Raw genomic sequence first — 113122 nt, forward strand, 5'->3', positions numbered from 1 at the left:
GACGTGGAGTCGTGGCTGGGCACACCGGAGAAACCGGAGCCCTACCTGCAGAACACGCTGTACGCGAAGGTCGTGCTGGCCCTGCTGTCCGGTCGCAGCGCCGACGACGTGCTGGACGTGCAGCGGTCCGCGCACCTGCACACCATGCGCGAGCTGACCAGGCGGAAGGCCGCCGGCGACCTGGCCGACCAGTTGATCTGCGACCACGCCCTGTTCCACCTGGAGGCCGATCTGCGCTGGTTGGAGCTGACCGCCGCCCGCTTGGGGCAGCTCTCCGCGCAGCTTTCGGAGGTGCACCGGTGAGCGCCCTGTTGGAGGCCGTGGACCTGCGCAAGTCGTTCGGCCCGACGCCCGCGCTGGACGGCGCGGGGCTGAGCGTGCACGCGGGCGAGGTGGTGGCCGTGATGGGCCCGTCGGGCTCGGGCAAGTCGACCCTGCTGCACTGCCTGGCCGGGATCCTGACCCCGGATTCGGGCGTGGTGCGGTACCGGGACGCCGAGCTGAGCGCGATGGGCGACGGCGAGCGCAGCGAGCTGCGGCGCACCGATTTCGGCTTCGTGTTCCAGTTCGGCCAGCTCGTGCCCGAGCTGAGCTGCCTGGAGAACGTGGCCCTGCCGCTGAGGTTGGGCGGCATGAAGCGCCGGGAGGCCGAGTCCCGCGCCAACGGCTGGCTGGAGCGGCTGGAGGTGTCGGACGTGGCGGACAAGCGGCCCGGCGAGACGTCCGGCGGCCAGGGCCAGCGGGTGGCGGTGGCACGCGCCCTGGTGACGGGCCCTCGGGTGATCTTCGCCGACGAGCCGACCGGCGCCCTGGACTCCCTCAACGGCGAACGCGTGATGCAACTGCTCACCACCGCCGCGAAGGAGACCAACGCCGCCGTCGTCCTGGTGACCCACGAGGCACGCGTGGCGGCGTACTCCGACCGCGAGGTCGTGGTCCGCGACGGCCGGTCCAGGGAAGTGGAGCCCGTCGCATGACCCGCCTGTCCGCCTTCCTCACCAGCGTGGCGCACCGAGTCCGCCTCACCGTGGCCCAGCACGCCACCCGGCAGCCCGCGCAGGCCTCGCCGAAGCACACCCGGCTCGCTCCGGCGACGCTGGAGCACCGGACTTCGCCGCACCACCCGCTGCTCGACTCCACCCCGCCGAACGACACCCGGCCCCGGCTCCGGCCAGCGCTCCGCAGCGTGCCGTCCGGACCGGAGGTCGAGCGCCGCCCCGCCCGCCGCAAGGCATCGGCCGCCCGCGCCGCCGCCCGTCCGCACGGCCCGGAGCGGGTCCGATGAGGCGCTGGCTGTCCGACTTGGCCTTGGGCGTCCGGCTCGCGCTGGGCGGCGGTCGCACGTCGTGGGTCCGGCTCGCGCTGACCGGCGCGGGCATCGGCATCGGGGTGGCGGTGCTGCTCACGGCGTCCTCGGTCCCGACGATGCAGTCCGAGCGGGCCGAGCGCAGCGCCGCCGCCGACGGTGTGCGCGGCGAGCCCCCGGCGGGCGCGGACGTCCTGTACACCAAGGACTGGATGACCGAGTTCCACGGTCGGTCGATCTCCGGCGACTTCGTCGTCGGGAGCGGGCCGGGAGCGCCCGTGCCGCCGGGCGTGTCGAGGGTGCCCGGCGACGGCGAGATCGTCGTCTCGCCCGCGCTCGCGTCCTTGCTCGACTCACCGCAGGGCGAACTGCTGCGCGAGCGCTTCCCCCAGCGGCGGATCGGCCTGATCACGCAGCAAGGCCTGCAAGCGCCGCACGACCTGCTCTTCGTCGCCGGCGACGCGAGCGTCGAACGAGCCGCGAAGCGGGCCGTCCTCTCGTTCGGCGGCGCGGTGCGCGAGCGGCAGCTCGACCCGTTGCTGACGCTGCTGGTCATGGTCGGGGTGGTCGCGCTGCTGTTCCCCGTCCTGGTCTTCGTGGGCATCAGCACGCGGCTGGCCGGCAGCGAGCGCGACCGGCGGCTGGCGGCGCTGCGGCTGGTCGGCGCGGGCGCGCAGCGGGTGCGCCGGATCGCGGCGGGCGAGGCGTTGCTCGGCGCGGTGACGGGGTTGGCCGTCGGCGCGGTGCTGTTCCTGGTCACCCGGCAGTTCGTGGAGCGGGTGGAGCTGATGGGCATCAGCGTGTTCGTCAGCGACCTGACGCCGTCGCTGCCGTTGGCGGTGCTGATCGCCGTGCTGGTGCCGGTGTTGGCGGTGGTGACGTCGATAGTCGCCATGCGCCGCACGGTGATCGAGCCGCTGGGTGTGGTGCGCCGCGCCAAACCGGTCCGCCGGGTGCTGTGGTGGCGGACCGTGCCGATCTTCATCGGCACGGTGGCCCTGGTCAGCCAGTCGGGCGCGTTGGGCGACACGCGGAACAACGCGTCGGAGCCGATCGTGATCGGCGGCATCCTCATGCTGCTGCTGAGCATCCCGCTGCTGCTGCCGTGGGTCGTGGAGCGCGCGGTGGGCAGGCTGCGCGGCGGTGCGCCGTCGTGGCAGTTGGCGATCCGCCGGCTTCAGTTGGAGAGCGGCACGGCGGCCCGCGTGGTCGGCGGGGTGGCGGTCGTCCTGGCCGGCGGCATCGCCCTCCAGTCGGTGCTGGCCAGCGCGGAGACCGAGATCATCGACCGTCCGATCCCCGAGGCCGACCGGGGGTTGATGGTGGTGAGCCTGAACGACTCGACCGCCGGGCTGCCCGACCGGGCCATCGGTCTGCTGGAGCGTTCGGTGGGCGTCGAACGCGTCCACCCGCTGTCGTACATCCAGTTCAAGGTCGGCGAGAAGAACACCTACTCGGCGACCGTGGCCGGGTGCGAAGCCCTGAAGACCATGGCGAGCCTGCCGAGCTGCCAAGACGGCGACGCGTTCTACGTCGGCAGCGGCATCCCGTCCAGCGACCCCCATGAGGAGAAGATCGAGCCGGGAACCCGGGTGACCTTGACCCAGGGCTATGGCGAGGAGGAGGTGGTCGGTCCACAGTGGACCATCCCGGCCTACCGCCAGGCCGACCCGCCGGCGGGGGTCCACGACAACTCCGATCGGGGCCTGCTGCTCACGCCGGGAGCGCTGAAGGGCGTTGACGCGCCGCTGCGCAACACCACGATCCACGTGCGGATCGACCCGGCCACGGCGGACACCGCCGAGCAGGTGCGCAACGCGATCGCACCGCTGGCCTGGCGCACCTACTCGTACCACTACGGCCAAACCGACCTGAGCGAACGCATCCAGCAGTTCCAGAGCATCCGGCAGGGCCTGCTGGCCGGCTCCCTGCTCACCCTGCTGCTGGCGGGCGGCAGCCTGCTGGTCCTGGCGCTGGAACAGGTGCGGGAACGCCGGCGCCCGCTGGCGGTGCTGGCCGCGAGCGGCGTGCCGAGGGGAACCCTGAGCCGGTCGCTGCTCTGGCAGAACGCCGTGCCGCTGCTGTTGGCCCTGGCGGTGGCCATCGCCGTGGGCAGCGGCCTGGCCGTGCTGCTGCTGGACATCATCTCCCAGCCGATCGTCCTCGACTGGCCGGGCATGGCCGTGCTCAGCACAGCCTCCGCCATCCTGGTCGTGGTCGTGACGGCGTTGACCCTCCCGTCGGTGCGGAGGGCGACCGGAGCGTTGGGACTGCGCTCGGAATGATCCCCACCCCAGCACGCGCCGCCGCCCACGCCGCCCTCACGGGCGGCGGCGCAGGCCACCCCGCCGACCATCGGGAAGGCCTCTTAGCCACTCCCGGCCGCCGTGCCGCCGACCACAGCCCGCTTTCCACCGCAACCGGCAGACCGGGCGGGCCCGGCAGGGCCGCCCGGTCTGCCGAGGCCGGCAGTCCAGGCAACCGCAGACACGGCGATCACAGAACGAGCGGTCACGGGCTCGGCGATCACAGACTCGGCGACTTACTCGTCAACCCGGTGGCCGGGGCAGACCACGAAAACACCGCCTGCGGCGTCTTTAAAGGTGTGGACCGCGATCGTTCCTCACCCCCATGCTCCCTCCGTGCCGCCTCACCTCAAGCGACACGGAGGGTGGAAGCCGAAGCCCGTCGTGATCGGGGTGGGCTCCGGTGAAGTCGAGGTGGGTCGCCGACCTGGTCCTCGGGGTCCGACTGGCTGTCGGGGGCAGCCGGACCTCGTGGGCCAGGTTGGCGCTGACCGCCGCCGGCGTCGGCCTGGGTGTGGTCGTGCTGCTCCTCGCCGCCTCCATCGGCCCGGCGCGGGAAGCCAAGTCCGAACGGGTCCAGGCCGCCGCGCTGAACCTGACCAAGGAGACCGGTCCGCTCCGCGCCCGGGAAGTGGTGGTGTCCTGGCAAGGCCGCCACATCGTCGGCGTCGAACTCGCCGCCACCGGAGCCGACAGGCCCGCCCCACCCGGGGTCGGCAGGCTGCCCCAGCCCGGCGAGGTGGTGGTGTCGCCCGAGCTGCTGCACCTCATCGAGACCGACGACGCGGTGCGGGCCCGGTTCCCGGAACGGGTCATCGGGGTCATCGCGGACGTCGGGCTGCCCAGGCCCAAGTCCCTGCTGTTCTACGCGGGCCTGTCGGACGCCCACCACGCCGGCGCGCACCCGGCCGCCGGCTTCGGGGTCGACCACCGGGGTTCGACGCTGCTGCCCGCCTACCGCCTGCTCATGGTCGCGGCGATCGGCGCGTTGCTGGTCCCGCTCGGGATCTTCGTGCTGGTCGCCACCCGGCTCGGCGCGACCGGGCGCGATCAGCGGCTGGCCGCGATCCGGCTGGTCGGGGCGAGCCGGGCGCAGGTCCGGTGGATCGCGAGCGGTGAGACGCTGACCGGGGCGGTGCTCGGGCTGTCGGTCGGGGTCGCGTTGTTCTTCGCCGCACGGCCGCTGGCGCGGTTCATCGAGGTCGAGGGGGTCGGGTTCTTCCCGACCGACCTGCTGCCCGATCCGCTGCTGGGCGCGGTGATCGCGGTCGGCGTCCCGGTGGTCGCGGTGGTGTCGGCGCTGGTGGCGCTGCGCACGGTCGACATCGGGCCGTTGGGGCTGGTCAAGGCCGTCGACGCGCCGGTGCGCCGGTGGTGGTGGCGGTTCGCGCTGGTCGGCGTGGGCGCGCTGGTGCTGGTGGTGATCGCGGCGGTCGGCAGCTTCTGGCGGGTCATGGCGGACTCGACCATGGCGGTCGCGCTCGGGGCGGGGATCGGGCTGGTGCTCGCCGGCACCGGTGCGGTGCTGCCGTGGCTGGTCGGGCGGGTGGCCGAGCGGCTGCACCCGGAGCAGGTCGCGCCGATGCTCGCGGTGCGCGGGCTGCGGTCCGACTCGGGGATGCCGCGCGTGCTGTCCGGCGTGGTCGTGGTGCTGACCGGGTCGCTGACGTTGCAGATCCTGCTCGGCGTGGCGGCGCAGTTCACCGCCGAGTCGGCGCACGGCGCCAGGTCCGCGGCGGACCGGTGGGTGCTGGACCTGTCCGAGCACACGCCCGTCCGGTCGCTGGAGGAGGCGATCGCGCTGGTCGGCGGCGTGCGGCGGGTCAGCGAGGTGCGGACGTACGTGCCGCGCGGCCAAGCGGCGGTGCAACTGGTGGCCACGGACTGCGCGGAGATCAGGGCCCGGCTCAGGGTGCACGACTGCGTGCCCGGCTCCGCGTACCGGACCTTCGCCGGCGTCGGTGTCCCCCCGGCCGGCACGCGGCTGACCATCGACGGGCACACCTGGCAGGTGCCGCGATACCGAGTCGTGCCGGGCAATGCTCCCGGCCTGTACGTGGCGAGCGGCAGCGACCCGGTGCTGGGCGCCGTCCCGCCGGCCGAGCTGGTGGTGGTCGGCGATCCGGACAAGGCGTTCGGCGACAGCCTGCTCGCCGCGACCGGCCGGGTCGACCGGGGCGTGGTGCTGCGGTCGACGTTCCGGGCCGGGCAGGTGGAGCTGTTCACGTCCCTGCGCAGCGGCGTGATCGGCGGCTCCGTGCTGCTCACCCTGCTCGCCGTGGTAGGCCTCGCCGCCGCCGCCGTCGACCAGGTGTGGGAACGCCGCCGCCACACGGCCGTCCTCACCGCGAACGGCGTCCCGCACCGCATCCTCGCCGCGGCGGCGCTGTGGCAGTCGGCGATACCCACCGCGCTCGGCATCGCGCTCGCCATCCCGACCGGTCTCGGCACGGCGTGGCTGGTCGTGCCGGCGGAACGCTTCCGCGTCGACTGGACGGAACTGGCCACCACCGTCGCGACCGCCGCCGTCGTGGTGCTGGTCGTGTCGCTGTGCACACTGCCCGCCCTGCGGCACGCGATCCGCCCGGACAGCCTCCGGACCGAATAACCCGGCATTCGCGCCGACAGCCGAATAGCACTGGTGGACGCGCAGATCGTGGAGGACATCCCGCGAGCCACACCATCGGAGGACACCGGGAGCCGAACAGACCGAGCAACCCTCACATCAGGCATGCGAGATCAAGACAACGCCGAACTGCTGGCCAAAGCACACGACGGCGACCAGGAGGCGTGGCGCGAGATCGTCCGGCGGCACCTCCGCCTGGTGTGGGCGGTCGCCCGGTCGCACCGGCTGAGCCCCGAGGACGCGGCGGACGTCCACCAGGCGGTGTGGCTGATCCTGGCCGAGAACCTGACCAGGATCCGCCGGCCGGACCGGCTGAGCGCGTGGCTCACCACGACGGCCCGGCGCGAGTCGCTGGCCGTGCTCCGCCTGCGTGGCCGGGAAGAGCCGACCGACCTGTGGGAACCGGCCGACACCAGCCCGAACCCCGAGGACCTCGCCCTCGGCAACGACACCGACTCCCGCCTGTGGCGCGCGTACACCACCCTCACCGACCGCTGCCGCAAGATCCTGCACCTCATCGCGTTCGCGCCCGAACTGTCGTTCCGGCAGATGGCGGAGGCCGTGGGCATCCCGCCGAACAGCCTGGGCCCCACCCGTGGCCGCTGCCTCGAAGTCCTCCGCCGCCGCATGACCACGGAGACCGTCGGATGAGCCACCAGGACCTGCTGACCTCACTGGCCGACCTGCTCGACCGCCTCGACCCGCCCCCGGCGCACCTCGCCGCACAAGCCCAGCAGGCGCTGGCCGAACGCTGCGAGGCCGACCTGTCCCGCCTGCTCACCGACTCCGCCCACACCACCCGCGGCGGAACGCGCGGCACCGATTGCGTCCGCACCATGCGCTTCACCGACCTCGACCTCCACCTGGAACCCACCGCGACCGGCCTGCACGTCACCGGCCTGGCCCGTGCCGGCAGCCAAGCCGTCACGCACTGGCCGGGCGGCACGGTGACGACCGACATCGACTCCGCCGGCTGGTTCCACGTGGACCACGTCCCACCGGGCCCGATCCGGTTCGTCCTCCGCCAGGGAGGCCACCTGTACCGAGCGACCCGCTGGTTCGTCGCATGACCCCCAGCACCGCTCCCCACCACACCCTGACCCACAGCGACGACCCGCACGAACGCAGCCTGGCGCTGGTCGAACTGGGTCGCCTCACCGAAGCCCGGGACCTCGCCCACCAGGCGCTGGCCGGCACGAACAACCCACAGCTCCACCTCACCCTGGCCTGGATCGCCCTGGACCGGGGCGACGCCGAAACGTGCGCGCGGCACCTGGACGCGACCACCTTCACCGGCCTCGACCGGACCCGGGCACAGTGCCTGCGCGGACTCCTGCTGTGCCAGCAGGCGGATCCCCGGCTGGCGATCACCGGCCTCTCCCGGACGATCCACGCCCTGCGCCGCCACGGCGACCACCGCTGGCTCGCGAACGCGTTGACCGGCCGCGGAATCGCCCGCGCCTACACCCTCCGCCTACCCGAAGCGGACGCCGACTTCACCGCCGCGCACGCCATCCTGACCTCCCTCGGCGAACCCGAGCGAGCGGCGATGTGCCTGCACAACAAGGGTTTCGTCGCCATGCTCGCGGGCGACCTGCCCACCGCCCTGCGCCACTACGAACACGCGGCCCGCCAGGGCCTGCGCACCACCCGCCGCCCGGAAGCGCTGATCGACCGGGCGGAAGCCCTGCTCAGCGCCGGTCTGATCCGGGAAGCCCGCACCGTCCTGCACCCGGCCGTGCAGCTCCTGGACCAGTGCGACCGAGGTTCCCGGCTGCCCGAAGCCCTTCTCCTGGCAGCCCGCTGCGCGTTGCGCGACAACGACCCCGGCACCGCCCGCACCCTCGCCGAACGCGCCGAAGCCCTGTTCCGACGCCAACACCGGCTCCGCTGGATCCCCGCCGCACAGGCGCTGGCACTCCGGGCGGGCGCACCCGGCTCGCCGACGGCCATCGCCGCCGCCTGCGCACGACAGGGCCACCACGACGACGCGGCCGAACTGCGCCTGACGGCCTCACCCCGGACCATCCCCCGTCACCACGGCACCACCAGGTCACGAGCCATCGGCTGGCTCGCCCGCGCCCGCCTGGCGACCACCCGCCGCGACGCGGTCGCCGCCTGCCGGGCGGGCCTGCGCCTGCACGACCCGAGCACGTGGCCCGGCGCCGAACTCGCCGACATCGCCCTGGGCCACGCGCTGGCCGGCGGCGACGCCCGAGCCGCCCTGCTCTGGACCGAACGCCGCCGCGCCGACCCGCCGGCGCCGAGCCGGGAGACCGCCGACGCCCTCACCGAACTGCGGCTGGCCCGTGCCCGGGACGACCACCGCCGGATCGTGTCGCTGGAGCGTGAGATCCGCCGGCTCGCACTCGCCGCCGGCACGGTCCGCCGCACCGCGCTCACCCTGAAGGACCTGACGGACTCGCTGGCGGACAAGGCGATGCTCAGCTTCGCCGGCCACAACGGACGGTTGGCGGCAGTGTCCGTGACCGCCGGCAGAACCAGACTGCACGACCTCGGCGACGCCCGGACCATCGCGAGGCAGGCGAAACGCCTGGAACTCGCGGACTGCCCGGACGTCCTCACCGAACTGGACCGGCTGACCGGCCCCGCCGGCGATCGCGCACTCGTGATCGTGCCGAGCGGTGAACTCGACCGAGTGCCCTGGGCGTCGCTGCCGTCCTGCCGTGGCCGTGAGGTGTCCGTCGTCCCCTCGGCACAGTGCTGGCTGGACGCCACCCGGAAGCCGCTCGCGGTGGACCGGCGGACGTGGGTCGCCGGTCCCTCACTCCGCCATGCCGAGCGGGAGGTCGAGTCGCTGCAACGGAGTCACGGCGGCACCCGGGCGTCCACGGTCGGCGAGACCCTCAACGAGATGGACCGATCGGACGTCGTGCACATCGCCGCGCACGGCGTCCGGCGGACCGACTTGCCATTGTTCTCCCACCTGGAACTCGACGACGGCCCGATGCACGGCTACGACTTCGACCGCCTGGAGAACGCGCCGTCCGTGGTGGTGCTGTCCGCGTGCGACTCGGGACTGGCCCCGGTGCTGCTGCGCCGAGGGGTCCGAGCGGTGATCGCGAGCGTGCGGGCAGTGCCGGACGATCGGGTCGTCGGGCTCATGGTGGACCTGCACGCTGGTCTGCACACCCCGGCGCAATCGCTTGCCCAAGCCCAGCAGACACACGGTGACCTGGGCTTCGTGTGCGTCGGCGCAGGATGAACCGATCACGTGGCCGGCAGCGCGGTGACCCGCTCGACCGCCTCTTCCGGCGGCACGCGGAGGCGCAGCAGGCAGGCGATGTCGGCCGCGACCCGGGGCGCGGCGAACGACGTGCCGCTCCAGCACGCATAGCCGTACTCCCGTTCCTCGGTGCCCGGACCGCCACCCCGCGACGGCGTGAGCCGAACGAAACTGCTGGTCACGTCCACCCCGGGCGCGATGGCGTCCACCCAGGCCCCGTGGTTGGAGAACGACGCGTCCGCCCCCACCGCGACCACCGGGGGCAGGGCCGCCGGCCACACCGGACGGGACGTGCCGCCGTTGCCCGCAGCGGCCACCACCACGGCGCCCGACCGCTCGACCTCGTGCCGCAACACGGGCGGGCACTGGTCGTCGGACGTGTGGCAGCCCGCCGTCAACACCACGATGTCGGCCGCCCCGCGCACCGCCCGCAGACCACGCGCGACCGTGGCGTCATCGGACAACCCGAGCGACGACAGCACGCGCCGATGCCGGATCTGCACACCAGGCGCGTGTTGCAGCAGGACGCCGGTCACGAACGTGCCGTGCCCGGCCTGCCGGTCCTGTCCGGGCCGCCCGTCCGCGTCCAGCACCTCGGGCGAGTGCCCCGACGCCGCGAACCACGACCGGCCGGCGAACCACGGGTGCGGGTCCAGACCGGTGTCCAGCACTGCGGCGGTGACCGGCCACGTCTCGTCGGCGGGCGTCGGCGGCGGTGGGGCGGACCGGGGCAGCGGCCTCGCGGTGCCGATCATGATCGGGCTGCCGACGTGCACGTGGTTCGGCGCGACGGCCGGCCCGCTGTCGGCGGCGATCCGCACCGGATCCCCACCCGGCCGCAGGCGCAGGCGGACGACCTTCGACTCCGCCGTTTCCTCCGCTCGATCGACCCAGCGGCGCAACCGGTCGACCGCCGCCGGCGCGCCGTCCGATCTGACTAGAAGTTCACCCGAACGGACGAGACACTCGTGTGGTCCACCGGGGTCGTGCACGGTCAGGTCGGGCTCCTCGGCCCGCCAGCGCTCGGCGAGTTCCGCCAGCGAGATGACGTCAGGACTGTCCACACCGGACACAATGCCCGGTGTCCACACCGGACGCGTGTCGTGGTCACTCGATGCGATGAACACGACGGACGGTGTTCACGGACGGGCGCGACAACCCGGACAGCCGCACCGCGCCGCCCTTCCGAGTGGGTTCCGCGCCGGAACGTTCGAAAATGCCGTGACCAGTGCTAGACATAGCGGAACGTCGACCTCGAACGGTCCGTCCCGTTCGCCGTGACCGGAACGGTGGTGATCTCCAGTGGCAGGCTCCGACGCGGTGCGCCGCAGCGGATCGCTGCTGCTCCGGGTGCTGGCCGTGGGCGGGTTGGCGACGGCGGCGTGGCTGGTGTGCGGCACCGCGGCGTCCGCCGAGGGCCAAGACCACCCGGACGAGGTGTCGAAGACCCTCGACGTGGTGAACGCCGCCATCGACCGGCAGCACACGGCGACGGCCGACCTGCTGGCCGGCGTGCTCGCCGTCCCCGTCGACCTCCCGCTCACGACCGAGCCCGCGCCGGCCGACCCGTTCCCCGCGCCGGCCCCGGTCGCGATGTCTCTGGTCGCCATGCCCTCGATCGCGCTGCCGCCGCTCGGGATGCCGCTCGCCCCGCTCCAGGTGGAGCAGGTCGAGGCGATGGCGGCGGCCGACGAGGACGCGCCGGAGGAGCAGACCGGGCAGTACAGCTACTCGGGCGGCACCGGGAGCCCCGGGTACAGCCACTCCGGGACGGTGGAGAACACCATGCCCGCGGAGATGTACGAGGCGAAGGTCGCGGCCAAGGAGACCGCCCGCCAAGCGGCCTTCGCCCCACCGCCCGCGCCGGCGCAGGCCGCGCCGGCGCAGGTCGTCGAACCGACCACCCCGGCGCTCCCGGCGGAGCACTCCGAACCCACCCCGGCCGCGACCAAAGAGTCACCCGTGGACGCGGCCACCACCACTGTGAACTGGGAAAAACCAGAACCGACCACCCCGGCGCCGGCGCCGAAACAGGCCCCCGCGCCCACCGCGCCGACCACGGCGTCGTCAAGCATGCAGGACAACTCGAACGGCCATCGGGGCGGCGTGATCGCCTCGGTCACCAGCCAGCACCGGCTGACGCCGCCCACCTCGTGGTCGGCCGAGCAGCGCGACGACTGGCGGTCCCCCGGCAGCGTCGAAGGCCTGCCGAGCACGTCACCCGACTGAGTCCGACGGCACCGGTCTGCCCGGAGCAGCGTCCACCCGGACTGCGGCCTGAGGCATCGGCTCAGGGCATCGGCTCGGAGCATCGGCTCGGAGCATCGACTCGGGCATCGACTCGGGCATCGATCCCGGACATCGAGCCCGGGCACCCGCCGCCACACCGGTCGTTCCTCCCCACCCCCGGTCACCCCATGTCGTACCCCCGTAAAAGCTCCCCGTCCTGCCGACCGCGCCCCGGCAGGACGGGCAGATCCCGCCGTCACGCTGCCCCTGTGCCGACGGGATCCACGGGAACCTGCGGTCGGGGACGCCCTCCCTGGTGCGTCCCCACCGCAGGTCCACGGACCACCGTCGGGCTCCGGCTCATCGAGGGGCTGCGCCGGAGCCCGACGGTCATGACGTCCTCGAACCGCGTGGTCAGGCGACGGGCATGGTGGCGTCGACCTCGCCGGGCACGCCGGCGCCGGCCACCGAGGCCGCGACCAGGCCGAGCCTGCGCACCGCGTCCCGCAGCACGTCGGCCGGCAGCACGTATGGCAGTCGCAGCCAGCGCTCGAAACCGCCGTGCGCGCCGAACCGCGAGCCGGGCGCCAGGCGGATGCCGTGGTTCTGGGCCACCACGGCCACCCTGGTGCTGATCGGCGCGTCCAGTTCGCACCACACGCTCAGCCCGCCGGACGGGCGGCGGAAGCGCCACTGTGGACAGTGCTCGCGCAGGCCCGCCATCAGCACGTCCCGCTGCGTGGCCAGCAGGGCGCGGCGGCCGGCCAGCGCCTGGTCCGGATCGGCCATCAGGTCGGCCAGCACCAGTTGCTCGACCACGGCCGAGCCCAGGTCCAGCGCGGTCCGGGTGGAGATCAGGCGGTGCACGATCTCCGCCGACGCCCGGATCCAGCCGATGCGCAGGCCGCCCCAGTACGCCTTGCTGGCCGACCCCAGCGTCACGACCAGGTCTTCGGCGTAGGACGCCATCGGCGGCGGGCCGTCCAGCGGGTCGCCGTCCAGGTCCAGTTCGACCACGGTCTCGTCGACGACCAGCGGCGTCCGCGCGCGGCGGGCGATGCCGGCGAGTTCCGCCCGGCCCTCGGCGTCCAGCCGGTGGGCGGTCGGGTTGTGGAAGTCCAGGACCAGGTACGCCATCCGCGGCGCGGCTTGGCGCAGGGCGGCGGCGATGCCCGGCAGGTCCCACCCGGTCGGGGTCATCGCCACCGGCACGGGGATGGCCGAGACCGCCTTGATCGAGTCCAGCGCGTTGGGGTAGCTGGGCTGTTCCACCAGCACCCGGTCGCCGGGGCCGGCCAGCAGGCGCAGCACCAGCGCCAAGGCGTGCTGGGCGCCGCTGGTGACCACGATCTGGTCCGGTGACGTCGGCAGGCCGCGGGCCTCGAACCGCGCGGCGATGCGCCTGCGCAGCTCGGGCAGGCCGTGCTCGTAGTAACCGTGGTCGGCCAACTGCTCCGGCAGGCGCAGCCGGGTCGAGTCGAACGCCGCCAGCGTGCCGGGGATCGCGGGCGGCGCGGCGCGGGCGAAGTCGACCATGCTGTGGCCGACCAGCGGGGTGTCGGGTGCGATCCCGAGCGAGCCCGTGGGCAGGCTGATCCACGACCCCGCGCCCCGCCGGCTGGCGACCAGCCCCTCCGACCGCAGTTGGTCCAGGGCCGCCGTGACCATCGTCCGGCTCACCGGGAGGGCGTCGGCCATCTCGCGTTCGGCGGGCAGGCGGGTGCCGGCGGGCAGCCGGCCGTCCAGGACGAGCATCCGGATCGCAGCCGCCAGGTCGGCGGAGCCCTGGCGCGCGCCGCGCCGTCGCCACTCGCCGAGCAGGCGAGCCAGTCGGAAGCCGGATATACGTCCACCTGGTGGGACGTCGTGGTTCATAAGGCCAATTATTGAGTTTTGGCTCTGGAACACAAGGCCAATCGCCACTGAAGATGGCCACATGCTCGCCGCACTCACCCAGGTCCCCGTCACCGTCGCACCCGTCCGCCGCCTTCCCCAGCTCTTCGCGGGGCTCTGGCTCTACGGCGCGAGCATGGCGCTCCAGATCCGCGCGACCCTCGGCCTGGACCCGTGGGACGTGCTGCACGAAGGCCTGACCACGCGCACCGGCCTGAGCTTCGGCACCATCACGATCATCGTCGGCGCCCTGGTCCTGCTCTGCTGGATCCCGCTCCGTCAGCGCCCCGGCGTCGGCACCGTCAGCAACGTCGTCCTGATCGGCGTCGCGGTCGACGTGACGCTCGCCCTCCTCCCCACCCCGGCCGACCTCCTGCCGCGCATCCTGTTCCTGGTCGGCGGCATCGTCCTGAACGGACTGGCCGCCGCCGTCTACATCGGAGCGCGGCTCGGCCCCGGCCCGCGCGACGGCCTCACCACCGGTTTCTGCGCGCGGACCGGGACCTCGCTGCGGCTGGTCCGGACCGTGGTCGAACTGACCGTGCTGGCCGGCGGCTGGCTGCTGGGCGGCACGATCGGCATCGGCACCGTCCTCTACGCCCTCGCCATCGGCCCGCTCACCCAGGCGTTCCTGCCGCTGGTCACCTGGGCGAGTTCGCGACCCGCTGCCGGATCTCGGGATAGCTGACCCCGCGCGCCTCCAACACCTCGGCCACGAGCCCCCGCCCGGACAGCAGCGCCAGCACCAGGTGCTCCTTGCCGAGCGTCCCGTGGCCGAGGTCGCGGGCTTCGACCAGGCTGCGCGTCAACACCTGCTTCGCCGCCGAGTTGAACGGCGGCCCGAACAGCCGCCGCCTGGCCGGCGGCGCACCGGCCAACGCGCCCTCGCCCAGCGACCGCTCGACCGACGCCACGATCTCGTCGACGTCGATCCCCAACCCCCGCAACGCCTGCGTGTCGGCGTCGGTCAGCCCGCCCTTGCGCCGCACCTCCCGCAAAGTGGCCTCGACCGCCTCCCGCGACACGTCGAACGACGCCAGCACCGGCGTGTCCAGCAACGCGAGCAGCAGGTGCTCCGGCCCGATCTCCCGCGCCGCCACGCGCTCGGCCTCCTCGACCGCGCCCCGCACCGCCTGGCGGGCCTCCCTGGTGAACCGTTCCGCGATCATCGCCTTCCCCCGTGCTTCTTGTGGACGGCCTGCCTGCTCACACCCAGCTCGGCCGCGATCTCCTGCCACGACCAGCCCCGGACGCGGGCATTGCGCACCTGGACCGCTTCGAGCTGCTCGCACAGCCTGCGCAACGCGCTGACCGCTCGCAGCCCCACCTTCGGGTCCTGGTCGCCCGCCGCCGAGGCGAGTTCCGTTGCCTCCGTCATGCCGTCAACTTTGGTTGACAACCGCGCACTTGTCAACCCAGGTTGACACTAAGCTCGAAGTCGATGCCCGAGATCACCACCGCCGAACGCGCCGGGGTGGGCCTGGACGGCAAGCCCAGGCCCACCGAGGACCGGATCGTCGTGCTGCCGAACGCCGTGGTCCTGCTGGACGGCGCGACCTCCCCGACACCCCGCGAACGGGACGGCGGCTGGCACTCCAGAGCCCTCGCGGACGAGCTGCGCAGCCTGCGCGGGGACCTCGCCGACGAACTCGCCCAGGCCATCGGCCGACTCGCCGCGAAGCACGGCCTCACCCCCGGCGACGCGCCGTCCAGCACGGTCGCGATGGTCCGCTGGACCGACGACACCGTCGACGCCCTGGTGCTCGCGGACAGCCCCGTCGTGGTGTTCGGCGAACGCGCGGAAGTCCTCGCCGACGACCGCCTGCGCAACCTGCGCGGCAAGGTCGACCGGATCACCGACTGGCGCAACCGCGACGGCGGCTTCTGGGTCGCCGAGGCCGACCCGCGGGCCGCCCACCAGGCCGTGCGGCGGTCGTGGCGACGGGACGAGGTGCGCGCCGTCCTGATGGCCACCGACGGCGTGTCGTGCGGAGTGGACGACTACGGCCTGTTCGCCGATTGGCAGACCGTGTTGGACATCACATTCGCGAAAGGGCCCGAAGCGGTGCTGGACGCGATCCGGGAAGCCGAGGCGGCCGATCCGGAACGCGTCCGGTGGCGGCGGTCGAAAGTGCACGACGACCAGGCGCTCGCGGTGCTGCGATTCGTCCCCGAAAACGCCGGAAATCCGCGAGATCCCTGGTGAGCCCCGGAAGGGCCGCCGAATAGCGGAAACCCCACGCGATCGGATCGCGTGGGGTTTCCGCAGGTCTGGTGGCCAGGGGCGGGGTCGAACCGCCGACCTACCGCTTTTCAGGCGGTCGCTCGTACCAACTGAGCTACCTGGCCAGGTAGCGGCCCGGCCATGCAGCCGAACAGCCTTGCGACCCAGACGGGACTCGAACCCGCGACCTTCGCCGTGACAGGGCGACGCGCTAACCAACTGCGCCACTGGGCCTTGCTTTACTACGTGCCCCCAACGGGATTCGAACCCGCGCTACCGCCTTGAAAGGGCGGGGTCCTAGGCCGCTAGACGATGGGGACCAGGTTCCGCCAGCAGCCTCTTGGGCCACCTTCTTTCCCAGGCCCTCCACGCTGTCCGGTGGAAGCATCGTAAGCATAGGGCACGCACACCGGCTACTCCAAAACGGGGGTGGCACGAGCTGTTGACCTGCGATTCCGTCTCCGTTCGGTCGACCGGGTCAGGGCGGCTCCGGGTCGGCGAACATCCGGAACGCCGCGGCGCACCACTCGTCGGTGGCGACGCCGGGCAGCACGAGCCGCCACACCTCGCGCATCCGGTCCGGGTAGTCGGCGCAGCGGGAGGTCGCCGTGGAGATCAGGCGGGCGCCCAGGGCGGCGGCGGTCAACGTCCGCGCGGCGGCCTCCGGGTCCACCCCCGGCCGGAGCTGGCCCTCGTCGCGGGCCGCGAACAGCAGGTCGGCGAGCACCTTCTCCCAGCGCGGGTGCGAGCCGGCGAGTCCCGGGTAGCCGAGTTCGCGATCGGCGGCGATCCGCACCCCCGCGCGCAGCACGACGTCCCGGGAGAGCAGCACCACGGCCTCGTCGAACAGCCCGACCGCGGTCCGCAGCGGGTCGAGCCCCCGGTCCTGCCACGCGTGCGCCAGGCGCGGCCACGTGTCGTCCTGGACCTGCACGATCGCCGAGGCGAGCGCCTCCTTGGACATGAAGTGGAAGTAGAACGCGCCTTTGGTCACCCCGCTGCGGTCCAGGATGGCGCTCAGCGGCGCGCCCTCGTACCCGAAGCGGTCGAACTCCTCGGCCGCCGCGCGGAGGATCGCCTCACGGGTGGCCTGCGCGCGGTGCTGCGGCATCACGGCTCCGAGCTGGTGGGCGGTCGATGCGCCGCCCACCCTTCGCCCCCGGACGGCCCCGCGCAAGCACGGTGCCGCACCGATCACCCACGGCCGGCGACCCGCGTGTGATTGCCCTGAAAAAGACCGCTCGGTATGTTCCGAAGCGGCCCACCCGAGACGTGCTCCGGGGGGTGCACGTCTCGGGTGGGCCGCTCGTCCGGCGCGTTCTACCGTTGAACGGGTGGTGCTCCCCCGTCCTCGCCCGGTGACAACCCGAGCATGTCGAGCAGCAGCCGACAGTCCTCGGCACTGGTCGCGCCGCGCGCCACGGACAGCCGCGCGCGGTGGACCTGCTCATCCGATATCCGCGATGGTTCACCGGTCCGTTGCGCGGGCACCCCACCGCCCGGCCTGGACATGATGTCGTCCTGGTTCCACAGGAACTGACGTACTTCGAGAGACCCGCTCATGACGCCTCCCCGACTTGAGGTTGGCGCGAGGCTAAGCGAGCCTGTCGAACCGCCGCAGCCCCCCGCAGAGTGATTCCAAGGCAACGGAGTGTCACTTTCTGTGCAAACGACCTGGTGTCAAGCGGCTGTGATGTGCTTGGCGCGAACAACGAGAGGGTGGACCCATGACCAAGCCGGACCCCCGTCCGCAGCTCGACGAGACCCCGCCGACCGCCGACCCCGCCGACCCGGGGCCGACCAGCGCCGAACCGACCGCCGACCTCGAACCGACCGCTGACCTCGAACCGACCGACGCCGCTCAAGCCGAACCCACCGCCGACGTCGCCGATCCCGGGCCGACCGACCCCGACGCCGCCGAGACCGAGCAGGCCGCGAACCCCGACCCGACGCCGACCGCCGAGAGCGCCACGAGCATCCCCGAGCAGGCCGCGAGCCCTCCCGTCGACCCGCAGCTCCTGTTCGGCAGCATCTCGCTCGCCTCGATCGAGGCCGACATCGACGCGATGATGAACGACAAGATGACCCAGCTCGACGGCATGCTGGCGGGCCTGGAGGAGCTGGTCGTGCGCCTCGAAGGCGAGATCACCCAGCTCGAAACCCCGCCGGATGATAGCCCTACCCCCTAGGGGTATCCTGGACGGCACCAAGCCGACCGGAACGAGGGGCCCCATGTCCGTCACCACCACGTACACCGTCAACGGCATGACCTGCGGCCACTGCGTCAGCTCCGTCACTGAGGAGCTGACCGCCGTGGACGGCGTGACCAGCGTCGACGTGCGGCTCGACAGCGGCGCGGTCACCGTCACCAGCACCCGCGAGCTGTCCGCGGACGAGGTGAGCGCGGCCGTCACCGAAGCGGGCTACGAGCTGGTCGGCTGATGACCGCCGCCACGGAGACCTCCCGCCGCGTCGAGCTGGCCATCACCGGCATGACGTGCGCGTCGTGCGCCAACCGGATCGAGCGCAAGCTCAACAAGCTCGACGGCGTCACCGCCTCGGTCAACTACGCGACCGAGAAGGCCAGCGTCGAGTTCCCGGCCGGCACGACGGTCGCGGACCTGGTCTCCACGGTGGAGGCCGCCGGCTACGAGGCCAGCCCGGAGCGGCCCGCGGAGCACGACGCCGGCGAACTCGGGGAACGGGTCGCGATCGCGGCCTTCCTGGGCACGCCGGTCGTCGTCCTCAGCATGGTCCCGGCCTGGCAGTTCCCCGGCTGGCAGTGGTTCTCGCTGGCCTTGACCGGCGTGGTCGTCTGGGTCTGCGGGTGGCCGTTCCACAAGGCCGCCGCGGTCAACGCCCGGCACGGCGCGAGCACCATGGACACGCTGGTGTCGATGGGCGTGGTCGTCGCCTACCTGTGGTCGCTCTACGCGCTGGTGTTCGGCGAGGCCGGCGCGCTGGGCATGCGGCACGAGTTCAGCCTGGCGCCGCGCCCGTCGACCACCGGCGACAGCTACCTCGAAGTCGCGGTCGGCGTCACGGTGTTCCTGCTGCTCGGGCGGTGGCTGGAGGCCCGTTCCAAGCGCCGGGCGGGCGCCGCGCTGCGTGCCCTGCTGGAGCTGGGAGCCAAGGACGTCAACGTCGTCGAAAACGGCGTCGAGACCCGCGTCCCGATCAGCCGGCTCAGGGTGGGTCAACGGTTCGTCGTGCGTCCGGGTGAACGCATCGCCACGGATGGCCTAGTAGTAGAAGGCGCTTCGGCGGTGGACCGCTCGATGGTGACCGGTGAATCGGTGCCCGAGGAGGTCCGCGCGGGCGACGAGGTGGTCGGCGGCACGGTGAACGCGGGCGGCCGGCTCGTCGTCCAGGCCGCGAAGGTCGGGCCGGACACCCAGTTGGCCCGGATGGCGAAACTGGTCGAGCAGGCGCAGTCCGGCAAGGCGCGGGTGCAGCGGCTGGCCGACCGGATCTCGGCGGTGTTCGTGCCCGTCGTGCTGGCGATCGCCGTGCTCACCCTCGGCGGGTGGCTGCTGGCCGGTCGTCCGCTGGAGTTCGCGGTCACGGCGGCGGTCGCGGTGCTGGTCATCGCCTGCCCGTGCGCGTTGGGCCTGGCCACGCCGACGGCGCTGCTGGTCGGCACGGGCCGGGGCGCGCAGCTCGGCATCCTGGTGAAGGGCCCGGAGGTGCTGGAGTCGACCCGCCGGGTGGACACCGTCGTGCTGGACAAGACGGGCACCGTGACCACGGGCCGGCTGGAACTGGTCGACGTGATCCCGGCGGACGGCGTCACCCGCGAGGAGCTGCTGACCGTCGCCGGCGCGGTGGAGCAGGGCTCGGAGCACCCCATCGCGGCGGCCATCGTGCGCGGAGCGCGGACGGCGACCCCGAAGCTGCCCGACGTCACCGGCTTCGCCAACCGCGAGGGCCTGGGCGTCACGGCGACGCTGGACGGCAGGCAGGTGACCGCCGGGCGGCTGAGCCTGGTCGACCTGCCGGAACCGCTGCTCGCCCGAGCCGGGCAGGAACAGCGGAAGGGCCGCACGGTCGTCGCGGTGGCCGCCGACGGCCGGCCGCTCGGCCTGCTCTCCGTGACGGACAGCGTGAAGCCCACCAGCGCCCAGGCCGTCCGGGAGCTGCGGGCGCTCGGCCTGCGCCCGGTGCTGCTGACCGGCGACCACCAGGCCGTCGCCGAGGCGGTGGCGGCCGAGGTCGGGATCGACGAGGTGATCGCCGGGGTACTGCCCGCCGACAAGGTCGACGTGGTCCGGAAGCTCCAGGCCGAGGGCCGCGTGGTGGCGATGGTCGGCGACGGCGTGAACGACGCGCCCGCCCTCGCGGCGGCCGATCTGGGACTGGCCATGGGCACCGGCACGGACGTGGCGATCGAAGCGGGCGACCTGACCCTCGTGCGCGGCGACCTGAGGTCGGCGGCGGACGCCATCCGGCTGTCCCGGCGGACCCTGCGCACCATCAAGGGAAATCTTTTCTGGGCGTTCGCCTACAACGTGGCGGGTTTGCCACTCGCGGCGCTCGGATTGCTGAACCCCATGCTCGCGGGCGCGGCGATGGCGGGTTCCAGCCTCTTCGTGGTGACCAACAGCCTGCGCCTGCGCGGGTTCCGCACAACGACAAGCTGAAGATTTCGGGTCAACCCACTCCCCAGGCCCACGTGCACGTGCAACAATCCGAATTGCTGACACACCCCCGGTCAGCACCTGTGGAGATCCCCTCCGGCCCCCGCGTTCCTCCCCCTGGCGCGGGGGCCTCTCCATGCACGAGACTGTGACGCAGACCACAGTTTGGGCCGTTCCGCAACGCAACCGTTATCGTTGCGCGGTGCCTCTTGGATCCCTGGGTCGTTCGAAGTCCGGCCGGCATCGCCCACCCGCCAAAGAGCAGGAGGAAATCCTGCCCGACGAGGAGTTGACCTCGTACCTGGCGGCGCTGGCCCCCGAGTCGACGGACGCCGAGACGACCGCCGGCAACAGCTTCGGCAACGCGCAGGTCTACCAGCTCCGGCTCCAACTGATGGCGAACGAGCAGTTGAAGGAACTGGCCGCCGAGCGGCAGACCTCCCCGCAGGCGTTGGCCACGGAGTGGGTCATGCAGCGCCTGGAATGGGAAGCCCGCCAGCGCGGCTACTGACCCCGCTCGACCCACGCGAACGCGAGCCACCCGGCCGGCCGTACACCAACCGCCCAGCCTGACCGGCCGCGACCGCCACCTTCGGCCCGCAAGCAGGCAGCTCGGTCGACCACGACCGCCATCCCTTGGCCGCGAAGGCAGGCAGCTCAGGGGCCGACCGCCGCCCCTCAGCCCGCACCCGCCAACTCAGGCACGCGATCTACCGGCCCCACCAACGCGACAGGCCCCCGACCGGATCCCGGTCGGGGGCCTGCTGTCGTCACGAAGGGATGATCAGACCTTGCGCACGTTCTGGGCCTGCGGACCCTTGGTGCCCTGGCCGATCTCGAACTCGACCCGCTGGTTCTCCTCCAGGGTCCGGAATCCCTGACCCTGGATCTCCGAGTAGTGGACGAAGACGTCCGGCCCGCCGTTCTCCTGGGCGATGAAGCCGAAGCCCTTCTCGGAGTTGAACCACTTGACAGTGCCCAGTGCCATGTACCTGCCTCCATCGCAGGAAAGCTTGGGGTTGCACCATGCAACCCCGGCCGTCCCGGGGCGTTTCCCCCGCCGCCTCCAGCAGGGAGCGCACGCCCGCGTGTCGTTCCGCGAGCGTGAGACACGAACACAGAAACCACGGCCTGCGCAGGCGAGCGTATCGGTTGACCACGCGCAGCACTACCACTGAACCACAAGCGGATGAACAGCCGGCCGCACTACTTCTCGGTGACCTGCGGCGGGTCCGGCAAACGCACACCGGCCTGACCGATGTTGCGCTCCAACGACTTGCGCCATTCGCCGGAACCGACCATCCGCTCGATCGCCGCGCTCACCTCCACCCGGCCCTCGGCGTCGGACTTGGCCAGCCCCACGCCGTACCGCTCGGTGGTGAACGGCTCGCCCACCAGCTTCAGCAGCTCCGGGTTCTCCGCGACGTAGCCCGCGAGGATCACCTCGTCGGTCGTCACGGCGTCGACGTTGCCCGCCAGCAAGGCGATCACGCAGTCGGAGTACTGCCCGTACTCCACCAGTTCCACGCCCTGTGCGAACTCGGACTTCACCTTCTGCGCGGACGTCGACGCGGTCACCGAGCACAGCCTCTTGCCGTTCAGCGTCTGCGGGCCGGTGATGTCGTTCTCGGTGTAGCGGACCAGCACGCCTTGGCCGGTCTGGAAGTACGGTCCCGCGAAGGCGACCTGCTCCTTGCGCTTGTCGGTGATCGAGTAGGTGGCGACGACGAAGTCCACGTCCCCGTTGGCGATCAGCCTCTCCCGGTCGGCGGACCGGGCTTCCTTCCACGTGATGCCGGACTCGGGCACACCGAACTGCTGTGCCACGTACTTGGCCACGTCGACGTCGAAGCCGACGTACTTCCCGTCCAGTCGGCGCTGCGCCATGCCGGGCTGGTCGAACCGGATGCCGATGGTGAGGCCGCCGTCCTCGGCCTTGCCTGCGAGCGTGTCGTCGGCCGCGCCACCGCAGGCGGCGGCGAACGTGAGGGCTGCCACCACCGCGGTCGCGGGCAGCAGTCGTCGGAACAGCATTGGCTGCGAACCTCTCGGTGCTCGGGTATGCGGTGCGGATCGACGCACCAGGCATTCCTCATGCTAAGCACCGGCATCGACTTCCCTGATGCGACGAACGTCTCATCGGATCAATCTGCTAGACCGACCGGTCCACTAAACGGTGTGATGTCGAACGAACCCCTGCGGCAACAGGGAACGACGAGGCACGACGCCCAGCCCGAGCCGCCGGATCGCCCGGTTCACGTGCCCCTCCGGCACGCCCCAGCGGATCGGTGGGGGCACCAGCAGCACGGCGGCACGGACGGTGCGCACCATCGCCGTGGCGACCGGCTCGGGGTACGGGCGGTGGCCGTGGAGCGCGACCGCCCACGGGGGCAGCACCGAGTACGCGAGGTGGCCGAGCAGCGGCTCGTAGGCGTCCAGGCCGAGCTTCAGCACGCCGTTCACCGGCGGCCGGTGCAGGAACCGGTACACCACCTCGGAATCGGCGGTGCGCCGCAACTCCGGGAGCACCGCCGCGAAGTAGTCGGCCATCTCCCGAGCGCTGCCCGGCACCTCGTCCGCGTGCAGGCCGACGAGTTCGGCGGCGCGACGCTGCTCGTCGTAGTACCGGTCGACCTGGGCGTCGGTGAGCCGGTACCCGGCGCGGCGCACCACCGTGAGGAACGAGTGCACCTCGGCGCAGTGCACCCACCGCAGCAACTCGGGGTCGTCGATCCGGAAACGGCGCCCGCTCTCGTCCTGCGCCCGCAGCACCCGGTGCACGGACCGGACCTTGGCGGCGGCCTCGTGCACCTCCTCGGTGGTGCCGTAGCTGACCGTGCCGACGAAGTTCGCGGTGCGCCGCAACCGTCCCAGCGGATCGCGCCGGAAGTTCGAGTTCTGGATGATCGCCGCGACGGCCTTGGGGTGCAACGCCTGGAGGTAGAGACTCGCGATCCCCGCCACCCACATCGCCGGGTCGGCGTGCAACTGCCACGTCACCGTGCCCGGTCCCAGGATCCCCACATCCGCAGGCATAACCCGATCGTGTCACAACCGCGACGATCGGCCGAGGCCACGGCGACGCCGACCGTCCTGGGCGAGCTGTGATTCCATCCGACCGAACGTCGCGACCGGTAACGCCATTAGCCGGTGGAACGATTCCACGTGACCACCGGGATGTGCCTTCTGGAGCGAGATCGGGATGAGCAGGGTCAGCCGCGTCGCCTTCGCCGGAATGGCCGGAGCGCTGGCGTCCGGGGCTTTGCTGACCATGGTGATCACCGTCAACGAGCCACGTCCGGTGGACGTGCGGAGGGTGGACCTGGGCCCCGTGCAACCGGGCGTGCTCAGCGCCAGCCACACGACGACGATCATCGTCCGGCACTCCACGACAACAGTCGTGATGGCCCCACCCCCACCGGCCAGACCAGCCCCGGTCACCACGACGACCACCTCGTCCACCACCGAAGAGCCACCGCCCAGCTCGCAGCTCCCGTCCTCCCCACCCGCGACGTCGACGCCCTCATCAAGACCGAGCAGGCCCGGCAACTGCGACGACAACTACGTCACCGACGGCGTCTGCGTGCCGTGGCGTTTCCCACCGAGCGTGCGTGACATCTGCAGGTGGCTGCACGTCCACGGCGTGACCCACATCGAGGTACGCGGCCGAGACCGACACCGACTGGACCGCGACTTCGACGGCATCGCCTGCGAGCGCGACTAACGCCAAGAACGCCAAGAACGCCAAGAACGCCAAGAACGCCAAGAACGCCAAGAACGCCAAGAACGCCAAGAACGCCAAGAACGCCAAGAGGATGATCCCCCGTTCCGGCTTTCGGCTTCTACGCAGCTTGACGGCAGAAGAGCGACCACAACGCCACCGCCGGCCATCGCCCGCAGGTCTTGGACACAGCCGGGAACACTACGAAACGGGACCACATCACCGAAAAGCCCTGGAGCCGCCGGGTACGGCCGTCACCGCAACACGCCGCCCGCAACCGCCCCCTCGGCCACCCCAAGCCGCGCCACCACAACCCGCACCGCCCTCAACCATTCCGAGCCGCAGCACCCTCAGCCATCCGAGCCATCCGAGCCGCGCGCAGCCAACCGATCAAGCGCCCCACCCACCCGATCCGCCAACAACCCGACCGCACCCACCGCCCGACTCATCGGATCACCCTCAGCCCCACCCAACGCCCGACCCCGCAGATACCCGGCCTTGACCGCCTCCCACCGCCGAGCCTGCTCACCCGTCAACGTCCCCCGCAACTCGGCCAACTTCAACAAGTTGGCCTCAGCCCCCGAAGTCAACGTCTGAGCCTCACCGAGGTAGTGGTCATCGATCACCGCCGCCAACTCGGCATCGTTCATCACCGGCACCACCTTCTCGGCCAGCTTGTTCATGTTCCGGTAAGACCCCTGGAGCAGGAACGGCGGCTCGACCCGGGAATCCGCCGACTGCGCGGCGGAAGCGATGTAAGCCTGGTTGTTGGCCAACACCACCTCCTGGACGAGCAACAGCTTCCGCAACACACCGAGCACCTGCTCCAACTCCACCGACGAATACGGGTGGCTGAGCCGATCCGCCCGAACCTCCTCGCCCCGAGCCATCCGCACCAACAGCGGAATATCGCCTCTGTCCCGTGTGGACAGTGGAGCGAGCACGGCGTTCGAGGTGAGCGCATTCTCGATGTAGCTGAGGGCGAACAAGTCTTCCCGCCCCGACAACACGTCACCGAGATTCCACACGTCCGCCCGGTTGGCGAGCATGTCCGGGATGCGGAACCGCTGCCCCGACTCGGTGTAAGGATTGCCCGCCATGCACACGGCGAACCGCTTCCCGCGCAGGTCGTAGGTCCGCGTCCGCCCGTCCCACACGCCTTCCATCCGACGCTGGGCGTCACACAGGGAGATGAACTTCTGGAGCAGCTCCGGTGAGGTGTGCTGGATGTCGTCCAGGTAGAGCAGCACGTTGTTGCCGCTCTCCAGGGCGAACGAGATCTTCTCCACCTCCTGCCGAGCGGTCGCGTTCGGCGCGTCGGCCGGATCCACGCTCGTCACCGAGTGACCGAGCGAAGGTCCGTTGACCTTGACGAACACCAGGCCGAGCCGGTTCGCGACGTACTCCATCAGCGTCGTCTTGCCGTAGCCGGGCGGGGAGATGAGCAGCAGCAGGCCCAGTTGGTCGGTCCGCTTGGCATCGCCCGCCGCGCCGAGCTGCTTGGCCAGGTTGTCGCCGATCAACGGCAGGTAGACCTCGTCCAGCAACCGGTTGCGCACGAACGCGCTCATCACCTTCGGCTGGTACTCCTCCAGCCGGAGCCGCTGCTTCTCCTTCGCCACCAGGTCGTTGCGGCGCTTCTGGTACGCCCGGAACGCGGGCACCCGCTCCTCGCGGAACCGCCGCGTCCGGGCCAGCAGCTCGTCCAGCCGGATCTCCAGCTTCCGGTCCGTGATCCGGGGGTGCGTGCCCAGCAGACCGTCCACAGTGGTCTGAAGCTGGGCGGACGACTCGTGTCGGGGCAGGTCGCGGCACAGTTCGAGGGCGATCGCCTCGGGCAGGTCCGGTTCCGCGCGACCTGCCAGGAAGGCCTCGTACCAGCCGGTGACCAGCTCGCGGCGGTCGTCCGGGTCGGGAAGCGCGCGCAGGTCGTCCTCGAACTCCTTGCGGTTGCCCAGAGCCCGGTGGAACGCGTCCGTCAACGCCCGAGCGGCGGCGCTGGTGGCGAACCCGGACGGCGCGCTGCACAGCTCCTCGAACAAGTACTCACCCGCGAGCGGATCGCCCGCCCGCGAGGCGAGTTCCGAGCACAGCTCGTCGATCGCCCTGGTGTGTCCGAACATCGACCGCGCACGGCCGAGCGACGTGGCCCGGCGTTCCCACTGGGCCTTGGCATTCTCATCGGCCCGCGCCCAGAATAGCTGCGCGGCGGCCCGCGCGGACGGCGGGTACCGCAGCACGCCCGCGCCCGCGTGCAGGCGCAGCAACGCGTCGAGGATCTTCGCGGCGTCGTGGTCGTGCACACCGCGCTCGTAACCCTCGTCCAGCCGCGTTTCCGCGACCTGGCGGACCAGGTCGAGCAGGCGCCCGTCGGTCGCGGCGGCGTGCAGGCCGGCCAAAGGGTGTTCGGCGAGGATCGACGCGGCCAGGTGCTCGGCCCGGTACACCTCGGCTGTCTCGGACACCACCGACTGGTCCCAGAACGGCTTGGTGGCGGCGAACTCCGGGTCGTTGACCGGCGCGCGGAAGTCGGTGCCGGTGATGGCGAACGACATCCCGCCGTCCTTGGGCACCAGGGTCAGGTCCAGCGGCTGGGTGTTGACCGCGAACCGGTGCCGCCCCAGCCTGATCGTCTCGCCGTCGAACAGGTCGAGCCGGTCGCGCAGCGAGCGGCCCGCCTCCTGCCGGGCGGCGAGCACCCGGCCGGCCAGCTCCTCGGCCCGCACCTGGTCGCCGAGTTCCCGCAGCTCCTCGGCCACACCGCGGATCTTGACGACCATCGGGTCGGACGCGAAGTAGGTGTTGACCTCGTCCAGCGACCCGAGCGTCGCCACGCGGCGGGTGACGCCGGCCAGGATCCGGTCGGCCGACAGGGCGAGCCGGTCCGCGCGCCGGGCGCGGTCGTCCAGGAGAGCCTGCTTGCGCGACGAGAACGCCTCGTAGACGTCGGTCCGCTTGTCGCCCAACTGGGCCAGGAAGTCGTCGAACTCGCCGAAGCGGGACTCCAGGTTCTCCAGCCGGAGCAGCAGCCGGCCGAGCTGTTCGTCGCACCGCTGCGGCGTGTCGGCCACCGCGAGCGCACCGGTGACGGCCTGCCCGAGCAACGCGAACTCGGCGGCGAACTCGGCACGTCCTTCGGTGGCGAGGAGTTCGCGGCGACGGCCGTCGAGCGTGGCCCGCGCGCGGTTCAGCCCGCCCAGCACCTCGCCGATGCGTTCGAGGATCGAGGTGCGCACGGTGGCGTCCGCGATGTCGAGCGAGCCGACGACCTCGGTCAACACCTCCAAGCCCTGCTGGCGTTCGGCCAGCTCGTCGGTGACCGGCTGCGCTTCGGCGACCGTGCGGATCGCTTCCGCCTTGCCCACCAACGCTTCGACCTGCTCGTGGTAGCCGGTGAACGCGTCGTCCCGGCGCAGGTGCTCGACCGCGCGCTGGGCCGTGGAGCCGAGTTCGGCGTCCAGTTCCCCACTCAGCTCGTCGATGCGGCTCAGGTCGACGTACCGGAGTTCCTTGAGCGTGACCAGATGCCCTTGCGCGCCGCGGAGATCGGCCAGTTGGCGCACCCACGCGTCCGCGCTGACCGGCACCTCGCCCCGCGTGCGGCGGATCATCGACTCGATCCGCCCGCCCGCCTCGGCGAGTGCGGCCGACGCCTGGTCGGTCAGCGCCTGGACGGTCTCGAACTCGTCCAGCACCTGCTCGGCGGTGGCCCGGACCTCGGTCAACGGGGTGCGCAGGTCGCCCAGCCCGGACTCGCCCAGCCAGTGGTAGGCGTCGAAGACCCTGGTGCACGAGGCGATCAGGTCCTCGAACACCGGCACGGACGGCGCCATCTCGCCGACCATCCGGCTCACCGACAGGCAGTCCGAGATGCCGCGCACCAGATCGGCGTTGCCGACCCGCTCCAACGGCCCGGTGCCGACCGGCTGCGCGGCGGCGTAGGTGTCGGACAGGTACGGCGTCTGCCACACCTGCATCGGGTGCACGCGGGTCGGCTCGTCGTCGAGCGCGCGGAACACCACCAGCGTGCCGTCGTCGAACAGCGAGTACCCGTGGCACGGCAGCGGGTTCGCGACTTCCTTGCGGATCACGTTGTAGGGCAGCAGGAGCGAGCGGCCGTCGCGGCGGGCGTGGAAGACGTAGAGCACGTCCTCGCCGTTGGTGGAGCGGATGACCCGCTCGAACTCCAGCTCGTCCACCTCGGTGTCGAACGTCTTGCTGACGCCCGTGGCCAGGTAGTAGCCGCCGGGGAAGATCAGGCCCTGGTCCTCCGGGAGCCGTTGGCACGCCTGGCCGATGCCGTCCAGCCGCACCACGCTCTTGGTGCGGGTGTTGAACACCAGGTGCCGCCACGCGGTCTCCTTGTACGGGCGGATGCGCAGCAGGATCAGCGATCCGACCCGCGCGTACTGCACGTCCGCGTCGGCCAGCGCCTGCAACAGCTCGTCCACCGGCTCGCGGTAGATGCCCTCGCCGGTCTCGGTGTTGTTCTCGACCTTGATGGTGAGGTCGCCGCCGACGGTCTCCACGAAGACCTCGTCCTCGATGGAGATGTGCGGGTGACGGCCCAGCACGTGGTGCTCGCGCGCGGTCGGCGTCCACTCGAAGTCGTGCGACGGCGGGAAGACGTGGTCCCGTTCGCCCCGGTTGTCCAGGTACTTCACGGTCCCGTCGAGCCCGACCTGCCACCGCAGCACGCGGATGTCCTCGGTGCGCGCGCCGGTCTGGAACACCGCGAGCAGCTTGCCCTCGACCCGCCGCAACTGCACCAGCCGCGTGTCGCGGTAGTACCGGTACAGCTCGGCGAAATCGCGTTCGAACCGAGGATCACGCAGCAGGCCGGGCAGTTCGTCGTGGGCGTCCTCGAACCGGAACGCGTCGCCGTCCCGGCTGAAGCGGTGCAGCGAGAACACGTCGTCGACCGTGGTCTCCGGCTTGAGCCCGATGAACACGTTGTAGCCGAACAACATCAGCCCGGCCACCTGGACGACGTCGCGCGGCACGCAGTTGTTCCCGGTGCGGATGCGTTCGGTGCCGAGGAGGGTCAGCTCGGCGCTGCCGAACACCTCCAGCCGTTGCGCGTTGAGCGCTTCGGCCCGGCGGGCGAGCCCGGCCGCCTGGTCGGCGAGCCGGGCCTTGAGCACCTCGTAGGTGCCCGCGTCGAGCGTCGCGGTCACGACTGCCGTCACGACTGGGCGGCGAGCGCGGCCACCGGCCGTTCGGCGACCCCGAGGCGTTGCGCGGCGGCCAGCAGCTCACGCAGCTTGTCCTCGTCCGGCCCGCCCGAGTTGATCAGCTTGAGCAGCAGGGCGGACACGGTGAGGTTCTTCAGGTCGCCGGTGCCGAACGAGCCGAGGATGCGGCCGATGTCCTGGGTGAAGTCCGCCGAGCCGTTCAGCCACGGCGTGGCCAGGGACTGCGCGACCTCCGAGTGCTGCACGAACCCGTCGAGGCTCTTGCCGACCGAGATCGCGCCGACCAGGCGGTCGAAGAACATGCCGTCGCCGCCCACGATGTCGATGTCGGCCTTCTCCAGCCCCGTCGCGAGCACCTTGGCCTGCGCCTCGGCGACCTGCCGCTGCACGTCGATGCCGGCCAGCCGGACTTCCTTCTCGGCCTCCAGCCGGAGCCGGTACTCCTCGTGCTCGCGGGTCGCGCCGTCCAGCGCGGCCATGGCGTTCGCCTTGTCCGCCAGGCCTTCCGCCTCGCCCTTGAGCTTCTCGCGGATCGCCTCCGCGATCACCAGGGCCTTCTCCCGCTGCACGACGGCTTCCGCGCGGCCGACCTTCTCGATGGCGTCGGCGTCCCGTTCCCGCACCTGCACGTCGGCCAGGCCGGACGCGGCGGCGTCGGCCTGCTTGCCCTCGGCGAGCCGGATCATGGCGCGGGTGTCGAGTTCCGCGGCCTGCTGGCGGGCCTCGGCTAGCAGCAGTTCCTCGCGGGCCTTGAACTTCGCCGCCGCCTCGGCGGCCTCGGCCGCCTTGATGTCCTTGACCAGGTGCTCCTGCGCCTCGGCCTCGGCCTGGATGACGGTGGTCTGGCGCAGCCGCTCGGCCTCCTCCACCGCCCGCAGCCGCTTGATGTTCTCCTCCTGCTCCGCCACGGTCTTCTCCACCGCGATGCGCTCGCGGACGACCTCGGCGATGGCCCGCTTCTCGCCCTCCAGCTCCTTGTCGGCGGCGATGCGGGTGAGCTGGGTCTCCCGTTCGCGCCCGATGACCTCCAACTGGCGGTCCTTCTCGATGCGCTCGGTCTCGATGGCGATCACGCGCTCGCGGTTCTTCTCGGCCACCGCGATCTCGCGGTTCTTGTTCTCGTGCTGGATGCCTAGCTGCTCGTCGGTGCGGATGCCCGCGGTGTGGGCCTTGAGCCGCTCCTCCGCCTGCACCTTGGCGATCTCGGCTTCCTCGCGGGCGCGCATGGTCTCGACCTCGCGCTTCTGCTTGATCTCCGCGTCCGCCTGGCGGCGCTCCAGTTCGAGGATCGCCTCGCGGGCGTCCACGTTCTGGCGGGTGATCTCCTTCTCCTCGCCGCGCTGGTACTCGTTGGTGCGCACGTGCTCGATCGCGGTCAGCTCGGTGATCTTGCGGATGCCTTGCGCGTCCAGGATGTTCGACGGGTTGAGCTGCGCCATCGGCGTCTGCTCCAGGTAGTCGATGGCCGCGTCCTCCAGGCTGTAGCCGTTGAGGTCGGTGCCGATCACCTGGATGATCTGGTCGCGGAACTCGTTGCGCTTGGTGTAGAGGTCGACGAAGTCGAGCTGCTTGCCGACGGTCTTGAGCGCCTCGGAGAACTTGGCGCTGAACAGCTCCTGGAGGGTCGTCTCGTCGGAGGCGCGGGCGGTGCCGATCGCCTGCGCCACCTTGATGACGTCCTCGACGGTCTTGTTGACCCGCACGAAGAACGTGATGCGGATGTCGGCGCGGATGTTGTCCCGGCAGATCAGGCCCTCGGTGCCGGCGCGGCGGATCTCGATCGTCTTCACCGAGATGTCCATGATCTCGGCCCGGTGCAGCACCGGCAGCACGATCGCGCCGGTGAACGTCACGTCCACCTTGCGCACCTTGGAGATGATCAGCGCCTTGCCCTGCTCGATCTTGCGGAACAGGCGGCTGACCATGATCAGCAGCGCGATCAGGACGACGAGGCCGACGGCGACGAGAATGCCGAAGCCGGTGGTGATGACATCCATCAGTGCTCCCGCGACGGGTAGGTGGGGATCGGGGCGACCCAGAAGAACTCGCCGTCCTGGTCGTAGTCGAAGATCAGCGCGGTGACGCCGGCGGTCAGGTCGTCCTGGCCCGCCTGGCGGACCTGGACGATCGCCGACGAGCCGTCGGCGGCGGTGACCTCGGCCTGCCCGAAGTGCGCGGTGACGGTGCCGGTGCGGATCACGCAGACCCGGCCGACGAAGTCGCCGCGCGAGGCGGGCGCGAACGTGGGGTACAGGCGCCGCAACGGCATCACGGCCACCCGTGCGACGAGGTAGCCGACCACCAGCGACCCGGCGAGGATCACGACGTCGTACCCGTCGAGGAGGACGGAGGCGGACAGGCACCCGAACCACGCCACCGGCACGAGCAGCGAGACCAGCACGCCGGCCGGCACACCGCCCAGCCCGTAAGCGAGTTCGACACCGCCGTCGAAGTCCACGCCGAACGCCGCGAGAACCCAGAACAACACCACGGCGGCCAACAGGATGGTCAGGATGACGGTCGGAAAGGCGAGCGCGGCTGTGACGAACTCCCCCATGCACCCCCCTTTTCTTGGCGGGGACTGTAACCGCCCGATTGCGGTCACAGCAGGGAAATCACGGAACGCGTCGGTCCGACCACGGAACCAAACGAGCAGGCTCTGAGGCGCTCGTGTCACCGCAGCCGACGACGGCCCTCGCCCGGACTCCCGCTGTCACACCGGCCGGAGCATTCCCCGCAACACCGTCCGGATGGCCTCGGCGGGCGCGAAGTCGTCCTGGGGGTTGGCCAACTGGTTGGTCAGCAACCCGTCGATCACGGCCAACAGCAACCGGAGATCACGCACCGGGTCGGCCGAGCCCAGCGCGCCGATGAGCGGCGCCGCCCACTCCGCGATCCGCCGGTGGGCGTCCGCGATCCGCAGGCCCAGCTCGGGGCGGATGCTCGCCTCCACGAACACGGCGTGGCGGGCCAGCGTGATCACGCGCTCGTCGGCGAGTTCCCGCACCAGCCGCCCGACGACGGCCGCGAACGAGTCGGGGTCCGAGACGTCGCCGGCCAGCCGCCCCCACAGCTCGGTCTCCCGCTCCAGCAATCGGTCGACGATCCCGCCGACCAACGCGTCCCGCGTGCGGAAGTGGTTGGAGGCAGAGCCCTCCGGCAACCCGGCGGCGGCATCGACCGCCCGGTGCGTCAGGCCGCGGGGGCCGGCGGTGCCGAGCACCCGGATAGCCGCGTCGAGCACCTGCTGCCGCCTCGTCACGGAGCACGACACTACACCCGTAGTATTCGCGACTACATCTGTAGTACGGTCGAGGCATGAGAGCAGCAGTGATCGGCGGAGGGGTCGGCGGCCTGACCGCGGCCATCGGTCTGCGCAAGTCGGGCTGGGAGGTGACCGTCTACGAGCGTTCCGCGGCCCTGCCGACGACGGGCACCGGTCTGGGCATCTGGCGCAACGCCATCGAGGCCCTGGACGAACTCGGCTTGGCGGACGCGGCGCGCAGGGCGGGCCGCAAACAGCCGGACGGAAGCCTGCGCAAGCCGGACGGCAAGGTGATCGGCGCGCTCAGGGCGGACGTGCACCTGCTCACGCGGCCCGCCCTGCTGAACCTGCTGGCCGACGCCCTGCCGGCCGACACGATCCGGTTCGGCGCGGCCGTCACGTGGCAGGACTGCGACGAGGACCTGATCGTGGCGGCGGACGGCATCAACAGCGCGACGCGCCGTGCCCTGTTCGGGGTCGACGTCCGGCAGTCGGGGGCGATCGGCTGGCGCGGAACCGTGGACCTCGAAGTCGAGGCAGGCGGCGAGACCTGGGGGAAGGGCGTGAAGTTCGGCCTGACCCCGCAGGCGGACGGCCGCACCAACTGGTACGCGATGACCGGCCCGGACGCGGACCTGCAAAGCGTGTTCGAAGGCTGGCACGACCCGATCCCACAGGTATTGGCGCAGTCGAAGGACGTCCTCCGCCATTCCCTGGACTACCTGCCCGCGCTGCGCAGCTACTACCAGGGCCGAACGGTACTGCTCGGAGACGCGGCCCACGCCATGACCCCGGACTTGGGCCAAGGCGCCTGCCAGGCGATCATCGACGCGGTAACCCTGGCGAAATTCCTGAAGACCCACAACGTCCAAGAGGGCTTGCACAACTACGACAAAACCCGCCGCCGCACAACCCAACGCATGACGAAACAGTCCCTCACCCTGAACCGCTTGGCAAGGCTGCGCCATTTCACCGGCATTCGTGACACGGCACTCAAAGCAGCCTTGGCACTGGCCCCGAAACCCCGCGAATCGTGGAGCGCCGACCTGGAACCGGACGAACTGGCAGGCTAGCTCTGCGGCAACTTGACGGACCGCCGCGAACGCGGAGCGGAAGGCGGCGGCACCATCGGCCCGATATCCCCGTCAGGGGCGGTATCGAGATCGACGATCACCGGCGCGTGATCACTGGGCCCGGTGCCTTTGCGGGCGTGCCGGTCCACCCAGGCGGCACGAACGCGGCCGGCCACCGGCGTCGAGGCCAGGACCAGGTCGATCCGCATACCGAGGTCCTGGTGGAACATACCGGCCCGGTAATCCCAGTACGTGAAAACCCGCTCCTCGGGCCACCGGTCGCGGACGACGTCCTTCAGCCCGAGAGCCTGCAACCCGGCCAACGCTTCCCGTTCAGGCGGGGTCACATGCGTATGCCCGGCGTAAGCGGCCGGATCGAACACATCGGCATCCGAGGGAGCGATATTGACGTCCCCGCACACCACCAACTGCTCGGCCTCACCGGCGAGAACGTCCCGCAAGGCGGCCAACCACGCCAACTTGTAGCGATAATGATCGGACTCAGGCGCACGTCCGTTGGGAACGTAAACGGAATAGACCCGAACCCCACCACAAGTAGCCGCGACAGCCCGCGCCTCGGGATGCGGAAACCCAGGCCCACCGGCCACCCCGGTCACCACATCGTCCAACCCGACCTTGGACAGAATGGCCACCCCGTTCCACCGGCCCTCGCCGTGGACAGCGGCCTGATAACCACGGTCGGCCAACGGCGCGGAGAGCAGTTCGACAAAGGCGTCATCAGCCAACTTGGTCTCCTGCAGACAAACCACATCAGGAGCCCGCTGATCCAACCAGGGCAACAACCGAGGCAACCGCTGCTTCACCGAGTTGACGTTCCAAGTAGCCACCCGCACCACCCCAAGGTAGCCCCACCCACCATCCGGCACACCACACAACCCCGCCGGCCCGGCCGACCACCGCACACCCGCCACGGCCCCGACCACCCAGCCACACCTCACTGACCAGCACGGCAGCCAGAGATCCCACCACCTTGCCCGCAACGGCCCACGCCCTCGGTAGGCTGTACCGCGAGGGCTGCTAGCTCAATTGGCAGAGCAGGAGACTTTTAATCTTCGGGTTCAGGGTTCGAGTCCCTGGCGGCCCACCAAAACCCCAGGTCAGCGTCCTGGGGTGGCAGTGTTTCAAGATCGAAGCCCCCACTTACCCCCGACTTACGGCCGATCGTCGCTGATGGCCGCGCCGAGCGCGTCGGCTCCCGCACGATCCGGTGAACGCCGAGCCATGTAGACGTCCTGGGTCATCGAGGGCCGGGAGTGCCCGAGGATGTCCGCGATCTGCCGGGCGGTCAGGCCCGCCTCGTCCAGCAGCGTCGCGACCGTCCGCCGGAAGGTCCGGAAGGTCACCCACTCGTAGCCCGCACGCTCGAGGAACGGCTTCCAGGCACGGTTACGGATGTCGGTCACCTCGCGCATGTTGCCGGGTCGAGCTGGGGAAGATCGGACCATCCGCGTCAGACGCCTTCGATCGCCGTCCTACCAGCATCGCCACGCACCAGTCGGGCAGCGGGATAAGCGATCTCGGCGCTGAGCCGGTCGAGGTGGCCGAGCAGGAAGTCCTTGTCATCGGAGTCGATCGGAGCCGATTCGATGCGCGGCTCCACCCGCTCCAGCAGCTCCTGTTCCGGCAGCTCGAACGACTCGGGACGGGGGAGTGCGTGGAGCCGGCGCAGCAACGCGGCCAACGTCCCAGGTCGCCAGGCCCACCGGTCCGGCCCTCGATGAACGACCAGAACGTCACCGGGTAGCCACCATCAACGAGGATCGGCTGCGGCAGATCAGTGGTTCGGCACTCGGGAAGTCGTTGCGCCCCAACCATCGGGCGATGTTCACTTCCTTGACCGCGTCGTCCCAATGAGCCACGCCACGGGCGATCCGAACGACCGTTCCGGTTCCGTTCAACCGGAAGATGGCGTTCTCACCCAAGCGAAGCAGTTGCGGGTCAGTGCACACCACTTGGGCGGCAACGCAGGCACGAGCCAACACCGCCCGCGCCGTCTGCTCATCAAACCGTGCCGTCACGCCTTCGGCCCTCCCTGCTGGGCCGTGCTGTCGATCATTTCACGCATCACGGTCCGCTTCTTGTGGAGCACACTTGCTCGGCTCCATCGGCAGTGACTCCGAAAGCCACAAGAGGCGTGCCTTCGCGCCATCGTCATCGAAGTGGCGCAGGACGTCCTCCGGTCGTACGGTCTGCACCCGGAGCGAGCCGTCACAGGAGATGACTTCCGTGTGGTCTTCGAAGGCCATGCCATACGCGGCGACGTGCGCGTCATGGCGTTCGCCGTACTCCAGGCCCACGGCGAACAGCCGCGAAGCGTCGTCTTCGGCCAGGCCCCGGAGGAACGCCGCGAACCCCGGTTCGTCCCACAGTGGTTCCGTGGCGATGTGGTCGCTCATGCTGCGGTCGTCTCCACGCCGGTCACGATCTCGGCGAACTCGTCCGCCTTGAGCAGTGCGCCTGAGGTTTGCCAGGGCGAGACCAGCCACGTGACCGTCATGTCGGCGGCGGTGGTCGGCGGAAGTGGGAACAGCGAGCCGTCACTGAAGTGTCGGACTTCGTCCCGGTCAAATCCGGCTGGGAACGGTGGCCGAACGATGAACAGCGCAATCGGCAACCACCAGGGATCTGTAGCCATATCGAATCGCACCTCGCCTCGCAGCCAACGAGCCCGCTAAGATTCCGTATTCCATTCCACTCAATCCGGGCAGGCGGGCTCTGGAAAGAGCGCAGCGGAGGCACGAGCGCCGCATGTTCTTCTCACCGGTATGCTTGACCTGCGATAAGGCGTTCCGCCACGTACGGCAAGCCACGCCAGGAGGTCACCCGATGGCAGTACGGCGAACTGGACTGGCCAACACTCGGAAAGCGTCCGGCTTCACCCAAGAGTCTTTTGCCGAAGCTGCCCATGTGGAGCGTTCAACGGTGGCGCGCTGGGAAGCCGGCACCAGCGAACCGTTGCCGTATCAGCGGCCGAAGCTGGCCAGGCTGCTGCGGGTGTCCCTGGATCGGCTTGACGAACTGCTCGCAGCAGGTACCTCGAATCAGGCCACGCCGGATGATCGTCTCGCTCGCTCTCTGCGGCATCCGGCCACCGTCGACTTGGTTGCCGTTGCCGAACTGCAACAGCACGTCCGCGAACTCGATGAGCGGTACGACCGAGCGCCGTCGACTTCCCTGCTGGCGGAGACAGGTCAAGCCCTTGGCCGCATCACGTTCCTGTCGGCCCACGCGGAGGCGCATCACGTCAGGCGGGAGCTGAGCACGGTCGAGGCCGAGTGCGCCATCCTCATGGGTCAACTCGTCTGGGACGCCTCACAACGCCGAGACCACCGCTCAGCACAGCAGTACTTCGACCAGGCCCGTACGGCTGCCCGGCGGGTCCGGGACTCCACGGTCGAAGGGCTGGCTCTGCTCCGCAGCAGCTTTGTCGCGCTCTACGGCCGGAAGGACCCGAAAACCGGCTTGGCGCTGACGATGCAGGCAGCCGACAGAACCACGCAGACAAGCCACGTGCTCACCGGTCTCGCCACGCTCCACGCGGCCGAGGCGCACGCCATGATGGGCCACGAGGCCGACTGTGAACGGGCGCTCGGAGAGGCTGGCCGCCGATTCGGTCAGATCGACAACGACGACGTCGCGTTCGAACTCTTCTCCCCGACACAGCACGGCCGGCTCGCCGGATCGTGCTACCTGTTCCTTGGCCAGGCAGGGAAGGCCGAAACGATCCTCGAAGCCACCGCCGTCCAACTGCGGAACCGTTCGAAGTCCGAAGCGATCGTGCTCGGCAACCTCAGCCTGGCCCGACTCAGGCAGGGGAAGGTGGACGAGGCAACAGGCACGTTGCACAAGGCGATGGACGTGATCGAACTGACCTGGGGCGGCGGCGGACTCAACATCATGTTCGACACCTGCCGCGAAATGCAGCCGTGGCGGCAACAGGCCGACGTGCAGGATGTCTACGACCGGATGATGTCCCTGATGGCAGCTCGATAGGAGGCCGCGAGGTGGCGGATGTCGACCAGGCCAAGCAGACAGCCCGCGAGCGTGTCTGGGCGCTGCTGGAACACGAACAAGCCGTTCCACCTGGTGTGCACGGCCGCATCCCGTCGTTCTTCGGTGCAGAAGAAACCGCCGACAGGCTTGCCGGACTGCCGGAGTGGCAGAAGGCCCAGGTGGTCAAGGTGGTGCCGGACACGGCCCAGCAACCCGTACGCGCCCGAGCCTTGCGCGAAGGCAAGACCGTCTACATGGCCGTGCCAAAGCTGGCCCACGAGCAACCGTTCCTCCTGCTCGACCCGGCCAAGCTCGACGTGTCACCTGACGAGGCGGCCGACCGACACACCGCCACCCGGATCGGCAAGCCGACCGACGTCGACGCCATGCAGGCCGTCGACCTGATCGTGTGCGGCAGCGTGGCCGTGAACCGCCACGGCGTACGACTCGGCAAGGGCGCCGGCTACTCCGACATCGAAATGGCCCTGCTCCAAGAAGCCGGACTCATCGGCCCGCAGACCACCATCGTGACAACGGTCCACTCGCTCCAGGTCGTAGACGACGGGCTCCCCGAAACCCGCCACGACTTCAGCGTGGACCTCATCGTCACCCCGGAAGCCGTCATCCGCTGCCCGGAACCACAACGCCCGCAGGGCCTCCACTGGGAAGACCTTCCACCAGAGAAGATCGCCGCAATCCCAGCGCTGACGGCGCGACATCGACCGGTGCACGGGTAGGCACCCGACTCACTAACCTTTAGCCCTCAGAGCGATGCTGACTGCCTGGCGCGCCCAATCAGCGTGTTCACAGTTTCTTCTCTTCGTCAAGGCGGCCCCCTACGGGGGCCGCTGGCCGTTCGTGCCTGTTCAGGCTGTTGCGGGCAGGCTCCGGCGATGTCCTCGGTCGCGCCAACGTGGGCCTGGCGGCCCACGGGCGCGACACGCGAGGCACCGAAGCCCGCCCGCAACACCCAGAGGCCACGGCCAACGGCCCCCGCAGGGGACCGCGAGGTAGGACTTGTTCGCTTGTGCTGCGGAGGTGCTTCCGACGTTCCAGGCTTGGGACGAGCGCCGAGGTGTCGAGTTGGTCGGCTGGTCTTGGCGCTCGGCTGCCGCACCTGTGGACAGCTCGACGCCTAGACGGCATCGACCAGCCCACAGCCTTGCCAACGGATGTTCCTGGCCAGTCGGGCTAAGCGTCTTCAGGTGGATTAACCGCGTAAGCAAAGGTGCGTTCGTCGTCGAACGGTGAACGTTCCATTGAACCCTCGTAGCGGTGATGGCGGGAATCGGCGACGACTTGTACTTTGAACTCCGTCCACTCGCCGACATCATCCTCGCTAATCGTGTAATCGAACCTTACCGAATCGCCCACTGCGACGTCTTGGATATCGTAGAGCGGAGTGCCGACTTTCGAGCGGGTAACGATTCGCCATGTTACCGGTTTACCTCTACCGTGGTGTGCCGAGCCGGCGAACCTGAGTACATCCCCAACCTCTAGGCGTACGACCGAAATGCGAGGTCCCATGGTACGTTCACGGTCGGTCAATCCCTCCCTTCCGAAATTGTCCTTGATGCTTTCGATCAGCGGATAGAAGGTTGCAGATTTGTTAACATTGCTGCGATAGAGTGCCACCTGGTTGCGAAGCATTCCCGCAATGCCCGATATGAGGTCGCGCTCGAAAAGGACTAGATCGCGACTATGTGCAACACTGTTGCGCACATCCTCAATTACACCAAAGAAGGCTTCAGTGCGCTTCTTATCGTCAAAAATCGGATTGAAACTCTGCCAGTTGTTTAGGATCAAGTTTGTCAAATGGTAGGTCTCGGTGAACTCGAGCAGATCGCTCGAGGTTACTGCGCCATCTCGTCGCTTGGATTCTTCCTTGAGTCGTTCGGTAAGCTTGACGCGGTCTGGAGCCCCTTTCGACTCTAGCCAGGCATCACCGAGTGCTTGCCGAATCGCTAGTCTCAACGCGGTCTCGATCGACCGAAGTGCATCACTAGGCTCCACCGGAATATTTTAACTCATGTAGTGACCTAATCAACAGGAAACAGGAACTTGCTTAGTGTTCGCCACCCATCCGGTGGGAGCGAGCAGCCGGTGGGCTGCCTGTTTAACTCACAGCGGTGATCGGACTGAGGAAAACAGTTCCTAGTGTGGGGACGGTGCTAACGAACCGACTGCGAAATCAACGATCGACTCTTGAATAGATTGCATCGAACAGATTGGCTATTTGCGTGGATACAGGTATAGCACCAGTGCTATTGCACCGAGGATGTTAGCCGGGAGGCCCAAAGTATCCGATATCGCCTCAAACCACTCCCTATTCCCTACGTAAAGCGCGATAGACAGTGAAATGAGCAGCCCTGTTCCTACTACGGCAGATGCCTGGCCGGGGGAGTAGGTAGGGCCGCGACCAGGATCCTCAGCCCGAATGGAGGACTCAGCTTCTACGGCTAGTGCCAGCTCAATCTCTACCGAAAGTTCGTCTCCGGTGTAGTTGTCACATTCTGTTATCTCGAGACCGGGTATGATTATGTCGCTATCTTGCTGCGCCAACAAGTCGGCAGACTCTCGAATAGCAGCAACCGCAGTTAGAAATGTTTGAGTTTGTTGCAGTATCGAGTCTTGGTAAATGCTGACGGCCTGGACCGCAGGCAGTAACGTGCTGGCCATGGAGTCGCGAATGGCGTCGATGCCCGGAAAGGTGGTCGGCAACGTATCGGCGATTGAGTTGCGATAGAGGTTGATAGCCTTGATCATGGGTAACATCATGTTGACGGTAGTGTCGCGATAGAGGTCGATAGTCCGGAATAGGGGCAACATCGCGTCGGCGATTGAGTCGTGAATGGCGTCGATGGCCCGGAACGTGGGCAGCCATGTGTTAGCGGTTGAGTCGCGGATAGCGTCGATGTCTGAGAACGTGGGCAACATCGTATCGGCGATCGCAGAATCTATGTCGTCCGAATCGTTGTCCGACTGTGACGTGGTCAAGCGCCCATCGTCAACGTCTTGCTCAGGCGTGGCTGAGTTATCCTCGCCCATCTCGTCAGCATTTGCTAGCGCGTCTTGGGCCTCATGTAGAAGCCCGGTCTCGCCGGGTTCGTCAGGGCTCCCTTCGCCCTGATCGCTACCGTCTGAAGTCGATGACTTATGCGGCACCTGGGGAGTGTACATAAGAGCTAAGACCTACGATGTGGAGGTTCCTTGAAGTCGATCACCCTGTTGATGGCTGGCCAACCCACAGGCTGACCTTCCGAGCGGGGTTCGAGCCGGTGGCCAAGGGTAGACCACAGATGGCAGCCGCCGACCTTCTGTGCTCGTGTGCAACCTACGCTGATCTCGCCGTCAACAGTCCGGGACGAAGACGTTCAAGAGTGCTGGTCCTGGTTCGGAGCCTGGCGCTGCGGTAGGGCCTGTGGGGTCCGAGCAGCGCGAGATCAACGCTGTACCCTACCTGCACAAATGACCAAGGATGCTGATCGATAACTGTCCACTGTGACGAATTGAATGGTACGTCCATACAGGTGGCAAGTCACATGGAAGACTTGCGATAACTAATGGCATAAATCATTCGAGAATCTGCGAGTTGAAGGCTTGGCTCGTAAGTCTGTGGACCTGCTGATTCGTGCCAGGGTGGGTTGTCGGTGTGGGCCGTTAGATTGGGTAGTGCTGGTAGGGGCTTTCGGATTGGGAGGCAGCGGGTGGGTTGGGTCTCTACACTGCGCAGGCTGAGGGCTTGTTGAGCCCTGACAGGGTGTACTCGCGTGTCGAGGCGCGACTGCGGCCGAAGGACTGTCCGATCCCCGCACTGCCGGGGGTCTACGCGTGGTTCTTCGATGAAGTGCCTCCGGGCGTGCCCACGGCTGGGGGTGCCGCGTGGTCGAGGCCGGGACGTTGCTCTATGTCGGCATCGCGCCCAAGGCACCGCCGGCAAACGGCGGGCGGCCCAGCCGACAGGGGCTGCGTTCACGGGTGCGCTACCACTTCAGCGGCAACGCCGCTGGTTCGACTCTGCGGTTGACGCTGGGTTGCCACCTGACCGAACGGTTGGGGATCGAGCTTCGCCGGGTGGGCACCACCGGCGATCGGCTGACCTTCACCAAGGCTGGCGAGGCCAAGCTGAGCGAGTGGATGGACGGGCACGCCCGAGTGGCGTTCGTGGTCGAGGACGAGCCTTGGGCGCTTGAGCGCCACCTCATCACCAACGAGGTGCTGCCGTTGAACTTGGAGCACAACGGCCACAGCGCGTACCACCAGACGTTGATAGCGCTTCGCGCCCAATGTCGAGCTGCGGCACGTGCCCTTCCGGTCACTGCCTAGCCGAACCTCGACCCGAGCAGCGGCGCTCACGGAACATGCACGGAACGATGTTCTCATCGCCTAGCTCAAACCTGCCACTAGCAGCGCAAACGGTTAGCGCCGCAACGCTGCACCATGGAGCTTCGAAGTCGGCCGATCCAAGATCATGTCCCCGACTTACCCCCCACAAACGACGGCAAGCGACCACATCGTGCGATCCGGAATGGTCATTCACGTCCGCAAACATTGCAGCTAGCGGTATCCATCGGCAGACAACGGCATTGAACGTCCGGGCAAGATTCACGATCTTCGGGTTCAGGGTTCGAGTCCCTGGCGGCCCACCAAAGCCCCAGGTCCCGGACCTGGGGCGGCAGTGCCTCAAGGTCAAACCTCACTTGCGGCCGATCGCCGTCAGACTCCTGATCCCGCCCTTCGGCCCGGTCGGAGAAGGCCGCTTCAGCGGCTCGGCGGTCGACCGACCCCGAAGAATCCCGACCTCCCAGTGCCGAGTTGCCCGAAGGTCCTGAGTTCGCCGCCGAACCACGGCCCGCACGTTCCGCGCCCATAACCTCGGGTGGCAGCTACCTGCGACAAACGAGGGAACCACGATGACGACGAACGGCTCAGCGGCGGCACGCGAGTTGGCGGCTCAGGTCGACCCGGACCGGGTGCTGGTCTCCGGTCCGGCCTACGAGGACGCCTGCCGGATCTGGAACGGTGCGGTGGACCACCGGCCGGCGCTGATCGTCCAGGCGCGGACCGTGGCCGAGGTGCAGGCGGCGGTCCGCGCGGCGCGTAAGCACGACCTGCCGCTGTCCGTGCGCGGCGGCGGCCATGACTGGGCTGGGCGGGCGCTGCGGTCCGGGGGACTGGTCATCGATCTGACCCGGATGCGGCACGTCGAGGTGGACGGGGCGGAGCGGATCGCCACGGTCGCCGGCGGTGCCACCGCCGGCGACGTGATCGCGGGCGCAGCACCGCACGGGCTGGTCGCGGCCACCGGCACGGTCGGTGGTGTCGGCTTGGCCGGGCTGACCCTCGCCGGCGGCTACGGTCCGCTCAACGGCCGGTTCGGTCTCGCCCTGGACAACCTGCTCGGCGCCGACCTCGTGCTCGCCGACGGGCGGCTGGTCACCACCGACGCCACCCACGAGCCCGAGCTGTACTGGGCGATCCGCGGCGGTGGCGGCAACTTCGGCGTCGTGACCTCCATGCGGGTTCGGCTGCACCCGGTTCCGCAACTGCTGGCCGGGCTGATCCTGTTCCCCTGGGACCAGGCGCCCGACGTGTGGCGCGGACTGGGCGAGGTGCTCGCCGGCGCGCCTGACGAACTGACCGTCCAGAGTGGAGTCGTCTCCGGTCCGGATGGCAGCCCGGTCATGTTCCTCTCCCCGGCGTGGAGCGGGGAGGACCTGCGCACCGGGGAGAAGGCCATCGACGAGTTGCAGCGGCTCGGCACCGCGGTGCTGTCCCAGGTCGCCCCCATGACCTACGGCGAGATGCTCGGCCTTTTCGACAGCCACGTCGTCTCCGGACGCCACTACGCCATCCGCACCCGCACGGTGGCCGGCTACACCCCCGACGTCGTCGCCGCACTCGTTGACGGAGTCTCGACCCGGACGTCGCCGAACGCCGGGATCGCCCTCCACCACGCCCACGGCGCCACCACCCGCGTCGCCGCCGAGGCCACCGCGTTCGGCCTCCGCCGCGACCACTTCGTCGTAGAGATCATCAGCGGCTGGGAACCCGACAGCGATGCCACCGCGCACCAGGCGTGGACCGACAACCTCTCGGCCGCCCTGGCTCCCCACGCGCTCCCTGGCGGTTACGCCAACCTGCTCGGCCCCGACGACCACGACCAGATCACCCACGCCTACGGCCAGAACGCCACCCGGCTGCTCGCCGCCAAGGCCCACTTCGACCCGAACGGGATCTTCTCCGCCACGCCGCTGCCTGACCGGCCCTGATGCGCGAGCACGGGCGCGGGCACGGCGGTGGTGACCACCTCTGCCGGGGAACGGTGTCCTGACCCGCCACCCGAGCGGCCAGGACCGCTCGGGTGGCGGGCGTCACCGAGGCGTAAGGAAGGCGGCAGGATCGGGATCGCAGGTGTCAGGGAGGCATCCACGGCCCGCTCACGTGAGCGGTGTCGGGGGTGTGCTGGGCGGCATGACGTTGATGGAGTTGTTGCCCTCGTTGACTCATTCGCTTCCGCCGAGGACTGACCCGAAGCTCTGGCCGGACGTGTCCGATCGGCAGCTCGCCTGGATCGCCGCCACGTTCGGCACGCCCACCTACGTGCTGGACGAGAACACCGTCCGCGACCAGTGCCGCCGGTTCCGGCAAGCCCTGCCGCACGCCCGGATCGCCTACGCGAGCAAGGCCCTCACCTGCCGGGCCGTCCTGCGGTGGGTGCAGGAGGAAGGGCTGTCACTGGACGTCTGCTCCGCCGGCGAACTCGCCGTGGCCAGGTCGATCGGGTTCCCCGCCGAACGGATCCTGTTGCACGGCAACGCCAAGGCGCCCGAAGACCTGAAGGCCGCCCAGTCCTACGGGGTGGGGCGGGTCGTGGTCGACTCGCTGCACGAACTCGACCTGCTCACCGACCAGAAGGTCCTGCTCCGCGTCACGCCCGGCATCGCGGCCGACACCCACCCCGCGCTCGCGACCGGCGACAACGGGCAGAAGTTCGGGCTCGGCGAAGCCGACCTGGAGGAAGCCGTCGCACGGATCGGTGCGCGGCCCGATCTGACGCTCGAAGGACTGCACTGCCACATCGGTTCGCAGATACGGCACGTCGCCACCTACGAACAGGCCGCACGCCGGATGGTCGCGTTGATCGCCCGTATACGGACACCGATCCGCGAACTGGACCTCGGCGGAGGCTTCGGCGTGCCGTATACGAGCGATGAACCGGACTTCGACCTCACGGGCTACGTCGACCGCATCACGCGCGCGATCGGGTACGAGTGCGCCCGGCACCGCATCCCCGTGCCGGAGTTGACCATCGAGCCAGGCCGCGCGATCGTCGCCCGCGCCGGGATCACCCTCTACCGGGTGATAAGCGTCAAACACCCGTTCGTGGCGGTCGACGGCGGCATGAGCGACAACGCCCGGCCTGCTCTCTACCAGGCCCGATACCAGCCCCGGCTGCTCCGCGGCGGGCCGACCGCGCCCATGACGCTGGTCGGCAGGCACTGCGAGGCAGGCGACGTGCTGGCCACCGACATCCCGCTGCCGAGGGACGTTCACCCGGGTGACGTGGTCGCCGTCCCGGTGACCGGCGCCTACCACCACTCGCTCGCCTCGAACTACAACCAGGTGGGCCGCCCCGCGCTCATCGGTGTGCGGAACGGCCTCACCAAGGTCCTGGTTCGAGCCGAGACGGAGGAAGACCTGCTCCGCCGGGACGTCGGCTGAGCTAGGACGCTCCGGTCCCGCGGACGGTGTCCGCCAGGGAACGCCGCGACGCTGGCGCGCCCTCCTCCGCCCGTGCAGAAGAAGGAACGCCTACACCTCCACGCGCACCGGGCCGTGACTTCCGAGACGGCGGTCCACCTGGGCGCCGCAGTTACCCTGTGAAGCGTGGCAACCGCAACCCCATCGCTGAAAGTCGGCCCGTACGTGGTCGATCCCGCCGTGGTGCTCGCACCCATGGCCGGCATCACCAACGTGGCCTTCAGGCAGCTCTGCCGCGAGTTCGGAAGCCCCACGTCGCTCTACGTGTGCGAGATGATCACCGCCCGCGCCATCGTCGAACGCGACGCCAAGACGATGGAAATGATCACCTTCGGTGAGGACGAGCACCCGCGCTCGATGCAGCTCTACGGCGTCGACCCGAAATCCGTGGCCGACGCCACCAAGATCATCGTGGACGAGGACCGCGCCGACCACGTCGACATGAACTTCGGCTGCCCCGTACCCAAGGTGACGCGCAAGGGCGGCGGAGCGGCCCTGCCCTACAAGCGGCGGCTGTTCCGGCAGATCGTGCGCGCCGCCGTCCGGGCCGCCGAGCCCGCCGGGGTGCCGGTGACCGTCAAGTTCCGGATCGGCATCGACGACGAGCACCTCACCTACCTCGACGCCGGGCGGATCGCCGAGGACGAGGGGGCGCGAGCGGTGGCGTTGCACGCCCGGACCGCGGCCCAGCGGTACTCCGGGCAGGCCGACTGGTCCGCCATCGCCCGGCTCAAGGAGGCGGTCACGTCCGTCCCCGTGCTCGGGAACGGCGACATCTTCAGTGCTCAGGACGCGTTGGACATGGTGGCCCGGACCGGGTGCGACGGGGTCGTCGTCGGGCGCGGGTGCCTGGGCCGGCCGTGGCTGTTCGGTGAGCTCCAGGCCGCGTTCCGGGGTGAGCCGGTCCCGCCGGGGCCGACGCTGGGGCGGGTCGCCGACATCCTCGGGCGGCACGGGCGGTTGCTCGCCGACCACCTCGGCGCCGACAAGGGCATGCGTGACCTGCGTAAACACATGGCCTGGTACCTGAAGGGCTTCCCGGTGGGCGCGGAGCTGCGGCGGAGTCTCGCGATGGTGTCGACGCTCGCCGAGCTGGACGACCTGCTGGGCAAGCTCGATCAGGGCGCGGGATTCCCGCAGGACGCCGAGGGCCCGCGCGGGCGGCAGGGTTCGCCCGCCAAGGTCGTGCTGCCGGAAGGCTGGCTGGACGACCCCGAGGACGCAACCGTGCCCGAAGGGGCAGACCTGATGCACTCCGGTGGCTGAGCCGATGGCCCGGGTCACCGCTGCTGTGCTCTGCCTGCTGGCGCTGGCCGCGTGCGGGCCGTCGGTGACCGGCACGCCGCGTCCGCTCAAGGTCACCGACGTCGAGCGGGAACTCGTGTCCAGCTACTTCACCGCGCTCAACGAGGCGGGCGGGCAGGGTGTGACCAAGCAGCGCGAGCTGCTGGCCGACACCCAGCACCCGGATTTCCGCGACGACGACTGCAAGCTGCCCAGCGGCACGATCAAGGTGCAGCCCACCTTGTCCACGCTGCGCCTCGACCCGCACTGGACCGCGCCCGGCCAGGACGAGCACCCGCGCGGCGTGGTGCTCGTGGTCGCCGTGACGCTGACCGTCGTGCAGGACGGCACCGAGCTGGGCAGCCAGATCGGCTCCCAGCACATCGTGCTGCTGAACGGGAAGGCCTACGGCTTCGCGCCTTGCGCGAATTGAGGACGCTACGCCGAATGACCACGCACGGCGCACGCTCCGGCTTGTTGATCACCGAACGTCACCAGTTCGGAGCAGTGAGCGGTCAACCAGTAGAGGGAAATCCTCTGTTGACGCGTCCCGCCGGCTCAAGCGCCGCCTCCTAGGGGACGACACCTTGGCAAGTAGGGAGGTGAGCGCGATGACCGCACTGCGACCCGAGGTCGCCGACTTCGACCGCGACAGCGGCCCCGACCGACCCGCGTCGGAGGGCACTGGTCTGGTGCAGCTACACGAGTCGATCGCCGCGCTGCTCGCCTCCAGGGGCCAGTGGCGGCAGGCCTACCAGCACCTGCGCTCCGCGTTCGACCTGGCGTACGCCGACCAGGACGACCAGCCGCAGATCCCCGAGCAGCTACGCCGCGAGGTCGACCGCCTGCGCCGCGAGCACGCCGAGGCGCGTGAGCAGAGCCTGCGCGACAGCCTCACCGACAGCTACAACCGCAGATACCTGGACCAGCGGCTGCTCGGCATGGTGACGGAGCAGCGCACCGCCGACGGGCTGGCCATCGCGTTGATCGATCTCGACTGGTTCAAGCAGGTCAATGACACCTTCGGGCACCTTTTGGGCGACCGGGTGCTGCAACGCGTGGTCGAACTGCTCCAGGAGGAGCTGCCGGAGGGCGGGTTCTGCGCCCGGTACGGCGGTGAGGAGTTCGTGCTCGTGCTGCCCGGCGTGGACGCGCTGACGGGCGTGGAGATCGCCGAGTCGGCCCGAACGCGTGTCGAGCGTCACGCTTGGGCTTCCCTCGCGCCCGGTTTGCGAGTGACCGTCAGCATCGGGTTGGCTTATGAGCCTCCCGAGGGTGACTCGCCGACGCGTCCCCCGGTCGCTCCCGATCAGCAACTGCTGCGGGCGGACAGCCTGCTCTACACCGCCAAGCAGTCAGGACGGAACGCCGTCGCCTACCGGGAAAACGGCCGGGTGCGCCTGGCCGGGGCCGCCGCCGGGCGGCGCGGGGTGGCCGAACCGCGGGTTGCCGGTTACTGAGACCGTTGGGCTGATCGCCCGTTCGGGCGTAACCTGCTGCGCGCAAACGAGTACCCCCGACCCCTGTATCACCGGGAGTGGTCGTCAGAACTGGCGGTCATCCGTAGTATCGCCAAGGCAAGTGACACGCCGTTGGTGCAACCAATGTGTCCTTGATGTCGTCAACTCGTGATGACGACCCGCTACTGACCGAAAGCTAGAAGGGAGACCGGGTGCCCGACGAGCCCCGCCGTGGCGGCCCCGGACCCCGAGGTGACCAGGCCCCCGACGACGACCAGCCGACCGGCCGCCGGCGCCGTTCACTGGAGGGCGGCGGCGGTCTGAGCGTCTCCGAGCTGCTGGAACAGCACAGCCGCACGAACATCCCGCGGCCCGTGCCGGCGGACGGCCGCAGACCCGAGCCGTCGGGCCAGGCGCCCGGCACGCCTCCGCCGACCGGCCGGCGTGCCGCCCCGGAGCCCGCGGACACCGGACGACGCGCGCGCCCCGCCGACGGCGCGGTCCCACCGGAGGTCACCGGCCACCGGGCACGACCCGCGAATGGCGTGGCCCCTGACGACACCGGACGTCGCGCACGGCCCGCCAACGGCGCGGCCCCCGAAGACACCGGTCGCCGGGCACGCCCCACGAACGGCGCGTTCGCCCCTGAGGACGCCGGACGACGCGCACGACCCGCCAACGGCGCGGCGCCCGAAGACACCGGACATCGCGCACGGCCCCCGGCTCCTGAAGGCACCGGCCGCCGGGCACGCCCGGCCAACGGCGCGCCGTCGCCTGAGGACACGGGTCGACGCGCGCGGCCCGAGGGCGGTCCCTCGCATGAGGACGCCGGTCGTCGTGCGCGGTCGGCGGATCCGTTCGCACCGCCGGAGAACACCGGTCGCCGACCCCGGCCCGCCGGCCCTGGGTCGCACGAGGACACCGGCAGGCGTCCCGCTCCGCCGAACGCCGGTCCGGCGCACGCACCCGATGACCTCGCCCACCGCCCGGGTGCACCGGATGCCACTGGACGACGGCCCCATCCGGCCGGTCCGGAGGACGCGGGCAGGCGCCCGGCCGCCAGCGCTCCCGGACGGCGGTTCGCCCCGGACGACCCGCGCCGGCCCGACGCGACCGGACGGCGTCCGCGGCCCGAGGCCCCGCCGCCCGCGGACGGTCCGCAGCGACCGGCCGGCGGCCCGGACGGCAGCGGACCCCGACGACTCGCGCACGACGGCCCCGTCGCCCCCAACGCACCGCGTGGTCTCGCGGACGGCAGCGGACCCCGGCGACTCGCCGAAGGCGGGCCCAACGCCGGCCCACGACGTCCCGTTGAAGGCGGCCCTGACGCGGCTCGCCCACGTCGCCTGGCCGAAGGCGCACCGGACGGCAGCGTGCCTCGACGGTCCGCGCCAGGCGGTCCGGACGGTAGTGGCCCGCGACGACTCGCCGAAGGCGCACCCGACAGCCCCGGACCACGACGACTCGCTCAAGGCGGACCGGACGGCAGTGGGCCACGCCGACTCGCCGAAGGCGGCCCCGACGGCGGCAAGCCGCGGCGGCTGGCGGAAGGCTCGCCGGAAGGACCCCGTCGACCGGCGGACGCCGAAGGCGCCGGCCCCCGGCGGGTGGCCGGTGGACCGGACGGCAGCGGACCCCGGCCCGTGGGCGACGGTGTGCGGCGTCCGGCGGAGGCCGCCGAAGGCGTCGCCGGCCGGCCCGCCGGTGGTATCGCCGGGCGGCTCGGCGGGGCGGCTCCCGAGCCCCGCGACCAGATCGACCCCGCCAGCCTCACCACCGAGATGGAGGCCATCAGCGACGACGTCAAGAAACGTCGCGAGGTCGACCACACGCTCGCCCGGTTCTCCGCCGTCCACGACGAACTCGCCGAGCAGGAGCGCCAGCGCAAGGAACGCCGGCAGAAGCTCATGCCGTGGAAGGTCGAGCACGACGACGAGGCGACCGTCTACGCGCCGCCCGTCGACGGCGCGGACGATCTCGAAACCCCGCGCCGCCGCGTCCGGACCGCCAAGCAGAGCAAGATCGTCCGCGCCGTCAAGGTCCTGTCGCTGACCGCCGCCGTGCTGGTGTTCGTCGCCACCGGGCTCGGGTGGGGCGCCATGCTCTACGTGGACAGCAAGTTCAACGAGATCGACGCGCTCAACACCAACACGGCCGCCGTCCACGAGGCGGAGAAGCAGTTGGGGGACGAGAACTTCCTCATCGTCGGGTCCGACACGCGGGCGGGCGCCAAGCCCGAGGACGGTGTCGGCGACGCGGAGAAGGAACCGGGCGCGCGGTCGGATGTCCTAATGCTGGCCCACATCCCGGCCGACCGGAAGCGGGTCGTCGTGGTGTCGGTGCCGCGCGACCTCCAGATCACCCGGCCCGAGTGCGAGAAGTGGAACTACGAGACCGGTGAGTACACCGGCGAGATGCTGCCGGCCGTCAAGGGCGTGAAGGCCAACGAGGCCTACGCGGACGGCGGGCCGAAGTGCGTCAGCAGTTTCATGACCGAGCTGACCGGGTTGACCATCAACCACTTCATCTCCGTCGACTTCAACGGGTTCAAGGGCATGGTCGACGCGGTCGGCAAGATCAAGGTCTGCGTGCCGAAGGTGATGGACGACGGCGAGCTGGGCATGATCTTCGACAAGCCCGGCCAGTACGAGGTCGACGGACAGAAGGCGCTGGACTACGTGCGCGCCCGGCACGTGAAGAACGAGGACTTCGGCGACTACGACCGGATCACCCGGCAGCAGAAGTTCCTGTCCTCCTTGCTGCGCACGGCGTTGTCCACCGAGATGCTGCTGAACCCCGGCAAGCTCAACAACTTCCTCAACGCGTTCGCCGCGTCCACCGCGGGCCAGAACATCGGCGTGAAGGACATGCTGACGCTGGCCCAGTCGTTGCAGGGCATCGAGGCCGGCCGGGTCAGCTTCGTGACCGTGCCGCACGAGACGTCCGAAGGTCCCACGAAGTCCAATGACGACAACGAGGAACTGCTGAAGGTCGAGGCGACCAAGGCGTTGTTCCAGGCGATCATCGACGGCACGCCGCTGCCGGATGAGGCCCCGGACGACACCCCGCCGGCGGCCGGCACCCCCACCAAGCCCGCGGAGCCCAAGCAGGGCAAGGTGATCGACCCCAAGGGCCTCAAAGTCCAGGTGTTCAACGGGGACGAGGACAACTTCGGCGCGGCCACGCGGACGAAGGGCTCGTTGCAGGAACTGGGCTTCACGGTGGTCAACAGCGGCAGCAACCCGGAGGCCGTCACGAAGACCGTGATCCGCTATGGCACGGGCGGCGAGGACGCGGCGTTCACGCTCGCAGCCGCGATCCCCGGCGCCACGCTGGAGGTCGACGAGAGCCAGGGCGGCGCGGTGACCTTGCTGATCGGAACCGACTGGGACGGGAAGATCGTGTCGCCGCAGTCGACCGGGACCGCCGAGCCGGGCAAGGGCACGCCGCTGCCGGATGTGTCCATTGTGAACGCCGCCAAGGATCCCTGCGCGTAGCGCTAGACCATCTGGACGTCTTGGGTTCACCTCCGGTTCACCGGGGTATGTCGCTGCCGCGACCACCTGCACGTAGGCTGACGCCCATGCGTGAGGCCTACCACGACCAGCTCGGACAGCTCGCCGACCAACTCGCCGACATGTGCGGGATGGCCGGTGACGCGATGGAGCGCGCCACCACCGCCCTGCTCCAGGCGGATCTCGGCCTGGCCGAGCAGGTGATCGGCGACGACGCCAAGATCGACGAAGTCCGGGCCAGTATCGAGGAGCAGGCGTACGCGCTGCTCGCTCTGCAGGCGCCGGTCGCGACGGACCTGCGCATCGTGCTCGCGGTGATCCACGCCGCGGAGAGCGTCGAGCGGATGGGCGACCTCGCGCTGCACGTGGCGAAAGCCGCGCGGCGCAGGCACCCCAACCACGTCCTGGGCGACACGGTGCAGCCGTACTTCGCCGAGATGGGCCGCATCGCGGTCGAACTCGCGCGGGAGGCGACCGACATCATCCGCACCCAGGACGTCGCGCGGGCGCGTTCGCTGGAGGACGCGGACGACGCGATGGACGACCTGCACCGCCACCTGTTCACGGTGATCATGGACAAGGAGTGGCCGCACGGCGTGCCCTCGGCCGTGGACACGACGCTGCTGGGCCGTTTCTACGAGCGGTTCGCCGACCACGCGGTGTCGGTGGCCAAGCGCACCGTCTTCGTGGTCACCGGTCGGATGCCCGGCTACGGCGGGGACCTCGAAGACTGAGTGACGCCGGCGGCGTCAAGTCAAGGCTCGGCGGGGCCGTTCGAGGCTGGTCGGACTCGGCGGCACCCTGCCGCATCGGGTCCGGCCCCGCCTCGGGTCCGGGCGCGTTGAGCCCGTCCGCGTCGGGTCCGGGCCCCGCTCAGTTGAGCAGGCCGGTCAGCTCTTGGGCGAGCTGGGCGGCGATGCGGGCGTTGTCGGCGGGGGCGTGCGTGAGCCACTTCTGGCCGTCCTGCCCCTGCCGCGTCTGCGACATGTACCGACCCTGGTCGTTGTCGAACCAGGCCACCTGCGGCGCGCGCTGCTCCCGGCCGTGCCTGCCGCGCACCGTGACGCCGAACTGGCCGGCGCGCAGCCGTGGCCGCTCGAACACCGCCTCCAGCGCACGCACCTGCGAGCCGCTGGTCGACCGTGGCACCATGGCCTGGGTGAAGGTCGCGCCGCCGAAGTCGTCGTCCCGACGGGGCGGGGGCGGCGGCGCGGACGACGGCATGGCGACGGTCAGCGACTGGCCCGGACCGGGACGTCCCGGCGGGATCAGGTCGACCACCGCGCGCAGCAGCGCCGACGACCGCATGGTGTCGACCTTCATCTGCCGGTCGTCCAGCACGGCGAGCACCGCCAGCTCACCCTGGGCGCCGCTGCGGGCCAGCAGTTGGCGCTCCACGTTCTTCGGGTCCAGTGAGGCGATCGCGTTGAGCGAGTAGTCGAAGCGCACCAGCAGGTTCAGCGCCTCCTCGACCTCCGCCGCGACCCGGCCGCGGTTGGCCAGGCCGCGGGATTCCAGGTCGCGGTAGACAGCGTTGCGGATGCCGCGCCGCTCGTCGTAGGTCTGGCCGAGGTACGGGAAGTCGAACGGGTAGGGCCGGCTGCCGAGCTTCAGGTCTTCCCAGAGCATGTCGGCCGCCGCGTGGGACAGGGCGAACGAGAACACGCTCACCCGCCGATGACCGGAGGCGCGACCATCGTGCCGTCACCGAAGACGTCCTCGGTCTCGACCAGGTACGAGGCAGCCTTGTGCTCTTTGTCCTCGTCACCCTGGCCTTGGCCGGCGCCCGCGCCCATACCGCCCGCGGCCATGCCCGCAGCGCCACCGCGACCGCCCACACCGCCACCACCGAGGCCGCCGCCACCGGACCCGGACGGCCCGAAACCGCCCACGCCGGACCGCCCGGCGTCACCGAGCATGCCCGCGCCACCACCGGGCCCGAAGCCGCCCCGGCCGGCCGCCGCCATGCCACCGGGCCCACCGCCCATGCCGCCACGGCCACCACCCGAGCCGCCCCCACCGGGACCGCGCCCGCCAGGTCCGCCGCCACCGGGACCGGGGATACCGGGCGGGCGGCCACCGGGACCACCGGGCGGACGTCCACCCGGGCCGCCGCCGGGGCCCGGACCGGGAATCCAGCCGGGACCGCCGCCGGGACCGGGCGGCAGACCGCCGCCACCACCTCCGCCGGGGCCGGGACCGGGGAGGGTGGTGTTGCCGCCGCCTGTGCCGTTCCAGCCGGACTGGTTGGTGTTGCCGCCACCCGTGCCACCGCCGGGACCGGGGATGCCGGCGACACCCGTGCCGCCGGTGCCGCCACCGGGACCGTCCGGAATGGACGGTCGCCCGCCGACGCCGGGCTGGTTCGGGTTGGTCGAGTCACCCGTGCCGCCGCCCGAGCCCTCCATCGAGGGAGGCGGTGCGAACGCGGGCATCGTGGAGCCGGTCTCCTGGAACGAGGTCGACATGGTCGTCATGACCTCGGCCGCCCGCTCGTGGGCCTGCTGCTTCTCCTCGAACTTCTGCTCGATCTTGTCGATCGTCTCCGCCCACTTGAACGGGTTGGGCTCGGAGAAGAACATCTTGTAGGCGTCGGCCGTGCTGAACTTCACCGGCTCCGGCATGCTCGTCTTGGCGGCCTCGGCGGCCGTGCTCTGCTCGTACAGCTTGTTGCCGGTGAGTTGCGCGCCCTGGGCGGCGTTGCCGGACCAGGTCGCCATGTTCGTGAAGTAGCCCTGCGCCGCGCCGGCCGCGTTGCCCTGCCAGGCGCCCTTGCTGGCCTCGGTGGCCTTGGACAGGTTGTTCTGGAGGTCGACCAGCGTGTTGCCGACCTTCGTCCAGGCCTCGCCCTGCTCGTTGGCCGTGCTGGGGGCCATGTTGTCGGTGACCATGGACTTGAGCTGGTCGTGCGGGTAGCCCATGTAGAACGACCCGGCCGAGGACATCGGCGGCCGGTAGTTCTCGACCACCTTCTCCAGCTCTTGCTCCTGCTTGGCCTGGTTCTGCGCCGACTTGTTCTTGTAGTCGACGTAGGCGAGGACGTTGGGGACCAGGTTGACGAAGCCCGGGTTCTCCTGAACCTTCTGCTGGTACTCGGCGCGCAGCTCCGCCTCGGTCTGACCGGCGTAGTCGACCTTGGTCGCGTTCGGGTTCTGCGAGTTCGGCGGTGCCACTGCGCTACTCCTGTCCTACTTCGGCAGCTTCGGTTCGACGGCTTCGGCGAGCTTCTTGGCAGCGTCGCAGGACTCCTCGACCGTCGTGGTCGCCGCCGCGTAGAAGTCGACCCTGGACGTGGCGTCGACCTCGACGGCGATCAGGCAGGAGACATCGGTCAGGCCGGCCTCGACGCGCTTGGCCTTACGCGAGCCAACCGTGGTGTCGGCAAGGCGCGCGCTGGATCCACCGGTGACCTCGCTGAGGCCCACCTCGGGGAATGCATCGACCAGAACGGCGGTCGTCGTCTGTCCCCACCGTGCCTTGCATCCCCGGGGCCCCTCCTTCTCGATCCGGGTCAGCGCGAATTGGCTCGCGACGGCGTTCAGTTCCGCACACCCGTCGAACTTGGCCAGCTTGTTGCCACCGCTGGCGGGCGTCGACGTGGTGGTCGAGTCTTCCGATGTCTCGGTCGTGGTGGAAGCGCTGCCGGTCGACGTCGGGGTTCCTGGATCCTTCGTCGTGCACCCGGCCAGCACAAGGCCGGCCACGGCGATCGGCAGGACCGCACGGATCACCAGATTCCTGGTCAACTGCATCCCCATCTCAGTAACGCTTGAGGCCGTTGGCCGCCGCGTCGTCCACTTCGCGGTAATTGTCGATCGCCTTCTGGAGGGCTGCTTTCGCGTCAACCAGAGCAGCCCTCAACTGCTTGATCGCGGGCACGATGCCTGTGGTGCCACCGCCCCCGCTCGCGCTCTCCAGGTTGTAGCGGCTCATCGCCTCTGCATCGGGACTGGTTCCGAGCTTGGTCGGCTGCTGGAGCCTGTTCAGCTGCACGTCGATACTGTTCAGCTCGTACTCGGCGTCGTCGATGGCCTTGACGTAGGCCTCCGCACCGGACTTGCTGATCGCGAACTGGCCCGACTCCGCCGCCTGCTTGAGCCCCTGCATGTTAGCCGTCATGGCCTGCATGGACCGGGCGCTCCACGCGCCGCCACCACCGTCTGCTGCCAGCACCGCCACTCCCTGCGATCACGCGATTCCCACGATCACGGTACCGCGCACGTCAGAACCTGTCCCGACTATGACGATGCCGGAATCCCCCCGGTTCCGGACCAGACACGTAGCACCCGGTCGGGCTACACCAGGGGTTCACCGAAAGTGACGAGGGACACAGCAAAGGGGCCCTCCTACCACCGCAGGAAGGCCCCTTCGAGTGAAAGCTCAGCCGAACCGACCGGAGATGTAGTCCTCGGTCGCCTTCTGGCTGGGGTTGGAGAAGATCTTCTCCGTGTCGTCCACCTCGATCAGCCGACCGGGCTGGCCGACGCCGAGCAGGTTGAAGAACGCGGTCTGGTCGCTGACCCGCGCCGCCTGCTGCATGTTGTGGGTGACGATGACGATCGTGTATTCCTTCTTCAGCTCCGTGATCAGGTCCTCGATCGCCAGCGTGGAGATCGGGTCCAGCGCCGAGCACGGCTCGTCCATCAGCAGCACGTCGGGCTGCACGGCGATGGCCCGCGCGATGCACAGGCGCTGCTGCTGACCACCGGACAGCCCGCCGCCGGGGCGGTCGAGGCGGTCCTTCACCTCGTTCCACAGGTTCGCCCCGCGCAGTGACCGCTCGGCCACCTCGTCGAGCTTCTTGCGGTTCCGCTCGCCCGCCAGCTTGAGGCCCGCCACCACGTTGTCCCGGATGGACATCGTCGGGAACGGGTTGGGGCGCTGGAACACCATGCCGATGGTGCGCCGCACCTGCACCGGGTCCACCGTGGACGCGTAGATGTCCTCGCCGTCCAGCAGCACCTTGCCTTCCACCCGGGCGCCGGTGGCCACCTCGTGCATGCGGTTCAGCGACCGCAGCACGGTGGACTTCCCGCAACCGGACGGGCCGATGAACGCGGTCACGTTCTTCGGCGGCACGGCAAGCGAAACCCCGTCCACGGCGTGGAACTTGCCGTAGAACAGGTTGAGGTCCTTCACGTCGATGCGCTTGGCCATAACCGCCCGCTCACTTGGTCTTCGGGGCCAGCCACCGCGAGATCGCGGTCGCCAGCAGGTTGAACAGGGTGATGATCAGCACCAGGGTGATCGCGGCACCCCAGATCCGGTCGAAACCCGCCTGTGTCGGGTTGTTCCGCTCGGTCGCCATCAGCAGCGGCAGCGACGCCATCGGGCCGTCGAACAGGTTGTAGTTGATGAACGGCGCGTAGGCGGCGAGCACCAGCACGGGCGCCGTCTCGCCCATGACCCTGGCCAGGGCGAGCATCACGCCGGTCAGGATGCCGGACAGCGCGGTCGGGATGACGATCTTCACGATCGTCTTCCACTTCGGGATGCCCAGCGCGTAGGACGCCTCGCGCAGCTCGTCCGGCACGATCTTGAGCATTTCCTCGGTGGTCCGCACGATCACCGGCACCATCAGCAGCACCAGCGCCAGCGACACCGCGAACCCGCTGCGGCCGAAGCCGAACGTGGTGATCCACAGCGTGTAGACGAACAGCGCGGCCACGATGGACGGCACACCGGTCAGGATGTCGACCATGAACGTGGTGGCCTTCGACAGCCGCGACCGGCCGCCGTACTCGACCAGGTAGATCGCCACGAACAGGCCGATCGGCACCGAGATCAGACCGCACACCAGGCCTTGCGACAGCGTGCCGTAGATGGCGTGGTAGACACCGCCGCCCTCCTGCCGGGACAGCAGCCCGGACAGCGACTTCTGCCACCAGTCGCCGTCCAGCACGACCGGCAGGCCGCGCTGGATGACGGTCCACAGCACCCACACCAGCGGCACGATGGCGATCGCGAACGCCAGGTACATCAACGTGGTCGCGACGCCGTTCTTGAACTTGCGCGCGCCGCTGACGCTCTGGAACGTCGGCGGCGTCGCGAGGCGGTTCAGGTCCGCCGTCTCGGTCGTCATTCGTACTCCTTGTGACCGGCGACGATGGCCCGCGCGATGGCGTTGACCACGAAGGTCAGCACGAACAGCACCAGGCCGGCGGCGATGTACGCGCCCGCCGAGCGCGGGTCGTTGAACTCCGGCGCGGCCAGCGCGATCTTGGACGCGAAGGTCGCGCCGCCGTCGAACAGGCTCCAGCCGAACGCCTTGTTGGTGGCGCTGAGGATGATCATCAGGGCGATGGTCTCGCCGAGCGCGCGGCCGAGGCCGAGCATGGACGCGCTGACGTAGCCGGCCTTGCCGAACGGCAGGACGGTGGTCCGCACGACCTCCCACTTGGTCGCGCCGAGCGCGATCGCGCCTTCGATGTGGGTGGCCGGCGTGCGCTCGAAGACCTCGCGGCTGACCGCCGTGATGATCGGCAGGATCATCACCGCGAGCACGATGCCGGCGGTGAAGATGGTGCCGCCCAGCTCGATGCTGACGTTGCCCTTGGCGAACAGCGGGATGAAGCCCAGGGAGTCGATCAGCCACTCGCCTATCGGCGTCAGCACGGGCGCGAGCACCAGCAGGCCCCACAGGCCGTAGATGATCGACGGCACGGCGGACAGCAGGTCGATGACGTACGCGAACGGCCGGGCGAGCCGGCGCGGCGCGTACTGGGTGAGGAACAGGGCGATGCCCAGCGCGATCGGCATCGCGATGAGCAGGGCGAACGCGGACGACACCACGGTGACCAGGAGCAGGTCCAGGATGCCGTACCGCATGTTGTTGACGTCACCGGTGGACCACTCGCGGCTGGTCAGGAAGCTGACCTGGTCCAGCGCGAGCGACGGGATGGCCTGCAGCAACAGGAACAGGCCGATGGCCCCGATGAGGACCACGATGAAGACGCCCGAACCGGTCGCGAGGCCGCGGAAGATCCGGTCACCCGGCCGGACGTGGGGTGCTTGGTGTTCGGCTTCCGTGGTCGGGGGAATCGGAGCCTCCGAGTCGGGTCGAGCGGCCGGAACGCCCCCGCGGGCACCGGGTGTCCCGGTGCCCGCGGGGCGCTTGGCCACAGTGCGGTCGTTCATCGCTATGGCGGTGGCAGGGGGTGTGCCGGCCGGCTCAGGCGATCGCCTTGATGGCGGTCAGCAGCTTGTCCTGGAAGGTCTTGGGCAGCGGAGCGTAGCCCGCTGCCTCCAGGCCGCTCTGGCCGTCGGTCGCCGCCACGGTCAGGAACGCCTTGATGGCCTTCGCGGTGTCGGCGTCGTAGCCCTTCGAGCAGACGATCTCGTAGGTGGCCAGCAGCAGCGGGTACGCGCCCGCGGTGGTGCTGCCGTAGATCGAGTCGAGGTCCAGGACCAGGTCGTTGCCCTCGCCCTTGACCTTCGCGCCGTCGATGGCCTTGCCGACGGTCTCGCTGGTCAGCTCGACCGGGCCGGCGCCGTTGTCCAGCTTGGCCAGCGACAGCTTGTTCTCCTGCGCGAACGACAGCTCGACGTAGGTGATGGCGCCGTCCACGGAGCCGGTGGCCTGCGCGACGCCGGCGGACTTCTCCTTGCCCTCGCCGACACCACCCTTGAACTGCTTGCCGTCACCCTGGGTCCAGGAGCCCTTGGAGGCGATCTTCAGGTACTTCTGGAAGTTGTCCGTCGTGCCCGACTCGTCGGAGCGGTAGACGACCGTGATGTCCTTGTCCGGCAGGGTGGCGCTGGAGTTGAGCGCCTTGATGGCCGGGTCGTTCCACTTCTTGATGCCGCCGTTGAAGATCTTGGCGGTGACGTCGCCGTTGAGCACCAGGTCGTTGACGTCGCCGAGCTTGTAGCCGATGGCGACCGGGCCGAAGACCAGCGGGAGGTGCCACGCCGGGTTGGTCGCGCAGCGCTTGGCCGCCGCCTCGACCTCGCCCTTGTCCTTGGACAGCGCGGAGTCGGAGCCGCCGAAGTCGACCTGGCCGGCGTTGAAGTTCTTGACGCCCGTGCCGGAGCCCGAGGCGTTGTACGCGAGGTCGGCCCCCGGGCACTTCTGCTGGTACGCCTGGATGAACGTGTCGATCGCGTTCTTCTGCGCGGAGGAGCCCTCTGCGTTCAGCTTGGACTTGCCACCGCACTCGACGGCCACGCCGGACGCCGCGCCCGTCGTCGAACCGCCGGGCCCGGTGTTGTTGTCGCTGCCACATGCGGTGAGCAGAAGCGCACCGGCCGCGATCAGGCCGACGACGGCTCCGTGCTGCTTGGTCTTCACCTGGGGTCCTCCACCTGACGGAAGCGGAATTGACGCGACGATCCTCGCCGCTCGACACGGACGGTAGGCAGCGTTGGTGGACAAGCACCCAGGAGTAGATGAACGCGGGGTGAACTCCACACGGGAGGTGACCAGTCACACGGCCGTTAGGGTGGTCCCGTGACCTGCACGTATGCGTGACGTGATGGGTTTGTCACTACTTGGCGTATTGGACGTCCGAGTCCCACCGGGTGAAGCCCAACCGGTTGTACACGGCCAGCGCCGGAGCGTTGTCCGCTTCGACGTACAGCATCACTTCCCGCGACCCGGCCTTCCGCAGGTGCGCGAGCCCGGCCAGCGTCAGGGCCTTGCCCAAGCCGCCGCCCTGCGCGTCCGGGTCCACGCCCACCACGTACACCTCGCCGAGGTCCGGCGTGTGCGCCTTGGTCCAGTGGAAGCCCAGCAGCCGTTCCTGGCCGTCCACGGCCAGCAGGAAGCCGCTCGGGTCGAACCAGCGCTCGTGCTCCTTCTGCCGGACGTCCTCGATGCTCATCGCGCCCTGCTCGGGGTGCCAGGAGAACGCCTTGTGGTTGACGTACACGACGGCCGCTTCGTCCCGGCCGGGCACGAACGCGCGCAGCCGGACGCCGTCGGGCAGCTTCGGCTCGGGCAGCGTGTCGTCCAGCGGGCGGCGCAGGCGGAGCAGCTCGCGCACCTTGCGGTAGCCGAGCTTGGCGGCCAGCGCCTGCGCGCCGGGGTGCCCGCCGTGCGACCAGATCCGCAACGGCTCGGCGCGCTCGGCGGCGGCTTCGACCAGCGACGTGCCCACACCGCGGCGGCGGTGCCCGGGGTGGACGGCCAGCTCCGCGACCTTGTTCCGGTCGGCGTCGCCGAGCAGGTCCACGTGCAGGTAGCCGACGAGCGCGTCGTCCTCTCTGACCAGCAGGTGGTTGCTGCCCCGGGCGCCGGGGCGGAACCGCAGGATCACCTGTTCGCCCACGGGAGCGACGCCGTCCGCGCGCTCGGCGTCGCCGAGCAGGTCGATGACCTCTTCGGCCTGCTCGGGGGCCAGCTCCTCGAACCAAGTGGATTCCACGCCGATGAAACTACTCGGTGATCACCGCCGCCCGGTCAGACCCTGAACAGCTCCGCGTCGTCCACGGCCGTCCCCGCCTCGGTCTGGTGACCGGCGCTCCGGCTGCCCGGACGGGGCGGGCGGACGAACTTGTAGCCCACGTTGCGCACGGTGCCGATGAGGGACTCGTGCTCGGGGCCGAGCTTGGCGCGTAGGCGCCGCACGTGGACGTCCACCGTGCGGGTGCCGCCGAAGAAGTCGTAGCCCCAGACCTCCTGGAGCAACTGGGCGCGGGTGAACACCCGGCCGGCGTGCTGCGCCAGGTACTTCAGCAGCTCGAACTCCTTGTAGGTCAGGTCGAGCGGACGGCCGCGCAGCCGGGCCGTGTAGGTGGCCTCGTCGATGACCAGCTCGCCGAGCTGCAACGAGCCGTCGTTGCCGGGCTGGGCGGCGCCGCGCCGGGAGCGCACCAGGCGGAGCCGGGCGTCCACCTCGGCCGGGCCGGAGGTGGGCAGCAGGATCTCGTCCACGCTCCAGTCGCTGTTCACCGCGACCAGCCCGCCCTCGGTGACGACCGCCACCACGGGGGCGTCCACGCCGCTGGAGTCCAGCAGCCGGCACAGGCCGCGCGCGGCGGCCAGGTCGGTGCGGGCGTCCACCAGGACGATGTCGTGCGGGCCGGCCTCCAGCAGCGCGGAGACCTCCGGCCGCAGCGGGCGCACTTCGTGCGGGAGGAGCGACAGCGCGGGCAGCACCGCCTCGGGATCGGAGTCGGTGGTCAGCAGCAGCACGTCGATGCCCATCGCGGCGCCCTTCGTTCGGCCGGTGTCCGGTCACCGGACCAGGCAGCGCGAAGTACGGTGACCGGGCCCCGTTGCCTGCGGATGACGGAGACGATACCGGTGCGCACCACGAAAGACCCAGGTCAGCAGGACAGGGTCACAGTTGTTTCCCCAGGCGTCACGCCTGTTACCTCCGTGTCACACGACGCCGTCCGCCTGCACGGAGTGCACGTGCGGCCGACACGGTCGGTGACGGACCTGGCGTTCGTCGTGGGGCACGGCTTCACCAACCACGTCCGCAAGCCGTTCGTGGCGCGGGTGCTGGACCGCTTCGCCAGGCACGGCGGGGTGGTCGCGCTGGACTTCCGGGGGCACGGCCGGTCGCAGGGCCGCTCGTCGGTCGGCTCCGCCGAGATCCACGACCTGGCCGCGGGGGTTTCGCTGGCCCGCGGTCTCGGGTACCGACGCGTCGTGACCGTCGGGTTCTCCATGGGCGCCTCCATCGCGTTGCGGCACGCCGCGCTGCACGAGGAGCGGCCGGACGCGGTCGCGGCGGTCAGCAGCCCGTCCCGCTGGTGGGTGCGCGAGACGGTGGCCATGCGCCGGGTGCACTGGCTGCTGGAGCAGCCGCACGGCCGGCTCGCCGCCCGCGCGCTGGGCGTTAGGCTGGGCCCGCCGTGGCGGACCGTGCCGGAGAGCCCGTTGGAGGTGGTGCACCGCATCACCCCCACCCCGCTGCTGATCGTGCACGGCGAGGCCGACCGCTACTTCGGCCCGGCGCACGCCCGCGCGTTGCACCGTGCGGCGGGCGGGGACGCCGAGCTGTGGCTGGAACCGCGGATCGGCCATGCGGAGTCCGCGATGACGCCGGCTCTGGTAGACCGGATCGCGACCTGGCTCGACCACCAGTCTTCGAGTAAAGGACGGCGATGACCTCCGCCCCGACCACCCGCCGCCCGACCAGGGGCCGCAAGCTGATCATCGCCGGACTGGTGGTGGTCGGCCTGCTGGTCGCGGCCGACTTCGCGCTCGCGGCGGTGGGTGAGTACCAGGTCGCGCAGAAGATGCGGGACAAGTTCCGGCTGTCCGACGATCCCCAGGTCCGGATCAACGGGTTCCCGTTCATCACCCAGGCGATGTCCGGCGACTACCGGGACATCCAGATCACGGCGACCGGCGTGCCGGTGCGCGACTCGCTGCGCGACCTGGAGATCCAGGCGAACCTCCGGCACACCCGCATCGGGCTGTCCGACCTGTTGGCGGGCAACACCCGCGACGCCCGGATCGACCAGGTCACCGGCAGCGTCAAGATCAAGGCGAACGACCTGAACCGGCTGGTCAACCAGGTCACGCCGTTCAGCGACATGAGGGTCGAGCCGGACACCCGGCCGGCCGCGACGCCGACCCCCGCGCCCGTGCAGCCGGACCCCACCAAGGCGGCCGTGAAGCTCAGCGGCACCACCACGGTGGCGAGCCGCGAGATCAAGATCACCGCGTACGGCACGGTCGCGCTGGTCGGCGGCCAGGTGGCGGTGGCGGTGACCGACGTGGAGCTGGACGAGCAGCCGCTGACCGGCCTGCTGGAGGTGCTGGGCGTGGTGAAGCAGGCGTTGAGCGTGACCATCGACCCGGGCGCGCTGCCCTTCACGGTGACGCCGACGGCGGTCCGGGTGGAGAGCGGGGCGCTGACCGTCGAGGGCACCATCAACGACATCCCGCTCGAACAGGGCTGAGACCGATGACCGGGATGTGGGCGCTGCTGGGATCGGTCCTGGTCGTGGCGGTCATCGGGGTGGTGTTGCGGGTGCGGAACGGCCGGGTCCGCGCCCGTCCGGTGCGCCGGGAGCTGCCGGAGCCGGTGCGCGAACTGCTCGACCCGCCCGTTCCCGTGACGCTCGTGCAGATCTCCACGACGTTCTGCGCGCCCTGCCGGCGCGCCGGCGTGGTGCTGTCCGGTCTCGCCGAGAACACCGAGGGGCTTCGGCATGTCGAACTCGACGTGACCGACCGGCCGGAGGTGGCTGCCGGACTGGGCGTGTTGCGCACTCCGACGACGCTTGCCTTGGACGCCACGGGAACCGAGCTGCTGCGCGTCGGCGGCGTGCCGGAACAGGACACGCTTCTTGCGGCTTTGCGCCCATACCTGCCTCGACTGAACGGGTGAACCTGGGAACTCCCACGTTGTGGACGCCACTCCCGACAGAAGGGACGACCGGCTACCCTCGTCGCCATGAACAAGCTGCTGACCAAGCGACTCGCGGTCGACCTCTGCCGCGTCCGCAGCAGCCTGTGTCGCGTGGCGAGCTGACCGGGCGGTTTCCCGGCGGCCGGACGCCCTTGACGGGCGCGCACGGCCGGCCCTACACCGCCTGAAGACGGACTGCCCAGTCATGTCACCGTCAGGAGGTCGCCCGTGCCGAGAGATGCCCCCGTAGACCCACGCGGTCCGCGCTTCAGCGCCTGGATCACCACCGCCATCCTCGCGGTCGTGCTGCTGACCGGGTCGTGGCGGCTGCTCGCGGCGCAGACCGTGCTGTTCGGCCTGTGCGCGTTCATCTCGCTCAAGCTCAACCCGTGGGGCCACGTCTACCGGTTCGCCGTCCAGCCGAGGATCAAGCGCACGTCCGAGCGTGAAGAGGCCGCCCCGCTGCGGTTCGCGCAAGGCGTCGGGTTCGTCTTCGCCCTGGTCGGGACCATCGGGTACGCCACCGGTCTCACCGCGCTCGGAGTGGTCGCCACGTCCGCCGCGCTGGTCGCCGCGCTGCTCAACGCCGCGCTCGGCCTGTGCCTGGGCTGCGAGATGTACCTGCTCCTGCGCCGCTTCGCCCCACCCCTCGCCCGCCCGCAGTAGTCACTCCCAGAAACAGGAGCAGCTCGATGAGCCGTGAAGACGTCCTGGTCTCGGCCGCTTGGTCCGAGGAGAACCTCGACACGCCCGGTGTGGTGTTCGTGGAGGTCGACGAGGACACCACCGCCTACGACGGGGGCCACCTCCCCGGCGCGGTGAAGGTCGACTGGAAGAACGAGCTCCAGGACCCGGTCCGCCGCGACTTCGTGGACCGCGCGGGCTTCGAGAAGCTCCTGTCCGCCAAGGGCATCTCCAACGACGACACCGTCGTCCTGTACGGCGGCAACAACAACTGGTTCGCCGCCTACGCCTACTGGTACTTCAAGCTGTACGGCCACGACGCGGTCAAGCTGCTCGACGGCGGGCGCAAGAAGTGGGAGCTGGACGGTCGTCCGCTGGACAAGGAGCCGGTGTCCCGTCCCGCGACCGACTACAAGGCGCAGGAGCAGAACCTCGCGATCCGCGCGTTCCGCGACGAGGTCGTCGAGGCGATCGGCAACAAGAACCTGGTCGACGTGCGCTCGCCCGACGAGTTCTCCGGCAAGCTGCTCGCGCCCGCGCACCTGCCGCAGGAGCAGGCGCAGCGCGCCGGCCACATCCCGTCCGCGATCAACGTGCCGTGGAGCAAGGCGGCCAACGAGGACGGCACGTTCAAGTCCGACGCGGAGCTGGCCGAGATCTACGGCGAGGCGGGCTTCGACGGCTCCCGCAAGACGATCGCGTACTGCCGGATCGGCGAGCGCTCTTCGCACACCTGGTTCGCGCTGCACGAGCTGCTCGGGCACGAGGACGTGAAGAACTACGACGGTTCCTGGACCGAGTACGGCTCGCTGGTCGGCGTGCCGGTCGAGCTCGGCACTGGCAAGGAGGACTGAATGAGCGACGGTTGCGGCGCGCCCGTGCAGGGTGTCGACATCGAGGTGGGCGCGGGCGAGGTCGTGCTGACCGGCAAGGTCAGCGCGGCCGACGGCCCGGTGGGCGGGGCGTACGTGCGGCTGCTCGACTCGTCCGGCGAGTTCACCGCCGAGGTCGTGTCCTCGCCGGAGGGCGACTTCCGCTTCTACGCCGCGCCCGGCACGTGGACGATCCGGGCACTGCACCGGTCGGGCAACGGCCAGGCGTCGGTGTCGGCCGAAGGCCCCGGCGTGCACCCCGTCTCGGTAGCGGTGGCCTGATCCTCGTCAATCGATGAGGAGTGCACGGGCCTGACCCGGCGCTACCTCGTGCGGAACCCCGGCGGCACTGGACGCCGGGGTTCCGCTTCGTTCCCGGCGGGTGTCGTTGGCCACCGTGCTCCGGTCCGGTCGGGGGCGATAAGGTTTGCGGGTGGAACACTTCTTCACCGGACTCCTGGTTCTCGTGTCGCTGCTGATCACCTGGTTCGCCGGGTACGTCGTGTACCGGCTGTACTCCGACCAGCGCTGATGACCGAGAGCAACCCCGTACCGGGCAGCGGTGACGCGGCCGTGCAGGCCGCCGCCTCCCGCGCCCAGGTGACCGGCGCCCGCAACCTGCCGCAGTTCGACGACCTGCCGGTCCCGGCGGACACGGCGAACCTGCGGGAAGGCCCGTCCCTGCACGACGCGTGCCTGGCCCTGCTGCCGCTGATCGGCGTGTGGCGCGGTGAGGGCGAGGTCGTGTACCCGACGATCGAGGGCCCGTACCGGTTCGGCCAGCAGGTCACGTTCGCCCACGACGGCCGCCCGTTCCTCTGCTACGAGGCCCGGTCCTGGCTGCTGGACGCGGACGGCAACGTGATCCGCCAGGCGGCCCGGGAGACCGGGTTCTGGCGCCCGCTGCCGGACGACACGATCGAAGTGCTGCTCACGCACAACACCGGGATCGTGGAGCTGTACTACGGCAAGCCGCGCACCCAGACGTCGTGGGAGCTGGGCACCGACGCGGTGGTCCGCACGGCGACCGCCAAGGAGGTCACCGGGGCGCAGCGGCTGTACGGCATCGTCAACAACGGCGACCTGGCGTACGTGGAGGAACGCGCCATGGTCGGCCAACCCCTCCAGCCGCACACCTCGGCCCACCTCAAGCGCGTCGTCGGCTGACCAGCCGCTTGTTGGAAAGTTCCCCGATCGGATTGTTCAACAATCCTCGCCGAGGACCTACCCTGTAGTCATGCGACTGCGGCGTTGCGGCACCGACGCGGTGCTGGTCGAGGTGGACTCGCTCGGCGAGGTGGAAGCCGTGCGCGCCGCCGTGCAGGCGGCGGCCCTGCCCGAGGTCGTGGAGCTGGTGCCGGCCGCCCGCACGGTCCTGATCGCGGCGCGCCCCGGCGGACTGCCCGCCGTGCGGCGGGTCCTGGACACCGTCGACCTGACGCACCGCGTCGAGGCGTTCTCGCGGGAAATCACCATCGAGGTGACGTACGACGGGCCGGACCTGGAGTTGGTCGCCGAGACAGCGGGTATCACCACGGACGAGGTGATCCGGTTGCACACGGCGGCGACGTACTCGGTGGCGTTCTGCGGCTTCGCGCCGGGCTTCGCCTACCTGGCCGGACTGCCCGGAGCGCTCCACCAGCCCCGGCTCGACTCGCCCCGCACCAAGGTCCCGGCGGGCTCGGTGGGCGTGGCCGGCGAGTACACCGCCGCCTACCCGAGGTCCACCCCCGGCGGCTGGCGGCTGATCGGCCACACCGACGCCGCTCTGTTCGACCCCGAACGCGAGGCCCCGGCGCTGCTGTCGCCCGGTGACCGCGTCCGCTTCGAGGCCGCCCCGTGACAGGCGCGACGATCACGACCGGCGAGGTGCCGGTCCGGACCCCGGAAACCCGCCCGGCACGAGCCGTCGCCAGGTCCCTCACCATCCTGCGCACCGGCCCCCAAGCCCTGGTCCAGGACTTGGGCCGGCCCGGCAACGCGCACCTCGGCGTGCCCCCGTCCGGCGCGCTCGACCAGCCGTCGCTGCGCCTGGCCAACCGCCTCGCGGGCAACCCGGAGACGGCCGCCGGCCTGGAGGTCCTGCTGGGCGGCCTCGCCCTCCGCGCCAACGCCTCCTGCACCGTCGCCGTCACCGGCCCGTCCGCGCCCGTGCGGGTCAACGGCCGGCTCCGCGACTCGCCCTGCCACCTGCGTCCGGGCGACGAACTCGCGATCGGCGCCCCGCGGCACGGCCTGCGCTGCTACCTCGCCGTCTCCGGCGGCATCGCCGTCCCGCCCGAGCTGGGCAGCCGCGCCACCGACCTGCTCTCCGGCCTCGGCCCCGCCCCGCTCCGGCCCGGCGACGAACTGCCGCTCGGCGTCCCGGCGGGCATCCCGACCGGCGTGGACGTCCTGCCGCCCGTGCACGTCCCGGACGAGCTGGCGGTGCCCGTCCACCTCGGTCCCCGGGACGAGTGGTTCGACGATCCGGCGGTCCGGCTGGCCGAGGGCCGCTGGACCGTGTCCGACCGGAGCAACCGCGTCGGCGTGCGGCTGCACGGCGCCGCCCTCGACCGCACGGCCTCCTGCCGTGGCCGCGAGCTGCCGAGCGAAGGCCTGGTCACGGGCGCGGTCCAGGTCCCGGCGGACGGCCAGCCGGTGGTGTTCCTCGCCGACCACCCGACCACGGGCGGCTACCCGGTGATCGGCGTGGTCCCGCCGGCGGCGCTCCCGCTCCTCGCCCAGGCCCGCCCCGGAACCCGGCTGCGGTTCCGGCCACAGGGCTGAACGGACGCAATTGGTCTAGACCCATTGTCATTCGCCGCACGACAACCTACGTTCAGACCAGACCAGGCCGCCGTGATTCTCGACTGTCCCTGTCAATCGAGAGGCACAACCGAAATGCGCCGACTAGCCATCGCGCTGGTGGCACTAGCCGCCACCGCCGCCCTAGCCGTACCGGCAACCGCCGCCACCGGCCTGACCGCGACGTTCAGCAGAACCGGCACCACGGGCAAGTTCGTGGTCGCCAACCCGACGACGGCCGCCATCACCGGCTGGTCGATCAAATTCGACGTGCCCGCCGGCGTGACGGTCAGTGGCGTGCAGAACGCGACCACCACCCAGAACGGCACGAAGGTCACCCTCACCCCGGCCTACTACATCAACACCCTCCAGGCGGGCCGCAACACCGACCCGTTCAGCCCGACGTTCACCCTCAGCTCGGCGGTCGACCCGACCACCTGCACCGTCAACGGCGCGAACTGCGACGGCAGCGGCCCACCGCCGCCACCGCCCGCGCCGGTCACGGCCGACTTCAGCCTGGCCGGCACCACGGCCAAGTTCGTCGTCGCGAACAACACCGACGCCACGCTGGCCGACTGGGCGATCACGTTCACGCTGCCCTCCGGCGTCACGGCGAGCAACGCGCAGCACGGCGCCGTCAGCCAGTCCGGCACGACGGTCACGCTGACGCCGGTGCACTACAACAAGTCCGTGGGCGCACGCCGGACCACCGAGCCCTACAGTCCGACGTTCACCCTGAGCCGCGCGGTGGAACCGGTGACCTGCCGGGTCAACAACTCCAACTGCGACGGCACGCCGGACGTCCCGCCGACCGCGCCGGGCGACCTGCGCTCGCCGGTGAAGACGACCAAGTCCGTCTCGCTGGAGTGGAACGCCTCCACCGCCGGCTCGCTGCCGATCGCGGGCTACGAGGTGTTCAACGGCACGTCCCTGTTCAGCACGGTCACCGGCACGAGCGCCACGGTCACCGGCCTCACCCCGAACACCGCGTACTCGTTCACGGTGAAGGCCAAGGACACCAAGGGAACCGTGTCCGCGGTGAGCAACACGCTCAGCGTCACCACGAACAACCCGGCCGACGACACCCAGCCGCCGAGCACGCCGGGCAACCTGCGCTCCACCGGCAAGGACGCGGGCAGCGTGACGCTCGTGTGGGACGCGTCCAGCGACAACAACAAGGTCGCGAACTACGACGTCTACCAGGGCGCCACGGTCCGCGCGACGGTCACCGGGACCACCGCGAAGGTCGACGGCCTGTCGCCGTCCACCGAGTACACGTTCTCGGTGAAGGCACGGGACATCTACGACAACGTGTCCGGCGCGAGCAACTCCGTCAAGGTGACCACCGCGGACATCGTCGGCGGGTACGCGAAGGTCGGCTACTTCGTCCAGTGGGGCATCTACGGCCGCCAGTTCTTCGTGAAGAACCTGGACACCAACGGCGCCGCCGCGAAGCTGACGCACATCAACTACGCGTTCGGCAACATCGACCCGGTCAACCTGACGTGCCTGCACGGCGTCACGAAGGGCACCTCGCCCAACCCGCAGGACCCCAACCAGGGTGACGGCGCCGGTGACGCGGAAGCCGACTACAGCAGGCCGTTCAGCGCGGGCCAGTCCGTGGACGGCGTGGCCGACACCGGCTGGGAGCCGCTGCGCGGCAACTACAACCAGCTCAAGAAGCTCAAGGCCAAGCACCCGCACCTGAAGATCCTCATCTCGCTGGGCGGCTGGACGTACTCGAAGTACTTCTCGGACGTCGCGGCCACGGACGCGGCGCGCAAGAAGTTCGTCGCGTCCTGCATCGACATCTACCTCAAGGGCAACCTGCCGACGTACAACGCGGCGGGCGGTCCGGGCACGGCGGCGGGCATCTTCGACGGCGTCGACCTCGACTGGGAGTGGCCGGGCGCGGAAGGCCACGCCGGCAACCACATCGGCCCGAACGACAAGCGGAACAACACCCTCCTGATCGAGGAGTTCCGCAAGCAGATGGACGAGCTGACCAAGACCACCGGCCGGCGCTACCAGCTCACCGCGTTCACCCCCGCCGACCGCGCCAAGATCGAGGCCGGCTGGGAGCTGGGCGAGGTGGCGAAGTCCATGGACATCTTCAACGTCCAGGGCTACGACTTCCACGGCTCGGGCAGCGACAACTCGTGGGAGCCCAACCGCACCGGCCACCAGGGCAACCTGTACAAGGACGCGGACGACCCGTACTCGTTCCACTTCAGCGTCGAGGACACGGTCAACGCCTACCTCGAAGCGGGCGTGAGCCCACGCAAGATCACCGTCGGACTGGCGTTCTACGGACGTGGCTGGCAGGGCGTCCAGGACGGCGGGAAGAAGGGCGAGTGGCAGTCCGCGACCGGCGCCGCACCGGGCCAGTTCGCGGAGGAAGCCGGCACTCGCGGGTACTCGAACCTGATGGCCAGCGTGCCGAACTGCACGGTTTACCACGACGAAGCCGCGGTGGCGACGTCCTGCTTCACCGGCAACGGCGGGCAGTGGTGGACGTTCGACGACGTGTGGGCGATCCAGAAGAAGACCGCGTGGATGAAGCAGCGCGGTCTGCTGGGCGCGATGATCTGGGAAATGTCCGGTGACACCGGATTGCTGATGAACGCGGTCGACACCGGCCTGCGGTAAGGCGAACGCGTGGTCCCCGGCGGATCCGTCCGCCGGGGACCACGCTTCGGCCCTAGTACTCCGATTCGTACAGATCCACGAGTTTTCCGTGCAATTCCCTGGAATCCGGCAAAGTTTTGCCGTCCAGCGTGTGCACGCGGGTGATTTTGCGGACGCTGGACACCAGGAACACGCCGTCGGCCCCGTACAGGTCGTCCACCGCGATCGGTTGCACCGCCACCGTCCAGCCTTCCCGCGAGGCGGCCCGGAACAGCGCGGCCTGCGTCGTGCCGGGCAGGATGCCCAGGGTCGCGGGCGGCGTGGTCAGCGTCCTGCCGCGCACCATGATCAGCGTGGACGTCGGGCCCTCCAGCACCGAGCCGGACGAGGTGGTGAACACGACCTCGGCCGCGCCGCGCCGCTCGGCTTCCCGCAGGCCCGCCATGTTGACCGCGTACGACAGCGACTTGGCGCCCAGCAGCAGCCACGGCGCTCGCTCGGCGAGACCCGGCTCGATGCCCCGCTCCAGGGTGACCGCCGCGAGGCCCTCGGCGCGCTGGCCGACCACCTTCGCCGGGATGTCCATGCCCAGCGCGAACCCGGTCGGCGTGCCGTCACCGCCCTCGACGCCGCGCGTGTAGACCAGCTTGAGGGCGATCTCCCGGCCACCGGTCCAGTTGTCCAGGACCAGGCTCACCGCCCGCTCGAACGCGGCGCGATCCGGTTCCGGCAGGTCCAGCAGGGCCGCCGAGCGGGCCAGCCGGTCCAGGTGCGGGTCCAGTTCGCGGGGCTTGCCGTCCACGACGAGGACCGTCTCGAAGATGCCGTCGCCGCGCATGAGGCCGAGATCGTCGACGCGGATCAGCGGGGCGTCCGGATCGGCCAGGGTTCCATCCAGTAGAGCTAGCACGCGCATGGGGTGAGACTACTCACGGCCTACCATCGGTCTCGTGGACACCGCGAGCGGCCCGAAGGCCCTGCGCAAGACCCTGCACGACCGAGGCATGCGGATGACGCCCCAGCGCCAGCTCGTGCTGGACGCGGTGCGCGCGCTCGGGCACGCGACGCCGGAGCAGATCTGCCAGCGAGTGCAGGTCACGGCCCCGACCGTGAACATCACGACCATCTACCGGACGCTCGACCTGCTGGACCGGCTCGGCATGGTCCGGCACACCCACCTGGGTCACGGCGCGCCGAACTACTCGGTGGACGAACACGAGCACGTGCACCTGGTGTGCCACCGGTGCGGCCACATCGACGAGGTGCCGTGCGAAACGCTCTCGCCGCTGGCCGGAACACTGGGGGCGGACTACGGGTTCGAACTTGATGCAAGCCACCTCGCGCTGTCCGGCACCTGCCGCGACTGCTTGAAGGAGAACTAGTGACCTCACCGCTGCTGGCCGTGCCCGGAGCTGTCGCGCCGTTCGAGGGCGCCGTCGACCAGGGAGTGCCCTGGCACTTCGGCGACCCGTTCGCGGAGCAACGGTCGGCGGCGCGGTCGGTCGCGGTGTTCGACCGGTCGCACCGGGCCGTCCTGGCGGTGTCCGGCCCCGACCGGCTGACCTGGCTGCACTCGCTGACCAGCCAGCACTTCGAGGCGTTGGGCGAGGACCGGGGCAGCGAGGCGCTGATCCTGGACGTGCAGGGGCGGGTGGAGCACCACGCCGTGGTGGCGAACACCGGCGGCACGGTCTACCTGGACACCGAGGCCGCCACCGCCGGGGCGCTGCTCGCGTACCTGACCAGGATGGTGTTCTGGTCGAAGGTCGAGCCGCGGGACGCGACGTCCGAGTTCGCGGTGCTCAGCGTGGTCGGCCCGGAGATCGCCGGGCTGTTCGACAAGGTGGGCGTCAGCCTGCCGGACGTCCTGGGCGTCACGGCGCTGCCCGGCGGCGGGTTCGCCCGGCGGATGCCGTGGCCCGGCCACGACGCGGCCGACCTGGTCGTGCCGCGCGGCTCGGTCCCCGAGTGGTGGCGGAAGCTGACCGACGGCGGCGCGCGACCGGCCGGGAGCTGGGCGTTCGAGGCGCTGCGGGTCGAGGCGCTGCGGCCCCGGCTGGGCGTGGACACCGACGAGAAGACCATCCCGCACGAGGTGAACTGGGTCGGCTCGGCCGTCCACCTGGACAAGGGCTGCTACCGGGGCCAGGAGACCGTGTCGAAGGTGCACAACGTCGGCCGCCCGCCCCGGCGGATGCTGCTGCTGCACCTGGACGGATCCCGCGAGGTCCAGCCGGAGACCGGCGACCCGGTGCTGGCCGGGGACCGCGTGGTGGGTCGCGTCGGGTCCGTGGCGCTGCACCACGAGCTGGGGACGATCGCGTTGGCGCTGGTCAAGCGGTCCGTGCCGGTGGAGGCCGAGCTGCTGGTCGGCGCCGAGGGCCGGGTCGTGCAGGCGTCCGTGGACCCCGACTCCGTGCCGCCGGACACCCCCGGTCTGGGTCGGCAGGCCGCCCGCAACCTGGGGCGGTAGCGCCCGACCGGGTGAAACACCGCCCTTGTCCGAAAGGCGAAGCCGGCCGAGAGAGACGCCGGGCCGGACGGATTCTGTGCCAGGATCACGACATGTCCCGACCCGGTTCCCACGGCACGCTGCTCACCGTCGCCCCCACCGGGGCCGAGCACGCCAAGGCCGACGTGCCGCAGCTTCCGGTCACCCTCGACGAGCTGGTCGCGACCGCCGAATCGTGCGAGCAGGTGGGCGCGGCGATGGTCCACGTCCACATCCGGGGCGAGGACGCCGAGCCGACGCTGGACCTGGGGCGGCTCAAGGACACCGTGCAGGCGTTGCGCGAACGGACGAACCTGGTCGTGCAGTTGTCCACGGGCGGCGCGGTGACCGACCCGGAGGCGGACCGGCTGCGCGTACTCGACGCTCTGCCCGACTCGGCGTCCTGCACGATGGGGACGGTGAACTTCGGCGAGGACGTCTTCCTGAACCGGTGGGAGTTCGTCGTCGCACTGCACAAGACGATGCAGGAACGCGGGATCGTGCCCGAGTACGAGATCTTCGACCTCGGCCAGCTCGCCTCGCTGCACCGGCTGCTGGACAAGCACGGCCCGCCCGCGGGTGGGAAGGTGCACGTCGACTTGGTGATGGGCGTGCCCGGCGGGATGCCGGGTGACGCGGAGACCCTGATCGCGGCGTTGCGGCTGCTGCCGGACGGCGCGTCGTTCTCGGCGACCGGGATCGGCCGCACGTCGCTGCCGGTGATGCTGGCGGCGTTGAGCGCCGGCGGGCACCTGCGGGTCGGGATGGAGGACACCGTCACATACGCCAAAGGGCAGCCGGTCCGCGACAACGCCCAGTTGGTGGCCCGTGCGGCGGGGCTGGCGAAGATCGCCCAACGGCCGCCGCTGTCCCCCGCCGAGGCGCGGGAACTGCTCGGCGTGCGCAGTCCGGTACAGGTTTGAGACAACTTTGGAAGCAGGTTTGTGTTGGCGGGTGGACAGGAACTGCCTCAGGATGAGTACGTGATCGAGGTGCGTCCTGGCGGACGCCGCCGTATCGACCGGGTGCTCGCCCCCGACTACACGGAGGGGGTCGAGCGGCTCCCGCTCGCCGAGGTGCGAGCGTTGCGCGACGAAGCAGCGCAGGAGGAGACCGACCTGTCGTACCTGCGGCGGCTGCTGCACGCGCGGATCGACATCGTGCGGGCCGAGCAGGCGCGGCGCACCGACGGCGGTTCGGCGGTGGTCGACCAGCTCGCGACGATCCTGGCGTCGAACGCGGTGGGCCCGGCTACCGGACTCGGCCGCTACCAGACGCAGGAGCCGTCGCGGGCGGAGGCGCATCGGCGGCACGTCGAGGCGTTGGTGTCGGATGTCGACTTGTCGGACGTGAGTTCGCTGTCGGACGACAAGCTGGATCTGGCGCTGCGGACGTTCGTCAACGAGGAGGCTTCGGTCTCCGGGCGGCGGCGTGAGGTGCAGGTCGTGGTGGACCGGCTGAACGCCGAGATCGCGGGCCGGTACCAGAGCGGCAGCGCGTCGGTGGACGAGTTGCTGGCGGCGGAACGCGGCTGGCCCACGAACCCCGGTCGCAGCAAGGCCTGACTCCGAGGTCAGGACCTCCTCGGGCCGCACCGGGGACCGACCACTCCGCGCACCGCCCACTCCGCGTGCCGACCACACCCCGACCACGCATCGCCCGCACGGCGCACCGACCGCACGGCGCGTACCAGGCCCCACTTCCGCTCGACTCTCCATGATCACCCGATCGTGACCTTGCCGTTATTCGAACCCATGTTCGATAATTGAGGAGCAACGAACGGGCAGCGCAGGGCGAGCCGAGAGGAGGTGATCAGCCCTGGATGTTCCAAGACCTGGGATGACCCTCCCAAATCCTGAGCGGTCGCCTTAGCGTGCAGCCATGGGGTACCGCTGGGTGGTTCTGGCCGTGGGCGCGCTGGCACAAGGCACGAACGCGGCGGTGTTCCTCGGACTCCCGGCGATCACCCCTCAATTGCGCGAGTACTTCGACCTGACACTGCCCCAGGTCGGGCTGCTGCTGGGAGCCGTCAACCTGGGCACGATGCTCACCCTCGTCCTGTGGGGCGTGGCCGCCGACCGGCGGGGCGAACGCCTGGTCATGACCATCGGCGGAGTAGGTGCGGCAGCGTGCCTGGGCCTGGCGGCCCTCGACGGGCCGGTGGTGGCGGGCCTGGCACTGGTCGGCGTGGGTCTGTTCGGGGCCAGCGTCAACGCGGCGAGCGGCCGAGCCGTGATGACGTGGTTCCCGGCGGACCGGCGAGGCCTGGCCATGGGCATCCGCCAGACCGCGACCCCACTGGGCGCAGCACTGACGGCCGCGGTGCTGCCCTTGGTGGCGGTCACGGCAGGCGTGCCGACGGCCTTCCTGGCGTTGGCGGGCTGCACGGCCTTCGTGGCGGCAGCGGTAGCGCTCCTGGTGCGGGAACCACCGGGCGCGCTGCGAGCCGGCCACCGCCACGGCGTCATCCTGACGGACCGCAACCTGATCCGCCTCAGCACGGCTAGCGGGCTACTGGTGGTACCCCAGTTCACCGCTGCCGCGCTGATGGTGGAACTCCTCCACGACCACCGCGGCGTGGCGGTGGGCCTCGCGGCGGGCCTGTTCGGGGCCTCCCAGGTGCTGGGCGGCCTGGGCAGGTTGGGCGTGGGCATCTGGTCGGACCGGGTCCGCGACCGCGTAGGCCCGCTGAAGACGCTGAGCGTGGTCATCGCGGCAGGCTTCGTCGTGTGCGCGGCGCTGGACCAAGCACCGGTCTGGCTCCTGGCGACGGTCCTGATCCCCACCGCGGCCGTGGCCCTGTGCTGGAACGGCCTGGCGGTCACCGCAGCCGCCGAACTCGCCCCGGAGGGCAGCAGCGGCACGGCACTGGGCATGCAGAACAGCGCGAACTACCTCAGCGCCACCATCACGCCAGCCCTCGCGGCCTGGGTGGCGGTCACCCTGGGCTGGCCCGCCGCCCTACTCCTGGCAGCAGCCGCCGCCACAGCCGCCCGCGTCCTCCTGATCCCCGCCTTCACACCGGCCCACCTGGCACCCAAGCCGGCCTGAACCTTGAACCCCTGAATCTCCCGGCACCCGCGCCAAGCCGCACCCGCCGCCGCAGCGAGCGTCAGCCCCAGCGAGCGTCATCTGCGGCCAACGTCAGCCGTAGCCAACGTCCGCCGTAGCGAGCGCCAGCCGTGGGCGAGCGTCAGCCGTGGCGTTCGCGGCGGGCCAGTTCGCCCCAGAACTCGCGGAGGCGTTCGTACCGGAGGGCGACCTCCTCGGCGTCCCCGGCCTCCAGCGCGTCCACGATGGCGTTGACGTCCTGCGCGGACGTGTCCTCCAGCAGGTCCTTGTCCTCGATTAGCTGCACGAGGCCGCCGTAGTCCAGTTCCACCGCCGAGTCGGGCGCGAAGTGGTCCAGCCACCGGGCGGTGTCGGTGAGGACCTTCGCCGGGCCCTCGTCGCCCAAGGACCGCGACACGACCTTCCGCGCCCTGGCCACCCGCTGCCGCGCGTCCGCCATCGACGCCCGCCACGACACCTGCCGCTCGGGGTCGTCGCGCGGTGCGAGGACGATGCGTCGCGCGTCCGGGTCCACCAGGGCGAACCAGGGCAGCGGCACGGTCCAGGTGGTCGAGATGACGTGCACCGCACCGCCCATCAGCTCCGCCATCACGGCCGTCGCCCGTGCCCGGATGGTCTCGGGGGACACGGACAGCGCCGCGTCCTGCAGCGGGCCGCTGGAGGTCGCCAGGAAACCCACCAGGGCCGCCGCCGACCGCGCCCGCAGATCCAGGGGGCACACGAGCGGGCCGGGGCCGACGTCGCCGGGGACCTCGGCCGGGCTGATGGTCATCACGTCGATCGGCGTGTCGTGTGCGACACGCCCGTCCGATCGTTCGCCGGGGAGCAGGCGGCGAGGGCGGGCGAGTTGTGATCGGAGCCACAGCTCCCGCTCGCGGGCACTGGCGTCCGCTCGGCTCAGAGGCCCTGCTTCCAGGGCTTTTCGGGCTTGGTCCGCCAACGGTGCGTCAAGAGCCGACAGCGGTTCGTACACCCTGAGGTAGGCGACGAACGGTCGAGGCACCCGCGCATCCTCCCACGCGGAGAATTGGCGGCACGTGTCACGCCTACCGCGTCGCGAGGAACCCCTTCGACACGGTACGGTAGTTACCAGGAACTAGTTGTCGAGACGAGTGGGGCCGCCGTTCCCCCGGCGCCGCCCCCGTCCCTGTGCGAGGGGGTCGAGCCATGGGGCGCGGCCGAGCTAAGGCCAAGCAGACGAAGGTGGCGAGGGAGCTGAAGTACAGCTCTCACAACACCGACTTTGACGCCTTGCAACGCGAGCTGTCCGGCGATTCCGACGGCCCACGCCGTAGCGATGAACGCTACGACGAGCCGTCGGACGACGAGTACGACGACTACCGTCGCTGACGCGTCCATACCCGCTGAGAAGGTTGGGCTGCCGGTTCCGCACCGGCAGCCCAACCTTTGACGCGGGCCCTAGAACGCCCTGGCGTACTGCTTCGGCGGAGTCACCTGCGCCCCGAGCTGCCTGGCCGCGTGCCGAGGCCAGTACGGGTCACGCAGGAGTTCCCGCGCGAGCAGCACCAGGTCGGCCGATCCGTCGGCGACGATCTGCTCGGCCTGCCGGGCCTCGGTGATCATGCCGACGGTCCCGACGGGCACGTCGGCCTTCCGTCGCACGGTCTCGGCGTACGGCACCTGGTAGCCCGGTCCGACCGGGATGTCCGCCTTGGGCACGTTGCCGCCGGTCGACACGTCGATCAGGTCCGCGCCCACGGCCGCCAGGTCGCGCGCGAGCACGACGCTGTCCTCGACCGTCCAACCGCCGTCGACCCAGTCGGTGGCGGAGATGCGCACGAGCACCGGCACGTCCTCACCCACCGCCGCGCGGACGGCGGCGACGACCTCGCGCACGATCCGGGTCCGGTTCTCCAGCGAGCCGCCGTAGCCGTCGGTCCTGCGGTTGCTCAGCGGCGACAGGAACTCGTGCAGCAGGTAGCCGTGCGCCGCGTGCACCTCGACGACCTCGAAACCGGCGGCGACGGCCCGGCGGGCGGCGGCGGCGAAGTCCACGACGACCTGCCGGATGCCCGCTTCGTCCAGTTCGGCCGGTACCCGGTACGTCTCGTTGAACGGGACGGCGCTGGGCGCGACCGGGGTCCAGCCGCCTTCTTCGTCGGGCACGCCGCCGTGCCGGGGCGCGAACGGCGCGTATGTGGACCCCTTGCGGCCGGCGTGGCCGAGCTGCACGCCGGGCACGGCGCCGTGCGCCCTGACGAACCGGGTGATGGGTCGCCACGCTTCGATGTGGGCGTCGTCCCACAGCCCGGTGTCGTCCGGTGAGATCCGGCCGACCGCCTGCACGGCGGTCGCCTCCGACAGCACCAGCCCGGCGCCACCCACCGCACGCGAGCCGAGGTGCACGAGGTGCCATTCGTCGGGGAAGCCGTCACGAGCGGAGTACTGGCACATCGGACTGACGGCGATCCGGTTCGGGAGAGTGACCGAACGGAGGGTCAGCGGTCTGAACAGCGCACTCACATGCGTCTCCTCGGGTGGTTCCGGCACGACAACGGGTCCTTCGGGCCCGTCAACAGGTCCAAGGTCCCGGATCGGACAGGTTGTTCCCCACGTGACGCCCGTCCCACCGCACAGGAGCAGGACAATTCCATTCGATTCGGTATTGCGCGTGCATTAGCACGTGATCTTGAATAGGGGTCGATACGCAAAACGCGCTACCAGACAGGGTCAGTTACGCCCATTCGGGTGTACTGTCCGCAGCACGTTCGGGGAGACCATCACTTGCCGCCCGACGCAGGTCGGCTCGAATTGAGTTCCCGCCGGTCACGACAGTAACAGGATCCACATGCTGCCCATGCCGACCACGATGACACCGGATCCAGGGTGGCCCAGCAACAGCCTGCTGGGTCGCCTCCGCGACAACACCCGACAAGAACTGCTGAACATCGGCACGGTCGTGCGCTACACGGCCGACCGGGAGGTCATCGAGCAGGACGCGAAGGACACTCACGTCCTCTTGCTGCTCGACGGCGTGGTGAAGGTGCAGACCACCGACGAGACGGGCGACACCGCCCTGCTCGCGATCCGCGTAGCGGGCGACCTGGTGGGCGAGATGGCGGCGCTGGACCAGAAGCCGCGCTCGGCCACCGTCGTGACGTGTGGCGACGTGGTGGCGAAGCTGATCACCAGCGGAGAGCTGATGAGCTTCCTGCACCGCCGCAACGACGTGTTCGTGGAATTGATCGGGATGATCAACGACCGGCTGCGCTGGGCCAACCAGCGCCGTCGCGACTTCCTGTCCCACCCCGCCGCCGAACGGGTGGCCCGAGTGCTCGCCGAATTGGTGCAGACCTATGGCCGGGAGGAGCCGGCCGGCTGGACGCTGGGAATTCCGCTGACCAAGGTCGAGCTGGCTTCCATCGCCGGCATGAAGCCCAGGACGGCGGAGAAGGCGTTCAGCGATCTGCGGAAAGCGGGGGTGGTCGTCAGCCACCTGCGCAGGGACGTGCTCGTGCCCGATCTCGACAACTTGCGGAAATTCGCGGGAATCTGAGGGTGAGTCCGCAGTTTTGCGGTATTCGCTCCGGTGCGGTACTCCACAGTGACCTTGCACTCCAGGTGTCCCCACCCGGCCACGCAACCGCACCACGTCGAGAGGCCCGAGTCCATGAGTCCTGCCACCTTCCGGCGCAGTCTGCTGGTCTGCTGCGACCTGAGGCGCTACGGCGCGGCTGACGACCAACTCCAGCGCGAACTCCAGGAACTGCTGGTCCGCTGCCTGGACAGGGCGGGAAAGGCGGCCGGTCTGGACCGGTCGACGTGGCACCGCCAAGCCAAGGGCGACGAGGAGTGGGCCGTCCTGCCACCGGACACGCGGGAACCCGTCGTCGTCGACGCCTACGTCCGCGCGCTCAACGCGGAACTGTCGGCGGCGAACCGCTACCGCGTGCCGGAGGCCCGTGCCCGCATGCGGCTCGCGATCCACCACGGCGCGGTGGTGGACGGCGCGAACGGTTTCCCCGGCCAGGATTCCGTGTTGGTCTCACGATTGCTCAACAGCAAACCGGCGCATATCGCCCTGGAGGATTTCCCGGACGCGGACCTGGTGGTGATGCTGTCCGAAATCGTGTATTCCACGCTGGTGCTGGCCGGTCTCACCACGCTGCGGCCCACCGACTTCCGGCGGGTCGAGGTGGTGGAGAAGACGTTCCACGGCCACGGCTGGATGTGGATCCCGAACGGCGACGTGCACGCGTTGAACCTGACCGGTCCGCCGGCCGTGCCACCGGTGCCGGCCGTGCACCAGCACGCCGAGGCCAGCGGCGGCTCCACGGTGATCCAGGCGGGCCGCGACGCGCACGTGCCGACCTCGCAGCACGCCAACATGATCCAGAACTTCGCACGCAACGACCAGCGCGGCTCGCACTTCGGCCCGACCTACCGCAAGGGCGGAGAAGCCGATTGAGTCCATGAGAGGACCCGAGGTGCGCGAGGATCCGCTCCGCATGCTGGCCGGCGCCGTCGCGAGCGCGCTGGCCAAGGCGGTGGACACCAACCTGTGGGCGGATCTGCGGACCGGGGTGGCGGCGGTGCTCGCGCCGACGTTGTTCGACGTGGTCAGCGCCCGGCTGGAGGAAGCGCGCATTCGAGTCGTGACTGCGCCGCCGATACGGCTGGAGCAGGCGCGGGCCGAGTTCACCACGGAGTGGCGCGGCTCGATCCACACCATGCTCTGGCAGCACCCGGAGGCGGCCACGTCGCTGCGCGAGGTGCTGAACGCGGTGAGCCCGGACTTACCGCGGGTGGCGGGCGAGGACTGCTTCGTGCACCACGCCGTGGCCCACGTCTACCAGGCCGGCCGGGACATCACGTTGCGATGATCCCGCCCGGCCTCGCCCGCCGGGCTCCGGCGATACGGGTCCGTCAGAGGTAGCGGACCTGGCCCCGACCGGTCAGAGGTAGCGGACCTGCGCCAACCGGTCAGAGGTAGCGGACCTGGCGTTGTTTGCCCGCCCGGACCTCGGCGTGGGCGGTGGCGATCTCGGCGCGGTGCGACACCTCCGGCACGCCCACCTCCCACCACGCGCCGGCGTCCGTCCAGGACGACGGGTGCGTGCGGACCACCACCACGGCCGGGCGGTGTTCGGACCGCGCGACCTCGCGTGCCTTCCGGTACGCCTCGGCGAACTCCGCCAGGCCGTCCGCCGGGAAGACCGCGCAGCCCATCGACGCCGCGTGTGCCGCGAAGTCGGTGCGTGGCGGCCGATCGTGCGAGGTCAGACAGTCTCCGTAGAGATTGTTGAAGCCCACACCGCCCTGTCCCGTCTGCAACCGGTGGATGACCGCGTAACCGTCGTTGTCGCACACCACCGCCACGAACCCGTGCCCGGCGAACGCGGCGGAGAACAGCTCCGAGTTCAGCATCAGGTACGAGCCGTCGCCGAGCAGCGTCGTGACCACGCCCCCGGGTCGGGCGATCGCCGCGCCCCACGCCCCGGCCAGCTCGTACCCCATGCACGAGAAGCCGTACTCGACGTCCATGGTGGACTCGCCGACCGCCCGCCAGCCGCCGATCAGCTCTCCGGGCAGCCCGCCGGCGGCGGTCAGCACGTAGTCCTCGGGCCCGCTCGCCTCGTTGACCACGCCGACCACCTGCGCATACGTCGGCAGCCCGCCCTCGAAGACACGCAGGCCGGAGATGTGCGCGTCCCAGCGTTCCCGCTCCTCCCGCGCCCGCGCCGACCACGACCGGTCGGCCTGCCACGTGCCCAGCAGGTCGGTCAGCTCCCGCAACGCCTCGTCGGCGTCGGCCACCACGGACAGCGCCCCGTGCTTGACCGCGTCGAACCGGGCGGCGTTGACCGAGACCAGGCGGACGTCGGGCGGGAAGACCGTCCACGACGCCGTGGTGAAGTCCTGCAACCGGGTGCCGACCGCGAGCACGACATCCGCTTCACCGGCCAGCACGTTCGCCGACGTGGAGCCGGTGATGCCCAGCGGACCGGCGTGCAGCGGGTGGTCGTGCGGCACGAGGGTGCGGCCGGCGGTGGTCTCCACGACGGGAAGGCCGTGCTGCTCGGCGAAGCGCAGCGCCCGACCGGCCGCCCCCGAGTAGCGGACACCGCCGCCCAGCACCAGCAGCGGTTTCCGGGCCGCCCGCACGGCAGCGGCGGCGGTGTCCAGCGCACGCCGGTCGGGACGAGTCCGCACCGGGCGGTGCACGACGGTCGCGAACAGGGCGTCCGGGAAGTCGTACGCCTCGGCCTGCACGTCCTGCGGCAGCGCCAGCACCACCGGGCCGCAGTCGGCCGCGTCGGTCAGGACCCGCGCGACCTGCGGCAGCGTCGCCGTCAACTGCTCCGGCCTGGTGATCCGGTCGAAGTACCGGCTCACCGCGCGGAACGCGTCGTTGACGGTCGTGGTCGGGTCGCCGAAGTGCTCGACCTGTTGCAGCACTGGGTCCGGCGCGCGGCCGACGAACGTGTCGCCCGGCAACAGCAGCAGTGGCAGCCGGTTCGCGTGCGCCACGCCGGCGGCGGTGACCATGTTCAGCGCGCCGGGGCCGATGGACGACGTCGCCACGCCGACCTGCCGGCGGTGCGCCGCCTTGGCGACGCCGACCGCCGCCAACGCCATGCCCTGCTCGTTGTGGCCGCGCCACACCGGAAGCTCCGCCCGCACCTCCTCCAGCGCGGTGCCGAGACCGAGCACGTTGCCGTGCCCGAAGATCGCGAACACCCCCGGGAACAACGGACCTTCGCGCCCGTCGACGAGTTCGGCGCGCTGCACGAGCAGCCAGCGGACCAGCGCCTGCGCCGTGGTGAGCCTCATGACACCCGTCCTCCGGCGGTCGTCACGGGACAGCGCGGGTCGAGGTCCTGCGCCGCCCAGCCGTCCCGGACCCAGGTGTGCGCGGGGTCGTCGCAGAACGCCATCGACCGTTGCGCACCGGGGCCGGCGAGGACGTTCAGGTAGTACATCGGGTAGCCGGGCGCGGCCACGCACGGGCCGTGGTAGCCGCGTGGGATCAGGAAGACGTCGCCGTCGCGGACGACCACGTCCTCATCGATCGTGCCGTCGTCGGTGTAGGTGCGGTGGAAGCCGAAGCCCTCGCGGGACGGGGTCACGCCGTCCCGGCCGGCGATGCGGAAGTAGTAGACCTCCTCGTTGACGACCTCGCACGTGTCATCGTGCTTGTGCGGCGGGTAGGAGGACCAGTTGCCGTCCGGGGTGATCAGCTCGCACGCGATGAGCTTGTCCGCGTGGTCCCACACGCCGGGCACGCCGAAGTTGGTCACCTGCCTGGTCGCGTTGCCCGCGCCGCGCACCTCCACCGGCACGTCGGGCGCGGGGCCGTACCTCGGGCTGAGCCGGTTGGCGCAGCGGGCCATCGGCAGCGCCACCTCGACACCGTCCTTTGTGGACAGCACGACCCGGGCGTCTCTCGGCACATAGGCGAAGTCGGTGACCCGCGTGAAGACCGAGTCGCGCCCCTCCAACGTGAACCGCTCGCCGTCGACCTCGACCGTGCAGCCACCGGACAGCGGCAGCACGAACGCCTCGAACTCGCCGGTCTCGACGGTCCGCGACTGGCCGGGGTGCAGGAGGAGGACTCGCAGACCGGTGTGCTCCCAACCCGCCTCGGACGGGCTCAGCTCCACCGCGTTCTCGCCGTCGGACAACGTGCCCAGCGGTCGGTGCAGGCTCTTCACACCCTCGCTCCCCTCGCGGTGCGCAGGACTTCGGCGGCGGCTTCGACGGCTCGGGCGACATCGCCGTCCGGCGGGTAGAGCAGGGCGCGGCCGACCACGAGGCCGCGCACGGTCGGGTGGCGCAGCGAACGCCCCCACGACGCCAGGTCGTCCTCGGGCCGCGCCGAGGGGACACCGCCCAGCACCAGGGCGGGCAGCGTCGTCGCGTCCAGCACCTCGTCCGGCGACGCGGGCAGCTTGAGCCAGGTGTAGGCGGAGGTCACGCCCAGGCCGGCGGCGATGCTCCCGGCCCGTGCCAGCGCGGCGGCGTCCTTGCGCAGCACCAGGTTGCCGGCGGGGTCGCGTTCGTAGGGCAGCGGCTCGACCATCGCCATGACACCGCGTTCGGCCAGCGCGGACACGGCGGCGGCGCAGCTCTCCAGGGTCGGGACGGTGCCCGCGTCCGAGTCGACCAGGCGCAGCAGCATCTTCCCGCCGTCGAGGCCGTTCGCCGCGATGGCGGTCGGGTCGTAGGCGGTGAACCGGTCGTCGATCTCCCAGTCCGCGCCGGCCAGCCCGCCCCGGTTCATCGAGCCGATGACGACCTTGTCGTGCAGGCCGTCGAGCAGCAGCAGCTCCTCGATCACGTCCGGCGTGCCGAGCACCCCGTCCACGGCCGGGTTGGCCAGCGCGGTGAGCAGCCGGTCCAGCAGCGACCGCCGGTCGGCCATCGCCAACGGGTCGCCGCCCACGCCGAGCGCGCCGCGCGCCGGGTGATCGGCCGCCACCAGGAACAACGTGCCGCGCTCGGACAGCAGCCGGTCCCGCCGCCGCCGCGCGAGGTACGCCCGGCGCACCGCACCCGGGTCGCCCGCCCGGGTGGCCAGCAGGCCCCACCACTGCTCGTCGCTGATCACAGCAGGTCCTCGATCTCGTCCGGGGTGGGCATGGCGTCCGCGCAGGCTAGCCGGGAGGCCACCAGGGCGCCGGCGACGTTGGCGTACCGCGCGATCCGCACCGGTGCCCAGCCCGCGAGCAGGCCGTGCGCCAGGGCGCCGCCGAACGCGTCGCCCGCGCCCAGCCCGCACACCACCTCCACCGGATGCGGCGGCACGGTCCACGAGCCCTCCGGCGTCGCCACCAACACGCCCTCCGCGCCCTTCTTGACCAGCGCCAACTCCAATCCGCGCGCGAGCAGCCGCCGAGCGGCCTCGTCCGGGTCGGCCGTGCCGACGGCGACTTCGACCTCGGACCGGTTGCCGACCGCGACCGTCACGTGGTCGAGCAGCGCGCCGATCTCCCGCCGTGCACTGTCCACATCGGACCAGAACATCGGCCGGTAGTCCAGGTCCAGCACGGTGTGCGTGCGCCGGGCCCGGTGCTCCAGCAGCTTGCGCTGGGTCGTCCGCGCGGGTTCGGCGGACACGCCGGTGCCGGTGACCCACAGCAGCGGCACGTCCGCCACCACGTCCCACGGCACATCCGACTCGCCCAGCGTCAGATCCGGCGCGATGGGCGACCGGTAGAACAACAGCGGCGGATCTTCGGGCGGGTCCAGGGCGCAGAACACCACGGGCGTCCGCAATCCCTCGGCGGTGCCGACGTACTCCGGCGACACGCCGAACGACGCCAACGCCGACCGCACGTAGGGCCCGAACCCGTCCGGACCGACCTTGGTCAGCAGCGCCGACGACCGCCCCAGCCGGGCGGCGGCGACCGCGACGTTGGTCGCCGTCCCGCCCAACGACTTGGCGAACGACCGCACCTCCGCCAGCGGCACACCGCTCTGCTCCGGGTACAGGTCCACCCCGACCCGCCCGACCGCGAGCACCTCCAGCCCGGTCACCCCGCGAGCACCTCCAGCGTGGTCATCCCGTGAACTCCACCGGCGTCGTCATCCCTCGACGCCCCGCAACTCGTGCGCCAACGCCTCCAGCTCCGCACCGCCCGCCATCTTCCTGGTCAGCTCCTCCAGACCGATGTCCGCCTTCTCGTGGCACCCCAGCGCCCGCCCCCGGTTGAGCAGCAGGAACCGGTCGCCGACCGGGTACGCGTGGTGCGGGTTGTGGGTGATCAGCACGACCCCGAGCCCGCGATCGCGGGCCTGGGCCACGTACTTCAGCACCACCCCGGCCTGCTTCACGCCCAACGCGGCGGTCGGCTCGTCCAGGATCAGCACCTTCGCCCCGAAGTGCACGGCCCGCGCGATCGCCACGCACTGCCGCTCACCACCGGACAGCGTGCCCACGGGCTGTTCCACGTCCCGCAGGTCGATGCCCATCCCGGCCAACGCGCTCCGCGTCACCGCACGGCCCTTGCGCCGGTCCAGGAACCGGAACGGCCCGAAGCCCACCGTCGGCTCCGAGCCGAGGAAGAAGTTGCGCCACACGCTCATCAGCGGCACCACGGCCAAGTCCTGGTACACGGTCGCGATGCCGTGGTCCAGCGCCTCGCGGGGCGACGAGAACCGGATCTCCCTGCCCTCCACCAGGAACGTGCCCTGGTCGTGCTGGTGCACCCCCGCCAGGACCTTGATCAGCGTCGACTTGCCCGCGCCGTTGTCGCCCAGCACGCAGGTGACCTCGCCGGCGTTGACGACGGTCGAGACGTCCCGCAGCGCGATGACGCTGCCGTAGGTCTTGCCGATGCCCTTGACCTCGATCAGGGTCTTCCCGGTCATCGCCGCACCCTTTCCGCCCGGCGCCGCAAGGCGTTGTTGACGAGCACGGCGGCCAGCAGCATCACGCCGAGGAATAGCTGGAACCAGTCGCTGTTCCAGTTGGCGTAGACGATGCCCTGCCGCGCCATGCCGAAGATCAGCGCGCCGACCGCCGCGCCCACCGCCGAGCCGAACCCGCCGGTGAGCAGGCAGCCGCCGATCACCGCCGCGATGATGAACTGGAACTCCAGCCCGATGCCCTGGTTGGCCTGCACGCTGGTGAACCGCAGGATGTTGATCGACCCGACCAGCCACGCCGCGCCCGCCGTCGTCATGAACAGCAGCACCTTGGTGCGCGCCACCGGCACACCGACCGCGCGCGACGAGGCCGCCGAGCCGCCGACCGCGAAGATCCAGTTGCCGAACCGGGTGCGCACCAGGAGGGTCGCCGCGACCACCGTGAACAGCACCCACCAAATGATTGACACGTAGAACGTTGTGCCGCCCACGGAGAACGTCGACGCGAACAGGAAGCCCGCCGACTCGTAGCCGGCCGTCGAGCGCATGCCGGACACCTGCACGGTGCCGGTGACCAGGCGGGTGATGCCGAGGTTCAGCCCTTGCAGGGCGAGGAAGGTGCCCAATGTGACGATGAAGCTCGGCAGCCCGGTCCGCACCACCAGCCAGCCGTTCGCCGCGCCGACGGCCAGCGCGAACACCAGCGAGACGGCGAGCGCGAGCCAGACGTTCCAGCCGAGCCGCGTGGCGAGGATGGCCGTGACCAGCGCGGTGGACGCCGTCATCACGCCGGCGGACAGGTCGAACTCGCCGCCGATCATGAGCAGCGCCACCGCGACCGCCATGATGCCCAGCGTGGCCGAGTCGTCCAGCCAGGTCGCCACCCCGCCGACGCTCAGGAACTGCTCGGTCACCACCGAGAAGAACACGAACACCAGCAGGGCGCCGAGCAGCGAGCCGATCTCCGGCCGGAGGACGAGCCGGTCGAGCAGCCGGGGCGAGCCCACCCGCTCGTCCAGCGCTTCCGCCATCACCTGGTACCGCGCTTGGCGTACTCCGCCACCTTGTCCACATTGGACTTGTCCACGAAGCCGGGGCCGGTGAGCACCGGCTTGCCGCCGCCGACGGTGTTGGCGTTGTCGCGGAACAGCTTCAGCATCACGATCGGCAGGTACCCCTGCTCGTACTGCTGCTGGTCGACGGCGAACAGCACGTCAACGGCCTTGATCCCGTCCGTCACGTCGGCGTTGAGGTCGAACGTCGCCACCGCCGCCTTGGCCGAGGCTCCCTTCACCGCGCTCACCGAGCTGACCGCGACCTGCGGGTTCAGCGCGAGCACCGCGTCCACGGCGGTGTCCGTCTGCAACGCGCCCTTGATCCGCGCCTCGACGTCGGTCGGGTTGTTGATGTCGACCTGCAGGTTCACGACCGTGCCGCCGAAACCGGCCCGCGCGCCGTCGCACCGCTGGTTGAGGCCGACGTTGCCCGCCTCGTGGATCACGCACAGCAGCCTGGTCTTCCCGGCCGCCTTGAGCTTCTTGCCCGCTTCCTCCCCCGCGACGCCCTCCTCCTGCCCGACGTGCGCCAGCGCGCCGAACGAGGCGCTCTGGTCGCTGCCGGAGTTGATGGTGACAACCGGGATGCCCGCCGCGACCGCCTTCTCGACGGACGTCTTCAGCGCGTCCGGGTTCGCCATCGACACGACGATGCCGCCGACCTTCTGCGACACCGCGTTGTCGATCAGCGTGGCCTGTCGGCCGGGGTCGCCGTCGGAGTTGTAGTCCACCGTCACCCCGAGCTGCTTGCCCGCGTCGGTCGCGCCGTTCTTCACCACGTTCCAGAAAGCGTCGCCCGCGGTGCCGTGCGAGATCACCGCCACGCGCAGGTCACCGGAGGGTGGTGCGGCTCCGGTGCCGGGGGTCGTGGTCTGGTCGGCCGCGCCGGGGCCGCTGCACGCGGCCACGGCCGCGACCGCCGCGACCGCGAGGCCCACGCGCACTTTCTTCGAGCGGACGGACGTCATCGTCTCTCCTCGCCGGGATCGGTCTGGCCGGTGAACTGGGTGAGGTGCGCGAGGCTGCGCGCGGTGTCCCGCACTGGGGTGTCGAGCGGGTCGCCGGCCCCGAGGGCGGTGTCCTGCTCCAGGACGAGCCAACCGGTGTAACCCTTGTCCCGCAGGAGTTCCACCAACGCGCGCACGTCCACGTCGCCGTCGCCGAGCGGCACGTACATCCGCCGGCGCACGGCGGCCGTGTAGCCGATCCCGCCGTCGCGCACGGTGGCCGCGATGTCGGCCCGCACGTCCTTCAGGTGCACGTGCCCGATCCGCTCGGGGAAGCGGCGGGCCAGCTCCACCGGGTCCGTGCCGCCGATCAGCAGGTGGCCGGTGTCCAGGCAGAGCGGGAGGTCCGAGTCCGCGAGGAACCGCTCCACCTCGGCGGCGCGCTCGACGTGCGTGCCCACGTGCGGGTGCAGCACGGTGCGCAGGCCGTGTGCGGCGGCGGTGTCCCGGACCTTCGCGGCGGTGTCGATCAACGTCCGCCACTGCTCGTCGGTCAGCTCGGGCCGCTCGTCGTAACCGGCCGAGCCGGTCGCGGCGGCCAGCACCAGCACGTCCCCGCCCGCCGCCGCGAGCAGTGCGGCCACCCGACCGGCTTCGTCCACAGTGGACTTCGCGTCGTCGTGCAGCACGACCGCGAGGAAGCCGCCGACCAACGTCAGCCCGTGCCCGTGCAGAAGCTCCGCCAACTCGTCGGGCGAGGTGGGCAGGTAGCCGGGCGGGCCGAGTTCCGTCGCCCGGAGACCGAGCGAGGCCATCTCCGCCAGCACGGTCTTCGGGGCCGGCACCTCGCCCCAGCCGGGCACTTCGCAGACACCCCACGAGATGGGCGCTCCGGCGATCCTCACGCGGTCACCTCCTCGATCCGGACGGGAGCGCCGGCTCGCCGCGACCGCTCGCAGGCCTCGGCGAGCCGGAGGCTGATCAGACTCTCCCGCGCGGGCGACGGGTTCGCCACCCTGCCCGCCACCACGTCGGTGAACACTGCCACCTCGTTGAGGTAGGCGCGGTGGAAACGCTCCGGAAAGCCGGGGTAGGCGTCGCCCACCCGCGGACCGTCGGGCTCCAGGGACGTCAGCGGCGTGCGCGGGTCCAGGCCCACGGCCAGCGAGTCCTTGCTGCCCAACACCTCGATGCGGTGGTCGTAGCCCAACGGGTTGTGCCGGCCGCCCGCCAGGGTGGCGTGCGCGCCGCCCGCGAACTTCAGCAGCACCACCGCGTTGTCCACGTCGTCGGCGTCCGCGAAAGCCTGGTCCACCAGCACGGACCCGGACGCGTAGACCTCCACGACGGGCTCGCCGACCAGCCACGGCACGGCGTCCAGGTCGTGGATGAGCAGGTCGCGGAAGATGCCGCCGGACCGCGGCAGGTAGCCGGGATCGGGAGGCTGGGCGTCGTTGCCGAGAGCGCGCACCAGGTAGACGTCGCCGACCTCGCCCGCGCGCACGCGGCGGTGCAGCTCGGACACCGCCGGGTCGAACCGGCGCTGGAAGCCGACCAGCACCTCGACGCCCGACTTCGCCACCTCCTCGACCAGGGCGCGCATCTCCACCAGGTCGCTCGCGATGGGCTTCTCGCACAGCGTCGGCACGCCCGCCGCGATCGCCTCGCGCAGCAGCGCGGGGTGCGTGGCGGTCGGCGTGGCCAGCAGCACTCCGTCACTGGCCGTGAGCAGCTCCGCCAGGTCGTGCACGCTCTTGGTGCCGGGCAGACCGGCCGACGCCCGCGCGGCGCGATCCGGCGCCGGGTCGAACAGCAGCACCTCGTCGACCTGGTCGAGCGCCGCCAGGTTGGTGGCGTGCATGGTGCCGATCCGACCTACTCCGGCAACTCCGATCCGCATCCGCAGGGTCTCCGTCCTGGTAGGAGGGTTGGAGCGGTAGAGCGCTCTATTCGTTGGAGCGCTCCAATGCTGTAGCGTCCGTCACACCGAAGTCAAGGGTGGGTTTCGGCTCGCGACCGCCGCCGAAGGAGGTGCCAGTGGCCAGGCCGACGATGGACGACGTCGCCGCGCGGGCCGGGGTGTCCCGCGCCCTGGTGTCACTGGTGATGCGGGGCTCACCCAAAGTGAGCGACCAGCGGCGCACCGCCGTGCTGAGAGCCGCCGAGGAACTCGGGTACTCACCGCACGCGATGGCCCGCTCGCTGGCCAGCCGCACGTCCCACGTGCTCGGCGTGATGGTGTCCGACCTGCACAACGCGTTCTTCGCGGAGGTCGTGGACGGCTTGGACGCGGTGGCGCGCGAACAGGGCTTCGACCTGATCATCAACACCGGGGGACGCAGCCCCGCCCGCGAACGGCGGGCGTTGCAGAGCCTGCTGTCCTTCCGCCCGGCCGGGCTCGCCCTGCTGTCACCGGTCGTGCCGTCCGCCGCGATCAAGGCCGCCGTCGACCAGACGCCCGTAGTGTTGGTGGCCCGATCGTCCCGTCTGTCCATTGTGGACACAATCAACGACGACGGCGAGCGAGGCATCGCGCTGGCGGTGGACCACCTGGTCTCGTTGGGACACCGCCGAATCGCCCACCTGGACGGCGGCGAGGGCACCCAGGCCGCGCCCCGGCGGCGCGGCTATCTCGCGGCGATGGCCGCGCATGGCTTGGAGCCGCACGTCGTGAGCAGCGAATACACCGACGCGGCGGGGGCCAAGGCCATCCAGGGGCTGCTGGACGGCGACGTGCCGACCGCGATCATCTCGTGCAACGACTTCAACGCCGTCGGCGCGATCTCCGCGCTGGAAGACGCCGGCTATCGCGTGCCGCAGGACGTTTCCGTTGTGGGGTACGACAACACGTCGCTCGCGGCGCTCCGGCACGTCTCCCTGACCACGATCGACCAGCCGCGCAACGAGTTCGGCCGGCTGGCCGCCGAAGCCCTGCTGCAACGCGTGCGCGGGGAACGCACGGAGCCGGTCCGGCACCTGCTGCACCCGGCCCTGATCGTCCGCTCCACTACCGCACCGCCACGAGGGCGCCGTTGAGCACGGCGCCCTCGTTCCAGGGGATCAGCGGTCCGGTGGTCGGACGTAGGCAAGGCCGAAGTCGGCGTCCGCCGGGCTTCCGGCGAGGTCGTGGCACCACACCTCGCCGCGAACCTGGCCGGGGGTCGTGTAGGAGTTGAGCGCGATCACCCGGCAGGTCCTCGGTTCCTCGCCGAGTGCGGTCACCTGCACGGAATCCGCCGGCCAGAAGATCCGGTTACCCAAGGCCGAGTAGTTCACGACGTACCGGCCGGTCGTGCTGCGGGTGACGACCGGCGTCTCGCCGTTGGCGCTGTACGACCGCTCGATCCGCCCGGTCCCGTCGACCGTCAGGTACCCGGCGGGCACGGCGTCCTGGTGCAGGCCGGTGCCGTGGACGTGGCTCAACTGCCACCGGGCGTCCCGATCGCAGTGGACCCGGACGCGGACCTCGCCGGCCACCGCCTGACCGCCGTCGCTCCGGCACCGGGCGAACTCGCGGCCGAGCGGAGTCACCTGCACATAACCCGCCTGGCCACCGGGGACGACGACCTCGTACTCACCGGTGCCGAGCCTGGTCGCCGAATCCGAGGTCACCGCACCGGATTCCGGCACGCCGAGGTACACGTGGAAGGTCAGGTCCTTCGGCTGTCCGTTGGGGCCGAAGCAGTTCACGCCCACCAAACCGTCGATGCCGTCGACCCGCTGTTCCCGGACGACGCAGGTGTCTGCCGCCTGGGAGTGCGCCGTGACGTGCGCGATCGCTTGTGGCGAGCCCAATCCCGGCATTCGCACGGTGTACTCGCCCACGTCGGTGCGCAGCAGGCTCATCTTCCGCGCCCACCAGTGGTCGTTGCCCGGCAGGTAGCCGCCCCACGTCGACCACTGGTGGTTCGGGTGGAGCTGCACGGGCACGTCCAGCGCGTAGCCGTACTGGTGGACCTGGGCGTAGCCCCAGCCGGGACGGTGCGGACCGGGGTCGGCGGGCTGGAGCGGGCCGAGCCGTTCACCGGGGTCGAGCGGCTTGCGCACGGCCGCGATGCCGAACTGGAGGTCGGCGCGCTGCCCCGCGTCGTCGAAGCACTGGACGTCCACCCAGATCTCGTTGGCCGGGTAGGGGTACGCGTGCCAGCCGGATGTGCGGCAGTGGCCGGTGTCGGTCGCGCCGGACAGCACCGTGCCGCCCCACGTGCCGACGCCCTTCGCCAGCACCCGGTAGTGGCCCAGGCCCAAGCGGTGCAGGCGGAACGCGCCGCCCGTGCTGTTGTACGACCGGGTGGGGTCGATCCGCAGGTCCGGCACGGTGCCGGTGGTCTGGGCGTACGCGCCGATCTCGCCCGCCGGCGGCGCGCCTTCGACGTACGTGGCCGCCCACTTCGTGTCCGTGGTGCAGCGGACCCGGATCGTCGTGCCGGTGACGCCGCCGGACTGGCAGCGCGCGAAATCCGTGCCGTACGGGGTGATCTGCACGTACCCGTTGCCGGTGAACCCGCTGATCCGGGCCTCGTACAGGCCCGGGCCGAGCCGTCGCACGGGTGCGTCCGGCGGGATCACCGCTGCCCGGTCGCCCGGTTCGGCGAGCAGGAAGTTGAACCTCGTGTTGATCGGCGTGCTGCCGTTGGCACAGGCCACGACGACGATCTGGTCCGCGCCGACGGTCCGGTTGTCCCGCACCACGCAGCCCATCGGTTGCGCCGACTGGTCGTAGGTCACGGTCGTGTGCGCCACCGCCGTTGCAGAAGCCTGGCCCGGCAGGCGAAGCCGGTACACGCCGGTGCTCTCCCTGGTCACCTTGGCGGGTTGCGGCGTGCCCCACTGCCAGGTCGCGATCAGGTCGGTCTCGACGCCGATCGGCGATTCCGCCGGTTCCACGCGGGCGTAGGCCCATCTCGCGGGCCGTGGTGGGGGCGTGGAGGTCGACGGCGAAGTCGGCGGCGGCGAGAACGGCGTCTCCGACGTCGGCGTCGGAGTCGGGGAGGACGGCGAGGTGGGTGGCGACGTGGGCGTCTGCGACACCGGTCGGGGAGTGGTCGCGGTGACGACGATGGGTTGCGCGCCACGTGGCGGCTGCGTCGGGGTCGTCGTGACGCCGCCCGGTGTCGTGGTCGTCTCGGGCACGATCGTCTCCACCACACCCGGTATCCCGGTGAGCTGCGACGGGGGCGGGGGCAGGGCCAACCCTTCCGGGCGGTCGTTCTCGGTGGCCAGGACCGCGATCACGGCGGCGGCCACCAGACCGACCGCGCCCGCCGCCACCCGCACCACCGCGGGGTTCTCCTGCGCCAGCCGGGTGAACGCGTCCACGCCGGGGATGCTCGCGACCTTGGTGCCGACCGTGCCGAGCAACCCGGCCCGCGGCGCGGCCACATCGGTGCCGCGGCTGAAGAACGCCAGCGCCGTGCGGCGGTTCTCGTCGTCGTCCGCCAGCCCCAGCAGACCCGGACCGAGCGCCCAGCGCGCGTAGTCGTGGGCGTCCTGCTGCCGTTTCGCGCAGACCTCGCAGGTCTTGGCGTGATCCAGCACGATGTCGGGCTGCTTGGGGTCGAACGGGCCGGCCGCCAACGCGGCCAGCGAGTCGCAGTGCTGTTGTCCCACCCGGGTCACGACGTAGGCGGCGATCGCCTTGCCGGTCGCCTTGCGGGCGCGGTCGAGCTGGCGGTCGGCTTGTCCGCGGGAGACGCCCAGTTCCTTGGCCAGCTCGCCGCCCACCACGAGGTGGTCGGTGCGGAGGGTGAGGCGGATGTGCGTGGCCATCACCGGCCGCAGGCCCGGCGGCACGCCGTCGAGCGAATCGGTGAGCACGGCCAGCACCTGCTCGCGCGCGATCAGGTCCTCGATCTCCGACGGCGGCTCCGCGAGGTCTTCGGGCACCTCGCGGTCGCCGCGGCGGGCGTTCTCGGTGTAGTGGGCCTTGAGCACGTTGTGCGCGATGCCGGTGAGCCAGGCGTCGAGTTCCTTGGGCTCCAGCCCGTTGCGGATGCCTTCCAGCGCCCGCACCACGACTTCGCTGACGAGGTCGTCCACGTCCTCGTGGCGGTCGGTGCGGTGGTGGAAGTACGGGCGGATCTTCGCTTGGCAGCGCAGGAAGAGCTGGTGCCGGGCGGTGCTGTCGCCGGCACGGAGGCGGTCCAGGAGGGGTAAGTCCTCGTCGGCCATCATGAACACCATCTCCAGTGGCGGGGGAACCGTTACGGGAGCCGGCGGGCCTGGGGCGGCCCGCCGGCCGGATCGGTCAGAGCCGGACGATCGACCAGTCGTCGAACTGGACCCAGGAGTCGTGGCCGGGTGCTTGGTAGCCGAGGAACGCGGTGACGTTCGGATTGTCGCCGGTCCTGAAGTCGATGCTCAACTCGTCGTAGTGGTTGATGACGCCGAACGGGCGTTCGGTCAGCCACGGGCTCGCCCCGCGCACCCCGAAGTAGCCGGTGGGGAACGCGGCCGAGGTGCGCAGGAAGACCCGCATCCGGTACGCCGTATGGGGTTTCAGCGCGATCTGCTGGGTGACGGCGTTCCAGTTGCGGCTGCCGGTGCGGATGAACGCGTTGTTTTGGCCGGTGTTGGCGAAGCCGAGCCGGATGTCGACGCCCTTGACGTCCGGCCCTTCGACGCCCCACGGCGCGGACACGCCGCGGTGCGGCTGGGCCTCGAAACCGCCGTCGGAGACGAAGTTCCGGTACACCTTCACGGTGACGGTGTAGCCGCCGACGTTGTCGCCGGGGTTCTCGTCGTTGATGCCGAAGTCGATCCGTTCGCCGACGGTGCGCACCGGCAGCCGTTCGGGGATGAGGCAGCCGGTGGCGTCGCCGACGAAGAACCGCTGGCCGGACGACCGGAGCTTGCCGTAGAGGCCGTACTGCCGGCCGCCCTGCACCGGCCAGTTGCCGCCCCACGTGAGGTCGGGCTTGCCCGCCGGGCCGTGCACGCCGGACCAGCCGCCGGTGCCGACCTCGCCGACCGCGCTGACGCTGAGCACGTCACCGGGGCGGAGTTCGATCGGCGACGGCCACGCCCAGGTCCAGCCCGGCACCCAGTGCGTGACGGTCTCGGCGGGCGGTTGGTTGTTCAGGCACTGCGAGGTGGGTGTGGTCGGCGCGGGCACGGCGGCGGCGGGCGTCGCCACGCCCACCGCCATCGCGCACGCCGCCAGGAGCAGGAGGAGGACCCGCTTCATCGCGCACTTCCTTCCGGAGGTTTCGGCCTTTGCGGGAGGGACGTGCGCGGTGCCGGCGGGATCTCCCCGAGAGCCCCGGCGTTTCACTCGTTCGGATTAACGGCGGTCAGTTTGGAGCCAGACGATCGACACACAGACGAGTGCGTTGCGTTGGACCCAGACGATCAGCACTCAGATGACTGCGCCAGGCTGAGGACAGACGATCGACACTCAGATGATCTTCAGGCCAACGACCCCGGCCACGATCAACGCCAGGCACGCGAGCCGCAGCGGGGACGCGCTCTCGCCCAGCGCGAAGATCCCCACCAGCACGACGCCGACCGCGCCGAGCCCGACCCACACCGCATAGGCGGTGCCCAGCGGCAGGTCGCGGACCGCCATGGTCAACATGACGAAGCTGACCACGGCGGCCGTGATGCCGACGACGGTGGGCCACCGCCGGGTGAAGCCCTCGGACCGTTCGAGCGCGGTCGCCCACACGACTTCCAGCAGGGCGGCGCCGATCAGCAGCAGCCACGGCACGGCTACGCCACGGTCCCGGCGTCGACCAGGAACGACGCCCCGGTGATGTTCCGCCCGCCCTCGCCCGCGAGGTGCGCGACCATCGCGGCGACGTCCTCCGGGGAGCAGTACCGGTTCAGCGCGGTGTACCGGCGTTCCTCGTCGGCGTCGGGACCGTCGGCCGGGTTCATCTCGGTGTCGGTCGAGCCGGGGTGGACGAGGTTGACCGTGATGCCGCGCGGGCCGAGGTCGCGGGCCAGGCCCTTGGTCAGGCCGATGAGCGCGGACTTGCTCATGGCATACAGCGCCCAGCCGGGGTACGGCACGCGTTCGGCCAGGCTGCTGCCGATGGTGATGATCCGGCCGCCGTCGCCCAGGTGCGGCGACGCGGCTTGGGCCAACACGAACGCGGCGCGGGCGTGTACGGCCAGGATGTGGTCGACGTCTTCCTCGGCGACGTCCTCGAACGGACCGAACGGCGCGATGCCGGCGTTGTTGACCAGGATGTCGAGCCCGCCGAACGTGTCCACGGTCCGCGTCACGGCGGCTCGGAGCTGCGTCGTGTCGGACGCCTCGGCCCGCACGGAAAGCGCTTTCCCAGCCCGCCTTTCGACTGCGGTCGAACCGTCTGCCGCCGCCCTGTCTGCCAGCGCATCGTCTGCCAGCGCACCGTCTGCCAGCGCACTGTCTGCCAGCGCACTGTCTGCCAGCGCACTGTCTGCCACCGAACGCTCGTCTGGCGCCGCACGCCCGTCCGACGCCGCACGCGCGCCGACCACGGCCAGCCTGTCGACCACCGCCTGAGCGCGGTCGGCGGCCTGGGCGTACGTGATCACGACGTTCGCACCCTCCTGCGCGAGCCGGGTGGCGACAGCCGCGCCGATACCCCGGCTGCCCCCGGTGACGAGCGCGGTCTTGCCGTCGAGTTGACCCATGGTGATGCCCCCAATATCCGGAACGTGTTCCGCTTATCACTCTAGGCGGAACACGTTCCGGTTGTCCACGGCTGGTTTAGGCTGGCCAGGTGAACGAGCGGGCCGACGCCGCCCGGAACCGGGCGAAGATCCTCGCCGCCGCGGCGGACATCGTGGCCACGCGGGGGATCGAGGGGCTCGGCATGGCCGAGGTCGCGGCGGCCTCGGGCGTCGGCGTCGGCACGCTCTACCGGCGTTTCGGCGACCGTTCCGGTTTGGCGCACGCCCTCATCGACGCCTCGGAACGCGAATTCCAGCAGGCGTTCCTGGCGGGCCCGCCGCCCTTGGGCCCCGGCGCGCCCGCCACCGACCGCATCCGCGCGTTCCTGCACGCCCTGACCGACCGGACCCTCGCGCAACTGGACCTGCTGCTGATGGCGGAGACCGCCGGTCCGCTGGCCCGCTTCGGCGGCGCTTACGACGCGTACCACCAGCACCTGGCCATGCTGATCAACCAGGCACGGCCCGAGCTGGACGCCGCGTTCACCGCCGACGCCCTGCTCGGGCCGCTCGCCGCCAACCTGGTGTCACACCGCGGTTCGGCCGCCGCGACGATCAAGGCGGGGTTGGCCGACCTGATCACCGCGCTGTTCGACGACCAGCCCGGACGGCCCGGCGCACCAGCGGCCACGCCAGCAGGATGACCACGACGGCGTACACCGCCACCGCGAAAGGCGTGTTGACCAGTCCGGTGAGCGAGCCGTCCGACAACTGCAACGCCCTGCGCATCTGCTGCTCGGCCGCGGGCCCGAGGATCACGCCGATGATCGCGGGCAGGACCGGCAGGCCGTAGCGGCGCATCGCGAAGCCCAGCACGCCGATCACGAACATCACCAGGAGGTCGAACACGTCGGCGTTCACCGCGTACGCGCCGACGCTCGCGAAGAACAGGATGCCCGCGTACAGGTACGGCCGGGGGATGCGCAGCAGCTTCGCCCACAGCGGGGCCAGCGGCAGGTTCAGCACCAGCAGCAGGCACAGCCCGATGAACAGCGACGCGATCAGGCCCCACACCAGCGCCGACTCCCGCTGGAACAGCAGCGGGCCGGGCTGGATGCCGTACTGCTGGAACGCCGCCAGCATCACCGCCGCCACCGCCGTCGTCGGCAGGCCGAGGGTCAGCATCGACACCAGGGTGCCCGCCGCCGACGCGGACGCCGTCGCCTCCGGGCCCGCCACGCCCTCGATCGCGCCCTTGCCGAACTCGTCGCGGTGCTTGGACAGCCGCTTCTCCGCCACGTACGACAGGAACGTCGGGATCTCCGCACCGCCGGCCGGCACCGCGCCGAACGGGAACCCGATGAACGGTCCCCGCAGCCAAGGCTTCCACGCCCGCTTCAGGTCGGCACGGTGCAGCCACGGCCGTCCCACCGGGATCGGCCGGCCCGTCGTGCGCCGCAGGTGCGCCGCCACCCACAGCGCCTCGCCCACCGCGAACAGCGCCACGGCCACCACGACCACGTCGATGCCGTCCGCCAGGTGCAGCGACCCGAACGTGAGCCGCTGCTGGCCGGTCATCTCGTCCAGCCCGACCAGGCCGATGGCGAGGCCGATGAGCAGGGACGCGAAGCCCCGCACCCGCGACGCGCCGAGCACGGACGTCACCGCGATGAACGCCAGCACCATGATCGCGAAGAAGTCGGGCGCGCCGATGTCGACGGCGTACCCGGCAACCGTCGGAGCCAGCAGCACGAGCAGCACGGTGCCGATGATGCCGCCGACGAAGTGCCCGATGGCAGCCGCCGCAAGCGCTTGCGCACCGCGGCCCTTCCGGGCCATCGGGTTGCCGTCGATCGCCGCGACCACCGCCGCGCTCTCGCCCGGCGTGTTGAGCAGGATCGACGTGGTCGAGCCGCCGAACATGCCGCCGTAGTAGATGCCGGCGAACATGATGAACGCCCCGGTCGGCTCCAGTCCGTAGGTCACCGGCAGCAGCAGCGCGACCGCCATCGCGGGCCCGATGCCGGGCAGCACGCCGATCGCCGTGCCGAGCAGGACGCCCAGCGCGGCCAGCGCGAGGTGCGTCGGCGTCAGCGCGGTGGCGAACCCGTCGAGGAGGTTGCCGAACGAGTCCACGTCAGAGCACCCCCACCAGAGGACCGCCGGGCAGCGGGACGCCGAGCAGGTTGTTGAACACCAGGAACGTCAAGACGGACAGGCCGGCGGCGAGCAGCGGATCACGCACGAGGTGCCGGCTGCCGAGCGCGTAGGCCGCGCCCCAGAACAGGATCGCGCCGGAGATCGGGAAGCCGGCCACGCCGATCAGGGCGGCGTTGGCCAGGAACGCGCCGCAGAGCAGGAGGACCGTGCGCCAGTCGGCGGGCGCGTCCAGGTCGACGTCCTCGCCGCCTTCCGCCGCACCCCGGCCACCGCGCAGGACGTCCCGGGCGAGCAGCGCCGCGACCACCAGGAGGGCCGTGCCGACCACGATCGGCACGGCTTTCGGACCGATGGGACCGCGCTGGGCGAAGTCGGTGTGGATGCGGATCGCGTCCACCAGGACCAGCACACCGAGCGCCACCAGCACGGCGCAGACGCCGAGTTCCGAGTGCTCCCGCCACCACGCCCGGCGATCGCGGGCTTCCGGTTCCGTCGTCATGCCAGCCCCAAGTCCTTCAGCACCGTCGCCACCCGCTCGTTCTCCTCTGCCAGGAAGGACCCGAACTCCGCGCCGGGCGCGAAGGCGTCGGTCCAACCGTTGCGCGCCAACGCTTCCCGCCACTGCGGGGTGCCGTGCAGGTCCGTGAAGAGGTCCACCAGGCGGGCGCGGTCGGCGTCCGGGATGCCCGGCGGCGCCACCACGCCGCGCCAGTTGTTGAACTCCACGTCCACGCCCGCCTCGCGCAGGGTGGGAGCGTCCACTCCGGACAACCGGGTCGCGCTGGTCACCGCCAGCACCCGGAGCTGCCCGGCCTCGATCTGGTCGCGGTACTCGCCGACGCCGGACACGCCGAACGCGACCTTCCCGCCCAGCACGGACGCCAGCAGCTCGCCGCCGCCGTCGAACGGGATGTAGTTCACCTGCCGGGGTTCCAGGCCCACCGCCTTGGCGATCAGCATCGGCGCGAGGTGGTCCGGCCCGCCGGGCGACGAGCCCCCGCCGACCGGCACCGCGCCGGGATCAGCCTTCCAGGCGGTCAGGAGCTGGTCCAGCGACCGGTAGGGCGAGTCCTTGCCCACCACGACGATGTCCGGCTCCTCGATCAGCTTCGCGATCGGGGTCGTGTCCAGCAGCGACGACGGCGACTTGTTCGTGTAGACGCTGCCCACCACGCCGAGGCCCATGGACATGACCAGCTTGCCGTTGCCGCGCTCGTTGACGGTCCGTCCCAACCCGACGGTGCCGCCCGCGCCGGGCAGGTTGAACACCTCCGCGTTGCGGATCAGCTCCGCGTCCTCCATCGCCTTGGCGGCGGTCCGCGCGGTCACGTCGTAGCCGCCGCCGGGCGCGTTCGGCACGAGGACGCGCAGGCTGCGCAGGGTGGACGACGACTCCACACCGGACGTGAGCAGCGGCGGCACGAGGACGACGACCGCCAGCGCGCACGCCACCGCCAGCCAGACCTTGAGCCGCCCGGACGGCGTGCGCCCTCCGTCGGTCGTCGGTGTCGACACTGTGACCCCCGCCTCTCTTCCGCGTGGTTGGACATGTTGCTCTCGTGTAGACAGGGAAGTCCCGCTTGCGCGCCTAGAGGTTTTTTTGGTCGTTGTGGTCACGGAGGTGCCGATGGGTGGACGTGGGTCGCTGGCCCGTCAGCTACTCGTGTGGCAACTGGTAGTGGTCGTGGCGCTGCTGTGCGCGGTGGGCGTGCTGTCCGTCGTCCAGGCGGGGGCGAATTTCCGCACGACCGAGGGACGCCGGATGCTGTCCGTGGCCGAGGACGTCGCCGCCACGGCCGGCGTGCGGGTCTCCCTCGCCGACCCGCTGCGGCACTACGCGCTGGCCCCGTTCGCGACCAGCGCGCAGAGCCTGTCCGGCGCGAGCTACGTGATCATCACGCGGGCCGACCGCGTCATCCTCACGTCACCGGACCCGCGTCAGATCGGCGAGCCGCTGGAGATGGGCGGCAGCACCGCGTCCCGAGGCCGTTCGTGGGTGGGTGAGCTGGCCGGCGCGACCGTGGCGCACGTCCCGGTGATCGGCGACCGGGGCGAAGTGCTCGGCGTGGTGGCGGCGGGGCAGCGGGCGTCCGGGTTCTGGGAGGGTGTGCTGGACTCGCCGGACAACGCGCTGCGGCTGCTGGGCGTGGCGCTGGTGATCGGCGTGGCCGGGTCGCTCCTGTTGGCCCGGCGGGTGAAGAACCAGACGCTCGGCTTGGAACCGCACGAGATCACGGCGCTGGTGGAGTACCGGGAAGCGTTGCTGCACGGCATCAAGGAGGGCGTCGTCGCACTCGACCCGCAGCAGCGGATCACGCTCGCCAACGACCACGCCCGCGCCCTGCTGAGGCTGCCGCCGGACGCCGTCGGCCGGTCCGTGGAAGACCTGGACCTGGACGAACGGCTGCGGGACGTGCTCACCGGCCGTGCCACCGGAGCCGACCAGCTCGTGCTCGGCGAAGGCCGGGTCCTCACCCTCAACCGCATGCCGCTGGACGTGCACGGCGCCGTGGTGACCCTCCGGGACCGGACGGAGCTGATGACCCTCCAGGACGAACTGGACGCGAACCGCCACGCCACCGACACGTTGCGCGCGCAGGCCCACGAGTTCCGCAACCGCCTGCACACCATCGCCGGTCTGGTGGAGCTGGGCGAGTACGACGAGGTGCGCGGCTTCATCAACCGCATCAACACGGCTCAGGGCCAGTGGCGGACCGAGGTGGGCTCCCGGATCGCCGACCCGGCGGTGGCGGCGCTGCTGATCGCCAAGTCCAGTCTGGCCGCCGAACGGGGCATCGGACTGCGGATGGACCCGGACAGCGCGCTCGGCCACGTGGACGACGTGCTGTCCACGGATCTCGTCACAGTGCTGGGAAACCTTGTCGACAACGCGCTGGACGCGTCCGGCGAACGGGGCTGGATCGAGGTGTCGGTGCGCGTGGTCGCCGACGAAGTCCGTGTGGTGGTAAGGGATTCCGGCCCCGGTGTCGCGCCGGAACTGGCCGAGGAGGTGTTCCGGCACGGGTTCACCACCAAGGCTGCCGAACAGGGACAGCGCGGCCTCGGCCTGGCCCTGACCCGGCAGACCTGCCTGCGCCGCGGCGGCTCCGTGCAGGTGCACAACGAGAACGGCGCGGTCTTCACCGCCCGGCTGCCCTTGGAGGTGGCGGTGTGATCAGGGTCCTGGTGGTGGACGACGATTTCATGGTCGCGAAAGTCCACAGTGGATACGTGACGCGGACACCCGGGTTCGAGGTGGTCGGCGTCGCGCACACCGGGGCGGACGCGCTGCGGCTGGCCCGCGAGCTGCGGCCGGACCTCGTGCTGCTGGACGTCTACCTGCCCGATCTGGACGGGCTGGGGGTGCTGCGCGAGCTGCGTGCGGTGCGGGACGAGGTGGACGTCATCGTGATCACCGCCGCGACTGACGTGGACACCGTGCGCGGCGCCATGCGCGGTGGCGTGCTGCACTACCTGATCAAGCCGTTCGAGTACGCGGCTCTGCGGGACCAGTTGGCGCACTTCGCGGCGCTGGACCGGAGGCTGGGCCGGCTGGCGTCGGCCGGGCGGGCGGACGTGGACCAGGCGGACGTGGACCAGGTCTTCGGCGCGCGGCCCCGGAGTTCTCCCGTGCTGCCCAAGGGGTTGACCGCGCAGACGGCGCGGCTGGTCGAGCGGGTGCTGCGGGAGCGTCCGGGCGGGGTGTCGGCGAGCGAGTGCGCGGAGGCGACCGCGTTGTCACGGGTGTCCGCGCGGCGGTACCTGGAGCACTTCGTGGCCACCGGCAAGGCGGAGGTGCGCCTGAAGTACGGCGGCGCCGGCCGGCCCGAACGGCAGTACGTGTGGCTCGGCTAGTCCCAGCCAACGGCACGCGTGGCCACCGCATCGGTGGACCACCGGCTAGTCCCAGCCGCCGCCCCGCCGGCCCTGCTTGGTCTGCGCGCGGCGCTTCTTGCCGGCGATCCGGCGTTCCTGCGAGCCCCTGGTCGGCTTGGTGGGCCGGCGGACCGGAGGCGGGGCCGCGGCGGCGTCGCGGAGGAGGCGGGCCATGCGCTCCCGGGCCGCCTGGCGGTTCTGCAACTGGGCCCGGTGCTCGCTGGCGGTGACCGTCAGCACGCCGTTGACCAGGCGGTTCTCCAGTCGGCCGAGCATCCGGGCGCGCAACCACGTCGGCACGGACGGCGAGGCAGCCAGGTCGAACGAGAGTTCGACCCGGCTGTCCGCCGTGTTCACGCCTTGTCCGCCGGGGCCGGAGGACCGGGAGAACCGCTCGCTCAACTCGGCCGCCGGCACCACCAGCGTCCGCGTCACGATCAAGTCCTCCGCCACGCCGTCAAGGTTAGAACGTCACCCCCGGCAGTGTCGCGATCTTTGCTAGCTGCTCGTACGTCAGCGGCACGGCCCCGCCGGTGGTGCCGCTCGCGGTGTTGGCGGCTTCGGCGATGAACAGGCCGCCGTCGGGGGTCTTCATCCCCACGCCGAGCTTTTGCGTCGTCCCGTCGTCGAATTCGACGACCATGACCGTCTTACCCTCGAACTGCCGGACCTCGCACTCGATGTGCTCCCACTTCCCGATACCGCAGCCGAACGGCTGGATGGCGAGCCTGATCGACACCGTCCCGCGCGGCGGGCCGATCAGTTCGGCGTCCGCCTTGTACTCGCTCCAGTTGGTGCTGGCGAACTCCCACGCGCCCTTCGGGTTGCCCGGCACACCCACCGCCGGGTAGGCCTGCGGCACACCGGCCTTCACCAGCAACCCGTCCAGTTCGGCGGCGTGCTCGGCCGTGATCGGCCCCGTCGGGACGGGCCCGTCGAAGGTCGGCCGCACGTTCGACTGGCTGGTGGACGGCGGTGTGGTCGCCGGCGGTGTCGAACCGGACGACGGGACGGTGGCCACGGTGGAGAGCGGCGGTGAAGCCACCTGCACGCCGCCGCCCTGCCCGCTGGACCCGACCAGGGCCGGCACGCACACCGCCGCGACGGTGGCGAACGCGGCGACGGCGCTCGCCGAACGGCGGATCTGCACCTTGCGGCGGGCGGCCCGCATGATCACGTTCGTGTCGAGGTTCAACGGCGGCTCGTCGTCGAACGCGTTTTCCAGGGTCTGCTTGATGTCGGTCACGGCTGCTCCTCGAATACGTGGCGCCCCAGAAGCTGCCGGAGACTGGCGAGGCCTTTCGCCGCCTGGCTCTTCACGGTGCCTTCGGTCCGACCGAGGAGGCGGGCGGTCTCGGTGACGCTGAGGTCCTCCCAGTACCGCAGGACCACGACGGTCCGCTGTCCCGGAGGCAACGCCGCCAACGCGTCCCGCACGTCGAAGTCGGCGGGGGCGCCACCCGACACAGGGGTGTCCGGCAACGTCTCCACGACCGTCTCCCGCCGGCGGAACCCGCGTCGCGACTCGTCGATGGCAGCCCGCACGAGCACTTTGCGCGCGTACGCGTCCACCGCGCCGTCCCGCCGCACCCTGGGCCACGCGACGTACAGCTTGGTGAGCGCCGTCTGCACCAGGTCCTCGGCTCGGTGCCAGTCACCGCACAGCAGGTACGCGGTCCGTCGCAGAACCCGTGCACGGGCGTCTACGAACGCCCCGAACTCGCGATCGCGGTCCACTTCGCCCTCCCTCGGTCGCCTCGTAGTACGGAGCGACCGGTTCGGGAGGTTGCCTCGTCACCGCTCCAGGTTCTTGATCAGCGCCAGGAACGCCCCGCCTGCCCGCTTTCCGAACACCAGGACAGGTCCCTGGCCGGCTTGCTTGGAGTCCCGGTAGCCGACCCGGTTTTCGGACCACCCGACTTCGACACAGGTCGCGTTGTTGGCACTACGGGCCGACTTCCGCCAGTTGGTGATCACTGCACATCCTTTCTCAACTGCGCCAGGAAACCCCTCGACCGCTTGGGATCCAGCGCGAGATGACGCAGATGGTTCATCACCTGCTCATAGTCCTCCACAGCTTCGGCGGAGTCGTAGTAGTAGGCGGAACGCCGCGTCTCCTCATAGGCCACCCTCCAGTCGTCGTCGAAGCGCAGCAGATAGAGCGCACCGGTCAACGCCGGGTGAAGGCCGACGCTCTGCGGCACGACTTGCAGGGTGATGTTCGGTCGGTCCGCCATGGTCAGCAGGTGATCAAGCTGTTCGCGCATCACCTCCGGATCACCCACCGGGCGGCGCAACGCCTGCTCTTCGAGCACGCACCACAGCGTGACCGGGTTGTCGTCACGCTTGATCGCGGATTGGCGTTGCAGTCGAACGGCGACGCTCTGCTCCACGTCCACCCCGGGCGTGATCGAGGCGTGGTACCCGATCAAGGCTCGCGCATAGCCTTCCGTCTGGAGCAGTCCGGTGACCAGCATCGGCTCGAACGCCTCGATGTTCGTCGCGACCGCTTCGAGTCCGACCACCAGCTCGAAGTCGTTCATGGTGCTGAGCGGGTCGCCGAGCTGGTCGGCCCGCGCCTTGGACGCCGCCAGCAGGTCCAGCATCATCGGCAGCCGGTCCCGCCGTCCGAAGAAGTCCGCCAAGACCTCGATCGCGGGCTTGCTGGGCAGGTTCTTGCCGCTCAGCATGTGCGTGAAGTTCGCGCGGGTGACGCCGAGCCGTTCGCCGATCTGGGCGTGGGTCTTGCCGGACTGCTCGTACAGCCGCTCCAACTCGTACCGGAGCACCCGCCGCGCGACCTTGGGGCTGAACGTCACCTGCACGCCACGATCCACCTTTCGAGCGACTATTCAGACATCAGATACTTCAGTAACTTGATACCATGAGTGGACTACCCGAACTGGTCGATGACCGGTTGAACGAAGAGGCTCCCATCGTGCGGTGGGTGGCGATCACTCCCGCCGGCGAGGTCGAGGTGCACGAGTCGGAGAACCGGCTCGCCACCGCCCGCGACGACGGCGAACCGTGGCAGTGGCGGCTGTTCACGGACATCTACGCCGTCACCGACCCGGACGGCCGGTGCGTCGACCACTGGACGCAGGCCTGGGACGTCATCGACGACGAAGGCGGGATCTTCATCGACCCGTGCGGCCACCCGCGTGAATCGCTCGCGGTGAACACGATTGCCTCGGAGATGATCGCGCGAGCGACCGGGAAGCAACGGGAAGCACGCGGAACGGTGATATGGCTCGGTGGCGCGAACGAGGACGGGGTCCACGGGTGCGCCACCGACGCCAAGATCACCGAATTGCGAGAGCTCGCCGCCCACGCGCGGCCAGCAGCGTCAGAACCTCGGGTGGTCGCCGACCAGGGCGGTCGGCTCGGCGGACCGGCTCACCTCGCCCAGCACCCAGGCCGGGACGTGGCGGGCGGTCAGCACGGCCAGGGCGCGGTCCACGTCTTCCGGTGAGACGACGGCGACCATGCCGATGCCCATGTTGAACGTCTTCTCCATCTCCTCGCGGTCGACCCGCCCGCGCTGCGCGATCAGCGCGAACACGGGCGCCGGGGTCCACGTGCCACGATCCAGCCGCGCGGACAGGCCCTCCGGCAGCACGCGGGCCAGGTTGGCGGCCAGTCCGCCGCCGGTGATGTGCGCGAACGTCCGCACCTCGGCCTCCGCCGCCAGCGCCAGGCAGTCCTTCGCGTAGATGCGGGTCGGCTCCAGCATCTCCTCGCCGAGCGTCCGGCCGAACTCCTCCACGTGCCCGGACAGCGGCATCCGCGCGATGTCCAGCAGCACGTGCCGCGCCAACGAGTACCCGTTCGAGTGCAATCCGGACGAACCCATGGCGATCACCACGTCACCGTCGCGCACCCGGTCCGGCCCGAGCATCGCGGACGCCTCCACGACGCCCACGCCGGTGCCGGAGATGTCGTAGTCGTTCTCGCCCATCAGGCCCGGGTGCTCGGCGGTCTCGCCGCCCAGCAGCGCGCAGCCCGCCAGCACGCAGCCCTCGGAGATGCCCTTGACCAGCGCCGCGACCTTGTCCGGCACCACGCGGCCGACCGCGATGTAGTCCTGGAGGAACAGCGGCTCGGCGCCGCACACCACCAGGTCGTCCACCACCATCGCGACCAGGTCGATGCCGACCGTGTCGTGCTTGTCCAACGCCTGCGCGACCGCGATCTTCGTGCCCACCCCGTCCGTGGACGACGCGAGCACCGGCTCCTTCCAGCGGTCCAGGCGCAGCTTGAACAGGCCCGCGAAGCCGCCGATGCCGCCGAGCACCTCGGGACGCTGAGCCTTCGCCGCCCACGGCTTGAGCTTCTCCACCGCCTCGTCACCTGCGGTGATGCTCACTCCGGCGGTGGCGTAGGTGGCCTTGGCGGTGTCGGTCACGTCACTTCGTTCCATGTTCTGGGGCATCCGTAGCTGTCGTCAGGGCCGGCGTAGGGCGTCCTCGGCACCGTACCCGTTCGCCAAGACGGGAGTGGCCGCGCCCGCGACACCCCGGATGCCCTCCAGCAGGTGCTTGCCGATCAGCGCGTCCTCGGGCAGCGGGATCGGGTAGTCACCGTCGAAGCACGCCGTGCACAGCCGCGTCTTGGGCTGCTCGCTGGCCGCGATGAGCTGCTCCAGCGACACGTAGCCCAGCGAGTCCGACCCGATGGAACGGCGGATGCCGTCGTCGTCCAGGCCGTTCGCGATGAGTTCGGCGCGGGAGGCGAAGTCGATGCCGTAGAAGCACGGCCACTTGACCGGCGGGGACGCGATCCGGACGTGCACCTCCAGCGCGCCCGCCTCGCGCAGCATCCGCACCAGGGCGCGCTGGGTGTTGCCGCGCACGATCGAGTCGTCCACCACGACCAGCCGCTTGCCGCGGATCACGTCCCGCAGCGGGTTGAGCTTGAGCCGGATGCCGAGCTGCCGGATGGTCTGCGACGGCTGGATGAACGTGCGCCCCACGTAGGCGTTCTTGACCAGGCCGGACCCGTACGGGATGCCGGAGGCCTGGGCGTAGCCGATGGCGGCGGGGGTGCCGGACTCGGGCACCGGGATGACCAGGTCGGCCTCCACCGGGTGCTCGTGCGCCAGCCGGCGGCCGATCTCGACCCGCGTGGCGTGCACCGACCGGCCGGCGATCGTGGTGTCCGGGCGGGCCAGGTAGACGTACTCGAAGATGCAGCCCTTGGGCTCGGGGCTGGCGAACCGGCTGGAGCGCAGGCCGTTCTCGTCGATCGCGATCAGCTCGCCCGGCTCCACCTCGCGGACGAAGGACGCGCCCACGATGTCGAGCGCGGCGGTCTCGCTGGCCACCACCCAGCCGCGTTCCAGGCGACCGAGCACCAGCGGCCGGACGCCGTGCGGGTCACGGGCCGCGTACAGGGTCGACTCGTCGGAGAACGTGAGGCAGAACGCGCCCCGCAGCGTCGGCAGCAGCTTCATCGCGGCCTGCTCGATGCCGATGTCGGCCGCAGCCGCCGCGAGCAGCCCGCACACCAGGTCGGAGTCGGTGGTCGCGCCGTGCCTGGTGTCGACGCCCACCTCGCGGGCCTTCACCAGCAGCTCGGCGGTGTTCACCAGATTGCCGTTGTGCCCCAACGACAAACCGGAGCCGGTGGCGGTGGTGCGGAACGTCGGCTGCGCGTTCTCCCAGGTCGTGGAACCCGTGGTGGAGTAGCGGCAGTGGCCGACGGCGACGTGACCGCGCAACGACGACAGCACCTGCTCGTCGAACACCTGGCTGACCAGGCCGAGGTCCTTGAAGACCACCACCTGGCTGCCGTCGCCGACGGAGATGCCCGCCGCCTCCTGGCCGCGGTGCTGCAACGCGTAAAGCCCGTAGTAGGTCAGCTTGGCGACTTCTTCGCCGGGCGCCCACACGCCGAACACCCCGCATTCCTCCCGGGGCTCTTGCTCTTCGGTGTCGGTTCGGCCGGCTGCTGACGGGTCGGTGACCACCGAGTGCTCCCTAGCGACGAGGTCGGGCTGCACTTCGAGTGTAAGGCGAACGGGGGGTGAACCACCCCCATCGAGATGCCTGGTAAGTGACCAAACGCACCTCCGCTAGTCCAGTTTCAGCACGCTCAGCACGTTCTGGTCCCCGGTGGCGCGCAGCGGCGACCGCCCCCACAACCCGTAGTGCACGAGCTGTGCCTCTCCGGTGATCCGGAGGTCGGTCTCCTCACCCGGCCACGCGGCCCGCACGTCGGGCACGACACCGGGCTCCAGCGTCACCACCCACGCCTCCGGGACGTCGGTGAGCTGGACCAGCGCGGTGCCCTTGGCGTTCGGCGGCACGTCGGCGGCGTACTTCGCGGCGAGCAGCGTGCCGAGGGATTCCTCGATGCCGTCCACGGCGAAGTCCGTGTCCCCGTCGACGAGTTCCCGCAACGCCGCCTGCGCGTCCCACCGCCGCAGGTCGACCTCGTGCGCGATGCGCCGGTGCCACACCCAGGCCAGGTCCGGCGAGGCGGGCGAGAACGTCCAGGCGGGCCGGTTGCCGGACACCGCCGGCAGCACTTCGGCGGCCAGCGCGAGCTGGGCGTCCAGGTAGTCCAGCGGCACGACGTCGACCGGCGGCGCCGGCAGCCGCAACTGCACGGTGCTGCCGCTGCGGAGGTACTCCAGCGAGGTCTGGAGGAACCGCCCGACGTGCAAGGTCAGCTCGGTGAACGTCCAGCCCGGACAGCTAGGCACCTTCGCCGCGGGATCGGCCTTGCCGACCGCCGTGCGGAACATCGCCGCCTGCTCGGTGAACTTCTCGGTCCACCGCTGGGTGGTCCAACCTCCGGCCACGCGCTGCCTCCTAGGTCCGTGTCGGTCATCGTGCCGCACTTCGGTGTGCCGGGGCGGGGAACCGGCGATCATCCCGCTGCGTCGCACTGTTCTGGATCGAGGGCATGCCCGAGCGGCTGGCGGCACGAAGGGTGGGCGACCGTGTTCGGTGTGCGACCGGAGACCTTGCGCGCGGCGTCGAAGGAGTTCCACGACGGCGCGGACGCGACCGGCGACGGCGCGGAGCTGATCTCCATGCTCAGGCTTGACGCGGACGCGCTGGGCCGGGTTCCCGCGGCGGCCGAGTTCGTCGACGCCCTCGCCCGGTGGTCCGGCGAGCAGTCCGACGACCTGCGCCGGGGCGCGGCCTGGTACCGCGACGCGGGCGACGGCCTGACCGAGAACGCCGACGCGTACCAGCGGGCCGACGACGACTCGTCCACCTCGTTCCGCGGCCTGGAAGGCGGTCTCGCGTGAGCTACGTCGACCCGGAAGCCCTGTACGGGCAGCTCGCCTCGGGCGACGCCGGCCGGGTGGCCGCCGCCGCCGACCCCATCAGCGGCGCGATGAGCGCGGTGAGCCGGGCGCGCGACGCCGTGACCTCGGGCGGCAGCACCGCCACGTCGACCTGGCAGGGCGACTCCGCGACCAGGTTCGCCGCCCGCGCCGAGCTGTCCGGCCGGTCCGCCGTGGTCGCGGGCGAGCGGCTGGGGGCGGGCGTCGACGTCGTGCAGGCCGCATCCCGCGCGTACGGGCAGATGCGCGGCAGCGCCGACCAACTTATCGAGTTCTGGCGCGGCCGTTCGCCCGCGCTGGACGAGGCGCAGACCCGTGACCTGGCGAACCGGGTCAACGAGCAGCTCACCAACGTGAAGAACGGGTACGAGAACGTCCTGCGCTCCTACGCGTCCGCGCTGTCGAAGGTCCGTCCGGGTTTCGAGGAGACGGCGGGCAAGGACGCGGGCTGGGCCACCGCCGTCCAGCGGCTGCGCACCACCGCCGCCGTGCCGGGGCCGGGCACGGACCCGAAGCAGGTCGCGGCGTGGTGGAAGTCGCTGACGAAGGAGCAGCAGGACGAGCTGCTGCGCACCAAGTTCCAGGAACTGGGCCAACTTCGTGGCCTGCCGTCGGATGTGCTCGACCAGGCCAACCGCGCCCGCATCCAGGACGACCAGCAACGCTTCTCGGCCGAGCGCAACGAACTCCAGGCGCGGCTGGACGACCGCGCCCGCGAACTCGGGCTCGACCCGAACAAGTCCGCAGACCTGACCAAGCTGATGAACGACCCGCTGTACGCGGACCTGTCCGAGCAGCGGCAGGAGGCCGCCACCAAGGCGGAGAACGCCGAGAAGGTGCAGAAGAGCATCGCCGACGCGGAGAAGCTGGCGCGGGAAAAGGGCTGGTACAACGAGAAAGGCGAGCCGGACGTCCGCATCATGGCGTGGGATCCGTACGGCCCGCGTGGCGATGGAGCGACCGCCATCGCCTACGGCAACCCGGACACGGCCAAGAACGTCGCGGTCTGCGTCCCCGGCACCGGCTCGACCCTGGACAGCTTCTCCGTCGACCAGGCGGGCAATCTCCGGCACGCCATGGGCGCCGAGGGCAACGCCACCATCCAGTGGCTCGGCTACGACGCGCCCGGCTGGTCCCCCGGCGAGGTGGACAACCCGGCGCAGGCGCGGGAGGGCGGCGCGAACCTCGTCGCCGACGTGGCCGGCTACCGCGCGGCCGGCGCACCCGGCCAGCACCTGACCGTGATCGGCCACTCCTACGGCTCCACGACGGTCGGCTACGCGGGCATGAACGGCCTGGCGGCGGACGACATCGCGTTCGTCGGCTCGCCGGGCGTCGGCGCGTCGAACGTCAACCAGCTTTCGGTCGGTCCCGGCCACGTGTACGCGGGCGCGACCGAGCACGACCCGGTCGTCCAGGGCACGAGTTCCGACTGGTTCACCCAGGACGGCTCGTCGGTCGGCCCGTACGACGACCGGTTCGGGGCCAAGGTGTTCGGCACCGCCGACGGCACGTCGGCCCTGGGCGCGCACTCGCAGTACTACCACCCCGGTTCGGAGTCGGTGGACAACCTGGCCAGGATCGCCACCGGCAACGGCGGCGCGGTCACCGACCAGAAGTGGCACGACTCGCCGATCGGGCCCTCGCTGCCCGGCTCGCACATCCCGGTGATCGGGCCGGTGATCGACAGCGCGAGCAGCGCGGTCGTCGGGGCCGCCGACCTGGTCGGCGACGCGGGCACCGGGCTCTACAACGCCGGCCGGGACGCCTGGAACGGCAACTGGTCCGACGCGGGCACCGGTCTGCTCGACACCGGCAAAGAAGCCCTCAACGACACGGTGGACGTGGTCGTGGGCGGCGTCGGCGACGCGGTAGAGCTGGGCCGTGACGCGGTCGAGGGCGCGGGCGAGGTGTGGGACAAGACGGTCGGGTCCTGGTTCTGATCAGCCGGCGCGGCACGGACCGACGTCGGTCCGCACGCCCTCCTGGTCGAACCCGCTCCGGTCGGTCTGCCGCACCCCGCACACGACGACATCGCCGACCTCGACCCCGTCGGGCAACTGGTCGAGGTCGGCGATCCGCGTGCTGATCGGCTCGATCGACCTGGGCTCCTCCTGGTCGATCTCCAGGTTCGCGTAGGGCGGCACGGCCTTGCCCATGGACTCGGAGGCCGGGTTGAGCCGGGTGACCTTGAAGGTCACGTCGCCCGCCCACTCGCTGCCGCCGCCGCACCCGGTGGACAGGAAC

Annotated in this window: 112 protein-coding genes and 4 tRNA genes (2 of these 116 only partly in view); 53 read left to right on the top strand and 63 right to left on the bottom strand. The window is 70.6% G+C overall.

Annotated features, from left to right (window positions below; all coding sequences use genetic code 11):
- From ACQPZF_RS40110 to ACQPZF_RS40145, 8 genes are all read left to right on the top strand, one after another.
- A protein-coding gene (locus ACQPZF_RS40110; RefSeq protein WP_433266173.1) for a PadR family transcriptional regulator crosses the window boundary here: on the top strand, positions 1 to 303 show its 3' portion. The gene continues 231 nt to the left of window position 1, outside the view; the window shows 303 of its 534 coding nt (coding positions 232-534); its start codon lies off the left edge, out of view; it ends in the stop codon at positions 301 to 303.
- A complete protein-coding gene (locus ACQPZF_RS40115; RefSeq protein WP_433266175.1) occupies positions 300 to 977 on the top strand; it encodes an ABC transporter ATP-binding protein in 678 nt (225 codons plus the stop codon). The genes ACQPZF_RS40110 and ACQPZF_RS40115 overlap by 4 nt, the downstream gene beginning before the upstream one ends.
- Positions 974 to 1285 carry a hypothetical protein gene (locus ACQPZF_RS40120; protein ID WP_433266177.1) on the top strand — a complete coding sequence of 104 codons (312 nt, stop codon included), beginning with the start codon at positions 974 to 976 and terminating at the stop codon, positions 1283 to 1285. Before ACQPZF_RS40115 ends, ACQPZF_RS40120 begins: the two co-directional genes overlap by 4 nt.
- The gene (locus tag ACQPZF_RS40125; protein ID WP_433266179.1) at positions 1282 to 3591 is read left to right on the top strand and encodes an FtsX-like permease family protein; all 2310 of its coding nucleotides are present in this window, start codon (positions 1282 to 1284) and stop codon (positions 3589 to 3591) included. Before ACQPZF_RS40120 ends, ACQPZF_RS40125 begins: the two co-directional genes overlap by 4 nt.
- 424 nt (positions 3592 to 4015) lie before the next feature.
- A complete protein-coding gene (locus ACQPZF_RS40130; RefSeq protein WP_433266181.1) occupies positions 4016 to 6220 on the top strand; it encodes an ABC transporter permease in 2205 nt (734 codons plus the stop codon).
- Positions 6221 to 6343: 123 nt separating this feature from the next.
- On the top strand, positions 6344 to 6889 hold the full coding sequence (locus ACQPZF_RS40135; protein ID WP_433266183.1) for an RNA polymerase sigma factor: 546 nt from the start codon (positions 6344 to 6346) through the stop codon (positions 6887 to 6889).
- Positions 6886 to 7308, top strand: a complete 423-nt coding sequence (locus ACQPZF_RS40140) for a hypothetical protein (protein WP_433266185.1) — start codon at positions 6886 to 6888, stop codon at positions 7306 to 7308. Before ACQPZF_RS40135 ends, ACQPZF_RS40140 begins: the two co-directional genes overlap by 4 nt.
- Entirely contained in the window at positions 7305 to 9464 is a 2160-nt protein-coding gene (locus tag ACQPZF_RS40145; protein WP_433266187.1) for a CHAT domain-containing protein, read from the top strand. The genes ACQPZF_RS40140 and ACQPZF_RS40145 overlap by 4 nt, the downstream gene beginning before the upstream one ends.
- Before the next feature lie 5 nt (positions 9465 to 9469).
- On the opposite strand, the gene ACQPZF_RS40150 is transcribed toward ACQPZF_RS40145, so the two are convergent.
- Complete coding sequence (locus tag ACQPZF_RS40150) at positions 9470 to 10549, bottom strand: S8 family peptidase (protein WP_433266189.1); 1080 nt, start codon at positions 10547 to 10549, stop codon at positions 9470 to 9472.
- Positions 10550 to 10787: 238 nt separating this feature from the next.
- On the opposite strand from ACQPZF_RS40150, the gene ACQPZF_RS40155 reads away from it, so the two are divergent.
- Positions 10788 to 11714, top strand: a complete 927-nt coding sequence (locus tag ACQPZF_RS40155; RefSeq protein ID WP_433266191.1) for a hypothetical protein — start codon at positions 10788 to 10790, stop codon at positions 11712 to 11714.
- Positions 11715 to 12128: 414 nt separating this feature from the next.
- Here ACQPZF_RS40155 and ACQPZF_RS40160 read toward each other — a convergent pair whose 3' ends face one another.
- Entirely contained in the window at positions 12129 to 13589 is a 1461-nt protein-coding gene (locus ACQPZF_RS40160; RefSeq protein ID WP_433266193.1) for a PLP-dependent aminotransferase family protein, read from the bottom strand.
- Between the two features lie 61 nt (positions 13590 to 13650).
- Between ACQPZF_RS40160 and ACQPZF_RS40165 the strand changes: the two genes are divergently transcribed.
- On the top strand, positions 13651 to 14295 hold the full coding sequence (locus ACQPZF_RS40165) for a YczE/YyaS/YitT family protein (protein WP_433266195.1): 645 nt from the start codon (positions 13651 to 13653) through the stop codon (positions 14293 to 14295).
- Here ACQPZF_RS40165 and ACQPZF_RS40170 read toward each other — a convergent pair.
- A complete protein-coding gene (locus ACQPZF_RS40170; protein ID WP_433266197.1) occupies positions 14249 to 14776 on the bottom strand; it encodes a Clp protease N-terminal domain-containing protein in 528 nt (175 codons plus the stop codon). The genes ACQPZF_RS40165 and ACQPZF_RS40170 overlap by 47 nt on opposite strands.
- Positions 14773 to 14985, bottom strand: a complete 213-nt coding sequence (locus ACQPZF_RS40175; protein ID WP_433266198.1) for a helix-turn-helix domain-containing protein — start codon at positions 14983 to 14985, stop codon at positions 14773 to 14775. The genes ACQPZF_RS40170 and ACQPZF_RS40175 overlap by 4 nt, the downstream gene beginning before the upstream one ends.
- A gap of 63 nt (positions 14986 to 15048) precedes the next feature.
- Here ACQPZF_RS40175 and ACQPZF_RS40180 point away from each other — a divergent pair, with 63 nt between their 5' ends.
- Positions 15049 to 15813, top strand: a complete 765-nt coding sequence (locus ACQPZF_RS40180) for a hypothetical protein (protein WP_433266200.1) — start codon at positions 15049 to 15051, stop codon at positions 15811 to 15813.
- A gap of 66 nt (positions 15814 to 15879) precedes the next feature.
- On the opposite strand, the gene ACQPZF_RS40185 is transcribed toward ACQPZF_RS40180, so the two are convergent.
- The 5 genes from ACQPZF_RS40185 to ACQPZF_RS40205 form a co-directional block, all read right to left on the bottom strand.
- Positions 15880 to 15956, bottom strand: a tRNA-Phe gene (locus ACQPZF_RS40185).
- Positions 15957 to 15991: 35 nt separating this feature from the next.
- Positions 15992 to 16065: transfer RNA gene (locus tag ACQPZF_RS40190), tRNA-Asp, on the bottom strand.
- Positions 16066 to 16078: 13 nt separating this feature from the next.
- Positions 16079 to 16151 (bottom strand) — tRNA-Glu (locus ACQPZF_RS40195).
- A gap of 158 nt (positions 16152 to 16309) precedes the next feature.
- Positions 16310 to 16942 carry a ScbR family autoregulator-binding transcription factor gene (locus ACQPZF_RS40200; RefSeq protein ID WP_433266202.1) on the bottom strand — a complete coding sequence of 211 codons (633 nt, stop codon included), beginning with the start codon at positions 16940 to 16942 and terminating at the stop codon, positions 16310 to 16312.
- Positions 16943 to 17151: 209 nt separating this feature from the next.
- Entirely contained in the window at positions 17152 to 17394 is a 243-nt protein-coding gene (locus ACQPZF_RS40205) for a hypothetical protein (protein ID WP_121010399.1), read from the bottom strand.
- 164 nt (positions 17395 to 17558) lie between these two features.
- Here ACQPZF_RS40205 and ACQPZF_RS40210 point away from each other — a divergent pair, with 164 nt between their 5' ends.
- The 4 genes from ACQPZF_RS40210 (at position 17559) to ACQPZF_RS40225 (ending at position 20979) form a co-directional block, all read left to right on the top strand.
- Entirely contained in the window at positions 17559 to 18020 is a 462-nt protein-coding gene (locus tag ACQPZF_RS40210) for a hypothetical protein (protein WP_433266204.1), read from the top strand.
- A gap of 43 nt (positions 18021 to 18063) precedes the next feature.
- Positions 18064 to 18273: a heavy-metal-associated domain-containing protein gene (locus ACQPZF_RS40215; protein WP_433266206.1), complete on the top strand. Its 210-nt coding sequence runs from the start codon at positions 18064 to 18066 to the stop codon at positions 18271 to 18273.
- On the top strand, positions 18273 to 20471 hold the full coding sequence (locus ACQPZF_RS40220) for a heavy metal translocating P-type ATPase (protein ID WP_433266208.1): 2199 nt from the start codon (positions 18273 to 18275) through the stop codon (positions 20469 to 20471). Before ACQPZF_RS40215 ends, ACQPZF_RS40220 begins: the two co-directional genes overlap by 1 nt.
- Positions 20472 to 20670: 199 nt before the next feature.
- Complete coding sequence (locus ACQPZF_RS40225; protein ID WP_433266210.1) at positions 20671 to 20979, top strand: hypothetical protein; 309 nt, start codon at positions 20671 to 20673, stop codon at positions 20977 to 20979.
- Between the two features lie 273 nt (positions 20980 to 21252).
- Here the strand turns inward: ACQPZF_RS40225 and ACQPZF_RS40230 are convergent, their stop codons facing one another.
- The 9 genes from ACQPZF_RS40230 to ACQPZF_RS40270 form a co-directional block, all read right to left on the bottom strand.
- Positions 21253 to 21456 (bottom strand): cold-shock protein, encoded by a 204-nt coding sequence (locus ACQPZF_RS40230; protein ID WP_015105489.1) that lies wholly within the window; start codon positions 21454 to 21456, stop codon positions 21253 to 21255.
- Positions 21457 to 21674: 218 nt separating this feature from the next.
- On the bottom strand, positions 21675 to 22502 hold the full coding sequence (locus tag ACQPZF_RS40235; RefSeq protein ID WP_433266212.1) for a glutamate ABC transporter substrate-binding protein: 828 nt from the start codon (positions 22500 to 22502) through the stop codon (positions 21675 to 21677).
- A gap of 135 nt (positions 22503 to 22637) precedes the next feature.
- Positions 22638 to 23504: an oxygenase MpaB family protein gene (locus tag ACQPZF_RS40240; protein WP_433266214.1), complete on the bottom strand. Its 867-nt coding sequence runs from the start codon at positions 23502 to 23504 to the stop codon at positions 22638 to 22640.
- A gap of 12 nt (positions 23505 to 23516) precedes the next feature.
- Positions 23517 to 24029: a hypothetical protein gene (locus tag ACQPZF_RS40245; protein ID WP_433266216.1), complete on the bottom strand. Its 513-nt coding sequence runs from the start codon at positions 24027 to 24029 to the stop codon at positions 23517 to 23519.
- Positions 23995 to 24279 (bottom strand): hypothetical protein, encoded by a 285-nt coding sequence (locus ACQPZF_RS40250; RefSeq protein ID WP_433266218.1) that lies wholly within the window; start codon positions 24277 to 24279, stop codon positions 23995 to 23997. Before ACQPZF_RS40250 ends, ACQPZF_RS40245 begins: the two co-directional genes overlap by 35 nt.
- 260 nt (positions 24280 to 24539) lie before the next feature.
- On the bottom strand, positions 24540 to 29378 hold the full coding sequence (locus ACQPZF_RS40255; protein WP_433266220.1) for a DNA repair ATPase: 4839 nt from the start codon (positions 29376 to 29378) through the stop codon (positions 24540 to 24542).
- Positions 29375 to 31381 carry an SPFH domain-containing protein gene (locus tag ACQPZF_RS40260; protein ID WP_433266222.1) on the bottom strand — a complete coding sequence of 669 codons (2007 nt, stop codon included), beginning with the start codon at positions 31379 to 31381 and terminating at the stop codon, positions 29375 to 29377. Before ACQPZF_RS40260 ends, ACQPZF_RS40255 begins: the two co-directional genes overlap by 4 nt.
- Entirely contained in the window at positions 31381 to 31941 is a 561-nt protein-coding gene (locus ACQPZF_RS40265; protein WP_433266223.1) for a hypothetical protein, read from the bottom strand. The genes ACQPZF_RS40260 and ACQPZF_RS40265 overlap by 1 nt, the downstream gene beginning before the upstream one ends.
- Before the next feature lie 156 nt (positions 31942 to 32097).
- Positions 32098 to 32646, bottom strand: coding sequence for a TetR/AcrR family transcriptional regulator (locus ACQPZF_RS40270; protein WP_433266225.1), 549 nt, complete (start codon positions 32644 to 32646; stop codon positions 32098 to 32100).
- 56 nt (positions 32647 to 32702) lie between these two features.
- Between ACQPZF_RS40270 and ACQPZF_RS40275 the strand changes: the two genes are divergently transcribed.
- On the top strand, positions 32703 to 33722 hold the full coding sequence (locus ACQPZF_RS40275) for an FAD-dependent oxidoreductase (RefSeq protein ID WP_433266227.1): 1020 nt from the start codon (positions 32703 to 32705) through the stop codon (positions 33720 to 33722).
- Here ACQPZF_RS40275 and ACQPZF_RS40280 read toward each other — a convergent pair.
- Positions 33719 to 34576 (bottom strand): exodeoxyribonuclease III, encoded by an 858-nt coding sequence (locus ACQPZF_RS40280; protein WP_433274936.1) that lies wholly within the window; start codon positions 34574 to 34576, stop codon positions 33719 to 33721. The genes ACQPZF_RS40275 and ACQPZF_RS40280 overlap by 4 nt on opposite strands.
- Before the next feature lie 178 nt (positions 34577 to 34754).
- Between ACQPZF_RS40280 and ACQPZF_RS40285 the strand changes: the two genes are divergently transcribed.
- Positions 34755 to 34830: transfer RNA gene (locus ACQPZF_RS40285), tRNA-Lys, on the top strand.
- A 64-nt stretch (positions 34831 to 34894) separates the two neighbouring features.
- Here the strand turns inward: ACQPZF_RS40285 and ACQPZF_RS40290 are convergent.
- The 4 genes from ACQPZF_RS40290 to ACQPZF_RS40305 form a co-directional block, all read right to left on the bottom strand.
- Positions 34895 to 35146 (bottom strand): tyrosine-type recombinase/integrase, encoded by a 252-nt coding sequence (locus tag ACQPZF_RS40290; protein WP_433266229.1) that lies wholly within the window; start codon positions 35144 to 35146, stop codon positions 34895 to 34897.
- A 47-nt stretch (positions 35147 to 35193) separates the two neighbouring features.
- On the bottom strand, positions 35194 to 35415 hold the full coding sequence (locus ACQPZF_RS40295) for a hypothetical protein (RefSeq protein WP_433266230.1): 222 nt from the start codon (positions 35413 to 35415) through the stop codon (positions 35194 to 35196).
- Positions 35416 to 35476: 61 nt separating this feature from the next.
- The gene (locus tag ACQPZF_RS40300) at positions 35477 to 35761 is read right to left on the bottom strand and encodes a hypothetical protein (RefSeq protein WP_433266232.1); all 285 of its coding nucleotides are present in this window, start codon (positions 35759 to 35761) and stop codon (positions 35477 to 35479) included.
- 39 nt (positions 35762 to 35800) lie between these two features.
- The gene (locus tag ACQPZF_RS40305; protein WP_433266234.1) at positions 35801 to 36139 is read right to left on the bottom strand and encodes a hypothetical protein; all 339 of its coding nucleotides are present in this window, start codon (positions 36137 to 36139) and stop codon (positions 35801 to 35803) included.
- A gap of 430 nt (positions 36140 to 36569) precedes the next feature.
- On the opposite strand from ACQPZF_RS40305, the gene ACQPZF_RS40310 reads away from it, so the two are divergent.
- Positions 36570 to 37736, top strand: coding sequence for a helix-turn-helix transcriptional regulator (locus tag ACQPZF_RS40310; protein WP_433266236.1), 1167 nt, complete (start codon positions 36570 to 36572; stop codon positions 37734 to 37736).
- 11 nt (positions 37737 to 37747) lie between these two features.
- Complete coding sequence (locus tag ACQPZF_RS40315; RefSeq protein ID WP_433266238.1) at positions 37748 to 38473, top strand: 5-formyltetrahydrofolate cyclo-ligase; 726 nt, start codon at positions 37748 to 37750, stop codon at positions 38471 to 38473.
- A 454-nt stretch (positions 38474 to 38927) separates the two neighbouring features.
- Here ACQPZF_RS40315 and ACQPZF_RS40320 read toward each other — a convergent pair whose 3' ends face one another.
- Positions 38928 to 39749: a hypothetical protein gene (locus ACQPZF_RS40320; protein ID WP_433266240.1), complete on the bottom strand. Its 822-nt coding sequence runs from the start codon at positions 39747 to 39749 to the stop codon at positions 38928 to 38930.
- A 219-nt stretch (positions 39750 to 39968) separates the two neighbouring features.
- Positions 39969 to 40733 (bottom strand): hypothetical protein, encoded by a 765-nt coding sequence (locus ACQPZF_RS40325; protein WP_433266242.1) that lies wholly within the window; start codon positions 40731 to 40733, stop codon positions 39969 to 39971.
- Between the two features lie 885 nt (positions 40734 to 41618).
- On the opposite strand from ACQPZF_RS40325, the gene ACQPZF_RS40330 reads away from it, so the two are divergent.
- From ACQPZF_RS40330 to phoU, 8 genes are all read left to right on the top strand, one after another.
- Positions 41619 to 42062 (top strand): GIY-YIG nuclease family protein, encoded by a 444-nt coding sequence (locus ACQPZF_RS40330; protein ID WP_433266244.1) that lies wholly within the window; start codon positions 41619 to 41621, stop codon positions 42060 to 42062.
- A 587-nt stretch (positions 42063 to 42649) separates the two neighbouring features.
- Positions 42650 to 44008, top strand: coding sequence for an FAD-binding oxidoreductase (locus tag ACQPZF_RS40335; protein WP_433266245.1), 1359 nt, complete (start codon positions 42650 to 42652; stop codon positions 44006 to 44008).
- A gap of 202 nt (positions 44009 to 44210) precedes the next feature.
- Positions 44211 to 45461 carry a diaminopimelate decarboxylase gene (lysA, locus tag ACQPZF_RS40340; RefSeq protein WP_433274938.1) on the top strand — a complete coding sequence of 417 codons (1251 nt, stop codon included), beginning with the start codon at positions 44211 to 44213 and terminating at the stop codon, positions 45459 to 45461.
- A 165-nt stretch (positions 45462 to 45626) separates the two neighbouring features.
- The gene (gene dusB, locus ACQPZF_RS40345) at positions 45627 to 46766 is read left to right on the top strand and encodes a tRNA dihydrouridine synthase DusB (protein ID WP_433266247.1); all 1140 of its coding nucleotides are present in this window, start codon (positions 45627 to 45629) and stop codon (positions 46764 to 46766) included.
- Positions 46759 to 47217, top strand: a complete 459-nt coding sequence (locus ACQPZF_RS40350) for a hypothetical protein (protein ID WP_433266249.1) — start codon at positions 46759 to 46761, stop codon at positions 47215 to 47217. The genes dusB and ACQPZF_RS40350 overlap by 8 nt, the downstream gene beginning before the upstream one ends.
- A gap of 178 nt (positions 47218 to 47395) precedes the next feature.
- Positions 47396 to 48244 carry a GGDEF domain-containing protein gene (locus ACQPZF_RS40355; protein WP_433266251.1) on the top strand — a complete coding sequence of 283 codons (849 nt, stop codon included), beginning with the start codon at positions 47396 to 47398 and terminating at the stop codon, positions 48242 to 48244.
- 1643 nt (positions 48245 to 49887) lie between these two features.
- Entirely contained in the window at positions 49888 to 51741 is a 1854-nt protein-coding gene (locus ACQPZF_RS40360) for an LCP family protein (RefSeq protein WP_433266253.1), read from the top strand.
- Between the two features lie 86 nt (positions 51742 to 51827).
- Positions 51828 to 52493 (top strand): phosphate signaling complex protein PhoU, encoded by a 666-nt coding sequence (gene phoU, locus ACQPZF_RS40365; RefSeq protein ID WP_433266255.1) that lies wholly within the window; start codon positions 51828 to 51830, stop codon positions 52491 to 52493.
- Between the two features lie 139 nt (positions 52494 to 52632).
- On the opposite strand, the gene ACQPZF_RS40370 is transcribed toward phoU, so the two are convergent.
- The 10 genes from ACQPZF_RS40370 to ACQPZF_RS40415 all read right to left on the bottom strand — a co-directional run bounded on the left by ACQPZF_RS40370 (position 52633) and on the right by ACQPZF_RS40415 (position 61906).
- Complete coding sequence (locus ACQPZF_RS40370) at positions 52633 to 53430, bottom strand: ESX secretion-associated protein EspG (protein WP_433266257.1); 798 nt, start codon at positions 53428 to 53430, stop codon at positions 52633 to 52635.
- Positions 53427 to 54932, bottom strand: coding sequence for a hypothetical protein (locus ACQPZF_RS40375; protein WP_433266259.1), 1506 nt, complete (start codon positions 54930 to 54932; stop codon positions 53427 to 53429). The genes ACQPZF_RS40370 and ACQPZF_RS40375 overlap by 4 nt, the downstream gene beginning before the upstream one ends.
- Positions 54933 to 54947: 15 nt before the next feature.
- Complete coding sequence (locus ACQPZF_RS40380) at positions 54948 to 55517, bottom strand: DUF3558 family protein (protein ID WP_433266261.1); 570 nt, start codon at positions 55515 to 55517, stop codon at positions 54948 to 54950.
- Position 55518: 1 nt separating this feature from the next.
- Positions 55519 to 55932 (bottom strand): hypothetical protein, encoded by a 414-nt coding sequence (locus ACQPZF_RS40385; protein ID WP_433266263.1) that lies wholly within the window; start codon positions 55930 to 55932, stop codon positions 55519 to 55521.
- A 207-nt stretch (positions 55933 to 56139) separates the two neighbouring features.
- The gene (gene pstB / locus ACQPZF_RS40390) at positions 56140 to 56916 is read right to left on the bottom strand and encodes a phosphate ABC transporter ATP-binding protein PstB (RefSeq protein ID WP_433266265.1); all 777 of its coding nucleotides are present in this window, start codon (positions 56914 to 56916) and stop codon (positions 56140 to 56142) included.
- Positions 56917 to 56926: 10 nt separating this feature from the next.
- A complete protein-coding gene (pstA, locus tag ACQPZF_RS40395; RefSeq protein ID WP_433266267.1) occupies positions 56927 to 57841 on the bottom strand; it encodes a phosphate ABC transporter permease PstA in 915 nt (304 codons plus the stop codon).
- Positions 57838 to 58896 carry a phosphate ABC transporter permease subunit PstC gene (pstC, locus tag ACQPZF_RS40400; RefSeq protein ID WP_433266269.1) on the bottom strand — a complete coding sequence of 353 codons (1059 nt, stop codon included), beginning with the start codon at positions 58894 to 58896 and terminating at the stop codon, positions 57838 to 57840. Before pstC ends, pstA begins: the two co-directional genes overlap by 4 nt.
- A 34-nt stretch (positions 58897 to 58930) precedes the next feature.
- The gene (pstS, locus tag ACQPZF_RS40405) at positions 58931 to 60049 is read right to left on the bottom strand and encodes a phosphate ABC transporter substrate-binding protein PstS (RefSeq protein WP_433266271.1); all 1119 of its coding nucleotides are present in this window, start codon (positions 60047 to 60049) and stop codon (positions 58931 to 58933) included.
- A gap of 196 nt (positions 60050 to 60245) precedes the next feature.
- Positions 60246 to 61124: a mycothiol synthase gene (mshD, locus tag ACQPZF_RS40410; RefSeq protein ID WP_433266273.1), complete on the bottom strand. Its 879-nt coding sequence runs from the start codon at positions 61122 to 61124 to the stop codon at positions 60246 to 60248.
- 35 nt (positions 61125 to 61159) lie between these two features.
- Positions 61160 to 61906 carry a winged helix-turn-helix transcriptional regulator gene (locus ACQPZF_RS40415; RefSeq protein ID WP_433266275.1) on the bottom strand — a complete coding sequence of 249 codons (747 nt, stop codon included), beginning with the start codon at positions 61904 to 61906 and terminating at the stop codon, positions 61160 to 61162.
- Between the two features lie 210 nt (positions 61907 to 62116).
- Here ACQPZF_RS40415 and ACQPZF_RS40420 point away from each other — a divergent pair, with 210 nt between their 5' ends.
- From ACQPZF_RS40420 to ACQPZF_RS40470, 11 genes are all read left to right on the top strand, one after another.
- Complete coding sequence (locus tag ACQPZF_RS40420; RefSeq protein ID WP_433266277.1) at positions 62117 to 62818, top strand: alpha/beta hydrolase family protein; 702 nt, start codon at positions 62117 to 62119, stop codon at positions 62816 to 62818.
- Complete coding sequence (locus ACQPZF_RS40425) at positions 62815 to 63618, top strand: LmeA family phospholipid-binding protein (protein ID WP_433266279.1); 804 nt, start codon at positions 62815 to 62817, stop codon at positions 63616 to 63618. The genes ACQPZF_RS40420 and ACQPZF_RS40425 overlap by 4 nt, the downstream gene beginning before the upstream one ends.
- A 5-nt stretch (positions 63619 to 63623) precedes the next feature.
- Complete coding sequence (locus tag ACQPZF_RS40430; RefSeq protein WP_433266281.1) at positions 63624 to 64049, top strand: TlpA family protein disulfide reductase; 426 nt, start codon at positions 63624 to 63626, stop codon at positions 64047 to 64049.
- 66 nt (positions 64050 to 64115) lie between these two features.
- Positions 64116 to 64193: a putative leader peptide gene (locus ACQPZF_RS40435; RefSeq protein WP_433274940.1), complete on the top strand. Its 78-nt coding sequence runs from the start codon at positions 64116 to 64118 to the stop codon at positions 64191 to 64193.
- Between the two features lie 105 nt (positions 64194 to 64298).
- Entirely contained in the window at positions 64299 to 64736 is a 438-nt protein-coding gene (locus ACQPZF_RS40440) for a DUF4395 domain-containing protein (RefSeq protein WP_433266283.1), read from the top strand.
- A gap of 26 nt (positions 64737 to 64762) precedes the next feature.
- Complete coding sequence (locus ACQPZF_RS40445; protein WP_433266284.1) at positions 64763 to 65608, top strand: sulfurtransferase; 846 nt, start codon at positions 64763 to 64765, stop codon at positions 65606 to 65608.
- The gene (locus tag ACQPZF_RS40450; RefSeq protein WP_433266286.1) at positions 65609 to 65908 is read left to right on the top strand and encodes a DUF1416 domain-containing protein; all 300 of its coding nucleotides are present in this window, start codon (positions 65609 to 65611) and stop codon (positions 65906 to 65908) included.
- Positions 65909 to 66157: 249 nt separating this feature from the next.
- Positions 66158 to 66793 (top strand): FABP family protein, encoded by a 636-nt coding sequence (locus ACQPZF_RS40455; RefSeq protein ID WP_433266288.1) that lies wholly within the window; start codon positions 66158 to 66160, stop codon positions 66791 to 66793.
- Between the two features lie 70 nt (positions 66794 to 66863).
- Positions 66864 to 67469, top strand: coding sequence for a 5-oxoprolinase subunit PxpB (gene pxpB / locus ACQPZF_RS40460; RefSeq protein WP_433266290.1), 606 nt, complete (start codon positions 66864 to 66866; stop codon positions 67467 to 67469).
- An 83-nt stretch (positions 67470 to 67552) separates the two neighbouring features.
- Positions 67553 to 68395 (top strand): biotin-dependent carboxyltransferase family protein, encoded by an 843-nt coding sequence (locus tag ACQPZF_RS40465; protein ID WP_433274942.1) that lies wholly within the window; start codon positions 67553 to 67555, stop codon positions 68393 to 68395.
- A gap of 114 nt (positions 68396 to 68509) precedes the next feature.
- Entirely contained in the window at positions 68510 to 71062 is a 2553-nt protein-coding gene (locus ACQPZF_RS40470) for a glycosyl hydrolase family 18 protein (protein WP_433266292.1), read from the top strand.
- Positions 71063 to 71114: 52 nt separating this feature from the next.
- Here ACQPZF_RS40470 and ACQPZF_RS40475 read toward each other — a convergent pair whose 3' ends face one another.
- Entirely contained in the window at positions 71115 to 71957 is an 843-nt protein-coding gene (locus ACQPZF_RS40475; protein WP_433266294.1) for an aminodeoxychorismate lyase, read from the bottom strand.
- A 34-nt stretch (positions 71958 to 71991) separates the two neighbouring features.
- Between ACQPZF_RS40475 and ACQPZF_RS40480 the strand changes: the two genes are divergently transcribed.
- The 5 genes from ACQPZF_RS40480 to ACQPZF_RS40500 all read left to right on the top strand — a co-directional run bounded on the left by ACQPZF_RS40480 (position 71992) and on the right by ACQPZF_RS40500 (position 76583).
- On the top strand, positions 71992 to 72423 hold the full coding sequence (locus tag ACQPZF_RS40480) for a Fur family transcriptional regulator (RefSeq protein ID WP_433266295.1): 432 nt from the start codon (positions 71992 to 71994) through the stop codon (positions 72421 to 72423).
- Entirely contained in the window at positions 72423 to 73514 is a 1092-nt protein-coding gene (locus tag ACQPZF_RS40485; RefSeq protein WP_433266297.1) for a YgfZ/GcvT domain-containing protein, read from the top strand. Before ACQPZF_RS40480 ends, ACQPZF_RS40485 begins: the two co-directional genes overlap by 1 nt.
- 92 nt (positions 73515 to 73606) lie before the next feature.
- Positions 73607 to 74455, top strand: a complete 849-nt coding sequence (locus ACQPZF_RS40490; protein ID WP_433266299.1) for a 3-keto-5-aminohexanoate cleavage protein — start codon at positions 73607 to 73609, stop codon at positions 74453 to 74455.
- Between the two features lie 60 nt (positions 74456 to 74515).
- A complete protein-coding gene (locus tag ACQPZF_RS40495) occupies positions 74516 to 75097 on the top strand; it encodes an RsiG family protein (RefSeq protein WP_433266301.1) in 582 nt (193 codons plus the stop codon).
- A gap of 316 nt (positions 75098 to 75413) precedes the next feature.
- Positions 75414 to 76583 carry an MFS transporter gene (locus ACQPZF_RS40500; RefSeq protein ID WP_433266303.1) on the top strand — a complete coding sequence of 390 codons (1170 nt, stop codon included), beginning with the start codon at positions 75414 to 75416 and terminating at the stop codon, positions 76581 to 76583.
- Positions 76584 to 76725: 142 nt separating this feature from the next.
- On the opposite strand, the gene ACQPZF_RS40505 is transcribed toward ACQPZF_RS40500, so the two are convergent.
- The gene (locus tag ACQPZF_RS40505) at positions 76726 to 77607 is read right to left on the bottom strand and encodes a hypothetical protein (protein WP_433266304.1); all 882 of its coding nucleotides are present in this window, start codon (positions 77605 to 77607) and stop codon (positions 76726 to 76728) included.
- A 164-nt stretch (positions 77608 to 77771) separates the two neighbouring features.
- On the opposite strand from ACQPZF_RS40505, the gene ACQPZF_RS40510 reads away from it, so the two are divergent.
- The gene (locus ACQPZF_RS40510; protein ID WP_433266306.1) at positions 77772 to 77954 is read left to right on the top strand and encodes a DUF3073 domain-containing protein; all 183 of its coding nucleotides are present in this window, start codon (positions 77772 to 77774) and stop codon (positions 77952 to 77954) included.
- Positions 77955 to 78023: 69 nt separating this feature from the next.
- Here ACQPZF_RS40510 and ACQPZF_RS40515 read toward each other — a convergent pair whose 3' ends face one another.
- Positions 78024 to 79088 carry an NADH:flavin oxidoreductase/NADH oxidase gene (locus ACQPZF_RS40515; protein WP_433266308.1) on the bottom strand — a complete coding sequence of 355 codons (1065 nt, stop codon included), beginning with the start codon at positions 79086 to 79088 and terminating at the stop codon, positions 78024 to 78026.
- Positions 79089 to 79434: 346 nt separating this feature from the next.
- Here ACQPZF_RS40515 and ACQPZF_RS40520 point away from each other — a divergent pair, with 346 nt between their 5' ends.
- From ACQPZF_RS40520 to ACQPZF_RS40530, 3 genes are all read left to right on the top strand, one after another.
- Positions 79435 to 80121: a Crp/Fnr family transcriptional regulator gene (locus ACQPZF_RS40520; RefSeq protein ID WP_433266310.1), complete on the top strand. Its 687-nt coding sequence runs from the start codon at positions 79435 to 79437 to the stop codon at positions 80119 to 80121.
- A gap of 114 nt (positions 80122 to 80235) precedes the next feature.
- On the top strand, positions 80236 to 81033 hold the full coding sequence (locus ACQPZF_RS40525; RefSeq protein WP_433266312.1) for a hypothetical protein: 798 nt from the start codon (positions 80236 to 80238) through the stop codon (positions 81031 to 81033).
- A gap of 19 nt (positions 81034 to 81052) precedes the next feature.
- Complete coding sequence (locus ACQPZF_RS40530) at positions 81053 to 81448, top strand: hypothetical protein (RefSeq protein ID WP_433266314.1); 396 nt, start codon at positions 81053 to 81055, stop codon at positions 81446 to 81448.
- 100 nt (positions 81449 to 81548) lie between these two features.
- Here the strand turns inward: ACQPZF_RS40530 and iolD are convergent, their stop codons facing one another.
- Genes iolD through ACQPZF_RS40575 form a run of 9 tightly spaced genes read right to left on the bottom strand, consistent with a single transcriptional unit; the run spans position 81549 to position 90838 of the window.
- On the bottom strand, positions 81549 to 83399 hold the full coding sequence (iolD, locus tag ACQPZF_RS40535; RefSeq protein ID WP_433266316.1) for a 3D-(3,5/4)-trihydroxycyclohexane-1,2-dione acylhydrolase (decyclizing): 1851 nt from the start codon (positions 83397 to 83399) through the stop codon (positions 81549 to 81551).
- A complete protein-coding gene (gene iolB / locus ACQPZF_RS40540; RefSeq protein WP_433266318.1) occupies positions 83396 to 84280 on the bottom strand; it encodes a 5-deoxy-glucuronate isomerase in 885 nt (294 codons plus the stop codon). Before iolB ends, iolD begins: the two co-directional genes overlap by 4 nt.
- Positions 84277 to 85176 carry a Cgl0159 family (beta/alpha)8-fold protein gene (locus ACQPZF_RS40545; RefSeq protein ID WP_433266320.1) on the bottom strand — a complete coding sequence of 300 codons (900 nt, stop codon included), beginning with the start codon at positions 85174 to 85176 and terminating at the stop codon, positions 84277 to 84279. Before ACQPZF_RS40545 ends, iolB begins: the two co-directional genes overlap by 4 nt.
- Entirely contained in the window at positions 85173 to 86105 is a 933-nt protein-coding gene (gene iolC, locus ACQPZF_RS40550; RefSeq protein WP_433266322.1) for a 5-dehydro-2-deoxygluconokinase, read from the bottom strand. Before iolC ends, ACQPZF_RS40545 begins: the two co-directional genes overlap by 4 nt.
- 48 nt (positions 86106 to 86153) lie before the next feature.
- The gene (locus ACQPZF_RS40555) at positions 86154 to 86939 is read right to left on the bottom strand and encodes an ATP-binding cassette domain-containing protein (protein ID WP_433266324.1); all 786 of its coding nucleotides are present in this window, start codon (positions 86937 to 86939) and stop codon (positions 86154 to 86156) included.
- A complete protein-coding gene (locus tag ACQPZF_RS40560) occupies positions 86936 to 87967 on the bottom strand; it encodes an ABC transporter permease (RefSeq protein WP_433266326.1) in 1032 nt (343 codons plus the stop codon). Before ACQPZF_RS40560 ends, ACQPZF_RS40555 begins: the two co-directional genes overlap by 4 nt.
- The gene (locus ACQPZF_RS40565; RefSeq protein WP_433266328.1) at positions 87967 to 88959 is read right to left on the bottom strand and encodes a sugar ABC transporter substrate-binding protein; all 993 of its coding nucleotides are present in this window, start codon (positions 88957 to 88959) and stop codon (positions 87967 to 87969) included. The genes ACQPZF_RS40560 and ACQPZF_RS40565 overlap by 1 nt, the downstream gene beginning before the upstream one ends.
- Complete coding sequence (locus ACQPZF_RS40570) at positions 88956 to 89843, bottom strand: TIM barrel protein (RefSeq protein WP_433266330.1); 888 nt, start codon at positions 89841 to 89843, stop codon at positions 88956 to 88958. The genes ACQPZF_RS40565 and ACQPZF_RS40570 overlap by 4 nt, the downstream gene beginning before the upstream one ends.
- On the bottom strand, positions 89840 to 90838 hold the full coding sequence (locus ACQPZF_RS40575) for a Gfo/Idh/MocA family protein (RefSeq protein WP_433266332.1): 999 nt from the start codon (positions 90836 to 90838) through the stop codon (positions 89840 to 89842). Before ACQPZF_RS40575 ends, ACQPZF_RS40570 begins: the two co-directional genes overlap by 4 nt.
- Before the next feature lie 137 nt (positions 90839 to 90975).
- Here ACQPZF_RS40575 and ACQPZF_RS40580 point away from each other — a divergent pair, with 137 nt between their 5' ends.
- Entirely contained in the window at positions 90976 to 91974 is a 999-nt protein-coding gene (locus ACQPZF_RS40580) for a LacI family DNA-binding transcriptional regulator (protein WP_433266334.1), read from the top strand.
- Positions 91975 to 91998: 24 nt separating this feature from the next.
- On the opposite strand, the gene ACQPZF_RS40585 is transcribed toward ACQPZF_RS40580, so the two are convergent.
- The 4 genes from ACQPZF_RS40585 to ACQPZF_RS40600 all read right to left on the bottom strand — a co-directional run bounded on the left by ACQPZF_RS40585 (position 91999) and on the right by ACQPZF_RS40600 (position 97560).
- Positions 91999 to 95109 carry an RNA polymerase sigma factor gene (locus tag ACQPZF_RS40585; protein WP_433266336.1) on the bottom strand — a complete coding sequence of 1037 codons (3111 nt, stop codon included), beginning with the start codon at positions 95107 to 95109 and terminating at the stop codon, positions 91999 to 92001.
- A gap of 76 nt (positions 95110 to 95185) precedes the next feature.
- Positions 95186 to 96124, bottom strand: coding sequence for a hypothetical protein (locus tag ACQPZF_RS40590; protein ID WP_433266337.1), 939 nt, complete (start codon positions 96122 to 96124; stop codon positions 95186 to 95188).
- A gap of 210 nt (positions 96125 to 96334) precedes the next feature.
- Positions 96335 to 96646, bottom strand: coding sequence for a DMT family transporter (locus ACQPZF_RS40595; RefSeq protein WP_433266339.1), 312 nt, complete (start codon positions 96644 to 96646; stop codon positions 96335 to 96337).
- Positions 96647 to 96648: 2 nt separating this feature from the next.
- Entirely contained in the window at positions 96649 to 97560 is a 912-nt protein-coding gene (locus ACQPZF_RS40600) for an SDR family NAD(P)-dependent oxidoreductase (RefSeq protein ID WP_433266341.1), read from the bottom strand.
- Between the two features lie 89 nt (positions 97561 to 97649).
- Here ACQPZF_RS40600 and ACQPZF_RS40605 point away from each other — a divergent pair, with 89 nt between their 5' ends.
- The gene (locus tag ACQPZF_RS40605) at positions 97650 to 98243 is read left to right on the top strand and encodes a TetR/AcrR family transcriptional regulator (protein WP_433266343.1); all 594 of its coding nucleotides are present in this window, start codon (positions 97650 to 97652) and stop codon (positions 98241 to 98243) included.
- On the opposite strand, the gene ACQPZF_RS40610 is transcribed toward ACQPZF_RS40605, so the two are convergent.
- Genes ACQPZF_RS40610 through ACQPZF_RS40620 form a run of 3 tightly spaced genes read right to left on the bottom strand, consistent with a single transcriptional unit; the run spans position 98179 to position 101157 of the window.
- A complete protein-coding gene (locus ACQPZF_RS40610) occupies positions 98179 to 99675 on the bottom strand; it encodes a tripartite tricarboxylate transporter permease (RefSeq protein ID WP_433266345.1) in 1497 nt (498 codons plus the stop codon). The two genes, ACQPZF_RS40605 and ACQPZF_RS40610, sit on opposite strands and share 65 nt — an antisense overlap.
- A 1-nt stretch (position 99676) precedes the next feature.
- On the bottom strand, positions 99677 to 100198 hold the full coding sequence (locus ACQPZF_RS40615) for a tripartite tricarboxylate transporter TctB family protein (RefSeq protein WP_433266347.1): 522 nt from the start codon (positions 100196 to 100198) through the stop codon (positions 99677 to 99679).
- Positions 100195 to 101157 (bottom strand): Bug family tripartite tricarboxylate transporter substrate binding protein, encoded by a 963-nt coding sequence (locus ACQPZF_RS40620; protein WP_433274944.1) that lies wholly within the window; start codon positions 101155 to 101157, stop codon positions 100195 to 100197. The genes ACQPZF_RS40615 and ACQPZF_RS40620 overlap by 4 nt, the downstream gene beginning before the upstream one ends.
- Before the next feature lie 169 nt (positions 101158 to 101326).
- Between ACQPZF_RS40620 and ACQPZF_RS40625 the strand changes: the two genes are divergently transcribed.
- A complete protein-coding gene (locus ACQPZF_RS40625; RefSeq protein WP_433266349.1) occupies positions 101327 to 102874 on the top strand; it encodes a sensor histidine kinase in 1548 nt (515 codons plus the stop codon).
- Complete coding sequence (locus tag ACQPZF_RS40630) at positions 102871 to 103554, top strand: response regulator (RefSeq protein ID WP_433266351.1); 684 nt, start codon at positions 102871 to 102873, stop codon at positions 103552 to 103554. The genes ACQPZF_RS40625 and ACQPZF_RS40630 overlap by 4 nt, the downstream gene beginning before the upstream one ends.
- 45 nt (positions 103555 to 103599) lie before the next feature.
- On the opposite strand, the gene arfB is transcribed toward ACQPZF_RS40630, so the two are convergent.
- The 8 genes from arfB to ACQPZF_RS40670 form a co-directional block, all read right to left on the bottom strand.
- Positions 103600 to 104028 carry an alternative ribosome rescue aminoacyl-tRNA hydrolase ArfB gene (arfB, locus tag ACQPZF_RS40635; RefSeq protein ID WP_433266353.1) on the bottom strand — a complete coding sequence of 143 codons (429 nt, stop codon included), beginning with the start codon at positions 104026 to 104028 and terminating at the stop codon, positions 103600 to 103602.
- 10 nt (positions 104029 to 104038) lie between these two features.
- Positions 104039 to 104821 (bottom strand): hypothetical protein, encoded by a 783-nt coding sequence (locus ACQPZF_RS40640; RefSeq protein WP_433266355.1) that lies wholly within the window; start codon positions 104819 to 104821, stop codon positions 104039 to 104041.
- Positions 104818 to 105312, bottom strand: coding sequence for a SigE family RNA polymerase sigma factor (locus ACQPZF_RS40645; RefSeq protein ID WP_433266357.1), 495 nt, complete (start codon positions 105310 to 105312; stop codon positions 104818 to 104820). The genes ACQPZF_RS40640 and ACQPZF_RS40645 overlap by 4 nt, the downstream gene beginning before the upstream one ends.
- Positions 105313 to 105369: 57 nt before the next feature.
- Positions 105370 to 105552, bottom strand: coding sequence for a DUF397 domain-containing protein (locus tag ACQPZF_RS40650; protein WP_433266359.1), 183 nt, complete (start codon positions 105550 to 105552; stop codon positions 105370 to 105372).
- Positions 105549 to 106400: a helix-turn-helix domain-containing protein gene (locus ACQPZF_RS40655; RefSeq protein WP_433266361.1), complete on the bottom strand. Its 852-nt coding sequence runs from the start codon at positions 106398 to 106400 to the stop codon at positions 105549 to 105551. Before ACQPZF_RS40655 ends, ACQPZF_RS40650 begins: the two co-directional genes overlap by 4 nt.
- 521 nt (positions 106401 to 106921) lie before the next feature.
- Positions 106922 to 107995: a phosphoribosylformylglycinamidine cyclo-ligase gene (purM, locus tag ACQPZF_RS40660; RefSeq protein WP_433266363.1), complete on the bottom strand. Its 1074-nt coding sequence runs from the start codon at positions 107993 to 107995 to the stop codon at positions 106922 to 106924.
- Positions 107996 to 108019: 24 nt separating this feature from the next.
- Entirely contained in the window at positions 108020 to 109543 is a 1524-nt protein-coding gene (gene purF / locus ACQPZF_RS40665; RefSeq protein ID WP_433266365.1) for an amidophosphoribosyltransferase, read from the bottom strand.
- A 105-nt stretch (positions 109544 to 109648) separates the two neighbouring features.
- A complete protein-coding gene (locus ACQPZF_RS40670; RefSeq protein ID WP_433266367.1) occupies positions 109649 to 110380 on the bottom strand; it encodes a maleylpyruvate isomerase N-terminal domain-containing protein in 732 nt (243 codons plus the stop codon).
- Between the two features lie 141 nt (positions 110381 to 110521).
- On the opposite strand from ACQPZF_RS40670, the gene ACQPZF_RS40675 reads away from it, so the two are divergent.
- Complete coding sequence (locus ACQPZF_RS40675) at positions 110522 to 110836, top strand: hypothetical protein (RefSeq protein ID WP_433266369.1); 315 nt, start codon at positions 110522 to 110524, stop codon at positions 110834 to 110836.
- Positions 110833 to 112818 carry an alpha/beta hydrolase gene (locus ACQPZF_RS40680; protein ID WP_433266371.1) on the top strand — a complete coding sequence of 662 codons (1986 nt, stop codon included), beginning with the start codon at positions 110833 to 110835 and terminating at the stop codon, positions 112816 to 112818. The genes ACQPZF_RS40675 and ACQPZF_RS40680 overlap by 4 nt, the downstream gene beginning before the upstream one ends.
- Here ACQPZF_RS40680 and ACQPZF_RS40685 read toward each other — a convergent pair whose 3' ends face one another.
- Positions 112819 to 113122, bottom strand: partial view of a hypothetical protein gene (locus tag ACQPZF_RS40685; RefSeq protein ID WP_433266372.1) — the 3' portion only. Its footprint extends 41 nt past the window's final position; 304 of the gene's 345 nt are visible here — the last part of the coding sequence; its start codon lies off the right edge, out of view — the gene reads right to left on this strand; its stop codon occupies positions 112819 to 112821.

Source organism: Actinosynnema sp. CS-041913 (assembly GCF_050942485.1).
GTDB lineage: Bacteria > Actinomycetota > Actinomycetes > Mycobacteriales > Pseudonocardiaceae > Actinosynnema.

Bases quoted from the DNA above. Each gene is read 5' to 3' on its own strand.
- ACQPZF_RS40120 (WP_433266177.1), top strand. From the start codon at position 974: ATGACCCGCCTGTCCGCCTTCCTCACCAGCGTGGCGCACCGAGTCCGC.
- ACQPZF_RS40125 (WP_433266179.1), top strand. From the start codon at position 1,282: ATGAGGCGCTGGCTGTCCGACTTGGCCTTGGGCGTCCGGCTCGCGCTG.
- ACQPZF_RS40135 (WP_433266183.1), top strand. From the start codon at position 6,344: ATGCGAGATCAAGACAACGCCGAACTGCTGGCCAAAGCACACGACGGC.
- ACQPZF_RS40140 (WP_433266185.1), top strand. From the start codon at position 6,886: ATGAGCCACCAGGACCTGCTGACCTCACTGGCCGACCTGCTCGACCGC.
- ACQPZF_RS40145 (WP_433266187.1), top strand. From the start codon at position 7,305: ATGACCCCCAGCACCGCTCCCCACCACACCCTGACCCACAGCGACGAC.
- ACQPZF_RS40160 (WP_433266193.1), bottom strand. From the start codon at position 13,589: ATGAACCACGACGTCCCACCAGGTGGACGTATATCCGGCTTCCGACTG.
- ACQPZF_RS40165 (WP_433266195.1), top strand. From the start codon at position 13,651: ATGCTCGCCGCACTCACCCAGGTCCCCGTCACCGTCGCACCCGTCCGC.
- ACQPZF_RS40170 (WP_433266197.1), bottom strand. From the start codon at position 14,776: ATGATCGCGGAACGGTTCACCAGGGAGGCCCGCCAGGCGGTGCGGGGC.
- ACQPZF_RS40175 (WP_433266198.1), bottom strand. From the start codon at position 14,985: ATGACGGAGGCAACGGAACTCGCCTCGGCGGCGGGCGACCAGGACCCG.
- ACQPZF_RS40180 (WP_433266200.1), top strand. From the start codon at position 15,049: ATGCCCGAGATCACCACCGCCGAACGCGCCGGGGTGGGCCTGGACGGC.
- ACQPZF_RS40200 (WP_433266202.1), bottom strand. From the start codon at position 16,942: ATGCCGCAGCACCGCGCGCAGGCCACCCGTGAGGCGATCCTCCGCGCG.
- ACQPZF_RS40205 (WP_121010399.1), bottom strand. From the start codon at position 17,394: ATGAGCGGGTCTCTCGAAGTACGTCAGTTCCTGTGGAACCAGGACGAC.
- ACQPZF_RS40210 (WP_433266204.1), top strand. From the start codon at position 17,559: ATGACCAAGCCGGACCCCCGTCCGCAGCTCGACGAGACCCCGCCGACC.
- ACQPZF_RS40215 (WP_433266206.1), top strand. From the start codon at position 18,064: ATGTCCGTCACCACCACGTACACCGTCAACGGCATGACCTGCGGCCAC.
- ACQPZF_RS40220 (WP_433266208.1), top strand. From the start codon at position 18,273: ATGACCGCCGCCACGGAGACCTCCCGCCGCGTCGAGCTGGCCATCACC.
- ACQPZF_RS40230 (WP_015105489.1), bottom strand. From the start codon at position 21,456: ATGGCACTGGGCACTGTCAAGTGGTTCAACTCCGAGAAGGGCTTCGGC.
- ACQPZF_RS40235 (WP_433266212.1), bottom strand. From the start codon at position 22,502: ATGCTGTTCCGACGACTGCTGCCCGCGACCGCGGTGGTGGCAGCCCTC.
- ACQPZF_RS40240 (WP_433266214.1), bottom strand. From the start codon at position 23,504: ATGCCTGCGGATGTGGGGATCCTGGGACCGGGCACGGTGACGTGGCAG.
- ACQPZF_RS40260 (WP_433266222.1), bottom strand. From the start codon at position 31,381: ATGGATGTCATCACCACCGGCTTCGGCATTCTCGTCGCCGTCGGCCTC.
- ACQPZF_RS40265 (WP_433266223.1), bottom strand. From the start codon at position 31,941: ATGGGGGAGTTCGTCACAGCCGCGCTCGCCTTTCCGACCGTCATCCTG.
- ACQPZF_RS40275 (WP_433266227.1), top strand. From the start codon at position 32,703: ATGAGAGCAGCAGTGATCGGCGGAGGGGTCGGCGGCCTGACCGCGGCC.
- ACQPZF_RS40305 (WP_433266234.1), bottom strand. From the start codon at position 36,139: ATGAGCGACCACATCGCCACGGAACCACTGTGGGACGAACCGGGGTTC.
- ACQPZF_RS40310 (WP_433266236.1), top strand. From the start codon at position 36,570: ATGGCAGTACGGCGAACTGGACTGGCCAACACTCGGAAAGCGTCCGGC.
- ACQPZF_RS40335 (WP_433266245.1), top strand. From the start codon at position 42,650: ATGACGACGAACGGCTCAGCGGCGGCACGCGAGTTGGCGGCTCAGGTC.
- lysA (WP_433274938.1), top strand. From the start codon at position 44,211: ATGACGTTGATGGAGTTGTTGCCCTCGTTGACTCATTCGCTTCCGCCG.
- ACQPZF_RS40355 (WP_433266251.1), top strand. From the start codon at position 47,396: ATGACCGCACTGCGACCCGAGGTCGCCGACTTCGACCGCGACAGCGGC.
- phoU (WP_433266255.1), top strand. From the start codon at position 51,828: ATGCGTGAGGCCTACCACGACCAGCTCGGACAGCTCGCCGACCAACTC.
- ACQPZF_RS40380 (WP_433266261.1), bottom strand. From the start codon at position 55,517: ATGGGGATGCAGTTGACCAGGAATCTGGTGATCCGTGCGGTCCTGCCG.
- pstB (WP_433266265.1), bottom strand. From the start codon at position 56,916: ATGGCCAAGCGCATCGACGTGAAGGACCTCAACCTGTTCTACGGCAAG.
- pstA (WP_433266267.1), bottom strand. From the start codon at position 57,841: ATGACGACCGAGACGGCGGACCTGAACCGCCTCGCGACGCCGCCGACG.
- pstC (WP_433266269.1), bottom strand. From the start codon at position 58,896: ATGAACGACCGCACTGTGGCCAAGCGCCCCGCGGGCACCGGGACACCC.
- ACQPZF_RS40415 (WP_433266275.1), bottom strand. From the start codon at position 61,906: ATGGGCATCGACGTGCTGCTGCTGACCACCGACTCCGATCCCGAGGCG.
- ACQPZF_RS40425 (WP_433266279.1), top strand. From the start codon at position 62,815: ATGACCTCCGCCCCGACCACCCGCCGCCCGACCAGGGGCCGCAAGCTG.
- ACQPZF_RS40430 (WP_433266281.1), top strand. From the start codon at position 63,624: ATGACCGGGATGTGGGCGCTGCTGGGATCGGTCCTGGTCGTGGCGGTC.
- ACQPZF_RS40435 (WP_433274940.1), top strand. From the start codon at position 64,116: ATGAACAAGCTGCTGACCAAGCGACTCGCGGTCGACCTCTGCCGCGTC.
- ACQPZF_RS40445 (WP_433266284.1), top strand. From the start codon at position 64,763: ATGAGCCGTGAAGACGTCCTGGTCTCGGCCGCTTGGTCCGAGGAGAAC.
- ACQPZF_RS40450 (WP_433266286.1), top strand. From the start codon at position 65,609: ATGAGCGACGGTTGCGGCGCGCCCGTGCAGGGTGTCGACATCGAGGTG.
- ACQPZF_RS40455 (WP_433266288.1), top strand. From the start codon at position 66,158: ATGACCGAGAGCAACCCCGTACCGGGCAGCGGTGACGCGGCCGTGCAG.
- pxpB (WP_433266290.1), top strand. From the start codon at position 66,864: ATGCGACTGCGGCGTTGCGGCACCGACGCGGTGCTGGTCGAGGTGGAC.
- ACQPZF_RS40470 (WP_433266292.1), top strand. From the start codon at position 68,510: ATGCGCCGACTAGCCATCGCGCTGGTGGCACTAGCCGCCACCGCCGCC.
- ACQPZF_RS40475 (WP_433266294.1), bottom strand. From the start codon at position 71,957: ATGCGCGTGCTAGCTCTACTGGATGGAACCCTGGCCGATCCGGACGCC.
- ACQPZF_RS40490 (WP_433266299.1), top strand. From the start codon at position 73,607: ATGTCCCGACCCGGTTCCCACGGCACGCTGCTCACCGTCGCCCCCACC.
- ACQPZF_RS40500 (WP_433266303.1), top strand. From the start codon at position 75,414: ATGGGGTACCGCTGGGTGGTTCTGGCCGTGGGCGCGCTGGCACAAGGC.
- ACQPZF_RS40510 (WP_433266306.1), top strand. From the start codon at position 77,772: ATGGGGCGCGGCCGAGCTAAGGCCAAGCAGACGAAGGTGGCGAGGGAG.
- ACQPZF_RS40520 (WP_433266310.1), top strand. From the start codon at position 79,435: ATGACACCGGATCCAGGGTGGCCCAGCAACAGCCTGCTGGGTCGCCTC.
- ACQPZF_RS40525 (WP_433266312.1), top strand. From the start codon at position 80,236: ATGAGTCCTGCCACCTTCCGGCGCAGTCTGCTGGTCTGCTGCGACCTG.
- iolD (WP_433266316.1), bottom strand. From the start codon at position 83,399: ATGAGGCTCACCACGGCGCAGGCGCTGGTCCGCTGGCTGCTCGTGCAG.
- ACQPZF_RS40555 (WP_433266324.1), bottom strand. From the start codon at position 86,939: ATGACCGGGAAGACCCTGATCGAGGTCAAGGGCATCGGCAAGACCTAC.
- ACQPZF_RS40560 (WP_433266326.1), bottom strand. From the start codon at position 87,967: ATGGCGGAAGCGCTGGACGAGCGGGTGGGCTCGCCCCGGCTGCTCGAC.
- ACQPZF_RS40565 (WP_433266328.1), bottom strand. From the start codon at position 88,959: ATGACGTCCGTCCGCTCGAAGAAAGTGCGCGTGGGCCTCGCGGTCGCG.
- ACQPZF_RS40575 (WP_433266332.1), bottom strand. From the start codon at position 90,838: ATGCGGATCGGAGTTGCCGGAGTAGGTCGGATCGGCACCATGCACGCC.
- ACQPZF_RS40585 (WP_433266336.1), bottom strand. From the start codon at position 95,109: ATGGCCGACGAGGACTTACCCCTCCTGGACCGCCTCCGTGCCGGCGAC.
- ACQPZF_RS40590 (WP_433266337.1), bottom strand. From the start codon at position 96,124: ATGAAGCGGGTCCTCCTCCTGCTCCTGGCGGCGTGCGCGATGGCGGTG.
- ACQPZF_RS40600 (WP_433266341.1), bottom strand. From the start codon at position 97,560: ATGGGTCAACTCGACGGCAAGACCGCGCTCGTCACCGGGGGCAGCCGG.
- ACQPZF_RS40615 (WP_433266347.1), bottom strand. From the start codon at position 100,198: ATGACGACGGAACCGGAAGCCCGCGATCGCCGGGCGTGGTGGCGGGAG.
- ACQPZF_RS40625 (WP_433266349.1), top strand. From the start codon at position 101,327: ATGGGTGGACGTGGGTCGCTGGCCCGTCAGCTACTCGTGTGGCAACTG.
- purM (WP_433266363.1), bottom strand. From the start codon at position 107,995: ATGGAACGAAGTGACGTGACCGACACCGCCAAGGCCACCTACGCCACC.